Annotated in this window: 67 protein-coding genes, 1 tRNA gene, 1 pseudogene and 1 riboswitch (1 of these 70 cut by a window edge); of the genes and pseudogenes, 30 read left to right on the forward strand and 39 right to left on the reverse strand. The window is 73.5% G+C overall.

Annotated elements, in window-relative coordinates:
• Positions 1-340: 340 nt before the first annotated feature.
• The 4 genes from ACIP4O_RS22985 (at position 341) to ACIP4O_RS23000 (ending at position 12,196) form a co-directional block, all read left to right on the forward strand.
• A complete protein-coding gene (locus ACIP4O_RS22985; RefSeq protein WP_401577051.1) occupies positions 341-3,850 on the forward strand; it encodes a LamG-like jellyroll fold domain-containing protein in 3,510 nt (1,169 codons plus the stop codon).
• 146 nt (positions 3,851-3,996) lie between these two features.
• Positions 3,997-10,503, forward strand: coding sequence for an RHS repeat-associated core domain-containing protein (locus ACIP4O_RS22990; protein WP_401577053.1), 6,507 nt, complete (start codon positions 3,997-3,999; stop codon positions 10,501-10,503).
• Positions 10,490-10,999: a hypothetical protein gene (locus ACIP4O_RS22995; RefSeq protein WP_401577055.1), complete on the forward strand. Its 510-nt coding sequence runs from the start codon at positions 10,490-10,492 to the stop codon at positions 10,997-10,999. Before ACIP4O_RS22990 ends, ACIP4O_RS22995 begins: the two co-directional genes overlap by 14 nt.
• 379 nt (positions 11,000-11,378) lie before the next feature.
• Positions 11,379-12,196 (forward strand): IS5 family transposase gene (locus ACIP4O_RS23000; protein ID WP_401577057.1). Its coding sequence is split into 2 segments (ribosomal slippage): positions 11,379-11,736 and positions 11,736-12,196, totalling 819 coding nucleotides; the frame shifts between segments, so codons are not numbered across the junction.
• A gap of 111 nt (positions 12,197-12,307) precedes the next feature.
• Here ACIP4O_RS23000 and ACIP4O_RS23005 read toward each other — a convergent pair.
• Positions 12,308-13,156 (reverse strand): SMI1/KNR4 family protein, encoded by an 849-nt coding sequence (locus ACIP4O_RS23005; RefSeq protein WP_401577059.1) that lies wholly within the window; start codon positions 13,154-13,156, stop codon positions 12,308-12,310.
• Positions 13,157-13,285: 129 nt separating this feature from the next.
• On the opposite strand from ACIP4O_RS23005, the gene ACIP4O_RS23010 reads away from it, so the two are divergent.
• Entirely contained in the window at positions 13,286-13,924 is a 639-nt protein-coding gene (locus tag ACIP4O_RS23010) for a histidine phosphatase family protein (RefSeq protein ID WP_401577061.1), read from the forward strand.
• A gap of 35 nt (positions 13,925-13,959) precedes the next feature.
• Here the strand turns inward: ACIP4O_RS23010 and ACIP4O_RS23015 are convergent.
• Positions 13,960-14,490: pseudogene (locus tag ACIP4O_RS23015) on the reverse strand (transporter); the annotation flags it as partial.
• Between the two features lie 1,168 nt (positions 14,491-15,658).
• Between ACIP4O_RS23015 and ACIP4O_RS23020 the strand changes: the two are divergent.
• Together ACIP4O_RS23020 and ACIP4O_RS23025 are read left to right on the forward strand one after the other, a co-directional pair.
• Positions 15,659-16,390 carry a tyrosine-type recombinase/integrase gene (locus ACIP4O_RS23020; protein ID WP_401577063.1) on the forward strand — a complete coding sequence of 244 codons (732 nt, stop codon included), beginning with the start codon at positions 15,659-15,661 and terminating at the stop codon, positions 16,388-16,390.
• A gap of 33 nt (positions 16,391-16,423) precedes the next feature.
• Positions 16,424-16,651: a tyrosine-type recombinase/integrase gene (locus ACIP4O_RS23025; RefSeq protein WP_401577298.1), complete on the forward strand. Its 228-nt coding sequence runs from the start codon at positions 16,424-16,426 to the stop codon at positions 16,649-16,651.
• Positions 16,652-16,754: 103 nt separating this feature from the next.
• On the opposite strand, the gene ACIP4O_RS23030 is transcribed toward ACIP4O_RS23025, so the two are convergent.
• Positions 16,755-16,828, reverse strand: a tRNA-Pro gene (locus ACIP4O_RS23030).
• 80 nt (positions 16,829-16,908) lie between these two features.
• Here ACIP4O_RS23030 and ACIP4O_RS23035 point away from each other — a divergent pair.
• From ACIP4O_RS23035 to ACIP4O_RS23045, 3 genes are all read left to right on the forward strand, one after another.
• Positions 16,909-17,400: a DUF309 domain-containing protein gene (locus ACIP4O_RS23035; protein ID WP_401577065.1), complete on the forward strand. Its 492-nt coding sequence runs from the start codon at positions 16,909-16,911 to the stop codon at positions 17,398-17,400.
• A 59-nt stretch (positions 17,401-17,459) separates the two neighbouring features.
• Complete coding sequence (cobF, locus tag ACIP4O_RS23040; RefSeq protein WP_401577067.1) at positions 17,460-18,275, forward strand: precorrin-6A synthase (deacetylating); 816 nt, start codon at positions 17,460-17,462, stop codon at positions 18,273-18,275.
• A gap of 119 nt (positions 18,276-18,394) precedes the next feature.
• Positions 18,395-20,518 (forward strand): MDR family MFS transporter, encoded by a 2,124-nt coding sequence (locus tag ACIP4O_RS23045; protein WP_401577069.1) that lies wholly within the window; start codon positions 18,395-18,397, stop codon positions 20,516-20,518.
• Between the two features lie 119 nt (positions 20,519-20,637).
• Here the strand turns inward: ACIP4O_RS23045 and ACIP4O_RS23050 are convergent, their stop codons facing one another.
• The 4 genes from ACIP4O_RS23050 to ACIP4O_RS23065 all read right to left on the reverse strand — a co-directional run bounded on the left by ACIP4O_RS23050 (position 20,638) and on the right by ACIP4O_RS23065 (position 24,120).
• On the reverse strand, positions 20,638-21,003 hold the full coding sequence (locus tag ACIP4O_RS23050) for a hypothetical protein (protein ID WP_401577071.1): 366 nt from the start codon (positions 21,001-21,003) through the stop codon (positions 20,638-20,640).
• 83 nt (positions 21,004-21,086) lie between these two features.
• Entirely contained in the window at positions 21,087-22,730 is a 1,644-nt protein-coding gene (locus tag ACIP4O_RS23055) for an MDR family MFS transporter (RefSeq protein ID WP_401577300.1), read from the reverse strand.
• 247 nt (positions 22,731-22,977) lie between these two features.
• Positions 22,978-23,694: a TetR/AcrR family transcriptional regulator gene (locus ACIP4O_RS23060; protein ID WP_361334657.1), complete on the reverse strand. Its 717-nt coding sequence runs from the start codon at positions 23,692-23,694 to the stop codon at positions 22,978-22,980.
• Between the two features lie 123 nt (positions 23,695-23,817).
• A complete protein-coding gene (locus ACIP4O_RS23065) occupies positions 23,818-24,120 on the reverse strand; it encodes a hypothetical protein (protein WP_401577072.1) in 303 nt (100 codons plus the stop codon).
• Between the two features lie 194 nt (positions 24,121-24,314).
• Between ACIP4O_RS23065 and ACIP4O_RS23070 the strand changes: the two genes are divergently transcribed.
• On the forward strand, positions 24,315-24,626 hold the full coding sequence (locus tag ACIP4O_RS23070; RefSeq protein WP_401577074.1) for a DEAD/DEAH box helicase: 312 nt from the start codon (positions 24,315-24,317) through the stop codon (positions 24,624-24,626).
• 600 nt (positions 24,627-25,226) lie between these two features.
• On the forward strand, positions 25,227-27,266 hold the full coding sequence (locus ACIP4O_RS23075) for a M4 family metallopeptidase (RefSeq protein ID WP_401577076.1): 2,040 nt from the start codon (positions 25,227-25,229) through the stop codon (positions 27,264-27,266).
• 134 nt (positions 27,267-27,400) lie between these two features.
• On the opposite strand, the gene ACIP4O_RS23080 is transcribed toward ACIP4O_RS23075, so the two are convergent.
• A complete protein-coding gene (locus ACIP4O_RS23080) occupies positions 27,401-28,540 on the reverse strand; it encodes a glutamate--cysteine ligase (protein WP_401577077.1) in 1,140 nt (379 codons plus the stop codon).
• A 202-nt stretch (positions 28,541-28,742) separates the two neighbouring features.
• A riboswitch (TPP riboswitch) is annotated at positions 28,743-28,835 on the forward strand.
• Between ACIP4O_RS23080 and ACIP4O_RS23085 the strand changes: the two genes are divergently transcribed.
• The 3 genes from ACIP4O_RS23085 to thiE all read left to right on the forward strand — a co-directional run bounded on the left by ACIP4O_RS23085 (position 28,827) and on the right by thiE (position 31,737).
• The gene (locus ACIP4O_RS23085) at positions 28,827-30,269 is read left to right on the forward strand and encodes a purine-cytosine permease family protein (RefSeq protein ID WP_401577079.1); all 1,443 of its coding nucleotides are present in this window, start codon (positions 28,827-28,829) and stop codon (positions 30,267-30,269) included. It overlaps the preceding riboswitch by 9 nt.
• A gap of 20 nt (positions 30,270-30,289) precedes the next feature.
• Complete coding sequence (gene thiM / locus ACIP4O_RS23090) at positions 30,290-31,087, forward strand: hydroxyethylthiazole kinase (protein WP_401577081.1); 798 nt, start codon at positions 30,290-30,292, stop codon at positions 31,085-31,087.
• Positions 31,084-31,737, forward strand: a complete 654-nt coding sequence (gene thiE / locus ACIP4O_RS23095) for a thiamine phosphate synthase (protein WP_401577083.1) — start codon at positions 31,084-31,086, stop codon at positions 31,735-31,737. Before thiM ends, thiE begins: the two co-directional genes overlap by 4 nt.
• Positions 31,738-31,915: 178 nt before the next feature.
• Here thiE and ACIP4O_RS23100 read toward each other — a convergent pair whose 3' ends face one another.
• From ACIP4O_RS23100 to ACIP4O_RS23140, 9 genes are all read right to left on the reverse strand, one after another.
• Entirely contained in the window at positions 31,916-32,752 is an 837-nt protein-coding gene (locus ACIP4O_RS23100) for a siderophore-interacting protein (protein WP_401577085.1), read from the reverse strand.
• A 55-nt stretch (positions 32,753-32,807) separates the two neighbouring features.
• A complete protein-coding gene (locus tag ACIP4O_RS23105; RefSeq protein WP_361334621.1) occupies positions 32,808-33,710 on the reverse strand; it encodes a YihY/virulence factor BrkB family protein in 903 nt (300 codons plus the stop codon).
• A 157-nt stretch (positions 33,711-33,867) separates the two neighbouring features.
• Positions 33,868-34,083, reverse strand: coding sequence for a hypothetical protein (locus tag ACIP4O_RS23110; protein WP_361334624.1), 216 nt, complete (start codon positions 34,081-34,083; stop codon positions 33,868-33,870).
• 54 nt (positions 34,084-34,137) lie between these two features.
• On the reverse strand, positions 34,138-36,042 hold the full coding sequence (locus tag ACIP4O_RS23115; protein WP_401577087.1) for an ABC transporter ATP-binding protein: 1,905 nt from the start codon (positions 36,040-36,042) through the stop codon (positions 34,138-34,140).
• 478 nt (positions 36,043-36,520) lie between these two features.
• Positions 36,521-37,477 (reverse strand): PfkB family carbohydrate kinase, encoded by a 957-nt coding sequence (locus tag ACIP4O_RS23120; RefSeq protein ID WP_401577089.1) that lies wholly within the window; start codon positions 37,475-37,477, stop codon positions 36,521-36,523.
• Entirely contained in the window at positions 37,474-38,967 is a 1,494-nt protein-coding gene (locus ACIP4O_RS23125) for a purine-cytosine permease family protein (RefSeq protein ID WP_401577090.1), read from the reverse strand. The genes ACIP4O_RS23120 and ACIP4O_RS23125 overlap by 4 nt, the downstream gene beginning before the upstream one ends.
• A 122-nt stretch (positions 38,968-39,089) precedes the next feature.
• Positions 39,090-40,097 carry an ADP-ribosylglycohydrolase family protein gene (locus ACIP4O_RS23130; RefSeq protein WP_401577092.1) on the reverse strand — a complete coding sequence of 336 codons (1,008 nt, stop codon included), beginning with the start codon at positions 40,095-40,097 and terminating at the stop codon, positions 39,090-39,092.
• The gene (locus ACIP4O_RS23135; protein ID WP_401577094.1) at positions 40,094-40,816 is read right to left on the reverse strand and encodes a GntR family transcriptional regulator; all 723 of its coding nucleotides are present in this window, start codon (positions 40,814-40,816) and stop codon (positions 40,094-40,096) included. The genes ACIP4O_RS23130 and ACIP4O_RS23135 overlap by 4 nt, the downstream gene beginning before the upstream one ends.
• Positions 40,817-41,010: 194 nt before the next feature.
• Entirely contained in the window at positions 41,011-41,451 is a 441-nt protein-coding gene (locus tag ACIP4O_RS23140) for a helix-turn-helix domain-containing protein (protein WP_361334638.1), read from the reverse strand.
• 116 nt (positions 41,452-41,567) lie between these two features.
• Here ACIP4O_RS23140 and ACIP4O_RS23145 point away from each other — a divergent pair, with 116 nt between their 5' ends.
• The gene (locus ACIP4O_RS23145) at positions 41,568-43,016 is read left to right on the forward strand and encodes a DHA2 family efflux MFS transporter permease subunit (protein WP_401577096.1); all 1,449 of its coding nucleotides are present in this window, start codon (positions 41,568-41,570) and stop codon (positions 43,014-43,016) included.
• Positions 43,017-43,161: 145 nt separating this feature from the next.
• Here ACIP4O_RS23145 and ACIP4O_RS23150 read toward each other — a convergent pair whose 3' ends face one another.
• Entirely contained in the window at positions 43,162-44,241 is a 1,080-nt protein-coding gene (locus tag ACIP4O_RS23150; protein WP_401577098.1) for a hypothetical protein, read from the reverse strand.
• A gap of 555 nt (positions 44,242-44,796) precedes the next feature.
• Between ACIP4O_RS23150 and ACIP4O_RS23155 the strand changes: the two genes are divergently transcribed.
• Both ACIP4O_RS23155 and ACIP4O_RS23160 read left to right on the forward strand, forming a co-directional pair.
• Positions 44,797-45,450, forward strand: coding sequence for a DUF4157 domain-containing protein (locus ACIP4O_RS23155; protein WP_401577100.1), 654 nt, complete (start codon positions 44,797-44,799; stop codon positions 45,448-45,450).
• Positions 45,451-45,882: 432 nt separating this feature from the next.
• The gene (locus ACIP4O_RS23160; RefSeq protein ID WP_401577102.1) at positions 45,883-46,572 is read left to right on the forward strand and encodes a Crp/Fnr family transcriptional regulator; all 690 of its coding nucleotides are present in this window, start codon (positions 45,883-45,885) and stop codon (positions 46,570-46,572) included.
• On the opposite strand, the gene ACIP4O_RS23165 is transcribed toward ACIP4O_RS23160, so the two are convergent.
• From ACIP4O_RS23165 to ACIP4O_RS23200, 8 genes are all read right to left on the reverse strand, one after another.
• Positions 46,536-47,840 carry a MalY/PatB family protein gene (locus tag ACIP4O_RS23165; protein WP_401577103.1) on the reverse strand — a complete coding sequence of 435 codons (1,305 nt, stop codon included), beginning with the start codon at positions 47,838-47,840 and terminating at the stop codon, positions 46,536-46,538. The two genes, ACIP4O_RS23160 and ACIP4O_RS23165, sit on opposite strands and share 37 nt — an antisense overlap.
• A 77-nt stretch (positions 47,841-47,917) precedes the next feature.
• The gene (locus ACIP4O_RS23170; RefSeq protein ID WP_401577105.1) at positions 47,918-49,159 is read right to left on the reverse strand and encodes a cytochrome P450; all 1,242 of its coding nucleotides are present in this window, start codon (positions 49,157-49,159) and stop codon (positions 47,918-47,920) included.
• Positions 49,160-49,279: 120 nt separating this feature from the next.
• Entirely contained in the window at positions 49,280-50,581 is a 1,302-nt protein-coding gene (locus ACIP4O_RS23175; protein ID WP_401577107.1) for a beta-ketoacyl synthase N-terminal-like domain-containing protein, read from the reverse strand.
• Positions 50,578-50,853 carry a phosphopantetheine-binding protein gene (locus tag ACIP4O_RS23180; protein ID WP_361335789.1) on the reverse strand — a complete coding sequence of 92 codons (276 nt, stop codon included), beginning with the start codon at positions 50,851-50,853 and terminating at the stop codon, positions 50,578-50,580. The genes ACIP4O_RS23175 and ACIP4O_RS23180 overlap by 4 nt, the downstream gene beginning before the upstream one ends.
• A 20-nt stretch (positions 50,854-50,873) precedes the next feature.
• A complete protein-coding gene (locus ACIP4O_RS23185; protein WP_401577110.1) occupies positions 50,874-52,109 on the reverse strand; it encodes a hydroxymethylglutaryl-CoA synthase family protein in 1,236 nt (411 codons plus the stop codon).
• Complete coding sequence (locus tag ACIP4O_RS23190; protein WP_401577112.1) at positions 52,109-73,420, reverse strand: SDR family NAD(P)-dependent oxidoreductase; 21,312 nt, start codon at positions 73,418-73,420, stop codon at positions 52,109-52,111. Before ACIP4O_RS23190 ends, ACIP4O_RS23185 begins: the two co-directional genes overlap by 1 nt.
• Positions 73,417-75,003: an AMP-binding protein gene (locus tag ACIP4O_RS23195; protein WP_401577114.1), complete on the reverse strand. Its 1,587-nt coding sequence runs from the start codon at positions 75,001-75,003 to the stop codon at positions 73,417-73,419. Before ACIP4O_RS23195 ends, ACIP4O_RS23190 begins: the two co-directional genes overlap by 4 nt.
• A 38-nt stretch (positions 75,004-75,041) precedes the next feature.
• Entirely contained in the window at positions 75,042-75,365 is a 324-nt protein-coding gene (locus ACIP4O_RS23200) for an acyl carrier protein (RefSeq protein WP_401577116.1), read from the reverse strand.
• Between the two features lie 246 nt (positions 75,366-75,611).
• Between ACIP4O_RS23200 and ACIP4O_RS23205 the strand changes: the two genes are divergently transcribed.
• Complete coding sequence (locus tag ACIP4O_RS23205) at positions 75,612-77,618, forward strand: alpha/beta fold hydrolase (RefSeq protein WP_401577118.1); 2,007 nt, start codon at positions 75,612-75,614, stop codon at positions 77,616-77,618.
• Positions 77,615-78,361 carry a class I SAM-dependent methyltransferase gene (locus ACIP4O_RS23210; protein WP_401577120.1) on the forward strand — a complete coding sequence of 249 codons (747 nt, stop codon included), beginning with the start codon at positions 77,615-77,617 and terminating at the stop codon, positions 78,359-78,361. The genes ACIP4O_RS23205 and ACIP4O_RS23210 overlap by 4 nt, the downstream gene beginning before the upstream one ends.
• Positions 78,362-78,477: 116 nt before the next feature.
• On the opposite strand, the gene ACIP4O_RS23215 is transcribed toward ACIP4O_RS23210, so the two are convergent.
• Positions 78,478-79,191 (reverse strand): PIG-L deacetylase family protein, encoded by a 714-nt coding sequence (locus ACIP4O_RS23215; RefSeq protein WP_401577121.1) that lies wholly within the window; start codon positions 79,189-79,191, stop codon positions 78,478-78,480.
• 162 nt (positions 79,192-79,353) lie between these two features.
• Between ACIP4O_RS23215 and ACIP4O_RS23220 the strand changes: the two genes are divergently transcribed.
• Positions 79,354-79,761 carry a DUF3224 domain-containing protein gene (locus tag ACIP4O_RS23220; protein WP_401577123.1) on the forward strand — a complete coding sequence of 136 codons (408 nt, stop codon included), beginning with the start codon at positions 79,354-79,356 and terminating at the stop codon, positions 79,759-79,761.
• Between the two features lie 122 nt (positions 79,762-79,883).
• Positions 79,884-80,249, forward strand: coding sequence for a VOC family protein (locus tag ACIP4O_RS23225; RefSeq protein ID WP_401577126.1), 366 nt, complete (start codon positions 79,884-79,886; stop codon positions 80,247-80,249).
• A 71-nt stretch (positions 80,250-80,320) separates the two neighbouring features.
• Here ACIP4O_RS23225 and ACIP4O_RS23230 read toward each other — a convergent pair whose 3' ends face one another.
• From ACIP4O_RS23230 to ACIP4O_RS23265, 8 genes are all read right to left on the reverse strand, one after another.
• Complete coding sequence (locus ACIP4O_RS23230) at positions 80,321-81,253, reverse strand: DUF6039 family protein (protein WP_401577127.1); 933 nt, start codon at positions 81,251-81,253, stop codon at positions 80,321-80,323.
• 89 nt (positions 81,254-81,342) lie between these two features.
• Entirely contained in the window at positions 81,343-83,691 is a 2,349-nt protein-coding gene (fabD, locus tag ACIP4O_RS23235) for an ACP S-malonyltransferase (protein WP_401577128.1), read from the reverse strand.
• Positions 83,688-84,587, reverse strand: coding sequence for a DUF6039 family protein (locus tag ACIP4O_RS23240; RefSeq protein WP_401577130.1), 900 nt, complete (start codon positions 84,585-84,587; stop codon positions 83,688-83,690). The genes fabD (ACIP4O_RS23235) and ACIP4O_RS23240 overlap by 4 nt, the downstream gene beginning before the upstream one ends.
• A gap of 136 nt (positions 84,588-84,723) precedes the next feature.
• Complete coding sequence (locus tag ACIP4O_RS23245) at positions 84,724-86,280, reverse strand: MDR family MFS transporter (protein WP_401577132.1); 1,557 nt, start codon at positions 86,278-86,280, stop codon at positions 84,724-84,726.
• 91 nt (positions 86,281-86,371) lie between these two features.
• Complete coding sequence (locus ACIP4O_RS23250; protein WP_401577134.1) at positions 86,372-92,692, reverse strand: beta-ketoacyl synthase N-terminal-like domain-containing protein; 6,321 nt, start codon at positions 92,690-92,692, stop codon at positions 86,372-86,374.
• 138 nt (positions 92,693-92,830) lie between these two features.
• Positions 92,831-95,143, reverse strand: a complete 2,313-nt coding sequence (gene fabD / locus ACIP4O_RS23255; RefSeq protein ID WP_401577136.1) for an ACP S-malonyltransferase — start codon at positions 95,141-95,143, stop codon at positions 92,831-92,833.
• A 47-nt stretch (positions 95,144-95,190) separates the two neighbouring features.
• The gene (locus tag ACIP4O_RS23260; protein WP_401577138.1) at positions 95,191-95,979 is read right to left on the reverse strand and encodes an enoyl-CoA hydratase-related protein; all 789 of its coding nucleotides are present in this window, start codon (positions 95,977-95,979) and stop codon (positions 95,191-95,193) included.
• Positions 95,980-95,986: 7 nt separating this feature from the next.
• A complete protein-coding gene (locus ACIP4O_RS23265) occupies positions 95,987-97,219 on the reverse strand; it encodes a hydroxymethylglutaryl-CoA synthase (protein WP_361320999.1) in 1,233 nt (410 codons plus the stop codon).
• Positions 97,220-97,393: 174 nt separating this feature from the next.
• On the opposite strand from ACIP4O_RS23265, the gene ACIP4O_RS23270 reads away from it, so the two are divergent.
• A complete protein-coding gene (locus tag ACIP4O_RS23270) occupies positions 97,394-98,134 on the forward strand; it encodes a 4'-phosphopantetheinyl transferase family protein (protein ID WP_401577140.1) in 741 nt (246 codons plus the stop codon).
• A gap of 6 nt (positions 98,135-98,140) precedes the next feature.
• Here the strand turns inward: ACIP4O_RS23270 and ACIP4O_RS23275 are convergent, their stop codons facing one another.
• The 3 genes from ACIP4O_RS23275 to ACIP4O_RS23285 are packed head-to-tail and all read right to left on the reverse strand — an operon-like array spanning position 98,141 to position 106,553.
• A complete protein-coding gene (locus ACIP4O_RS23275; RefSeq protein WP_401577142.1) occupies positions 98,141-98,899 on the reverse strand; it encodes a thioesterase II family protein in 759 nt (252 codons plus the stop codon).
• A gap of 43 nt (positions 98,900-98,942) precedes the next feature.
• Positions 98,943-106,076 carry an amino acid adenylation domain-containing protein gene (locus tag ACIP4O_RS23280; RefSeq protein WP_401577144.1) on the reverse strand — a complete coding sequence of 2,378 codons (7,134 nt, stop codon included), beginning with the start codon at positions 106,074-106,076 and terminating at the stop codon, positions 98,943-98,945.
• A gap of 39 nt (positions 106,077-106,115) precedes the next feature.
• Positions 106,116-106,553 (reverse strand): group II truncated hemoglobin, encoded by a 438-nt coding sequence (locus ACIP4O_RS23285; RefSeq protein ID WP_361321007.1) that lies wholly within the window; start codon positions 106,551-106,553, stop codon positions 106,116-106,118.
• Between the two features lie 226 nt (positions 106,554-106,779).
• Here ACIP4O_RS23285 and ACIP4O_RS23290 point away from each other — a divergent pair, with 226 nt between their 5' ends.
• The 3 genes from ACIP4O_RS23290 (at position 106,780) to hisD (ACIP4O_RS23300) (ending at position 110,090) form a co-directional block, all read left to right on the forward strand.
• Positions 106,780-107,379 (forward strand): YdeI family protein, encoded by a 600-nt coding sequence (locus tag ACIP4O_RS23290; RefSeq protein WP_401577145.1) that lies wholly within the window; start codon positions 106,780-106,782, stop codon positions 107,377-107,379.
• A 321-nt stretch (positions 107,380-107,700) separates the two neighbouring features.
• The gene (locus tag ACIP4O_RS23295; RefSeq protein ID WP_401577147.1) at positions 107,701-108,612 is read left to right on the forward strand and encodes a LysR family transcriptional regulator; all 912 of its coding nucleotides are present in this window, start codon (positions 107,701-107,703) and stop codon (positions 108,610-108,612) included.
• A 116-nt stretch (positions 108,613-108,728) separates the two neighbouring features.
• Positions 108,729-110,090, forward strand: coding sequence for a histidinol dehydrogenase (gene hisD, locus ACIP4O_RS23300; RefSeq protein WP_401577149.1), 1,362 nt, complete (start codon positions 108,729-108,731; stop codon positions 110,088-110,090).
• Positions 110,091-110,156: 66 nt separating this feature from the next.
• Here the strand turns inward: hisD (ACIP4O_RS23300) and ACIP4O_RS23305 are convergent, their stop codons facing one another.
• A complete protein-coding gene (locus tag ACIP4O_RS23305; protein WP_361321017.1) occupies positions 110,157-111,155 on the reverse strand; it encodes a LacI family DNA-binding transcriptional regulator in 999 nt (332 codons plus the stop codon).
• 250 nt (positions 111,156-111,405) lie between these two features.
• Here ACIP4O_RS23305 and ACIP4O_RS23310 point away from each other — a divergent pair, with 250 nt between their 5' ends.
• From ACIP4O_RS23310 to ACIP4O_RS23325, 4 genes are all read left to right on the forward strand, one after another.
• Positions 111,406-112,545 carry a cupin domain-containing protein gene (locus tag ACIP4O_RS23310; RefSeq protein WP_401577151.1) on the forward strand — a complete coding sequence of 380 codons (1,140 nt, stop codon included), beginning with the start codon at positions 111,406-111,408 and terminating at the stop codon, positions 112,543-112,545.
• Positions 112,542-113,300, forward strand: a complete 759-nt coding sequence (locus ACIP4O_RS23315) for an alpha/beta fold hydrolase (RefSeq protein ID WP_401577153.1) — start codon at positions 112,542-112,544, stop codon at positions 113,298-113,300. Before ACIP4O_RS23310 ends, ACIP4O_RS23315 begins: the two co-directional genes overlap by 4 nt.
• A 126-nt stretch (positions 113,301-113,426) precedes the next feature.
• A complete protein-coding gene (gene hisD, locus ACIP4O_RS23320) occupies positions 113,427-114,737 on the forward strand; it encodes a histidinol dehydrogenase (protein ID WP_401577155.1) in 1,311 nt (436 codons plus the stop codon).
• Positions 114,734-115,343: the 5' portion of an SDR family NAD(P)-dependent oxidoreductase gene (locus ACIP4O_RS23325; RefSeq protein WP_401577157.1), read on the forward strand. 170 nt of this gene lie beyond the right edge of the window; the window shows 610 of its 780 coding nt (coding positions 1-610); its start codon is at positions 114,734-114,736; its stop codon lies off the right edge, out of view. The genes hisD (ACIP4O_RS23320) and ACIP4O_RS23325 overlap by 4 nt, the downstream gene beginning before the upstream one ends.

Below are 115,343 nucleotides of genomic sequence, written 5' to 3' on the forward strand. Positions count from 1 at the left end.
CTTTTCGGCCTGTGACCGACGTCACTGCACGTGTGGGAACTTGACCAATGTATGCCTGAAATCTCCTCGTTGACCTGTGGGTTTGCTGTGTCGTTTCTTCTTGGAGGAACTATGGACACTTTGTGGGTGGGGTATGAGAAGTATGTGGATCGGTCGGCGTGCCAGAGGCAGGAGAGCCGTTGGTGCCCTGATGGGCGCGGCGCTGACTGTCGGGGGAGTACTGCCGGTGGCCGGGGCGGGAGCGGCTTCCGCTCTTTCCGGCAGGACGGCGAAGTCGGGTACGCACAGCGCTGCTTCGGCATCGGAGGCCGGTGCGCTCGCCGCGCAGAGCGGTGATCGCGTGGCCGTGGACACGGCTACGACCGAATCGTCACAGCTGTTCGCCAACCCCGACGGCACGTTCACGCAGGAGATGAACGCGGCCCCGGTCCGTGCCCGCAAGAACGGCGGGGACTGGGCGCCGATCGACACCACCCTCGTACGCCAGGGTGACGGATCGGTGCGGGCCAGGAGCACCACGGCTGAGGTCACCTTCGCGGGCGGCGGCAGCGGAAGCGGTCTGGTCATCCTGGCGCAGAACGGGCACGAACTGCGGCTGAGCTGGCCGACATCGCTTCCCGCGCCAGCCCTCGACGGCGCCACGGCGACCTACGCCGACGTACTCAAGGACGTCGACCTGAAGCTGACGGCGCTCAGCACCGGATACACGTCCGTGCTGGTGGTGAGGACGGCGGAAGCGGCGAAGAATCCCGCACTCGAAACGATCCGGATGGGTGTGTCGGCCGATGGTCTGGACATCGCCCCCACAGCCGACGGCGGCTTCGTGGCCCGCGACGGCGACGGCAGCCCGGTCTTCGAGAGCCCGGCGGGGCGGATGTGGGACTCCGCCGGCGATCCCCCGGCCCAGGTGACCACGCAGCTCGCTCGTACCGCTGCCGACGACGACCACGATGCGGTGCCGCTGCCCGCGGCCAAGGGCGAGCCGGCCCCGTCGGAGGGCCCCGGCAGCGGTGACGTCGCGGCCGACGTACCGCTCGAAGTCACGGACACCACCGTGCAGATCAAGCCGGATCCGCGTCTGCTGCGCGGCGAGGACACCGTCTTCCCGCTCTACATCGACCCGCCGACGAGGGGGATCTCGCTGGGTGACTGGACCGCCCTGTCCTCCGACGGCGACAAGTTCTGGAAGTTCAGCGGGGACAAGGGCGTCGGCCGCTGCTCCAACTACGCCGGTTACCTGTGCTCCAACAGCCCTTACACCCAGCGCCTGTACTTCGAGTACCCGCTGTCCTCGATCCACGGCAAGAAGATCCTGGACGCGACGATGGAGGTGTACCAGGAGTGGACGTTCACGTGTGACCCGCACTGGTACGACCTCTCGCGGGTGGACAAGGGCATCGCCTCCAGCACCACCTGGTCCTCCCGGCCCAGCGCCGTCGACCTCATGGGCGACCGCAAAGTGGCCTACGGACGCGGCGGCCTGTGCAGCCCCTCCCAGCCGGCCAACTGGGTCCGCTTCAGCGACAACGTGGACGAGGAGACCAACGAGAACCTGACCACCACGCTCGCCTCCTACGCGGCTAACAAGACCTCACAGATCACCTTCTCGCTGACCGCGCACGACGAATCCGACGCAGGGTCGTGGGCCCGGTTCCGCAACGACGCGAAGCTGTCCGTCACCTACGTGTCCTACCCGGACAAGCCCACCTCCTACGGTGTTCAGGACGGCACGACCGGGCGCGCCTGCAACGCCTCCACGCTTCCGTACGCCACCAGTGACTCCACCCCCAAGACGCTCGCCACGGTGCAGTCCGCCGACGGCTCGAACGCACAGCTGCGGGCCATGTTCGAGGTATGGAAGGCCGACGGCTCCAGCCGTTCCTGGTACGGGTACTCGCCCGACGGAACATGGGTGGCCGACAACGCCGCCCGTACCGCGACCTCCTCGACCCTGTCACCGCAGACCGACTACCGGATGCGGGCCAAGACGCAGGCGTACTACAAGACGGACCGGGGCGCCACGGGCGTCCTCGACTCATCCTGGTCGTCCTGGTGCTACTTCCGCGTCGACACCGACTCACCCCCGCGCCCGGTCGTGACCAGCGCGGACGGCATCTACCAGCCCGCCGACGCCAACCCGGCGGCCGGTGGCGTGGGCACGCCCGGCAAGTTCACCTTCACCCCCGCGGACACCAACGCCACCACCAGCGGCATCCAGTCGGACGTCACCAGCTTCAAGTGGAAGCTGAACAGCGGCGCAGTCTCCGCCCCGATCCCCGTCGCCAAGGGCACGGCCACCACCCAGACCATCACCCCCAACCAGGCCGGTGAGAACACCATCCAGGTCTGGGGGTTCGACGCGGCGCAGCACAGCTCACTCACCGCCAGCTACAGCTTCCTGGTCAAGGGTGCCGAGAAGCCCTCGGGCAACTGGCACCTGGACAACGCCCTCACCGACTCCACGACCTCCACCGAGCACCCGCTCACCGCTTCCGGAGCGAGCTGGGACACGCTGGCCCGCAGCGGGCCGGGCGCGGCGAAGTTCAACGGCGCCAGCTCCTACCTGTCCACCGCGGGCGCGGTCCTGGACACCAGCAAGTCCTTCACCGTCTCGGCATGGGCGCGTCTGACCAAGAAGGACGTCAACTACACCGTTCTGTCGCAGGCGGGCAACAACGCCTCCGGATTCCAGCTCTACTACTCCACCAGCTACGACGCCTGGATCTTCAACCGGCACCAGAGCGACGTCGTATCCCCCGGCATCACCCGCTCCGTCGGTACCAAACCGCCGGTCCTGAACGCCTGGACCCACCTGGCAGGCGTCTACGACGCGGCATCTCAGACCGTCCAGCTGTACGTGAACGGCACCCCGCAGGGCAGCCCGGTAGCGTTCAGCACACCGTGGAAGGCGTCCGGCGGGCTCCAGGTCGGACGGCTCTGGTACAAGGCGGCCGGGGTGGAGAACTTCTCCGGCACCATCGACGAGGTGAAGGTCTGGTCCCGCGCGCTCGCGGACACCGAGCTCGCGCACGACGCCTGGCTGGAGGACGAGGACCTCAGCGACGGCACCTCCGGCGACCCCGTTCCGGCACTGGTCGCCAAGTGGGACGCCACGGACACAACCAACGCGACCGGTACCACCGTCAAGGACACCAGCGGCTTCGGCCGCCACCTGGCACTGCACGGAGCCTCGTTGACCACCGTCACGACCGGCGATCCGGACATCGGCGAGGAGGTGACCACCTCACGGACCATGACACTGAACGGCACCAGCGCCTACGCCGGCGCGAGCGGTCCCGTCGTCGACCACACCGGCTCGTTCACCGCCACCGCCTGGGTGACCCTGGACCCGGCCAAGCTCGCCGACACCAGCAAGGCGTACGCCGTGCAGGTCATGGGCGAGCCCGGCACCAGCCAGTCCGCGTGGGGCGTCTGGTACGAGCAGCCCGCCGGCAGCGCCCAGGGACGCTGGACCTTCGGCCGCCCCGACAAGGACGGCACCGGAGCCAAGTGGACCACCAGCACCGCGACGGCGGCGACGACGGCCCAGCTCGGCGTTCCCACGATGCTGACTGTCGTCTACGACGCACAGGCGCAGGCCGACCCCGACGACACGTCCAAGCTGGGCGCGCTCAAGCTGTACGTCGACAGTGCCCGGATGGGCGACGAGGACGGCATCCCGTACACCGCGCCCTGGCAGGGCGGTGGAGCCTTCGAGATCGGCCGGGCGAAGATCAACGGCGCCGCCGCGCGCTACTTCCCGGGCTCTCTCGACAGCGTCCGGGTGTGGGCCGGAGCAACCTCCACCGACACCGTCGCCAACCGCTTCAACACCGAACAGCAGCAGTGACACCGCGGGCCGTGCGGGGCGGGACACCTTCGTCCCGCCCCGCACGGCCCGGCTCTGCCGCAGTCGGCGCAGCCCGCGCCGCAAGCCCGCGTCCCGGCCCGAGGGGCCGGGCGTGTCCCACCCATATCCAGAACCAGGACATCACCATGTCTAGAGCACCTGTTCCCAGACGTGTGCCAGGGGCCGTCGTACGCCGTTGGCTCACGCGCGGAGCACTTGTCGCCTCCCTCGCACTCCTCCCACAAGTCCTGGTTCCGTCGGGCTACGACTTCGCCGCCCAGGCTCAGTCCGCGACAGCGCGCAAGAAGCTGGAGGACCGGCCCGACGCGAAGATCGACAAGGTGGGCGGCTTCGGGGCGGGCGCGTCCAGGGCTCCGAAGGACAAGGCCGCTCCGGCCGAGCGCCGTACCCGCGAGCGACTGAAGCAGGCCGCCTGGCCCGAGCCCGGCAAGGCCACCGCCGAGGTGGCCGCGTCCGGCGTGACCAGAACCACCGTCGGCGGGCTCGGCGTGCGGTTCGCGCAGGAGCCGGCGCCGGGGTCCCGGTCGAGCAAGGCGAAGGCGTCCGCGGGCAAGGACAAGGCCACCGGCCCCGCGGAGAAGGTGACCCTCGACCTCCGGTCTCAGGCGGCCGCGAAGAAGGCGGGCGTCAACGGCGTCCTGCTCACCCTCACTCCGGCCGGCGGGAGGAAGGGCAGCACCGACACCGACCGTCTGCGCGTCACCCTGGACTACTCCTCCTTCGGCGACGCCTACGGCGGCAACTTCGGCCCGCGGCTGCGCCTCGTCACCCTGCCCGCGTGCGCGCTGACGACACCGGACAAGAAGGCGTGCCGTACGCAGACCCCGGTGACGGACACGGACAACGACGCCGCCAAGCAGACGCTGAGCGGCTCCCTCCCGGCCCGCACCCTGTCCATGAACACCGCGTCCGTGCTGGCTGCGGCGGCCGACGAGGCGGGCGGTGGCAGCGACTACAGCGCCACCTCGCTGTCACCGAGCGCGACCTGGGAAGCCGGCGGCAGCTCGGGTGACTTCACCTGGAACTATCCGCTGCGCGTCCCTCCGGCGACCGCCGGACCTGCCCCGAACCTGGCGATCTCGTACAGCTCCGGCTCGGTGGACGGCCGCACGGCGGGCGAGAACAACCAGACCTCGGCCGTCGGTGAGGGATTCTCCATGACGGAGTCCTTTATCGAGCGCAAGTACGCCCCCTGCAAGGACGACGGACAGACCGGCAAGGGCGACCAGTGCTGGAAGTACGCCAACGCCACTCTCGTCCTCAACGGCAAGGCCGTCGAGCTCGTCAACGCCTGCGACGACAAGGCGGCCTGCGACACAGCCGCCAAGTCCGAGGCGAGCGGCGGCACCTGGAAGGTGAAGAACGAGGACGGCAGCCGCGTCGAGCACCTGACCGGCGCCACCGGCAACGGTGACAACAACACCGAGTACTGGAAGGTGACGGACTCCTCCGGGACCCAGTACTTCTTCGGCAAGAGCCGGATGCCCGGCTGGAGCGACAAGGGCACCGCAGCCACCACCGACGACGACCCGGTCACCAACTCCGTGTGGACCGTCCCGGTCGCCGGCGACGACGCGGGCGAGCCCTGCTACAAGTCCACCGGCTTCGGGGACACGCTGTGTGACCAGGCGTGGCGCTGGAACCTTGACTACGTCGTCGACCCGCACGGCAACGCCTCCACGTACTGGTATACCAAGGAGGCGAACTACTACTCCAAGAATGCCGACACCACCGTCGAGGGCACCCGTTACACCCGGGGCGGCCACCTCGACCGCATCGATTACGGCCTGCGCAGCGACCTGATCTACGCCAAGCCCGCCGCCCAGCAGGTTCTCTTCACCTATGCGGAACGCTGCGTCACGTCCGGTGGCTGCGACAGCCTGACGAAGGACACCAAGGCCAACTGGCCGGACGTGCCCTTCGACATGATCTGTGCTGCCGGGACCAAATGCACCACCCAGATCGGCCCGGCCTTCTTCACCCGTAAGCGCCTCACCGACATCACGACCTCGGTCTGGACGGGTACCGGTACCACCCGCCGCAGCGTGGACACGTGGCACCTGGAGCAGAGCTTCCCCGACACGGGCGACGCCTCCTCCGCGAGCCTGTGGCTGAAGTCCATCCAGAACACCGGCAAGGCCAACAGCACCGCGGCGCAGCTCCCCCCGGTCGTGTTCGGAGGCATCCAGATGCCGAACCACGTCGAGGGCAGCGGCCAGGACACCCTTCGCTACCTCAAGTGGCGGGTCCGCACCATCAAGTCGGAGAGCGGTTCGACCCTCACCGCCAACTATTCCGACCCGGACTGTGTCTGGGGCTCGGACATGCCCTCGGCCGTCGACAAGAACTCCCGTCGATGCTTCCCCGTCAAGTGGTCGCAGTCAGGGGCGACGCCCACCACCGACTGGTTCCACAAGTACGTGGTCACCTCCGTTCTCCAGGACGACCCGTACGGCCACGGTGACACCGGTCAGACGTCCTACGACTACCAGGGCGGCGCCGGCTGGGGTTACGCCGACGACGAAGGTCTGACCAAGCCGTCCAATCGCACCTGGTCCGCCTGGCGCGGCTACGGCAAGGTCGTCGAGACGGCCGGTGACTCCGAGGGCCCACGCTCGAAGAAGTCCACCCTGTACATGCGCGGCCTGAACGGGGAGAAGGAGCTCGACGGCACCGCCCGCGTGGAGAAGGTCACCGACTCCACGGGCGCCGTCATCGACGACTCCCGCCCGTACGCGGGTTTCGTGCGCGAGACGATCGTCCTCAACGGTTCGGACGAGGTCAGCGGCACCGTCAACACCCCGTGGTCGCACAAGACCGCCGGCCACACCTATAGCTGGGGCACCACCGACTCCTGGATCGTCCAGCCCGGCGAGACGTCCACCCGCACCAAGACCTCTGCCGGCACCCGCACGGTGAGGCAGAGAACGACGTACGACACCACGTACGGCATGCCGATGACAGTGGAGGACTCCGGCGACACCGCCAAGAGCGGTGACGAGACCTGCACGCGGACCACGTACGCGCGCAACACCGCGGACTGGCTGGTCAACAAGCCTAGTCGAGTCGAGGTCTACTCCGTCGGCTGCTCGGCCACGCCGTCGCTTCCCAAGGACGTCGTCTCGGACGCCACGACCGCCTACGACAACCAGGCCGTCGGCACACCCCCGACGAAGGGTGCCGTGACGTCGACGTACCGCGTCGCGAGCTACGACGCCAACAAGGCGCCGGTCTACCAGAAGGCGTCCGGGGCGACGTTCGACAAGCTGGGACGCCCGCTGACGGAGACCAACGCCCGGGGCGCCACGGTCCGCACCGCATACGTCCCTGACGACACCGGTTACGGCCCGCTGACCGCCAAGACCACCACCGACCCGATGAACTACACGGCGACCACCGTCGTCGATCCGGCGTGGGGCACCGCCACGAAAACCACCGACGCCAACAACAACCTCACCGAGTGGGCCCTCGACGCCCTCGGCAGACTGCGGTCGGTGTGGAAGCCGGACCGCTCCCGCGCACTGGGTGACGCGGCGACCCTCGTCTACGACTACAGCATCAACAACAACAAGGAGACCTGGATCCGCACCGACGCCCTCAAGGCGGACGGCAAGACCTACAACAGCTCCTACGAGATCTTCGACTCCCTGCTGCGGTCCCGCCAGACACAGGTACCCGCGCCGAACGGCGGCCGGGTCATCTCCGAGACGCTCTACGACGACCGCGGCCTGGCCGCGACCACCAACGACCAGGTCCACGACAGCACGGCGCCCACGGGTGCGCTGGCCAACACTTACCCCGGCTCGGTACCCGCCTCCACCGAGACGGTCTTCGACGCCGCTGGCCGCGCCACCGCATCGATCTTCCGCGTCTACGACCAGGAGAAGTGGCGCACCAGGACGGAGTACCAGGGCGACCGCACCGCCGTGACCGCCGCGGCCGGGGGCACCGGCACGCTGAGCATCGTCGACGCCCGCGGGCGGCTGATCGAACGCCGTGAGTATGGCGGCCCGGTCCCGTCCGGCAGCGACTACACCCGCACCCTCTTCGAGCACGACCCATCGGGCAGGCTCACCAGGATGACAGGTCCGGACAATGCCGTCTGGTCGTACGACTACGACCTGCGCGGGCGCAAGACCACCTCCACGGACCCGGACAAGGGGAAGGTCACCACCACCTACAACGACGCCGACCAACCGGTGACCACCACCACGACGCTGAACCAGACCTCCCGCACCCTGATCACCGACTACGACGATCTGGGCCGCAGGATCGGTACGTGGGACGGGGTCAAGGACGGCGCACACCAGCTGACGAAGTTCACCTACGACACCCTGGCGAAGGGACAGCCGACCGCCTCGATCCGCTACGTGGGCGGCACCACCGGCAAGATCTACTCGCAGGCCGTCACCGGCTACGACGCGCTCGGCCGCCCGAAAGGCACCAAGACCGTCATCGCGGCCAGTGACCCCCTGGTGGTCGCGGGCGCGCCGAACACCTTCGTCACCTCGACGACGTACAACAGCGACGGCACGGTGCAGTCCACCTCGATGCCGGCCGTGGCGGGACTGCCCGCGGAGACGGTCACCAACGACTACAACGAGCTCGGCCTGCTCACCGGCACCGATGGCATGACCGACTACGTGCAGAACATCGGTTACTCGCCGTACGGCGAGATCGAGGAGACCCGGCTGGGCACCTCGACAGGGGCCAAGCAACTGCAGGTCCTCAACCGGTACGAGGACGGCACACGCCGACTGTCCAACGTGCACACCGTCGACCAGACCAACTCCGGGTACACCAGCGACGTCGACTACATCTACGACGCCACCGGAAACGTCAGGTCCATCACGGACAAGGCGAACGGCAGGGACACCCAGTGCTTCGCCTACGACGGGCACCGTCGCCTCACCGAGGCATGGACCCCGTCATCCAACGACTGCGCCACCGCACGCGCGGCGAACGCGCTGGGCGGTCCCGCACCGTACTGGACGAGCTGGACCTACAAGCCAGGAGGTCTGCGGGACACACAGGTCGAGCACAAGACGGCCGGCGACACCACCACCGCGTACGGTTATCCGAACCTCGATGCGAACGGCGGCGGCCAGCCTCACTCGCTCACGTCGGTCGCGGTCGACGGCGGCCCGGCGAAGACCTTCGAGTACGACGAGCAGGGCAACACCACCAAGCGCTACGGCGCGACGGGTGCGGCGCAGAGCCTGACCTGGGACATCGAGGGTGAGCTCGTCCGGCTCACCGAGGGAACGAAGACCACGGACTACCTCTACGACGCCAACGGCGACCTCCTGATCCGCCGGGGGACCGGCACGAGCGTGCTCTACCTGTCCGGTCAGGAACTTCACTACGACACGGGGGCCAAGAAGTTCACCGCCGAACGCTTCTATCCGGCGGGTGATATCACCGCCGTGCGCAGGGAGACCGGCCTCACCTGGATGGTCGACGACCACCACGGCACCGCCTCCATGACGGTGGACGCGACGACCCAGGCCGTCACCCGCCGCTACTCGAAGCCCTTCGGCGAGAGCCGCGGCGTGGCGCCCTCGGCCTGGCCCGACGACAAGGGGTTCCTCGGCAAACCCGTCGACTCCGACACCGGCCTCGTCCACGTCGGAGCCCGCGAGTACGACCCGGCAACGGGCCGATTCCTCTCCGTCGACCCGATCCTCGTCACCGAGGACCACGAGTCGCTGAACGGCTACGCCTACGCCGACAACACCCCCGTCACCAAGACGGACCCCACCGGTCTGCGCCCGATCACGGACTGCGAGCGCGGTTGCAGCGACGGCAAGGGCGGCACATACACGGATTACATGAGCATGGGTCCAAACGGCACCTGGGTGTACCACACCACGAAGACCTACACGGTCCAGGTTCCGGGCACGACCAGCACGTACATCAGCGCGACGGTGCGGACCACCTCGGGCCGGACGACCTCCGTCGACGTCGCCGTGTACACCAAGCCCAAGCCCAAGTTCAAGAAGGGGCCGAACCCGGAACCGGAGCGCAAGCAGGGCAAGAAGGGCAAGGTGATGGATCTGTCCGCCCAGGAGCTGGTCATGCTCTGGGCAAAGGGCGGGCCGTCCGACGTGACGCTGCCTCCGGACGGTGAGTTCGTGCGGCAACTGCGCACGGAGGACCACTTCCGAGGCTTCATCCGCAAGATGCAGGGCCTGATCAAGGACGGCACCTACACCGCGAAGGGATCGTTCGACAAGTCGCACGCCGAACGCAGCAACGTCGCGAAGGCCTGGGAGGGGCTCACGGACCTCACCGGCTTCTTCACCGAGGGAATCTACGGCGGCAGCCCCGCGAGCATGGCCCTCGGGTCCTACAACCTCGACTACGAACTGCTCGGGGTCTCCTGCGAGCCGGCCCGGACTGACTCGGAGTGGGATCACGGGGCGATGGTCGGGCAGGTGCGTGTCTCCATCTCCAACACCATGACGGTAGCCTCGGCCACCCGCAGCCTTTCGGACGACGGGTACAAGAACGGAAAGTCCAACGGAGTCATGAAGGCGGGCTCCGACGCCGTCAAGCACGTCTGGCCCGACGGTCAGAAGGACATCACCGTACGGATCAACTGGATCGAGGAAGTATATGTACCGAACTAGGAGCGGACGGCGGGCGCTTCTCGCCGTCACCGTCTCCGCCTTCCTCGTCACGGGAGCCATCGGTTGCGCAGAGCAATCGGACCCCGCATCTGCTTCGAGCCCCGCGTCGGACTCCACTGCGGATTCGGCTTCCGACTCCGTTCCGAGCGAAGGGCAGATCATCGGCTCGTGGAAGAACAAGGGCGGTGACTGGATCACTTTCCGCAAGGGAGGCAGAGGGACCATCTCGGACGGGGCGCAGCTCCAGCTGAGTGAACTGATGGAGAAGGCCGACACGAAGCCAGAATGCACATTCTCCTGGGGAATCGACACTGTGCCCGCGGGTGGAGACACCTGGGTGTCCGTCAACTTCGCGGCGGGAGAGTGCGGGCCGACACCGGGAGAATTCGGCCTGTACTACTACCGCATGGAGAAAACCGGCGAATTGCGGCTTTCTCCGGCCGTGGAGTTCCCGAAAGCGGATGAGATCTACGCTCGCTCGGGAACAGACGGGTAGGGATTGACCCAGGCTTTCGGCCCAGTCCGCGGGGAGGCGAGAACATCGCGCCTCCCCGCGGTGCCGTTGACGGCCGCATCGTGTCCGTCCGCGTATCGCCGGAGGGCCTGGCAACCGTTCACTGCCCATCCGGAAGGCAGCGTCCAGAAGTGGCTGCCTCCCGCCCGGACCCAGTTCCGAAGGTCTCGGGATTGATCCCCAGATTGGCGGCGAGCTGCCGGATCGTCGCCTCGGGACGCGTCTGGTACAGCGTTCGCCCTCCGGAACCACCCGGGAAGTCAGAACCCTGTATACATCCAGCACCGAATTTCTGGTGAGCTGAACGTCTCTAAGAGGTTGTCTCACGTGGTGTGAGGGTGGTGCGGCATGATGTCGGCTTGTGGGTGCTGATCTTTCGAGTCGGCTGGTGCCGGACGGGTTGCGGGAGCTGACCGCTACGTTGTTGCCGGGGTTCAAGTCTCGGCCGCAGGGCGGGGGGACTGCTCCGGTGGACGAGCGGGCGGTGTTCGCCGCTGTGGTGTACGTGCTGACCAGTGGGTGTGCCTGGCAGATGTTGCCGGGTGACTTCGGGGTTTCGCCGGCCACCGCCCACCGCCGTTTCACGGCCTGGACCGAGGCGGGGGTATGGCGGCGGCTGCACCGGGTGGTGCTGGACGAGCTCGGCGCCCGGGGCGAGATCGACTGGACCTCGGCCATCGTGGACGCGGCGAGCGTGCGCGCGAAAAAGGGGGCTCGCTGACCGGCCCGAACCCGGTCGACCGGGGCAAGAAGGGCAGCAAGCTGCATGTCCTGTCCGACGCCCGAGGTCTTCCGCTGGCCGTCGCCGCATCCGGCGCGAACGTCCACGACACCAACGCCCTGCGCCCGTTGATCAACGGCATACCCGCAGTCCCCTCCCGACGCGGACCCCGCCGGCGCAAACCGGCAAAGCTCCGGGCCGACAAGGCGTACCACTCCGCCGCACACCGCCGGTGGCTCCAAGGCCGCGGCATCGTCCCGCGCATCGCCCGACCCGGCATCGAAACCGGCGAACGCCTGGGCCGACACCGCTGGAAGATCGAGCGCACCATCGCCTGGCTCTTCGGCTACCGCCGCCTCACCGTCCGCTACGAACGGAAGGGAGGTCACTTCCTCGCCTTCCTCGGCCTCGCGGCCGCCCTGACCTGCTACAAGAAACTCGCGAAACTTGCCATGTGAGATGAGCTCTTAGAGCTCGTAACAGGATCATGGGCAGGGCTCCCCAACGACGGGTCACGCCCAGGGCGGGCCTGAACTGGACCGCTGGCGCTGGAGGCGAGCGGCTCCAGGTCAGGTCATGGCCCAAGCTTCGCCACGCCAGGCGGGCAATTCCTCGTCCAGCCATTCCTCGACGGTCCGCCGCCAGGGATCCGAGGTGTCACTGTCGGCGACCTCTGCCCAGGTGTCCTGCGCCGTGTCGGGGTCGACGAAGAGGCTGTCGAGGTAGGCGTCGAAGGTGTCAGCAACCTTCGTGAAGACGTGGTTGCCCAGGTACCCGGGCCAGGTGATGGCGTGCACGAAGGCATGGAGTTGGCCTTGAGTAGCCGGGTTCAGGTCGAGGAAGAGGATGTCGTTGCCGCCGTTGCGGGCTATCGGCAGCAGGCCGGTCAGCGGCACGTTCTCAGCAAGCCACCCGTCGCGACTGCGCCGGTACTCACCCAGGAGAGTGCCCCAGCCGTACTCGTCGGCGTCGTCACGTCCCAGCTGGTAGAGGTTGTCGAAGCTCTGTACCGGTTCTGGGTCGCAAGCCGGGAGGCGGATCGAGTAGTCCAGCATCTCCCCGCCGGCGGATTCCAGGAACGAGCGGTATGCGGGTGGCAGGGGCAGTCCGATCTCCCGCTCGAGTGCAGCACACTCGCCGGAGTCGAGTGGATTGAACGGACCGCCCACCATGCGGCCCCTATACCAGCGCGCGAGTTCCTCTGACACACACGGATTGTCCCACCTGGCCCCGGCGCCGGGAGCTGGTCTCGGGGCGTCTACAGCAGATCTGCAGGCGAGGGAGACGAAGGCGTCGTGGAGTTCGGTGCAGCGCTCCCAGCGGACGGCGAGACGCTTGAACTGGTCGAGAAGTGCGAAGGTCTGCTGCATCAGTTCAAACGCCTTGCCGTGCGATGGGAGCGTCGCCTCGAACTCCATGACGTCTTCCTGTCGTTGGCCTGCAGTCTGATCTGCTGGAGGCGGCTCAAGAAGGCACGGTCGTGATCGCGTCCGGCTAAGGTGGCGGGCCGTGCTCAGGGACGCTGTTCACCGAAGGGGAGGCTTTAGGTGCGTACTCTTTACGTCGTCGCCCACCCAGAAGCGACGCACCACGTCGAAGGAGTCGTCGGCGGGTGGTACGACTCGCGCCTGACGCCTGTCGGCGTTCGTGCGGCGGTCTCCATCGCCCAAGCTCTCCGGGCTCAGATCCCGGACGGCGCCGAGGTGGAGCTGTTCTCCTCGGACTTGCAGCGCACGCGACAAACCGCCGAGACAGTGGGCGCGCTCTTCGACGTAAAGCTGACCCTTGATCGCCGGCTGCGGGAGAAGTCCTACGGCGAAGCAGGCGGCCGGCCGCAAGAGTGGCTAGACCGGCGCTTCATCCCACCGCCGGCGGCCGGGGAGCGGATGGACCATGACGAGGGCGTGAAGGGCGCTGAGACGAAGGCGCAGTGGGTACAGCGGATCTACGCAGCCATGGACGAGATCCTGCAGCGTCCCTGTGAACACCAGATCATCGTGACGCACGGCGGCTCGCTGACCTTCGTCGTGGCGTCCTGGATCAAGATGCCGATCGAGTCGGCCGACTACGCCAGTTTCCGGGGCCCCTCCGGCAGCATCACCACGCTGCGCGAGGACGATTTCTTCCACACCCGCCAAGTCGTCAGCCTCGGTGACACTCGCCATCTCGATGCCGCGCAACGCTGAATCCGTACCTCGGCCACATCCGACCGGGTCCGCTCAGGGATGCTGGCCGCCGCCGCAGCGGGGAGCTGGCGCCGTGTACGGCGAGCGCTCCGCGTGCCGCCGCTCACGGAGGCGACGGTCTCCAGCCCGAGCAGGTCGCTGCCGAAGACCCGGTAGCGGACCAGGTCGATCGAGCGACGGTGCTCGCTCACGGCGTGGACGTCGTAGCAGGTGAAGTCACCGGCGACGCAGATCAGGCGGGGGCCGCTCCACAGGACCTGGGACGCGGCCGTCGCCCCGAGCCGGTCGTGGACCAGGTGCTCGACCTCGGCACGGTGGTCCATCAGCCAGGCCAGGTAGAACAGACCCTGGTTGATCACGCCGGCATCGGTACCGCGCTTGTACTCAATGATGACCGGCGCCCCGTTCTCGTCCAGCCCGAGCGAATCGATCCGCCCTCCGTGCACCGGCCCGGTGCTGTACTCGCTCGCCAGGAACCGGACGCCGAGCAGCTTCTCCATGTGCGCCTCGACGACCGTCTGAACGTCGGCCTCGTACTCGGCGAGTCGCGAGACGACCTCGGTCACACCCTCATCCGTCGTGTGGAACAGTCTCAGTCCGCACCTCCCCCTTCGCCGCTAGGAAGAGATCAACATCGGACACGTGCGCGATTATTTCCTCGCACGCCTCGCCGGTTGTGAAGACGGTGTGAGATCCTGCTCCCGGCTCGGCCGGGACACATGTGCCCCACGAGCCCTGGGAACCTAAGATTCCCATTGTGTCACCACGCCCTGGGGATACAGCCCGAGGATCCTGCGTTTTCGCAGGTCAGCCCCCGTAGCTCAGTGGATAGAGCAGGCGCCTTCTAAGCGCTTCTGCTGTCCGCCACCGCCTCGGGCCCACGCCAGCGGCGACTTCGCCCCAAGCACGGACCCGGCAACGGAGACATCCTCTCGTCAAGCCGCAGGAAGGGCGTCGTCTCCCTCTGCCGGCCCGCAGAGTAAGGGAATAGCGCCGGTTAGCCCAACCGGCCTTTCCGTGGACGCTTGTTCTCCCATGTCCGCTCCCGAGCACGATCACGGGGCCCGACCCACCGGAAAGCTCACCGGCACACGATCCACGACACAGTGCGGGCTTCCCGCGGTTAGGGCTCTCAAAGGCTGGATTAGGCTCCGTCACTCTCGCGTGCTCCGCGCCCCAGGAGAATCGCCCCACTTGCCCGTTGAACCAATATCACCACACACCGGAGCGGGACAGGAACACCAGCATGAGATCGTTCCTGAGACCTCTCCTCACCAGCCCGAGGCCGCGCCCACAGGACCCGCAGCGCTCTTGGCGCATCCCTGGTACTCAACCAGCGACCTCGCCTCCTGGCTGCGGGTGAACGCGTCGACCCTGCGTCGCTGGCGCACCGCAACGCCTCCTAGGGCCCGCCCTTCGTCACGATCTCCGAGCGCGTCACCCTCTACAGCGCCCTGGACGTGGTGGCCTGGCTGCGAAAGCGGCGCACCGTCCCCGCGAAGGGGATCAGTGGCCGATAGGACCAGCCTTCCCGCTGGCGTCCGGATATCCACCGACATCGAGCATCGCCCTGACCGCCCCGCCCCCTACCGTGCACGCGTCCGCTGGCACGACCCGGTCACCAAACGGCGCCTTTCCCTCTCCGAGGGCAAAGACTCCGAGGACGAGGCGAAAGAATGGCTTCAGGCGATAGCCGAGGCCGCTGAAGCAGGACTGAGCCCGACGGTCGCCACCATGAAACTCGCCGACTACGGCGCGACCAACATGGATCTCGCGCTGCGCGGCCTTGAGTTGAAGACCCGCGACCCCTACCTCGCCGGCTGGCGCACCCGCGTGACCCCCACCCTGGGGCACCTCGCCGTACGGACCATCACGAACGGCGTCGTCGACCGCGCCGTGCAGGGCTGGATCGCCGACGGGCACAGCCGCTCGACCATGAAGAACACCATCGCCGTCCTGGTCCGCGTCATGGAACAGGCCGTCCGCGACAACGTCATCAAGGTCAACCCCGCCCGGGTGACCGGCTGGCAGAAGCTCTACAAGCAGGCCGAGGACGAACTCCTCGACCCCCGCGCACTGGCCCTGCCCGACTGGGAGACACTCGTCGCGCTCGCCGACGCCCTCGTGGCCGCCTCCCACGGCCACTACCAGGGCTGGGGCGAGGTCGTCCTCTTCGCCGCCTGCACCGCCGCCCGCATCGGCGAGGTCGCCGGCTGCCGCATCAGCGACATCGACACCACGCAATGGATCTGGACCGTCCGGCGACAAACCACCCCCGCACCTGGCGGCCTCACCGACAAAGGCACCAAGGGCAAACGCGCCCGCTTCGTACCCATCGTCGAGGAGATCCGCCCCCTCGTCGCCCAACGCATCCTCGCCGCCGGCCCCGACCCCGACGCCCGCCTCTTCACCGGCCCCCGAGGAGGCCGCATCTCCACCGCCGTGCTGCGCGACGCCACCCACTAGGACGAGGTCGTCACCAAGCTCGGCTACGAACACCTGCGCCGCCACGACCTCCGCCACACCGGACTCACCTGGTTCGCCGACGCCGGCACCCCGGTCCACATCCTGCGCCGCATCGCCGGCCACGGCTCCCTCAACACCACCCAGCGCTACCTGCACCCCGACGTCCACAAGATCACCGCCGCCGGGGCCGCGCTCTCCGCCCACCTCACCGCCATCCGCGCCCCGCATCCCCTCCCCCACCCCATCGCCATGACCCGCTGAAACACCGGTCAAGCGAGCCCTGGTCCCCAGCTGGTCCCCAAGAACGACTCAGGGCCGGTATCGAATACCTCCGATACCGGCCCTGAGCTGCGACTTCGTAAAGTCGGGACGACAGGATTTGAACCTGCGACCCCTTGACCCCCAGTCAAGTGCGCTACCAAGCTGCGCCACGTCCCGAATGCCCGGTCGAGGTGTTCCCCGCGCCGTGCGAGAAGTACATTACCGCACGTCCGGGGGGCGTGTGACACGGAGGGAGTGTGGGGGTCTTGGGTGAGCGGGACCGGGACGCGGAGGGGCGGGCGCGGAGTGCGCGGCCCCGGGACGGGCTGGGGCGGCCGCTTCGGTACGGGGACCCCGGCGGGGTGGCGAGGCAGCCCGAGGGGGTGGTGCGGGCGGGGGCGGAGACCGTGCGGGAGGCGCAGGCGCTGCTCGATGCCGGGCGGCCGTTTCACGCGCACGAGGTCTTCGAGGACGCCTGGAAGAGCGGGCCCGACGGTGAGCGGGCGCTGTGGCGGGCGCTGGCTCAGCTCGCCGTGGGGCTGACGCACGCGGCGCGCAGGAACGGGCGGGGCGGGGCCCGGCTGCTGCTGCGCGGCGCGGCCGGGCTGGAAGGGTGCCGGGGCGGGTACGGGCTCGATCTGCCCGGGCTCGTCGGCTGGGCCGAGGCGCTCGCGGGGCGCCTGGACGCGGCCGTACGGGACGGGGACGGCGTGGACCCGGTGGCGGAGGCACCCCGGCTGCGCGGCTGAGCGGGCGGGCCCGTACCCCGGCACGAGGCCCCCGCTTCCCCATGCGGCAGACTCCTCCCGTGCGAACCATTCACGTCATCGGGATCGGAGCGGGTGACCCGCGGCAGCTCACGCTGGAGGCGGTCGAGGCCATGCGGGACACCGAGGTGTTCTTCGTGCTCGACAAGGGCGAGGAGAAGTCCGACCTCACGGCGCTGCGGTACGGGATGCTCGACGCGCATCTGCCGGACCCCGGCGCGTACCGCGTGGTGAGCGTGCCCGATCCGGAGCGGGACAGGGACCGGGGGGCCGGGCGGGAGCGGTACGCGCGGGCCGTGGACGAGTGGCGGGCCGCGCGGGCCGCGCTCTTCGGCCGTCTCTTCCGCTCCGAACTCGGCGAGGACGGGGTCGGGGCGCTGCTCGTCTGGGGCGATCCCGCGCTGTACGACTCGACGCTCGGGATGCTCGCCGAGGTGCGGGCGGCCGGGATCGACTTCGCGACCACCGTCGTGCCCGGTGTCACCGCTCCCGCCACGCTCGCGGCGCGGCACCGTACCGCCTTGAACCGGATCGGCGGCGCCGTGCAGATCACCACCGGGCGACGGCTCGCCGAAGGCTTTCCCGAGGAGGCCGACGACGTCATCGTCATGCTCGACGCGCACACGCGCTTCGCCGCGTACGCCGAGCGCGAGGACCTGGACATCTACTGGGGCGCCTACCTCGGCACCCCGGACGAGCTGCTCGTCTCCGGGCCGCTCCGCGAGGTGTCGGCGCCGCTGGTGCGGCTGCGCGAGGAGGCGCGGGCGCGCAAGGGCTGGATCATGGACACGTATCTGCTGCGCCGTCACCGCGACGCGGGCGCCGAGCGCGCGCCGGTGGTCCTGCCGGGGAGCTGATCCCGCGGCGCACGCCCCAGCCCCCTTTCGCCCCGCCGCGCTCCCGGCTTCCCGCGCCCGCCGCCCCTTCCGGGTGTCCACCTCGTGCGGCGTGTGCGGCGCGGTGTGAGCCTGGCAGGGTGACGACCGCTCCCGAGAAGGCCCCCACCACTCCGCAGCCGCCGGTGCTCGACAAACGCCGCCGCAACATCGTCTTCGCGACGATCACGCTCGGCATCCTGCTCGCCGCACTGGACCAGACGATCGTGGGCACCGCGCTGCCGACGATCGTGGCCGACCTCGGCGGCGGCGAGCACATGTCCTGGGTGGTCACCTCGTACCTGCTCGCCGAGACGGTCTCGACCGTGCTCGTGGGCAAGTTCGGTGACCTCTTCGGGCGCAAGGTCGTCTTCCAGATCTCGGCGATCGTGTTCATCACGGGCTCGTTCCTGTGCGGCCTCGCCTCGGACATGCTCCTGCTCATCATGTGGCGCGCGCTCCAGGGCATCGGCGCGGGCGGGCTCATGGTGACGGCGATGGCGCTCATCGCCGACGTCATCCCGTTGCGCGAGCGCGGCAAGTACCAGGGCGCGATCGGGGCCGTGTTCGGGGTCTCGACGGTCGTGGGGCCGCTGCTCGGCGGGGTCTTCACGGACCATCTGACCTGGCGCTGGGCCTTCTACATCAACGTGCCGATCGCGATCGTCGTGGTGATCGCCGCCGCGCGCACGATCCCCTCGGTGCGCTCGGGCGTCAAGCCGGCGATCGACTACCTCGGCATCGCGCTCGTCGCGGTCGGGGCGAGCGCGCTGATCCTGGCGACGAGTTGGGGCGGCAATCAGTACGCGTGGGGTTCGGGGGTCATCATCGGGCTCTTCGTGGCCGGGATCGCCGGTCTCGGGCTCTTCTGCTTCGTCGAGACGCGGGCCCGGCAGCCGATGCTGCCCATGCGGCTCTTCCGCAATCCGGTCTTCGCCGTGTGCGCGATCCTGAGCTTCGTGGTGGGCTTCGCGATGCTCGGCGCGCTCACCTTCCTGCCCACGTACCTCCAGTACGTGGACGGGGACTCCGCGACGATCTCCGGCGTCCGCACCCTGCCCATGGTGATCGGCCTGTTGATCGCCTCGATCTTCAGCGGCAACGTGGTGAGCAAGACCGGTCATTACCGGATCTTCCCGATCGTCGGGACGCTCGTGATGGGGCTCGGGCTCTTCCTCCTGTCCCGCATGGACAACCACTCGGGGGCGTGGCGCGAGTCCCTGTACATGTTCGTGCTCGGGGTCGGCATCGGGCTCTCGATGCAGGTCCTGACGATCGCGGTGCAGAACACCGTGGTCTACTCGGACCTCGGCGCGGCGACCTCCGGCGTCACCTTCTTCCGCACCCTCGGCAGTTCCTTCGGCACGGCCGTCTTCGGGACCATCTACGCCAACGCGCTCACGCCGAGACTGCGTACGGGGGTGGGCGAGGGGGCGCGCGCGGCGGGGCTGGACCCTGTCGCGGTGGGGCGCGCGGCGGGAAGCCCGGAAGGCGTCCACAGGCTGCCGGCGGGGGCGCGCGGGCCGGTCGTGCACGCGTACGCGGAGTCGCTCCAGACGGTGTTCCTGTGGACAGTGCCGGTCGCGGTCTTCGGTTTCCTGGTGGCGCTGTTCCTGAAGCAGGTGAAGCTCAACGACCCGGCGCGCAGCGGTTCGACCGATCTCGGCGAGGGTTTCCAGGCCCCGGCGGTACGCGCTTCGCGGGAGGTGCTGGAACTCGCGGTCGCACGGATCATGCTGAAGACCCCCAAGGACACCGGGCGGCGGCTCGTGGCCGCGTCGGACACGCGGCTCGACATCGCGGGGGCGTGGGCGGTCATGCAGATCTACCTGTTCACGCGGCTCGTGGGCGTCGCGAGCATCGGCGTCATCGCCTCCCGCCACCGGCTGCCGCCCGAGGTCCTCGTCCCGGTCTTCGACCGCATGGTGGAGGAGGGGTACGTGACGCGCCACGGCTCCGTCCTCTCGCACACCCCGGCGGGCGAACGCGAGAGCGCCCTCATCACGGGGGCCTGGTCGGAGTGGCTCCGCGACCAGTTGGAGGGCATGGAGGAGCCGGTACGCGAAGGCTCCCCGACCGGCGCGACGCTGAAACGGCCGGACGACGCGGAGGTGCGGGCGGCCCTGGACGCGATCACGAAGCGGTTGCTGGCGGAGGATCTGGCGGAGGGCGGGATGGGGTCGCCGGTGGCGGCCAGGAGGCTGAGCCCCTCCGGGGCGGGCTGACGTCTCCGCGGGGGCGGCCCGTTCGGGGGCTCCACCTCCGCGCCCCCCTCCTCGAACGCCGGAGGGGCTGGTGCGTGTCCACCGCCGGAGGGGCTGATGTGCGCCCTGAAGCTGGGCTGTCAGCCTCGGCGGGCCTCCACCTCCAGAGCCAGTTCCCTCAGGACGTCCGCCGAGCTGATGTCCCCCCGGCCCTCGTCGTGCACTTCCGCCAGCTCCGACCAGGCGAAGACGAAGCCCGCCGCCAGCCGCGTCAGCGCGTGGCTCATCTGGTCCCCGATCACCGCCCCGAGGTCGGAGACGGCCGTACCCTCGGGGATCTCGACGGCCGGCAGCACCTCCTTGACGAGGTCGCCGACGAGCCCGAGCCTGCTGAGGTCGTCTTCCTCGTCCTCCGTGCCCTCCTCGGCCCGCATCCACTCGGCCGACGCGGTGAGGAGGCTGATGATGCGGAGGATGATGTCGCGCTGTTGCTCGTCGTACTCCATGCCGCCGAGGCTAGTACGCCGCACCCGCGCGACCGCCCCACCCCGCACGGACGGGGTGGGGCGGCACACGCCTGCGGTGCGGCTCAGTCGCGGGGCGCGCCCGGGCCCGTACCGCTGCCGGAGGTCTCCTTGCCGAGCGCGACGGCGTCACGCGGGGCCGGGATCTCGCCGGAGCCCGCGGAGTCGGGGCCCTTGACCTCGGGGGCCGCCGGGCCGCCCTCGGCGGCGAGGCGCTCCATGCCGCTCGTGGTCTTGAGCGGCTTCTCCTTGATGAAGACGACCGCGATGATCGCGAGGAAGGCGAAGGGCGTCGCGACGAGGAAGAGGTCACCGGTGGCGACGCCGTACGCGTGCTCGACGATCTCCTTGACCTGCGGCGGGAGCTTCGTCATATCGGGTACGGAGCCGCCGCCGCCCTCGCCCGCGGGGATGCCCGCGTCCTTGAAGCCCTTGGTCAGCTCGGTGCCGACGCGGTTGGCGAGGACCGCTCCGAGGACGCTCGTGCCGATCGTGCCGCCGAGGGAGCGGAAGAAGGAGAGCACCGAGGTGGCGGCGCCGAGTTCGTGCGCGTCCACGTCGTTCTGCGCGGCGAGCACGAGGTTCTGCATCAGCATGCCGACGCCGAGGCCCATGACGCCCATGTAGACGCTGAGCAGCCCGAAGTGGGTGTCGGAGCCGATGGTCGAGAGCATCCCGAGGCCGGCGGTCATGACGATCGCGCCCGCGACGAGGTAGATCTTCCACTTGCCCGTGGCGGAGATGATCTGCCCGGCCACGGTCGACGAGACGAGCAGGCCGAAGATCATCGGCAGGCTCATGAGCCCGGCGACGGTGGGCGATTTGCCGAGCGAGACCTGGAAGTACTGCGAGAGGAAGACGGTCCCCGCGAACATCGCGATACCGACGAGGAAGCTCGCCACCGTCGTGAGCGTGACGGTGCGGTTGCGGAAGATGCCGAGCGGGATGATCGGCTCCTTGGCGCGCGTCTCGACCCAGACGGCGAGCCCGAGCAGGACGACGCCGAGGCCGACCAGGAGCCCGGTCTCGGTCGAGGCCCAGTCGAACTTGTCGCCCGCGAGCGAGGTCCAGATCAGCAGGTCGCAGACGCCCGCGACGATGAGGAAGGCACCGAGCCAGTCGATGCGGACCTCGCGGCGGATCGTGGGCAGCTTCAGGGTGCGCTGGAGCAGGACGATCCCGGCGAGCGCGAAGGGCACACCGATGAAGAAGCACCAGCGCCAGCCGAGCCAGGAGGTGTCCACGAGGACGCCGCCCACGAGCGGGCCCGCGACGGTGCCGACCGCGAAGACGGCGCCGAAGATGCCCGCGTACTTGCCGAGGCGGCGCGGCGGGATGATCGCGGCCATGACGACCTGGGCGAGGGCGGTGAGGCCACCGCCGCCGATGCCCTGGAGGACGCGGCTGATGATCAGCGTCACGACGTCCTGCGAGAAGCCCGCGACGAGCGAGCCGAGGACGAAGAGGCCGAGCGAGAGCTGGAGGAGCAGCTTCTGGTTGAAGAGGTCGGCCAGCTTGCCCCACAGCGGCACCGTCGCGGTCATCGCGAGGAGTTCGGAGGTGACGACCCAGGTGTACGAGGACTGGCTCGCGCCGAGGTCGGCGATGATGCGGGGCAGTGCGTTGGCGACGACGGTGCCCGCGAGGATGGCGACGAACATACCCGCCATCAGGCCCGACATCGCCTGGAGTATCTGACGGTTGGTCATGGAGGTCGGCGACGGCGCGGTCGCCTCGGCTGTGCTCACGTTGTCCTTCTTGAAAGGGAGACGGTGGTGCGGGGGGGGAGCAGGGCGGAGCCCGTGCGGCGGTGCCGCGTCCGGGCCCCGGAGGGAACGGACGGTGTCGCCGTGCTCCCGGGACGGTCGGGGGTCGAGCGGTGGTGGCGGGGAGACGGGACGAGGACACCCGGGGGCGGCGGACCGGCGCCGCTTCCCGGTGGGGGCTGTCCGCCCGTCAGTCGGTGGGCCGCCGCAGTCCGGCGGCGAGGTGGGTGAAGACCTCGGCGAAGGTCTCCGCGAGGTCGGTGTCCGCGGGGCGCGCGCACCAGTGCTCGAAGGTGACGCGTACCGCCGTGTGGGCCACGGCGGCGAGGAGCCGGGCGAAGAGGGGGATGTCGGCGCCCGCCCACTCCCCCGGCCTCCCCCGGTCCGCCGCGTCCCGGGGGGTGCTCTGCGGGGTGGGTACGGGGGCGGGCGCGGCGGCGCCCGAGGTCCGCTCCAGCCAGGTGGCGACGGCGCGGGCGAGTTCCCGTTCGTCGCTGGAGTAGGCGTTGAGGCCGCGCACGATGAGGTGCGGGGAGCGCTGGAAGACCTCGAATTGGAGGTTCAGCAGTTCCTGCCGCTCCTCGAAGCCCGTCAGTTCGCCGACGAACGCGGACCGGACCGCCTCCAGCGGCGACACCTCGGCGTCTGCCGCGCGGACCGCCTCGCGAATGCGCTCCGAGACGCCTTCGTCGATGAGGACGAACGCGTCGTCATGGCTGGCGAAGTAGTTGAAGAAGGTACGAGGCGAGACGCCCGCGGCCTCGCTGATCGCCTCTACCGTGACGTTCTCGGCCCCGTGCTCCGCGGCGAGCCGGATGGCGGCCTCGGCGAGGGCGGCGCGGGTCGCGCGCTTCTTCCGCTGCCGGAGCCCGCCGACGGGCGCGTGGTCGTTCGTCACGTCCTGCATATTAGGCAAAAATGCAGTATCTGCAAAACCTCGCGACGCGCAGGCGGCGGCCCGGCGCGGACAGCGTCTCCGCGCGCCGGGCACAGCCGCTCCAGGGCGCGGCGGCGGTGCCGCTGGAGAACGTCACAGCGGCGCCGCCCCGTTCCCTGTCGCCCGGCCCGATTCCCGCGTGTCCTCGCTGACCCACTCCAGGAGGATCTCCCCCTCGGCCCCGGTCGGGAGGCGCAGGAGGAGGGCCAGGCCGGCGAGGTCCGCGAGGGCGCGGGAGCCGGCTGCCGCTTCCAGGGTCGCGGTCCAGGGTTCGCCGTGACCCTCGGGGCCGTCGGAGGGTTCCAGGACCGTGAGCGCCACGACCACGTCGATACCGGCCGCACTCACCCCCGTGCCCTCTCCGAGCAGCAGGGCGGGACCTTGGTAGCTGCGCATGCGCGTTCTCCTCTCCGTCTCCAGGCTGCTCCGGGCGGGCCGGGGGCGCATCCCGGCGGGCGCGGGGGCGCGCGACACCGCCTCGCCCCGCTTCGTACCGTTTGACAGATATGACCGCGATGAGACGCTGGACAGCGCGGGCACCGCAGTCGCGCGCCCCGTACGCCGGGGCCCCGCACCACCCAGGAGGCCGCATGTCGAAGCACCACCGCTCCCAGTCCGAGGAGAACAGCCCCCGTCGCGGGATGCCCCGCAGGCCCGACGACGAACGGCTCGCCGCGCGTACGGAGGAGGAGCGGGTGCGGGCCGGGCTCGACCCGTACGACCCCGCCGAGGTGCCGCCGGCGACGGACACCAACCCGCCCGAGCGGGTGACGGAGAGCCGTCAGTACCAGGACGAGAAGACGGAGATCGACCGCGAGGTGCGCAGGGGCGAGGCGCGCCCGGACCAGCTGGAGGCCCGCAAGGAGCGCGACCCGTACCCGCCGACGCACTACGACGACTGAGCGGGACCGCGCGGGAGTACCGGGGGAAACGGCGGCGCGGCGCGGACCAGGGCCTGAGCCCGGTCCGCGCCGCGCCGCCTTCGCGCGCTCCGCGCCGTCTCAGTAGGTGAGTGGACGGGGGGCGACGGCGCGGGCGTACGCGGGTCCGGCGGCGCGCGGGCCGGAGTGCGCCCTCTCGCCCCCGGCAGAATGCTCCTTCGCCGCGGTTTCCGGCCATCCGGGGCTCAAACCTGGTGATCTATGCGCGTCACACGGGGTGGGTCCCGGGAGGAAGGGGAGGGAAAAGGGCGGTCCGGACGATTCAGCGGGCGGCGACATTGCGGGCACATGTCGACGGGGGACGAAGTGGGGCTTTCCCGGCCGGAAGGCAAGCGCCTTCTTTTCCAATTCTTTCCAGGGAACGGGTCCGCATAGCGACCCCGCGCGTCCGGGAGCCGAACGGAATCCGCCAACCTCGTGATGCGCACCTGACAATCGCGGGCCGGGGCTGCCACAGTCTCCCTCGGCCAGCGGTCGGGCACGCTCCTTCACCACCGCCCACCGCGGGCCCTTCGTCACCCCACCGGCCGCCTGCGTGCGGCCCGTTGAAGGAGCCCTTCCTTGAGACGAACCTCCTCCCGTCGCGCCGCGGCCACCGGCGGCGCACTGCTCGCGGTCTCCGCGCTGCTGACCGCCGCGATGCAGACGGGCGTGGCCACGGCCGCGCCCTCCCCCACCGGGAAAGCCGCCTCGGCGGCCAGGCCGGGAGCCCTGCCGGCGAAGCTGTCCCCCGCACAGCGCGCCGAACTCATCGCCAAGGCACAGAAGAAGAGCGCCGCGACCGCCGACGAACTGAGCCTCGGCGCCCAGGAGAAGCTGGTCGTCCGGGATGTGATCAAGGACCAGGACGGCACGCTGCACACGCGCTACGAGCGCACGTACGGCGGACTGCCCGTCCTCGGTGGCGACTTGGTCGTCACCACGAACCCGGCCGGTGAGACCGGCAAGGTCGTGCGGGCCTCGCAGGCGAAGCTCAGCGGCGTGAAGACCACCGCGAAGGTTCCCGCGGCGACCGCGCAGAAGCAGGCGCTCGGCGCGGCGAAGGCGCAGGGGGCCGCGAAGCCGGCGACCGACCAGGCGCCGCGCAAGGTGGTGTGGCTCGCCGAGGGCAAGCCCGTACTCGCCTACGAGACCGTGATCGGCGGGCTCCAGGAGGATGGCACGCCGAGCGAGCTCCACGTCGTGACGGACGCGGCGACGGGCGCGAAGCTGTACGAGTACCAGGGCATCGAGAACGGCACCGCGAACACGCAGTACAGCGGCACCGTGACGATCAACACCACCAAGTCGGGCTCCACGTACAACCTGACGGACTCGACGCGCGGCGGGCACAAGACGTACACGCTCGCGGGCAAGACCTCGGGCACCGGCACGCTCGTCTCCGGTCCCGACGACGTGTGGGGCGACGGGAAGGGCACCACGGCGGAGACGGCGGCGGCCGACGCGGCCTACGGCGCGCAGGAGACCTGGGACTTCTACAAGGACACCTTCGGACGCAGCGGCATCCGCGGTGACGGCGTGGCCGCCTACTCCCGGGTCCACTACGGCAACCAGTACGTCAACGCGTTCTGGGACGACAGCTGCTTCTGCATGACGTACGGGGACGGGGCCGGCAACGCCGCGCCGCTCACCGCCCTCGACGTCGCGGGCCACGAGATGAGCCACGGGGTCACCTCGGAGACCGCGGGCCTCAACTACAGCGGCGAGTCCGGTGGCCTGAACGAGGCGACGAGCGACATCTTCGGCACGGGGGTGGAGTTCTACTCCAACACCGCGACCGACCCCGGTGACTACCTCATCGGCGAGAAGATCGACATCAACGGCGACGGCACGCCGCTGCGCTACATGGACAAGCCCAGCAAGGACGGCGCCTCGGCCGACAACTGGTCGTCCACGCTCGGCAACAAGGACGTGCACTACTCCTCGGGCCCCGCGAACCACTTCTTCTACCTCCTCTCGGAGGGCAGCGGCGCCAAGACCGTCAACGGCGTGAGCTACAACTCGCCGACGTACGACGGCCTTCCGGTCACCGGCATCGGCCGGGACAAGGCGCTCCAGATCTGGTACAAGGCGCTCACCACGCAGTTCACCTCCACCACCAACTACGCGAGTGCCCGTACCGGCACCCTCGCGGCGGCCTCCTCGCTCTACGGGGCGACCTCGGCCGAGTACAAGGCGGTGCAGGACGCCTGGGCGGCGATCAACGTCGGCGCCCGCTCCGGTGGCGGCACGGACCCCGGCAACCCCGGCGGGACGGTGTTCACCTCCAACACCAAGGTCGCGATACCGGACGCCGGTTCGGCGGTCACCTCCTCGATCGCCGTGACGGGCCGCAGCGGCAACGCGCCCTCGAACCTGTCGGTCTCGGTGGACATCACGCACACCTACCGCGGTGACCTCGTGGTCGACCTCGTCGCCCCGAACGGCACGAGCTACCGCCTCAAGAACTCCAGCTCCTCCGACTCGGCCGACAACGTCAAGGCCACCTACACCGTCAACGCCTCCTCGGTCGCCGCGAACGGCACCTGGAAGCTCAAGGTGCAGGACGTCTACTCGGGCGACAAGGGGACCATCAACGGCTGGTCGCTGACCTTCCCGTAAACCCCCTCGCAAGATCTCGGCGGAACTGGACCCCCCGCCGGACGCGGCGCCCCGGCCACCTCAGGTGGCCGGGGCGCGGTCCCGTATCAACTGCCTCTCGCACTAGTGGAGTCCGGAACCGTGCCGGGCCTCCGTCAGCCCACCGCTCCCCACTCCCCCGCGTCCCCCGAGCCCTGAGCCGCCGCGCGCTGCCGGCGGGCCGGCTCGCCCTGGCGGAGGAGGTCCCGGACCACCGCGGTGACCTCCGCCTCGTCCCCGAGGTCCGAGAGCGCCTCGCCCACGTGGGCGAGCAGCGCGGCGACCGCCTCGCCCGCCGGTACGGCCGTACCGCTCTGCGGGTGGACGAGCGAGCCGCCGAGCCCGTACCGCGCCGCCGTCCACAGCGCGGCCGCGACGTCGTGCGCCGGGACGGGCGCGGGAACGCGGCCCGCCGCCCGCTCGCGCAGCGCCGTCACCACGAGCGCGCGCGTGAGCCCGGCCTGCGCGGCGACCTCGCGCACGGTCGGCATGACGTCGGCGACGCGTACCTCCAGCGTCGGGACGTGCGCGGAGGGGCGCGCGAGCCAGTAGGCGTTGCGGGCCCGCTCGGGGAGGACGCCGGTCGCGAAGAGCCTGCGGTGGGTGGCGTCGTAGTCGGCCGCGTCCGCGAAGTACGGCGGGATCTGCGTCGTGGGCCAGCGCGAGAGGACCATCGTGCGCCAGCTCGCGAACCCGGTGTCCACGCCGTGTTCGTACGGGGAGTTCGCCGAGAGGGCGAGGAGCACCGGCAGCCAGGGGCGGACGTGGTCGAGGGCGTGCACCGCGGCCTCGCGGTCGGGGACGCCGACGTGGATGTGGCAGCCGCAGGTCTCGGTGCCCTGGGCGAGGAGCTGGTAGAGCCCGGCGACGTCGCGGTAGTGCGGGGCCGCGGTGGGGGTACGGGGCGGGGCCTGGCGGGCGGCCGTGCCGTGGGCGAGGACGCGGCAGCCGGCCTTCCCGGCCGCCTCGACGAGGCGTTCGCGCGCGGCGGAGACCTCGGCGCGCAGCTCGGGCAGGCCCGCGCACACCGGGCTCGTGGTCTCGATCATGCTGCTGAGCAGTTCGCGTTGCGGGACCGTCACCGCTCCGCCTGGGTGGAGCCGGTGGTGCACGTCGAGTACCCGTTCCGCGGCGTCGACCGGGAGCAGGGTCTCGGCGTCGACCAGCAGGAACTCCTCCTCGACGCCGAGAGTGGGGGGCGCGCTGGGGGCCGGGGGTAAGCCCGCGCCCCCGCTCTGCGTTGGGCTGGCGGGCATGCGGCAGCTCCTTGGGAGTGGAGTGGGACGCGGGGGGCCCGAACGGCGGGCCCCGGGGCCGGGCCCATCCACTTTGCCGCCGGCGGGAAGGACTCAGGAGAGCGCATACGGGGCGCCCCGGCGCACGGAGTCCGTGCTTCCGCGATCCGGGGGCGCGAAGGTCCTTCGCCGCGCGGCGCGACCAGGCGTTACGCTGGCCGCATCACCGGACACGGGGTGCCCACCAGGGGCTGAGATCACACCCGTCGAACCTGAACCAGCTCGTACTGGCGGAGGGATGTCTTCCATGTCATTGCCGCATGCCCCCGGTCGCGCCCCGGAGGGCGCGGCCCTTCAGCAGGCGCGTCCGGCCGCTCGCGTCTTCGGCGGCCGGATGCCCGAGGCGCCCGGCGACCTGCGCGTCGAGGCGCACGGCATCGCGCCCGTGCCCGAGGACCGGCGCTACGGCGGTCCTGGCAGGCTCTTCACGGTGTGGTTCGCGCCGAACCTCACCATGACGGGGGTCTTCACGGGGACCCTCGGCATCGTCCTCGGCCTCGACTTCGCGACCGCGCTCGTCGCGGTCGTCGCGGGCACGCTGCTCGGGGCGGTCCCCGTCGCGTACCTCGGTACGTGGGGCAGCAGGACCGGGGCCGGTCAGCTGCCGCTCTCGCGGCTCGCCTTCGGGCCCGCGGTCGTCCTGCCGGGCATCCTCCAGTGGCTCTCCTCGGTCGCGTGGGACGCGCTCATCGGCCTCTTCGGCGGGGACGCGCTCGCGCGGCTTTTCGGCTGGCCGTTCTGGCTGGGGGTGCTCGTCATGATGGCCGGGCAGGGCCTCGTGGGGGCGCTCGGTTACGAGGCGATCCACCGGCTCCAGAAACTCATGTCCTTCGTCCTCGCGGTGGCCTTCGTGGTCCTGGCGGTGAAGATGCTCGACGGCGTGAGCCCGACGACCAGCGGCAGCGTCCACGGCATGGACCGCTTCGGCGCGATCATGCTGACCAGCACGGTCGCGCTGAGCCTGTCGCTCTCCTGGGCCCCGTACGCGAGCGACTTCAGCCGCTATCTGCCCGCGAAGACCTCGCGCACGCGGATGTTCTGGTACACGCTGCTCGGTGTGAGCCTGTCCTTCGTCGTGGTGCAGACGCTCGGCCTGTGGGGCGCCTCGGTCTTCACCGACCAGACGGCGGGCGGCGTGCAGAAGCTGCTCGGCGGGGGCTGGCTCGGCGGCTTCGGGCTGCTCGCCGTCGCGCTCGCGGCGCTGTGCAGCAACGCGATGAACGACTACAGCGGCTCGCTCGCGCTCCAGACGGTCGGCGTGCGCGTCCCGCGCCCGTTCGCGGCAGCCGGCGCCGCGGCGCTCGGGCTTCCGCTCGTGCTGTGGATGCACGCCGCCGACACGACCGCGCGCTTCCAGAACGTACTGCTCTTCGTGGGCTACTGGATTCCGGGGTTCTTCGCCGTCGTCGTCGTGGACTGGCGCGCGCGGGCCCGGGAGAGGGCGCGTACGGGTACGGCACTCGACCTCGCCGCCGAGAGCGCGCGCCCCGTGCCGTGGTGGCCGGCGCCCCTCGCCTTCCTCGTCGGTTTCGCCGCCGCCGTGCCGTTCATGAACACCTCGCTGTACGCGGGGCCGGTCGCCGACGCGCTGCACGGCGCCGACCTCGCGTACTACGTCGCCTTCCTGGTGGCGCTGCTCGTCTACGCCCCGCTGCGGCTGCGCACCCGGCGCGACCGCGCCTCCGTCTGACCCCCCCCTGGAGCTCCCTCATGTCCCCGCTGGAAACAAGCCGCGCCGCGCTCGCGCGGGTACGCGGCGCCGAGCCGCTCGTGCAGTGCCTGACCAACACCGTCGTCACGAACTTCACCGCGAACGCGTTGCTCGCGCTCGGGGCCTCGCCCGCGATGGTCGACGTCCCCGGGGAGGCGGACGCCTTCGCGCGGGTCGCGGGCGGAGTCCTCGTCAATCTCGGCACGCCGCACGCCGAGCAGCGCGCCGCGATGACGGAGGCGGCGACGGCGGCGCGCGAGGCGGGCACGCCGTGGGTGCTCGACCCGGTCGCGATCGGCGCGCTCCCGGTGCGTACGCCGCTCGCGCACGAGCTGCTCGCGCTCGGCCCCACCGTCGTACGGGGCAACGCCTCCGAGATCCTGGCGCTCGCGGGCGCCGGGGCGGGCGGGCGCGGCGTGGACGCGGCCGAGAAGGTCGAGCAGGCGGCGGAGGCGGCGCGGGAGCTGGCCCGGACGAGCGGCGCGGTCGTCGCGGTCTCGGGACCCGTGGACCTCGTGACGGACGGGGCGCGGACGGTGCGGATCGCGAACGGGGACGTGTTGCTCACGAAGGTGACGGGCGGCGGTTGCGCGCTCGGCGCGGTGATGGCGGCCTTCGCGGCGGTGACGGAGGACGCGCTCGACGCGACGGTGGCGGCGGTGACGACGTACACGGTCGCGGCGGAGCTGGCGGTGGCCGGGGACCGCCCGGGCCCTGGGACCTTCGCGGTCCGCTTCCTGGACGCGCTCGCCGCCGTGGGGGACGGGGATCTCGTGGCACGGGCGGCATTGTCGTGAGCCCGGACCTCTCGGTGTACCTGGTGACCGACACCGCGCAGTGCGCCGCGCGCGGCCGGACCGTCGCGGAGACGGTCGCCGCCGCTGTCGCGGGCGGGGTCACCGCGGTGCAGGTGCGCGAGAAGGACGCGGGCGGGCGGGCGTTCCTGGAGCAGGTGCGCGCGGTGGCCGTTGTCCTCCCGGCGCACGTGACGCTGCTCGTCAACGACCGCGTCGACGTCTACCTCGCGGCCCGCGCCGCCGGGGCGCGCGTGCACGGCGTCCACGTGGGCCAGTCGGACCTGCCGGTCGCGGCGGTACGGGAGCTGATCGGCGCGGACGCGCTGCTCGGCCTGAGCGCGGCCACTCCCGGGGAACTGGCCGACGCCGCCGGCGCGCGGGTGGACCATGTCGGTGTCGGCGCGCTGCACACGACGACCACGAAGGCGGACGCGCCGCCCGCGCTCGGTGTCGAGGGCTTCGCGCGCCTGCTCGCGCCCCCGGGTCTCCCCCCCGCGGTCGCGATCGGCGGCGTGGTCCCCGCCGATCTCCCGGCGCTGCGCCGGGCGGGCGCGGCGGGCGCGGCGATCGTCTCGGGGATCTGCGCGGCGGCCGACCCCGAGGCGGCGGCGCGGGAGTACGTGGCCGCGTGGGAACGGGGCGCGGCCTGAGGGGGACGTCAGCGGACGCTTCTTCTCGTCCGGGGACTGTCTGGAGCTGGTCCGGCCGGACGAGGGGGCCTTCATCGACCCCGCCTCGGTGGCGGTCATGGTGACCGAGGCGAGGATCGTCACCGGCTGAGGTCCGGTTCCCCGGCCGGGACGGGAAGTCCCGGCCGGGCCCGCCGCCTCACGCCACGCCCGCCGCCTCCGCCACCTTCGCGCGCTCGTGCTTCCAGTAGCCGGAGAAGGTGATGCGGTCCTTCGGGAGCCCGGCGGCGACGAGGTGGCGGCGGCCCTCGGTGGCGAGGCGGGACTCACCGACGACGTAGGCGTAGCCGGTCGGGGCGAAGGCCGTGCGGCGGCGCAGCTCGGCGAGGACGGCTTCGCCGGGTACGGCATGGGCGTCGTCGCGGACCACCCAGACGACCTCCATGCCCGCGGGTGCGTCGAGGTCCCTGCGGTCGGCGTCGAGCGGGACCTCGACGAGAGCACGGCCCGTCGTGTGCGCGGGCAGCGAGCGCAGGATGCCCGCGACGGCGGGCAGGCCGCTCTCGTCGGCGACGAGGTGCACCTCGCTGGCGTCCTCGGGGCGGTCGAAGATGGCGCCCTGGTCGTAGAGCGCGACGGGGTCGCCGGGCCGGACCGCGCAGGCCCAGATCGCCGCCGCGCCCTCGGGCTCACCGCTCGGGCCGCAGTGCACGACGAAGTCGATGTCCAGTTCACCGGTCTCGGGACGGAAGCCCGCGACGGTGTAGTTGGCGCAGTGCGGGCGGACCTCCTCGGGAATCGCGAAGTACGGCTCCCACCAGCGCTGGCCGGAGAGTTCGGGCAGCTCGAAGCCCTGCTGGTGGGCGAGACGCACGAAGAGGCGGAACCAGTGGTCGTGTCCCAGGTAGGGGAACTCCGCGAACTGGGGGCCCGTCACCGTCACGCGCTGCATGGACGGGGTGAGCCGCGCGCTGCGGAGCACCTCGCCGCGGAACAGGGTCGGGTTCTTCGGCATCAGCCGGGGGTTCTTCGCCATTCCCTTAGGCTAGCCTAAGCTCATTTCCCGTTCGGGGCCCGGCTCCGCCGTCCGCTCAGGCAGGCCGTGTCACTTCGGGAAGCGCGGGGCGCTCCCCCTCCTCCGCCTTCTCGCCGTCCCCCGCCTGGTCCGCCTTGCCCAGTTCGGCGGCGAACTGGGCGCCCGCCAGCAGGGCGAGGTTGGAGAGCCAGAGCCAGATGAGGAAGACGACTATCCCGGCGAGCGAGCCGTACAGGGCGCTGTAGGTGCCGATGAGGCTCGTGTAGAGGGTGAAGCCGACGGTGGCGAGGAGCCACAGGACGGTGGCGAGGACACCCCCTGGCAGGCTGTAGCGGCGGCGCCGGGCGATGCGCGGGCCGTTGCTGAAGGCGACCCAGGCCAGCCCGGAGACGAGGCAGAGCAGGGCGGGCCAGCGCAGCACCCTCCAGGCGAGCGCGACCCCCGCGTCCAGGTGCAGCGCACGGCCGATCGCGTCCACGACGGGGTTGCTCAGCACGAGCAACAGCGCGGTGAGGACGAGCAGGCCGAGCAGGGCGAGGGCGGTGAGCACGATCCGGTGGGCGCGCTTCACCGGGGTGCGGGCGTCGGTCGTACGGTGCATGCGGTGCAGGGAGCGCCGGAAGACCGCGAGGTAGCTGCACGCGGACCAGAAGGCGCTGAAGACGCCGGTGGCGATGAGCGGCCAGGCGGTGGCGTTCTCGGTGAGCATCCGGGTGAGCAGGTCGTGCAGCTGGGGGCCCGCCTGCCCGGGTGCGTAGTCCGTCAGGTAGGCGATCAGGGTGCGGGCCGTGTCGGGGCCGAGGAGGGCGGAGGCGACGACGGTGACGAGCAGGGCGGGCAGGAGGGCGAGCATCGCGTAGTAGGTGAGCGCGGCGGCGTCGTCGGTGACGTCGTCGTTCCACAGGGTGAGCGGCGTACGGCGCAGCGCGGGCCACCAGTCAGCGGCGTATCGGAACATGGGACGGTCCGGGGGTGACAGGGGGACGGGGACGGCGGGTGTCCCTCCCGCCCGCTCGGTTCACGCGCCGGTGGAGCACCGTCCCTGCCGTCTACCCCCGCCACCGTCCGGGCACTCCGCGCGGACCTCCCTCCCCGGCCGGAGAGGGAGGCGGCGTTCAGCGCCTGCCGTCGGCCCTGGGCGGGACGATCGCGTTGTGCACGAAGTGGGAGCCGTACTGGGAGCGGTTGTTCCGCACCTCGTCGCGGGCCTTCTCCTCCAGGCGCAGCCCCTCGGCCTGCTCCGTCCTGGAGTACGGGCGCCACAGCACCTTGACGATGAGCAGGACGGCGAGGAGCGCCATCACGCCGAACAGTATGCCGATGGTGGCCATGACGAGTCCCCCGGTCTGCCGAGCCCTTCCGGGCGTCGAACCCTCGTACGAGGGTCACTCAGGGTATCCCCCGACGTGACGTGCGGCAATCCCCTGCCTCGCGTCGTCCCCTGCCGCCGCGTCCCGCGGACGGGCCGTCACCTGGTAGGCGAGCAGGTCGCGGAAGTGCCCCGGGCGTCGCGAGAGTTCCTCGTACGTGCCCTCCTGCACGATCCGTCCCCCGTCGAGCACCACGATCCGGTCCGCGACGGCCACGTTCGTGATGCGGTGCGTCACGAGGAGCACCACGCGCCGCTTCGCGAGCCCGCGCAGCCGCTGGAAGACGCGGTACTCGGCGCGCGGGTCGAGGTTCGCCGTGGGTTCGTCGAGCACGAGGAGCCCCGCCTCGCGGAAGAAGGCCCGCGCGAGCGCGATCCGCTGCCACTGGCCGCCGCTCAGCTCCTCTCCCCCGAGCCACTCGCGGGCGAGCAGCGTGTCGAGTCCCGCGCCGAGCCCGGCCACGACCTCGTCGGCCCCCGCTGCCTCGCACGCCTCGCGCACGGCCGCGTCCCCGCGCGGCGAGGGCTGCCCGAGCGTGACGTTCTCGCGCGCGGTCAGCGGCCACTGCGCGTAGTCCTGCGGCACGAGCGCGACGCGCCGCCACAGCGCCTGCGGATCGGCACCCGCGGTCGGCTCCCCGTCCCACAGGACCTCGCCCGCGCTCGGCAGGTAGAGGCCGCTCACGAGCTTGGAGAGCGTCGACTTGCCCGAGCCGTTGTAGCCGACGAGGGCCGTGACCTCGCCGCGCCGCAGCGTCAGCGACACGTCGGTCAGGGCGTCGGCGTCCTTGCCCGCGTACCGGTGCGTCACCCCCCGTACCTCGATGACCTCCGGTGCCCGCGGGGCCCGCTCGCCGCGCCGCATGCGGTGGCCGCCCGCGAGGTCCAGGAAGCCGCGCCAGTCGTCCATGTAGAGCCCGGTGCGCATGGCGCGCGCGCCGATCGCGACGAGGCCGCGTACCGACTGGCCGGAGGTCTGGAGCGCGAAGACCGCGGTGCCCGCGTGCCCGACGCTGATCCGGCCGGTCGCGAGGAGCACCACGACCGCGCCCCACACGAGCGCGGAGCCCGCGCCGCCGCACACCGCCCCGACGAGGGACATGCGCGCGCCCTTGTCGGCGGCGGCCCGGTCCTCGCGGTTGATCCGCAGTACGGTCTGCCGGTAACGGCCGCTCAGAAAGCCGGACATGGTCCCGGCCCTGATCTGGTCGGCCGCGTACCGCGTGTAGATGTGCCAGCGCAGCACCGACAGCAGCCGCATGTCGCCGTTGTTGCGCATGTTGGCGAGGTAGCGCACGCGGGCGGCGCTCACCTGCGCGAGTGCCTGCGGCAGGCTCGCGACGACGAGGAGCGGAAGGAGCACCCAGTGCACGCCGGTGAGCACGACGGCGCCCGCGACGAAGGAGGCGGCGCTGGCGATGAGGTCCTGGCCCTCGTCGATCAGTTCCCCGGTCACGGCCGCGCCCCGGTCGGCCGCCTCGCGGTCGCGGTTGAAGGCGGGGTCGTCGTACGCGGCGAGTTCGACCTCCGCGCAGGCCGCGAGGAGCATCTGCTCGGCCTCGCGCGACATGAGCGGCCCGAGCCGCGAGGAGAGCCACGCCACCGTGATGCCGAGCAGGGCGCGTACGCCCGCGGCCGCGGCGAGCAGCGCGACGGACGGCCACGCGTCGAGCAGCCGCTCGTACACGTCCCCGCCGGTGAGCAGCGCGGTGAGCGTCCCGCTGATGGCCACGAGGCCCAGCGCCTGCATCACCCCGGCGCCAGCCTGGCACCCGAGCAGTCCGACCGTGGCGCGCCGGTCGACCCGCCACGCGAGCGCGAGCGAACGCCGTACGAGCACGGGCAGCCGCCGCGCCATGTCCCGCATCCGGATCGTGCGTCCGGCGGCCTCCTTGCTGCCGCTGAGGTCCGTGTAACGCATGAGGGACGCGGGAGCGGAGTCCTCTTCTCCCGTGCGCGCGTCTCCTGTACGCGCGTGCGGCACACCCTCCCCGGACGCTTGTGACACCTCGGCCAAGACGACCTCCCGAAGTCCGGGCACCACGAAGCGGCGCCGGCCGAGTCTGACCCGGCGAGCGGGGGCGCGGGCAGTTCCCGGCGGGGTCGCGCGGAGGCAGACCGGTCGGTCGCCGCGACTCCGCGCGCCCCGGTCAACCGGGCTGCCCGCCCGCCGTCGCGCCGTCGTACGCCTTGCGGCAGTCGGCGTTGGTGGCCTCGTGGACGGCGGCGGCGAGGACGGTGCGCTTTCCCGTACCTCGCCTCCCGCGCATCCCCCTGCCGCGCGGGCCGCCGCCGCGCCGCGGGCCGCCGGCTTCCCGCGGGATGGCCGCGCCCGTCACCTGGTGCCGCCGAGGGCACCCTCCTGTGCCAGCGGGGCGTCGAGGTGGCCTCGGTGTCGTTCAGGCCGTGGCGGCCAGGCGCTCGGCGAGGGGGTCGGGGCCGAGGAAGGCGAGGAGTTCGGCCGTGGTGGGGGCGGTGGCGGGGCCGCGCCGGGCGACGGCGTACGCGGCGGCGGCATTGGCGGCGCGGGCCGCCTCGGGGGCGGGCAGACCGCGGCCGAGGAGGGCGAGGAAGGCGCCCACGTGGGCGTCACCGGCCCCGTTGCTGTCCACGGCGTCCACGCGGAAGCCGGGCAGGTGGCGGGGGGCCTCGCCGGGGGCGGCGAGGAGGCAGCCGTCCTTGTCGGCGCGGACGAGGACACCGGCCTCCGGGCGCAGCCGGGCCCGGAGCGCGGGGAGCGCCGCCTCGCCGTGCGCTCCCGTGAGCAGCGCGGCCTCGCGGGCGTTGCAGCTCAGCCAGTCCGTACGGCCGAGGACCGGCGCGAGCACGCTGTCCGGGATCGTGTCCACGAGCGGCCCCGGGTCGAGGGCGAGCAGCGTCCCGGCGGGGAGCCCGGCGGCGAGCGCGGCGAGGAGCGGCCCCGCCGTGGGCAGCGCGAGCGCGTAGCCGGAGAGGATCACGAGGTCGTCGGGGCGCAGGGCGGCGGCGATCCGCGCGGTGTCCCCGGCGTCGAGCAGGTCCTCGACGCCGAAGCGGGTCACGAAGCTGCGCTCGCCGGGCTCCACGAGCGCGACGGTGAAGCCGGTGTCCGTGCCGGGGCGCGCGGGCAGGACGGTCGTCACGTCCTCGCGGTCGAGGGCGGCACGCACGAGGTCGCCGTAGGGACCGGTGCCGTGCGGGCCCGCGTAGAGGGCGGGGGTACCGAGTCGGCGGGCGGCGACGAGGGTGTTGAAGCCGCCGCCCGCGGTGAGGCCGCCGCCGGTCGCGACGACGTCGCCGCCGCGCTCGGGGAGGGCGGGCACGTCGAGGACGAGGTCGGCGATGACGTTGCCGAGCAGGACGAGTCGACGGCTCATCGCAGCACCTCGCGGGGGCTCGCGGACCGCTCGCTCGTCTCGTCGTCGGCCGCCGGCGCCTCCTGCGTGCGCGGGCCCTTGGGGGCTCCGAGCGCGTAGGCGAGGGCCCCGGTGGCGATGGCGAGCGCCCAGCCGAGGCCGTTGGTGCCGAGCCAGGTGTGCGCGAAGGGACCGGCGAACCACACGTCGTCGGCGCTCGTGGACGCCTCGGTGAAGAGCAGGCCGACCACGATGGCGAGGACCCAGGCGGCGACGGCGGGGAGCCGGAACCCGGCCGTGTACCAGTAGCGGCTGCCCCGGCCCCGGTCCATGAGGGCCTCGGGGTCGTAGCGGCGACCGCGCCCGGAGTCGACGAGCACGATGCCGACCCAGGCCGAGATCGGCACGGCGAGCAGGGTGAGGAAGGTCGAGAACGGCCCGTAGAAGTCACCGGCGATGAGCATGAAGTAGATGCCGCCGAGGAACATCAGCAGGACGTCGATGCCCACCGCGAGCGGGCGCGGCACGCGTACGCCGAGGGTGATCATCGTGAGCCCGGCGGAGTACGTCGAGAGGTGGTTCGACATGAGCAGGCCGCCGAAGGCCGCGATGAGGTACGGGATCGCCATCCAGGACGGCAGCATGCCGTTGATCGCCGCGACCGGGTCGGAGGCGGTGGCGAGCGTCGCGTCACCGGCCGAGAGCAGCGAACCGAGCGAGACGAGGACCAGCAGGGGGATGCCCGCGCCGAAGGCGGAGGCGGTCACGAGGCGGGAGCCGGGGACGGAGCGGGGCAGGTAACGGGCGTAGTCGGCGCCCGCGTTGGCCCAGCCGATGCCGGTGCCGGCCGCGATGAAGCCGATGCCGCCGATGACGGCGGAGAGCGGACCGGCCGGGGCGCTCGTCACCTTGTGCCAGTCCACGCTGTCCACGAGGAAGCCGATCACCACGAGGTTGAGGAGCCCGAAGGCGACCGTCGCCCACTTGTTGATCCACATGATCGTGGCGTGCCCGAGGCCGCTGATGAGCAGGGTGCAGGCGATGAAGACGAGGAGGCAGACCACGACGAGGACGTCGTTGCGCTCGACGCCGAAGACCTGCTTGAGCAGGGCGAGCAGCGCGAAGGCGGCGGTCGTCGTGGTGATCGTCTCCCAGCCGACGCGGCTGAGCCAGCTGATGAGCGTCGGCCCGGTGTTTCCGCGCTGGCCGAAGACGGCGCGCGAGAGCGTGAGGGCGGGGGCGCCGCCACGCTTGCCGGCCAGGCTCAGTACGCCGACGAGGGCGAAGGAGCCGAAGGAGCCGATGAGCGCGACGAGCATCGCCTGCCAGATGTTGAGGCCCCGGAAGGCGACGAGCGTCGCGCCGAGCGGGAGCCCGAGGAGGGAGATGTTGGCGGCGAACCACGTCCAGAACATCTGGCTCGCGTGGCCGTGCCGCTCGTTGTCCGGCACGGGCTCGATGCCGCGCGTCTCGACGGTACCGACCTGAGCGCTCGCCTTCGAGTCGTTCATGACGGACCTCCTTGCGGTGTGGTGGTGGTGCGGTGGGGACGGGGGTGGAGCGGGAGCCGACCGAAGTGGTGGCGCAGGTGTTGGTGGTGGCGCAGGTGTGGGTTGAAGTGGTGGCGCAGGCGTCAGCGGAAGCGGAGGAGGCGGGTCGTCAGGGCTTCGAGGTCGAGGGCGTTGACTTCGCGCAGCGTGCGGACGGCCTCCGCCGGGAGGGCGGTGAGGCCGTGCACGGAGCCCGCGACGGCGCCCGCGATGGCGGCGATCGTGTCGCTGTCGCCGCCGAGGTTCGCGGCGGTCAGCGCGGTGCGCCAGGGGTCGCCGCCGGTGAGGGCGAGGACGGCGAAGGCGGCCGGGACGGACTCCTGGCTCGCCACGCTCGTCCCGACGAGGTCGGTGACGCGGTCGAGCGCCGTCGCCTCGTCGAGGCTCCGCGCGAGGTCGTACGCCCACGTGATCCGGGTGGCGATGTCGGCGCCCGCGATCCAGTGGCCGCGCCGGGCACCGGCCCGCGCGGCGGTCACCGCGGCCTCGACCGCGTCCTCCAGGGTGCCACCGTCGATGCCGCGGCTCACAGCGGCGGCGACGGCGGCGGCACCCGCGATGCCCACGGTCGTGTCGTGCGTGACCTGGCAGGACTCCACGACGTGGTCGAGGAAGGCGTCGAGCGGCTCGGCGCGGAAGGCGATGCCGACCGGGGTGACGCGCATGGCGGCGCCGTTGGTCGAGCCGTTGCGCCCCGCCTCGGCGGGCGAGACGCCGCGCTGCACGGCCTCCAGGGCGGCCTTGGTGGAGGGGCCGAGGAGGTCGAGCGAGCCCTTCGCCCGCATCCCGTCCTCCCACTCGACGAGAGCGCGGGCGAGCAGGAGCGGATCGATGCGGCCCTCGCCCTCGTCGAGGAGCCGGCCGACGATGACCGCCTGGTCGGTGTCGTCCGTCACCGAACCGGCGGGCATCCCGGCGCTCACCGGGTTGTCCGGGCGGGCCGGCTCGAAGCCGGTGACGTGTCCGTAGACGCGAGCGACGTCGGCGCGGGACATGACCTGCGTCGGCATCCCGAGGGCGTCCCCGAGGGCGAGCCCGTAGTAGGCGCCGAGCGCGCGGTCGAGGACGGGGTCGGCAAGGGGCGGGGTCACGGGGTGCCTCCGGAGGTGGAGCGGACGTGCAGTTCGAAGTGGGCCGGGTCGAGGAGACTCACGACGCGCTCGACGAGCGAGCCGTCGGCGGCCCGGTAGACCTGGGACAGGCGCAGGAAGGGCTCGCCCGGCGCGCGGCCGAGGAGCGCCGCGTCCTCGGCGGCGAGGCCGCGTACCGAGACCGTGCCCTCGCTGGAGTGCGGGACGCGGCCGAGGGCGATCAGCGTGCGGTTGAGCGAGTTCTCGCGCAGCCCCGTACGGGGGATGTCCGCGACGGCGCCCACGGCCGGGACCCGGCTGCGTTCGAGCGAGACGGCGGTGCCGTCCTCGGCGAAGCGCCGGACGCGGTCGAGAGCGAGGAAGTCGTCCGTGGCACAGCCCAGCTCGGCGGCCAGCGACGGCTCGCTCGCCGTCTCCAGGCGCAGTACCTCGGTGCGCAGGACACGGGGCTGCCCGGCGAGCGCGTGCGCCCAGCCGAGCCGGTGGTCGAGCGGCGTACCGTCGAAGGCGACGATGGAGCCGATGCCCGCGTGGGTCTCGATGAGCCCCTCCTCGCCGAGCGCGCGCAGCGCCTGCCGCAGCGTGGTCCGGCTGACGCCGAAACGCTTGGTGAGGGCGTGCTCCCCCGGCAGCCGGCTGCCCCGGCCGTGCACTCCGGAACGGATCTCGGCGGCGAGCACCTCAGCGATGCGGTGATGTTTCTGAACCTGTCCAGGCATGTCTAGACGGTAGCGCCGGGAAGTCCGGGAAGTCCATGGGGTGCCGGGAGTGGCGTCCGTCACGGAGTTCCGCGCGGCGTGCCGGGGCCGGTGGTCCTCGGCGGCTGCCCCTCGCGGGGCGGTACGGGCGGGTACGGGTGGACCCCGGACGGTCCCCGACGCGCGCCCCGGTACGGGCGGTCCTTGGAACTCGCCTACCTCAGCGCGGGGACGCCCGGTCCTGCGACGCGCTGCGGGGTCTGTGCCGGGGCGGCGTGCTCGGCGTCGTAGACGAGGTGCGCGTGCGCGATGTCCTCGGCGTGCCGTTCGGCCCAGCCCACGAGGGAGAGCAGCGTCTCGTTCAGCTCCAGCGCCATCGGCGTGCACGCGTACTCGACGCGGGGCGGCACGGTCGGGTAGACGGTGCGCACGAGCAGGCCCTCGCGCTCCAGCTTGCGCAGGTTGAGCGTGAGCATGCGACGGCTGATGCCGTCGATGTGCCGCTCCAACTCGGTGAAGCGGACAGGGCCCTTGGCGGCGGCGACGAGGATGCCGATGGCCCATTTCCCGGCGACGCGGTCGAGTACCTCGCTCACCGGGCAGGCCGGGTTCGCCATCGCGGCCTGGTCCGTCACATCCGTGTGCCCCTGGGACATAAAAGTGCCTCCTTACGCCGGGCGCCATGGTTACACATGATGATCCCAGTAACAATCACGCACCCGTGAAAGGGAGTTCTGTGTCCTCTCCAGCCGAATCCCCGGGGGCGGGCGGCATGTCGCGCCGACTGGTGCTGGCCGTGCTGTGCGCCGGTCAGCTGATGGTGATCCTCGACGGCACCGTCGTGAACGTGGCCCTGCCCGCGATCCAGGAGGACCTGGGCATGTCGGCCCCGGCCCTGGCCTGGGTGGTCAATGCCTACCTCATCCCCTTCGCGGGGCTGCTGCTGCTCTCCGGACGGCTCGGCGACCTCTTCGGCCGCCAGCGCGTATTCCTCGCCGGGCTCGCCCTGTTCACCCTCGCCTCCCTGCTCTGCGGGCTGGCGCCGGACACGGGGACACTCCTCGCGTTCCGGTTCCTCCAGGGAGTGGGCGGCGCGGTGGCCTCCTCCGTGACCCTCGCCATGGTCATCACACTCTTCACCGGGCCGAGGGAACGGGCCAAGGCGCTCGGCGTCTACAGCTTCGTGCAGTCGGCGGGCGGCACGCTGGGGCTGCTCCTCGGCGGAGCCCTCACCCAACTCGTGGGCTGGCACTGGATCTTCTTCGTCAACGTGCCGATCGGCCTCGCCGTCCTCGTACTGGCCAGGGGCGAGCTGGGCATCGAGGAGGCGCCCCGCGCGAGGCGCCGCCTGGACGCGCCCGGCGCGTTCCTCGTGACGGGCGCGCTGATGACGGCGGTCTACGCCATCGTGGGGAGCGGTGACCACGGCTTCGGCTCGGCCCGCACCCTCGGCTGCGGGCTCGCCGCCCTCGTCCTGCTCACCGCGTTCCTCGTCCGGCAGGCCCGCGGCACCGACCCGCTGCTGCCGCCCCGCATGTTCCGCTTCCGCAACGTGTCGGGGGCGCTGGGCACGCATCTCCTCCTGATCGCCGGGATGTTCAGCTTCCAGTTCCTCGCCGTGCTGTACATGCAGCGCGTCCTCGGCTTCGACGAGATCCGCACCGGGCTGGGTGTCATGCCCGTCTCGCTGCTCATCGGGGCGATGTCGCTCTTCGTCGCACCGCGCCTCATCGCCCGGATCGGCGCGCGCCGGCTGCTCGCCGTGGCCCTCGTCCTCATCGCCGCGGGCCTGGCGCTGCTCGGCCAGGTCAGCGCGGACGGCGCCTACGTGAGCGACGTCTTCCCCTCGACCATCCCGCTCGGCGTGGGCTTCGGGCTCGCGATGCCCTCACTCGCCGGGCTCGCGATGTCCGGGGCGACACCGAGCGATTCGGGCCTGGCCTCGGGGATGTTCAACTCGGTCCAGCAGATCGGCTCGGCGCTCGGTCTGGCCGTCCTGTCCACCCTCGCCGCCTCGCACACGCGCACGCTCCGCGCCGGGGGCACCGCCGAGCCGAGCGCGCTCACCGAGGGCTACCAGCTCTCGTTCCGCATCGCCGCCCTCCTGGTACTGGCGGCCCTCGTGGTGGCGACGGCCGTGCTGCGCGACCGTCCGGCACCGGTCGCCGCCCCGTCCCCCGCCGGAACGGCGGCGCCGAGCGGCACCGCGGCCCGGGGCTGACTCCTCACCGGGCGACGGAAAGTACGCGGGGCCCGCCCCTCGCGCCGCGGAGCGACCGCGACGTGGGGGCGGGCCCTGCCTTCGGCCGGAGGACGGAGGTCCGTGGCCCGAGGCGCAGGGCCGTTCCCTCCGTACCGACGGTGGGTCAGTACCTACCGCTTCCGTAGTCGTAGTCGTAGTCGTAGTCGTAGTCGTCGTACGTGTCGCGGGGACGACTGAACGACAGACCGCTGGGCTGGCTCAGCAGGAAGTCGTCCTCCTCGGGGGCGTCGTACCGGCTGCTGCTCGCGTAGGCGTCCCGGTCGGAGAGCCCGCGTCCGCTGCTCTTGCTCCGCCTGCTCGGCCGGTCGTCGTAGGAGTCGGACAGGCCGCGCCCACGGCTCTTGTCCCGCCTGCTCGGCCGGTCGTAGTCGCGGTCGTCGACGTACGGACTCCGGCTCCGCCCACGGCCTCCGTCGTCGAGGTCGAGGCCGTAGTCGCGCTTGTACGGGGTCTTGGCGAGCTTCCTGAGCGCCCGGCGCTGAGAGCTCTCCCTCTCGCGGGGGGCGTCGAAGAAATGACTCAGCTCGTCACCGTCGGCCGGGCCGCGCGACCGGGTGGGGTACTCGTCGAATCGTGAGCCGCCGTACTCCTCGCGCAGCACGCGCACCCGCTCCGAGTGCGGAACCTCTCGGCGTTCACGCATCTCCGTGCGCCCGATGTCGAGCCGTGCCTGCTCACCGGGGCGCATCGACCGCGTGTAACGGCGGTCGCCGCTTCTGTCGTAGATCGGCGTGCGCGGGTTGGCCTTGATCGAACGCCGGAAGCTGGCGTCCGCCGCCTCCGCCTCCCGCGACCCGCTCGCCGCGTGGAAGGACGGCAGCGTGTTGTACTCCAGCTGGTTCAGTTCCAGCGAGCTGTAGGGATCGTCGTCGAGCAGGTACTCCTCCTGCCTGTCGCGGTAGTCCCTGCTGTTGAGACCGGTGGTGCGGCGCCTGAGACTGGAGCCGGTACCCGGGTGGTCGCGGTGGGCTCTGAGCGTCTCGTGGTACGCCAGGATCTCGCCCTCGTGCCGGGTGTTGCTCTTGCGGGAGCGCGGGGCGCGGCGCGCGGTGGACGCGTACCCGTGAGCGTGTTCGACCTGGAAGTGCGAACCGCCCATGTCCAGGTCGTACTCGTCCTCCAGGTACTTCCTCTCCTTGCCTCGCCGCCCGTAGGTTCCCTCCGGGTACTCGTCGTCCCTCACCCGCTGCACGGTCGCGTCGGCCGTACGCTGCACGGGCAGGCCGGCCGACTGCCCGGACAGCGCGCGGGCGACTGCGGCATTGCCAGCCGACCGCTGGAGGCTGAGGATGGACGCGGGCGAAGCGGGAAGGTCCGCGGCAGCGGGCCGGGCGGCCGTCCGGGACGACGGACGCCGCAGGGGCGGCCGTCGCACCCCTGTCTGTTGTTCTTCATGTGCGTGCAAGGCGACGGGCTCCTCTGCGCCTTCGTCAGTGAGTCGTACAGCATGGCTTCTTCGCACCCACCCGGTCCAGAGCCTCCAGGGCAGGGGGCATGCCTGTGGGGGCAGCACTCGCGGGTACGGCCGCCGAACGGCCGCCGTCGCGCGGGGAAGTCAGGACCGCCGCTGCCGGGCTCGCGCTGCCGGCGGCCCCCCGAGCTGCCGGCGGCCGCCCGAGGTGCCCGCGCGGGTGCCCTCGGGCCTGCCCCTCGAAGCTTGCACGGGGCGGGCCGCTCCGGGTAGACCTGCGCAGGGCCCCTCACGGTGTGCCGACTCGTCATTCACCGGAGGAGTGCTGTGCGAGCACGCGAGAACGAGACCCAGCGGGCCACGGAAGAGGGCCGGGTCCGGCGCGCCAGCTCGCGGGGAACGGCGGCGGACCGCGTGCTGGCCTTGCAGAGCCGGGCCGGGAACGCGGCGGTGAGTCAGCTCGTCCAGCGCCGCGCGGACCCGGAGGAGCACCAGCACGGCGCCGGCTGCGGGCACGAGGACAACGGCGACCGGAGCCCCGAGGGGCAGAGCCGGCTCCTGGCAGCCGCCCGGAACACACCCGCCTCCCCGCTTCCCGGCGCGTTCCTCGCCAAGGCGACGTCGTTCTACCAGAACCCGGGCATCGCCGCCGCGCGCGTCCACGCGGACCCGGTCGCCCAGCGTGCGACCGCGGCGATGGGGGCCGAGGCCATGACCGTCGGCATGGATGTCTTCCTCGGCCCCTCCGCCGTCGGCAATACGAAGATCCTCGCCCATGAGGCCAGCCACCTCGACAAGAACAGCAGGGGCGTGAAGGAGACCGGCAACGGCAACGGGGCCGGCGTCACCATCACCAGCCCCGGCCAGGACTCCGAGGTCGCCGCGGTGTCCGACAGCGACGCGTTCATGTCCGGCGTCGACACCGCCCCCTCCGTCGCCATCCAGCGCCCCGAAGCCCCCCACGCGGACGAGACGGAGTAGCGGGGCCGACGGCGGAGGCCGCTGAGGCAGCGCCGCGGGGTCGTCGCGCCGGGACGTCCCGGTGATCGGGTGGCTTGCCTCCGCGCCGCCGGCGCGGCGCAATGACAGAAAGTCGCGCTTGCGTTTCGCCGGCGATCCCCTAACCGAAGCGCCCGAGAGGCAGTCGGCCGGTCCGGCCGTACGGTCCGGCGAATCGCCTTTACCAGGAGTTTTATCGACTGATCTTCTCCTGGACCCCTTTTGGCTGAAGATGGCCCCTGCACGCAAGGGGCGAAGTATGGCGCATCGCCCCTTCCGATTACGGTCAACTCCAGCCATACTGGCCCGTAAGCTACCCCGGTGCGCGGTAGGTGCCTTAGATTGGGCGCAGAAAGTCGATCTAGAGCCACAGTTCTCACCAGCAGATTCAGCGGTTAAGGACGGCATAACGGAATGGAACCTCTCTGTAGTAGCGAACAGCGCCTCGCCGGAGCCCTCCAGGAAGCGGCCCGCAGAGGCACCATCCGCGGGACACGGTTTCATGTCGGCCGACGAGAACACATATACAACCTGGGCCAGCCCGACGCGCATCTGTATCTCATCGAGAGCGGCCAGGTGAAGACGCTCACGCACACCCGTGACGGCAAGCAGTGCCTGCTGTCCATTCACGGCCCTGGCGACGTGTTCGGGGAAGGCGGCGTACTCGCCGCCAACCACACCGAGACGGCCCAGGCCATGCAAGTCACCACGCTGGTCCAGATCCGCGCGGCACAGGTCATGAAGGGCTGCGATCCGCCGTTGCACGAGGCGCTGATCAGCCACTTGGCGAACCGGCTGCTCGAACAGCAGCAGATGATCGCCAATCTGGTGACGATGGACAGCGAGCACCGGCTGGCGGCGCTCCTGGTGAATCTCGGGAAAAAGGTCGGCAAAAGCAGGGAACACACTGCCCTGATACGCGATCGGATAACCCAGGAAGAGCTGGCGGAAATGGTCGGGACCACGCGTTCCCGGGTCGGCTATTTCTTGAAGAGGTTCTCCGTGGCCGGTGTGGTGCATCGCACCAAGGAAGCACATCTGTGCATTCACATCACCGAACTGACCGACTACCTGGAGAATTCCTCCCTGCCCGCCGGCCTGTAGGGCCGGAACATCGGGGCGGGATATCCGGGAACGGTTCTCGGGGGCGGCGTCGCACCGGCGCCGCACCCCTCCGGCGACTCCTCCCTTACCGCCTTCTCCATACGTCGCACCATTTCCTCCAGCAAACGCTGCGACGTGCCGAAGTTGAGCCTGATGAAACCCTCGCTCCCGTACTCCCCGCCGTCGCTGAGGGCGACCTTGCCGCGGTTCAGGAAGAACTCCGCGAGATCGTCGTTGCCCAGCCGGTCGGCCAGTCGCCGGCCGTCGAGCCAGGCGAGATAACTCGCCTCGGGCGGCACCAGTTCCAGGTCCGGGCCGAAGGACTCGAACAGCTCGACGAGCATCCGCCGGCTGCCGTGCAGGTAGTGGCGTACGGTGCGCAGCCAGGGATCGCCGAGGGTGAAGGCGGCTTCGCTCGCGCTCACGCCGAGGATGCCCACGCCGTCCCTGCTCCTCGGCCGCATCTCCATGAGCCGGTCGTGGTCCCGCGGCCGTCCGGCCACAGCCATCGCGCACTTCAGACCGGAGACGTTCCACCCCTTGCTCGCCGAGGCGGCCGTCACCGTCGCCACCCGCGCCGCCTCGGGCAGCGAACCGAGCGGCACATGCCGGCGGCCGGGGTGGGTGAGCGGGGCGTGCACCTCGTCGGAGATCACCGCCACCCCGAACTCGGCGGCCAGGGACAGCACTTCGCGTAGTTCCCCGGCCGTGAAAACCCGGCCGGTGGGATTGTGCGGATTGCACAGGAAGTACGCGGCCGCCCCGGCCCGGAAGGAGCGGGCCAGCCCCTCCAGGTCGAGCCGCCAGCGGCCCCCGCGCAGCCGCATCGGCTGGGCGACGACCTCCCGGCCGGCCGCGGAGATCGCCTCGAAGTAGGGCGGATAGGCGGGCACGTCCACCACGACACCGTCGCCCGGCACGGTGAACCGCTCCAGCGCCACCTCCATCACCCGCATGGTGTCCGGGAACAGCACCACCTGCCGCGGCTCCACCCGCCAGTCCCAGCTCGCCCGCACCCAGGCGGCGAACGCCCGCTGCACGGGTGCCTTCGCGGTGTAGGCGAAGGCGTAGCCGAGGTCGCCGCCCGCGGTGAGGTGCGCGCGGATGGCGTCGAGCACCGGCTCGGCGACGGGGAAGTCCATCTCGGCGATGAACGCCGGGAGTACGTCGGGCGGGTAGCGCCGCCACTTCTCGCTGCTGCGCGCGGACAGCGAGGTCGCGCGCAGTCCGTCGAACAGGTGGATGAGCTCCTGCTGTGCCTGCGACAACGAGTCCTCCTCCGTCGGTGGGGCGGGACCGCGGTGGTGCCGCGCCGCCCGTGCGCGAGCGGCGGGACGAAGGGCGTTCACCAGCTGACGGGCAGTTCCTTGACACCGTGGATGCCGAACAGGTGGTGCCAGAACGGCACATCCGCCGCCGGGACGGCGAGACGCAGTCCGGGCAACCGGGTGAACAGGCGCTCCAGGGTCACCTGGAGTTCGACCCGGGCTAGGGACTGCCCGGGGCACTGGTGGGGGCCGTGGCCGAAGGCGAGCTGGCCGCGAGCGGTGCGGGTGACGTCGAAGCGGTCGGGATCGGGGAAGACCTCGGCGTCGCGGTTCGCGGTGGCGAGCTGACACACCACGCCCTCGCCCTCGTGCACAGTCCGCTCCCCGAAGGTGACGTCGGCGGTGGCGATCCGGTTCATGCCGATCTGCATGGCCGTCTGGTGCCGCAGCAGTTCCTCCACCGCGCCGGGCAGGAGCGCCGGATCGTCCCGCAGCAGGGCGAGTTGACTTGGGTTCTCCAGCAGCAGCATGGTGCCGGTGCCGATCATGGTCGCGGTCGTGTGGTGCCCGGCGGCGAGCAGCAGCCAGGCGATGACCGCGACCTCGGCTCGGTCCAGCAGCCCGGGAGCGACCTGTTCGGCGAGCAGCCGGCTGATCAGGTCGTCGCCGGGCTGCTTCTCCTTGACCTCCACCACCCCTTCGAGGTGGCGGATGATGTCGTCCTTGGCCCGTGCCATCTCCTCGGGACCACTGCGGCCGTTGATGAGGACCCGGGTACGGGACTCGAACAGCGGGCTGTCCTCGGCCGGTACGCCGAGGAGTTCGCACACCACCGTGGACGGGACGGGGTAGGCCAGGGCCTCCATGAGGTCGAGCGGGCCGCCCCGCTCCTCCATGGCGTCGAGGCGGCCGTCCACGATCCGCTCGATCCTGGACCGCAGTTCCTCGGCCCGGCGGCCGGTGAAGTCCCGGGCGAGCATCCTGCGGTAGCGCAGGTGCTCGGCGCCGTCGAGGCGGGGGAAGGTGCCCTTGAGGACCTGCGGCACGGGACGGGGGAACATCCGGGGGAAGTCCGGGTGGGAGCTGTCGGCGCTGAAGCGCGGGTCGTCGAGCACGGCCCGTACGTCCCGGTGCCGCGTGACGACCCGCGCCCGTTGTCCGCTGGGCAGGGTGACGGCGGCGAACGGGTCCTCTGCCTGGAGCCGGCGGTAGCCGGGGGGCGGGTCGAAGGGACAGCCCGGCGCCTTCTCCTGCGGGAACGCGGGCGGCCCGGCCCCGGGGTCGGGCAGCGCTCCGGCGGTGTCGGTCGTGTCCGTCATAGGAAACCCTTCCTCACTGCCGCGGTGGGGCCGCTCCCGGCACGGGCTTCGACCCTAGGACCGGGCGCGCCCCGGTTCTGTTCACTTCTGAGCATCGGCGGTCCTCCTGGCCCGTCCGGTTCAGGCGTCCGGATGGGCCAGGAGGACCGCCGTGTTGAAGCCGCCGAACCCGAATCCGTTCGACAGCACGAACCCGCCGGACGGCCGCCGCGCCTCCTCGCGCACGAGCCGCAGGCCGGGATCAACAGGCTCGACCAGGCCCGGGTCCGGGTGCACGAACCCGTCCCGCAGCTGCAGTACGGCGGCCACCGCCTCCACCACGCCGGCCGCGCTGAGGCAGTGCCCGGACAGGGACTTGGTCGCGTTGACCCACGGGCCGCCCCCGTCCGTACCGAGGACCTCGCGCAGGGCCTCGGCCTCGGTGCGGTCGCCGAGCGGTGAGCCGGTGCCGTGGGCGCTGACCCAGCCGAGGTCGGCCGGGCGCACCCCCGCCTGCGCGAGGGCCCCGGTCATGGCCCGCACCTCGCCGTCCACCGAGGGATCGGCCAGGTGGTTGCCGTCCAGGACGACCGCGCCGCCCGCGAACCGGGCCAGCGCCCGCGCGCCGCGCCGGTGTGCGCAGTCCGCGGTCTCCAGGACGAGGCAACCGGCCGCCTGCCCGGGATGGAAGCCCCGGTGGCCGATGTCGAAGGGCGCCGGGGGGCGCGGGGGCGCGCCGTGGGCGGGGGCCATCGCACCGAGGTTGAGGAAGCCGCGGGTCTGCAAGCCGGAGAGTCGCGTCATCGCGCCCACGACGAGGCACAGGTCGGCGGCTCCGGCGGCGAGCATCCGGGCACCGTGGACGAGGGCGACGTTGCCGCTCGCCGAGGCCCCGCCGACCGTGCAGCCCTCCCCGCGCACGCCCAGGACGCGGCTGAGCGTGGCGACGTGATCGGTGTCCTGGTGGTGCAGGGCGTACCGGGCGGGCAGATGGGCCGGGTTGCGTGCGGCGCGGGCCCGGCCGTCCTCGGTGACCCGCTCCGTCAGGTTGCTGCCGGCCACGACGACGCCGACGCGCTCGGGCGGGGGTGCCGTACGGTCCAGTCCGGCGCCCAGCCACGCCTGGAGCGCGGCGACGACGGCCGCCCGTACCGGTACCGGAGCGCGCAGCGTGGTCCGCCGGGCCAGGGCCCGCAGCTCCGGCGGCAGGCCGGGCAGCGCGTCGAGGGCGCGGTCGGGTACGTCGTCCCCCGCCAGGTCGGCCGTGAAGGCGGGCCACGAAGCACCGGGCCGCTCCGCGTCGGGGGGCGGAGCGGGTGCGACCAGGGCGGACCGCCCCGCACGCAGGGCGGCGGTGAACTCCTCGGGATCGGCCGCGACGGCGCCGAGCACGCCGAGACCGGTCACCAGGACCGCCCGGCCGCCCGGGAGGGGCGCGTTCACAGGCGCTTGCGCATCAGGGCGGCCAGGGTGCCGATCGCCATCCCCTGGTGGAACTCGTGGACGGGCACCGCGATATCCAGCTCCTCCATGGTCAGCGTGACGATCTCGGCCCGGTCGATGCTGTTGCAGCCCAGGTCGGACAGGGTCCGCTCGGGCGTGAACGAGGCCGGTTCGACCTCCGGCACGATCTCCAGGGTGGTGCGGCGCAGCACCGCCAGCACCCGCTCCTCGGCCTTGTCGCTGCCGGGGACGCTCTCGGTCGGTCCGTTCACTTCGGGGTACCTCCGGTTCGTCAGATCCACGCGTACTGGCGGTGGTGGTCGCGCACGCCGGTCAGGGCGAGCAGTTCGGGGCGGTCCGCGGCGCGCCGCAGGAGGGCGTCCCAGCGGCCGGGGTCGATGTCGCGGTGGGGGGTGGGGCGCAGGCACGCGGTGTTCTCCGCGAGCAGCGCGGTGTACTCGGTGAAGTCGAGGTCCGCGCGGGCCCGCAGCCGGGGACCGATGCGCGCCTCGGCGACGGCGGCGGCCGACTCCGGGCCGATGACACCGCTGAAGAACTCCGAGGAGCAGCCGGAGCCGTAGGAGAACAGGCCGATGCGGGCGGGCCCGTCGAGCCGGGTGTGGTCGAGCGCGCTCGCCAGTGCGAGGTAGAGCGAGCCGGAGAACAGGTTGCCGGTCTGGCCGGGGTGGATCAGGGAGGGCGCGACCCGGCGCTCGAAGTCCTCGGCCACCTTGTCGGCGGGGGTGCGGTACAGCTCGCGCAGCAGGCCGCGGTGCGCGGCCCTGACCATGCCGGAGAAGGGCGTGTGCAGGGCGAGCAGGTCGAAGGTGGTCGCGAAGTCGGCGTCCTCCACCCGGGACCGGTAGTCGGCGAAGCTGCGGGAGAAGCACTCCAGGTAGGCCATGAGGGAGCGGTCGGCGTCGGCGATGTCGAGGTCGGGGCCGGGGCGGGCGGAGTCCAGGGTCTCGAAGCTGTGCACGCCGAAGGCGCCGAGATCGGCGGTGAGCACCCGGGGCCGGTCGCCGACGAGCAGGGCGACGGCGCCGGTGCCGGTGACCGGCTCGGCGTACTGGGCGCGCTCGTCGGCGAGGGACATGTCGGTGGAGACGATCAGCACCTTCGCGCCGGGCGAGAGCCCGGCGGCCAGGTAGCCGAGGGCGAGTTGCAGTGCGGCGGTGGCCGCGTAGCACGCCTGTTTCATCTCCAGCATCCGGCAGGTCGGCGGCAGGCCGAGGTGTTCGTGCGCGTAGGAGGCGATGGACTTGCTGTAGTCGATGCCGGACTCGCTGGTGGTGACGAGGAGTTCGATCCGCTCGCGGTCGGCGGGCGGAATCCGGGCCAGCAGGGGGCGGGCGGCGTTGACGGCATGGGTGACGGGGTCCTCGAAGGGCAGTGCCACCGAGCGCCGGTCGGAGGCGACGTTGTCGAAGCGGCGCGGGTCGAGGCCGCGTCCGTCGAACACCGCGCGGGCGCTGACGGCGGCGCTGCCCGCGTACACGTCCAGCGCCTCGATTCCGTACCCGGTCATCACGCCTCCCCGAGTTCCGCGAGGAAGGCGGCCAGGGCCGCGCTCACCCCGTCGGGGTCGGTGACGGTCGGGAAGTGCCCGGCCAGTGGCAGTTCGTGGTAGCGGGCGTCGGGGATGGCGCCGTGCAGGAGGTGCGAGGTCTTGCGGGGGACGACGGCGTCCACCCCGCCGGCGAGGACGAGGGTGGGGACCGCGATGTCGCCGAGCCGGCCCAGCAGGTCGGGCTGCTGGGCGAAGACGTCCAGGTAGCGCAGTCCGATGTGCGGCGCCATGCTCTCGCAGCGCAGCAGCCGTGCCGTGAGTTCCTCGCGTCGGCGCGCGACGTCCTCGGCCCCGGCCGCGACGATCCGGTCGAGGTCCTCGGTGACCAGGTCCTCCAGGCGGTTCACCGCGCCGACCCGGTTGGCGTACCGGTAGGAGCTGCACAGCAGCGCGAGGGACGCGGCGCGCCCGGGGTGGGCGAGGACGAAACTCTGCGCGAGGAGTCCGCCGAAGGAGGTGCCCACCACGTGCACCGGTCCGCGCACGCCGAGCCGGTCCAGGACGTCGAGGTACAGGCCGGCGATGCCGGTCAGCGAGATGTCGTCCGCGCGGGTGGAGGCGCCGACGCCCGGGTGGTGGACGACGAGCACCCGGTGGCTGCCGGAGAGCGCGGCGACCTGGTCGGCGAAGACGCCGCCGCCGACGTTGAAGGGCGGCAGCATGAGCACCGCCGGGCCGTGGCCCCGGTCGAAGACCTCCACCGCGCCGCCCGCCATGGGCAGGATGTGCCGCCGTGTCCCGGGGGCCCGTTCCCTGAGCACGTCGTAGTTCCCGGACGCCGGGGCTGGGTCCGCCGCCGGTCCCTCCTCGAACGCCTCGCGGATGTCGGCGGGCAGCGCGTTCGTCGGGTGGTAGGAGCGCAGTGCGGCGGGGCCCAGGGCGCCCGGGACCTCGGTCAGGTCCGGCACCGGGGACGGATCGGCGACGAACGCCGCGAGCCGGTCGGCGGCGTTTTCCAGCGTCTCGCGGTCCATGCCGAGCGGTACGGCGAAGCGGATCAGCTCGCGTCGCGGGGGTGCGGAGCCGTCGGCGAGGCGGGCGGCGGGGGCCAGGTGGGGGCCGCCGCGTACGCCGGTGGCCGCGTAGATCCCGGCGAGGTACGAGGCGAGGGGGTGGCGGAGGGTACGGCCCGCCGCGGCCTCGTCCACGTCGAACAGCACGCAGTGCGCGGAGGGGCCGGGCACGAGCGGAACGCCGCCGCGCTCCAGGCGCCGCCGGAACGCGGCCACGTTCGCCACCCGTTCGGCCACCAGCCTCGTCGCGGTGTCCTGGTCCAGCAGGGCGGCGGAGAGCAGCCGGCGGGTGGGGAGGCCCGGTTCCCCACCGCGTTCGAGCATGCGTTCGGTGAGTCGCTCGGCGAGCCGTTCGTCGCTGGTCGCGATGAGGCCGCCCCCGTCGATGCCGAAGTCCTTCGAGAGGCTGAACGTCACGGCCTCGGCCAGGCCCAGCATCTCTTTGAGCACCTCCCACGGGTCCCCGGCCGGGCGGTCCCGGCGGGCGTTGGAGATCAGCAGGGCGTTGTCCAGCAGGCGGGTGGCGTCCAGCACCAGCGGTACGCCGTGGGCCCGGGTGAGCTTCGCGACGCCGCGCAGGTTCTCCAGGGAGAGCGGGGCGCCGCCGTGGGCGTTGGTGGCGCCCTCCACGAGGACGAAGGACACGTCTTCGGGGTGCTGCTCCAACGCGGCCTTGAGCGCCGTGAGTTCGAGGTCGGCAGCGAAGGGGCCCTCACCCGTGACCGGCAGCGCGAGCGAGGGGTCGAAGCCCTGCTCCGCGAGCGTCCCGAGCCAGGTCGGGAAGGCCGAGGCGTGCAGGACCCGGCGGCGCGGGCCCGGCCAGGCGCGGCACAGCCGCTCCTCCGCGGCGCGGCCGGAGGCGGCGAAGAACCGGTGGGCGAACGGCAGCCAGGGCAGGTTCGGTGGCTCCTCCCCCATGATCCCCGCCGCGTCGGCCTGTTCGGCGAGGGCCGCGGTGCGCGCCCGCTGCCAGGGGTCGGCGCGGTCCGCCCAGGAGTCCGTGAGCAGGTCCAGTTCGACGGCGAGGTGCGGCAGCCGGGCGGGATTGTGGCCGTGCGCCGCCAGCCGGGCCAGGCGCGGCGCGGCCTCGGGGGCGGGCTTCACCGCGGACTCGTCGAGCGGGGACTCGTCGGGCGCGGGCTCCTCGGGCGCGGGCTCCGCCGTTGGCTCCGGGGCGGAACCCTTCGGCGCGCGCCCGACGGCGACGAAGGGTGTCCCCGGGTCCGCGATCATGAGGATGACGTCGCTGACCTCGCTGGCCTCGTCGCCCTCGGGCTGCACGAGGTACAGGGTCCGGTTCCGGGGGCGGAACTTGTTCTTGAACTGGTAGTTGCCGCCGCCGAAGATCCCGGCGTCGCGGAGTTCGCCGAGGGCGCGCACGGCGGTCTGCGAGGCGTTGGGCGAGGTGCCCGTCTCCCCTCCGAAACTGGCCCCGAAGCTGAAGACCTCGCAGCCCTCCTCGCGCAGCCGCTCCAGAATCCGTACGAGCGCGAACTCCAGCCCGCCGAGCGGCATGTGGCCGGGGTAGAACTCGACGTCGAGCAGGTAGCCGTTCTCCGACGGGATGCGGGTGACCACGACGGCGTTGACCAGGACGTCGTCCAGGTACGTCAGGAACAGCCGGTGGCGCTCGTCGAGCCTGCCGCCGGCCAGGTCCTCGCGCACCCGCCGCACGTAGGGGTTGACCATCTGCTTGGTCGCCGCCCACTCGTCCACGAGCGCGGCCAGTGCGGCGTCGACGGCGCGGTCCTCGCCGGCCCGGTACTCGGAGGTACGGCAGGCTCCGGCCTTCTCGAACCGCTTGACCATGTAGCGCAGCCTGCTCATCCGGCCGCCGGACAGCGTGAACGAGCCGAGGTCCTCGATGCGCTGGAGCGCGCCGAAGGGGGTCGCGGTGACGGGCTCCTGGCCGACCTCCGTCAGCCGTACGAGAGACAGCAGGTTGGGTCGCAGGCCGGTCTGCCGGGCGTGGCCGAAGTACTCGGCGGCCAGTTCGGCGAAGTAGTCCTCGGGACCGGTGTAGTTCCACACGAGCATGGCCCGGTCCCCCTGGGAGAGGGCGAAGAATCCCCGGCGTTCGGCGCCGACGAAGAGATACGGGGCGATGTCGCGGCCACCGAGGCCGCTCTCCTTGCCGTACCGGCCCTCCAGCTCCGCGACGACCTCGGCGAGCCCGGGATCGGCGGCGGCCTCGGCCCGGGTGAGCACCATGGTCCGGGTCGCGGGGCCGGGCACCGGGGCCGGGAAGGGGACGGGTTCGGCCGGCTCCGCTCGCCGGGCCGGCGGCCGGAGCCGCGCGACGCTCCGCTCGCCGTGCGTCGCGCAGAGGGCGTCGGTGAGCTGGTCCAGGGTGGGGCGATCGTAGAAGAGTGCCTTGGGCAGGGCCCCGAGGCCGGTCTCCAGGGCGCTCACCCCCCGCAGCATGTCGAAGGACGTGAAGCCGTTGTCCTCGAAGGTGACCACCGGGTCGAAGGGCCTGCCGAGCACCTGTTCCAGCACGCGGCGCAGCGCGTCCCGGGCTCCGTCGCGACCGGAGGGCGCCTCCCGCTCCGGCCCGGACGTCCCGGTGCTCGCGGGCGGCGTCGGCGGGTCCTCGCGCGGCGCCGACCGGGGCGCGCGCGCTCCGATGGCGGTCAGTACGTGGTCGGCGAGCGTGGCGACACTGTCGTACTCGTACAGCTCGGCGCCCTGGAGGTCGAGGCCGTGGGCGTCGTTGAGGGCGCGGGCCACGTCCATGCGGTAGATGGAGTCGAGGCCGAGGTCTGCGAAGGGGGTGTCGTCCGCGAGATCGGCGGCGGACCGGCCGAGGAGGTCCGCGACCATGTGCCGGAGGGTGGCGCGGAGTTCGCTCGCGGTGGGCGCGGCGGGTGCGCTCGCGGCCGGTGCGGCGGGGCCGGGGGCGTCGCTCGTCCTCGTCGCCGGGGAACCCGTCGCGGCATGCGGCACGGGCCGGTCGGGGGCCGGTGGGGCGGCGGGCTCCCCGGCGGGGGCCGCCGGTGCGGCCGTGGCGAGGGCGCGGAGCCGGACCCGGGGGCGGGCGGGAGGTGGTGGCGGGTTCGTGTGCGACCGCGGGTGCGTGGTCGTGGCTGCCTGGTCGGGGTGCGGCACTTGGGACTCCGTCCTTGCTGGCCGGGAGGTGGTGAACCAGTGGCGGCGGGGCTGGAACTCGGCCCTCGGCAGCGGCTGCGCGCGGCCGGGCGGCCGCGTCGCGTCCTCGGGCGGTGTCCACGCCTCCAGGACGACGTGGGCGTTGGTGCCGCCGAAGCCGAACGAGCTGACCCCGGCCCGCCAGACGGACCGGCCGTGCTCGTCCTTGGCGCCCTCCCACGGGGTGGTCGTGGTGCCGATGCGGAACGGGGTGCCGTCCAGGCGGAGGTAGGGATTGGTCTCGCGCAGGTGCAGGTGGGCGGGGAGGGTGCGGTGCCGCAGGGCCAGCAGCACCTTGAGCAGCCCGGCGATCCCGGCCGCCGCTTCGAGGTGGCCGATGTTGGTCTTCACCGAGCCGAGCGTGATGTGCGGCTCGGTCGGCACGGGTTCGCCCCGGTCGCCGTAGAGCCGGGCGAAGGCGTCCTTCAGGCCCTCGGCCTCGACCGGGTCACCGAGCCGGGTGCCGGTGCCGTGGGTCTCGACGTAGGTGACGCCGGCCGGGGAGACGCCGGCGATCCGGTGGGCGCGGACCACGACATCGGCCTGCGCGCGCGGGTTCGGGGCGGTGAGGGAGGGCGAGCGCCCGCAGTGGTTGACGGCACTGCCCCGGACGACGGCGAGTATCCGGTCGCCGTCCGCCTCGGCCCGCTCCAGCGGCTTGAGCAGGACCGCGCCGACCCCTTCCCCCCGTACGTACCCGTCCGCGTCCTTGTCGAAGGTGGCGCAGCGTCCGGTGGGGCTGAGCATGCCGGACTGGTCGAAGACCCGGAACAGGCCCGGGCTCAGCACCAGGCTGACGCCACCCACGATCGCCTCCTCGCACTCGCCGTCCGCCAGGGCGCCGACCGCGCGGTGCAGGGCCACCAGGGAGCTGGAGCAGGCCGTGTCCACGGTCTCACTGGGGCCGCGCAGGTCCAGCAGGTGGGAGACGCGGTTGGCGACCAGGGAGCGGGCGACGCCGGTGGCCATGTGGGCCTCGGTGTCCGCGCCGGAGCGGGCGATCAGCTCGCCGTAGTCCGAGGTGGCCATGCCGACGAAGACGCCGGTCGAGGTGCCCGCCCGGTCCTGCGGCCGGTAGCCGGCGTCCTCGAAGGTGCGCCACACCGTCTCCAGGAACAGCCGGTGCTGGGGGTCCATCAGCCGGGCCTCGGCCGGGGAGATCCGGAAGAACGCGGCGTCGAAGCCGGCCACGTCCGGGAGGAACCCGCCGCGCAGGCCCGCCGTGGCGGGGTCCGCCAGGAGGTCGGCGCGGTCCGGGGGGACGGGCCCGGTCAGGTCGTCACCCGCGCTCAGGTGCCGCCAGAAGGCGTCCAGGTCCGGTGAGCCGGGAAGCCGCCCGGCCATGCCGATCACGGCCACGTCCCGGCGACGCGGGGCCCGGTGCGGCCGCGCGGGAGCGACGGCGTCCCCCGCCTCCGGGAAAGGGGCGGGGGGCGCGGGCGCGGCCCCCGTCGCGGGCGCGGCCCCCGTCGCGGGCGCGGCCCCCGTCGCGGGCGCGGGCTCGGGCCTCGGCTCGGCCTCCACCGTCGGCTCGGGGTGTGCGGCGTGGGCCTCCGCGGGATGTTCGCGGCCCAGGTGGTCGGCCACGTCGTCCAGCGTGGGGTGTTCGAACAGGACCGTCGGCAGGAGTTCGAGTCCGTAGTGGTCGTTGACGCGGACGATCAGCTCGCTCAGCGAGATCGAGTCGAAGCCGAGGTCCATCAGTTCGGCGGAGGTGTCCACCTCCGCCGGATCGACCATGAGGAACTCCGCCGTGAAGAGGCGCAGTTGCCGTCGTATCGCGGCGGTCGGGGCCACCGCGGCCGGGGGCGGGGCGCTGCTCGTGGTGTCCGTACGTGCCTCCTGTCGGTACCCGGCGGACGGCTCGGCCGGAGCGGGCGTGGGGGCGGGGGTCACCGGGGGCGTGGCCCGTCGCACGGGCAGCCACCGGTTGCCGGTGCCGGTCAGGGCGGCGCGGAAGACCGCGAGGCCGGTGCCGGTGGGCAGCGGCGCCATCGACCAGAGCTGGGCGAAGAGCCGGCGGGTGGCGTCGTCGACGCCCATGCCGCCGTCCTCCCACAGCGGCCAGCCGATCGCCACGGTGCGGCCCCGGCGCTCGCCGCGCGCGGCCAGCAGGTCCCGGCTCGCGGCGAAGTCGAGCTGGAAGGCGTTGGCGTAGGCGTAGTCGGTCTGCCCGAGGTTGCCGGTCTCCCCCACCAGGGAGGCGCACAGGACGAAGAAGTCGAGGTCGTCCTCGCGGGTGGCGTGGTCCAGCAGCACCGTCCCGGCCACCTTGGGGCCCAGTACCTCGGCCGTGCCGGCGGCGGTCTTGAGCACGGCGCGCGCGTCCCGGTTCACGCCGGCCGCGTGCACGATGCCGTTCAGGGTGCCGTAGCGGGCGCGGATGTCGGCGATCAGGCCGGTGACGTCCGCCTCCGAGGCGAGGTCGGTCGGCCGGTACCAGACGGTGCTGCCGCCGCGCCACAGCGGCGCCGTGCGCCGTTCGATCTCCTCGTCGAGCGGTGAGCGCCCGGCGAGCACCAGGTTGACGGGTTCGGCGTCGGCGAGGAACCCGCCGAGTACGCGGCCGAGGGCGCCCGCGCCGCCGGTGACGAGGTAGGTGCCCCCGGCGCGGACCGGCAGCGGCGTGTGCGGGGCGTCGAGCGGCAGGGCTTGCTCGGTGAGCCTGCGCAGGCCGCGCAGGCCGTCGCGGTCGTGGAAGGCTTCGGCGACGCCGTCCCCGGAGTGCTCCAGTTCCTCGGCGACGACGCGCGCGATGCGGGTCGCGGCGTCCCGGTCGTCGGCCGCTTCCGCGTAGGTCTCGAAGCCGACCGTGACCCCCGTGCAGCCGCTGTGCTCCAGCGTGAGCGACTTGAGCAGGGCGCCGGTCGCGGAGAACTGCGGTTGCCGCCCGGCGGGGCCGTGTGCCACCGCGGTACGCAGTCGCACGCGCCGGTCGCGGGCGAGGAGGGCCGCCGCCGTCCACAGGAGCGGGAGGGGCCCGGCGGCGAGTTCGGCGGCGACGGTGTCCGGCCGGGGCGGCCCGGCGGCCGGGGGGCAGGCCAGGACAAGCGCGTCGGGCAGCAGCCCGCGCTCGGCGAGGCCGTCCACGAAGCCGCGCAGTTCGCCGGGGGCGGCCGGCACCGTGTCACCGCCGCCGGGTTCGCCCGCGCCCGACGGGAGGCATGCGGCGCCGCGGCGGGCGAACTCCTCGGCCAGGGCGCGGCGCACCGGGGAGTCCGGTCCGAGCAGCAGGACCCGGCGCGGCGGGCCCGCGGCCACGGAGGAGTCGAGCGGGCGCGGCTCCAGGACGGGCACGAGTCGGCGCACGCCGCCGGACTCGCCCTCCCGCGCGGGCGGGTGGGGAACTCCGGCCGCTTCCGGCGCCGGGAGCGGCACGGCCGGGTCCCCAGTCGTCGGGTCCGGCACCCCCGTCTCCAGCCAGTGCCGCGTCCGGTCGAAGGGGTACGTGGGGTACGTCGCCGGCCCCGCCGGTCGCCCCTCCCACAGAGCGGCCCAGCCGATGTCGCAGCCCTCGGCCCAGCGTCCGCCGAGCCGGGTGAGGGCCGGTTCCGGGTCCGGGCCCCGGGCGTCGCGCAGCAGGGCGGAACCGGGTCCGTGCTCCCGGCCGTCGCCGCCCGGGGCGGCCCGGCCGGTCAGGAGACCGGGGGTCTCGGCGCGGCCGGTGTCGGCGTAGGCGCGGAGCAGGGTCGCGAGGCGGTCGGTGCCGGAGCAGACCACCGCGAGTCGTTCGGGGAAGTGGCGGCGCCCCGTCTGGCTGGTCCGGGCGAGCGAGGCGAGGGGGGTGGCCGCGCCCTCCGGGGTGGTGAGGTGGTCGGCCACGCGGCGGGCGTAGGCCCGCAGGCGTTCGGCGGACCGCGCCGACAGCAGGAAGAGCTGCGGGCCGGCGGCCTGCGGGGTGGCCGTGTTCGGCGGGATGTACTCCTGGAGGATCAGGTGGGTGTTGGCGCCGCCCGCGCCGAAGGAGCTGATCCCGGCCCGGCGGGGGCGGCCACCGGGCTCGGGGGGCCAGTCGGTGAGCGTGCGGACGGGTTCCAGGGCCGCCCCGTCGAAGTCGATCTTCGGGTTGGGGCGGTCGAGGCCGACGCACGGTGCGAGCCGGTCGTGACGGAACTGGAGGAGCACCTTGGTCAGTCCGGCGATGCCGGCCGCGCCTTCGAGGTGTCCGATGTTGGACTTGACCGAGCCGACCGCGCAGCGGTCGGGGCGGCCGGACCCGCCGAGTGCCCGGCCGAGCGCGGCGATCTCGATCGGGTCGCCGAGCGCGGTGCCGGTGCCGTGGCACTCGACGTACGACACCGTCTCGGGCGGCACGCCGGAGCGCTCTAGGACGCGGCGGACGAGGGCGGCCTGCGCCTCGGGATTGGGCACGGTGTAACCGCCGGTCTTGCCACCGGCGTTCATGGCTCCGCCCTTGATCACGGCCCAGATCCGGTCGCCGTCCGCGACGGCCCGGTCGAGCGGTTTGAGCAGGACGGCGCCGACGCCCTCGCCGGGCACGAAGCCGTCCGCGGCGGCGTCGAACACCTTGCACCTGTCGTCGGCGGAGAGCATGTTGAGCGCGCTGAGCGACACGTGGTGGGCCGGGTGGAGGATCAGGTTGACGCCCCCGGCGACCGCGGTACGGCACTCGCCGCGCCGCAGGCTCTCGCAGGCCAGGTGGACGGCGGAGAGCGAGGAGGAGCAGGCGCTGTCCACGGAGATGCTGGGGCCGTGGAAGTCGAAGAAGTAGGAGACCCGGTTGGCGACCGACCAGTGCGCCGAGTGGGCGCCGGAGAGCTTGCCCCGGGGCCAGCCGGTGGCCGCGAGCTGCCCGTAGGTGCCGTACATGACCCCGACGAAGACGCCCGTGTCCGGTTCCTGGGTGTCCGCGCCGAGTCGGCCGTTCTCCTCCAGGAGGTTCCAGACGGTCTCCAGGAACAGGCGTTCCTGCGGGTCGATGTGCGCGGCGTCGCGGCCGAGGATGCCGAAGAAGGCGGGGTCGAAGAGGTCGATGCCGTCCAGGAAGGCTCCCCAGCGGCTGTACGAGCGCTGGGGGGTGCCGCGCCGGGCGTCGAACGTCGGCCGCCAGTCCCAGCGTTCGGCCGGGACCTCGGTGAACGAGGCGGTGCCGGTCGCGAGGTTGCGCCAGAACGCGTCCAGATCGGGCGCGCCGGGGTAGCGACCGCCGACCCCGATCACGGCGATGCCGTCGCTCGCGGCGATGCCGTCGCTCGCGGCGGATGCCGGGGTCACGGGCGGGGCGGGGTCCGGTGCCGGGGTGGTGGGGCGCTCGCGGTCGGGGGCCGGGGTGGTGGGGGGCTCGCGGTCGGGTGCCGGAGTCGTGGGGGGCTCACGGTCGGGTGCCGGGGTCGTGGCCCGCGCGGCGACGGTCGGGCCGTGTTCGCGCAGGAAGTAATCGGCGAGCCGCGCGATCGTGAGGTGCTCGAAGAGGAGCGTCGCGGGAAGGTCCCCGTAGTCCTCCTCGAAGCGGTGGATGATGCGCAGGCTGACCAGCGAGTCCACTCCGTAGTTCTCGAAGGTGACCTCGTCCGCGAGCGCGGCGGGGTCGAGCTTCAGCACCTCGGCGAAGACGTCGCGCACGTACCCCCGCACACGGGCGGCGTCGCCCCCGGCCGGCTGCTCGACGGGGCCGGGGGGCGCCTGCGCCACGAGCACGCACTGGTCCAGCTGCTCGACGGGCACGCCCGGCACGCCCAGCGTCCGGACCTGCCCGAAGCCGCTCGCGGTCAGCGCGCGGCGCCACTGTCCCGGCGCGAGCAGGGGGCTGTGCGGGAGCCTGCGTTCCGCGTCCCGGAACGCCCACCAGCCGGGTGTCAGGCCGAAGGTGAGGGTGAGGAAGTCGGAAGCCCGGGTGACCTCGTTGACGAGCAGGGCGCCGCCGGGCGCCAGCAGCTCGCGCGCGTGCGCCAGGGTGCGCCCGATGTCGGCCGTGGCGTGCAGGACATTGGTCGCGAGGACCAGGTCGTACGTGTGCGGGGTGAAGTCCTGCTCCGCGGGCGGGCGTTCGATGTCGAGGAGCCGGAAGGACAGGTAGGGGCGGCCGGGCCCGGACTCCCGCTCGCCGTGCGCGAGGAAGGCGGGCGAGACGTCCGTGTAGGTGTAGGACACCGGCGGGGCGTCCGGCGTGATGGCCAGGGCCTCGTCGAGGGCGTCGAGGACGAAGGCCGTGCCCGCGCCCGTGCCCGCGCCGATCTCCAGGACGCGCAGCGGACGGCCGGCGCCTTCGGCGGCCCGGTGGCGCCCAAGGGCCGCCACGGTCTGCGCCGCCATGAGCCGGTGGTGGTGGTCGGAGAGCGGCTGGCCCCGGTAGACGGCCTCGACGAGGTCCACGGAGCCGCCCGGGAAGAGCACCTCCGTGGCCGTGCGGGAGCCGTCGAGCACGTCGGGCAGGGCTTCGACGCAGCGCCGCAGCAGAGCGACGTGCGGGCCCATGCCCGGGTGGCGGGCGAGCAGCCGCTCCGCCGTTGCGTCCTCGCGCCCGGCGCGCCGCAGCAGGTCGTCGACGGCCCCGAGCAGTCGCTCGCCCGGGCTGTCTTCGGCGTGCTTCCCTGCCCACCGTGCCAGGACGGTGTCCACGGCGTCGTCCGCGCGCGGCAGCCGGGCGCGGGCCAGGGTCGCGGCGACCCGCTCCAGCTCGGCGAACGCGGCGCGGGCCCGGCCCAGGGAGTCGGCCCGGCCGTCCGGTGCGGCGCCGAGGAGGGCGAGACCGCGCGGGGCGCCCTTCACGACGACCGCCTGGGCGAGACCGGCCCCCATGACGCGGGTCAGCGCCTCGATGCCCTCGGCCGGCTCCAGCGAGCCGATGCCGAGACCGGCGAAGCCCTCGACGTGCCGCTCGTGCGCGGCCGCGCCGACGCTGCCCCAGAAGCCCCAGTTGACCACGGTGGCGGGGAAGGGCCGTTCGCGCAGGTGTCCGGCGAAGGCGTCCTCGAAGGTGCTGGCCGCCGCGTAGTTGGCCTGCCCCGGTGCGTCGGCGAAGGAGATCGCCGAGGAGAAGCAGACCAGGAAGCCGGGCGGCTCCTCCTCCAGCGCGGCGGCCAGCGCCACCAGGCCGCTCGTCTTGGCCGCCATGACCTCCAGGAAGGTGTCCTCGTCCATCGCGGCGAGGGTGCGGTCGCGCAGCACGAGCGCGCTGTGGAAGACCCCGTCGATGCGGCCCGCGCGATCCCGCGCCTCGGCGACGACGCGCCGCGCGTCGGCCGGATCGGCGATGTCGCCGCGCACGTACGCGGCCTGTCCGCCGAGCGTGTCGAGTGCGTCGAGCAGCGCCCGTACGGAGTCGTCCTGCGGACGGCGGCCGACCAGCACCAGACGCGCGCGGTACACAGCGGCGAGGTGGCGGGCGAGTACCGAGCCGATGCCGCCCGCCCCGCCGATCACGAGGTACGTGCCGCCCTCGCGGAAGGGGAACACCCCGTCCCGCGCGGCCGGGTCCGCCACCGGCGCCGGGACCAGTTCCCGCACCAGGCGGCGGTCGCCGCGCAGGACGACGAGGGGTTCGGCGCAGGGTTCGGCCAGCACGGCGTCCGCCCAGCGGGCCGGTGCGGACTCCCGCGGCGGCAGATCGACGCAGCCCGCGCGCCACCGGGGGTACTCGGCGGCGGCCGCGCGCGTCAGGCCGATCAGACCGGCGCTGTGCGGCTGGACCGGGCCCCGCTCCTCGTCGGCGACGGCACCGGCCAGCACCGCCTTCACGACGAGGCGCCGACTGCCGGCCCCCCGGGCGATCAGCGTCTTCAGCAGCCGGAACAGGCCCAGCGTGGCCGGGTCCGGGCCCGGGGCGGGCGGGGGGCCGTCGCAGTCGTGGGCGGCGAGCCAGTAGACCGTGCCGGGAAGTCCGTCCGGCACCGCGGGAGCGGCTCCGGCGTCGGCCGGGAGAGCGATCGCGGTCGCGCCCTCGGCTTTCGCGAGGGCTTCGGCGAGGTGCCGGGCGGCGGGTGTGTGGAAGATCCAGGCCGCTGCCCCCTCCGGGGCCGTCGGCGGGTCCGGGGGGCCGGTCTCCCGCAGGCGCGGGACGAGGACCGTCGTCTCCGTTCGTTCGGGCTCCCCCTCGCGCGAGGCGGGCCGCGGCGCGGGCAGCGACCGCAGCGCGACGCCGTCGAAGGACGCGCACACCCGGCCCTCGGGGTCCGCGACGCGGACGGTGAACGTGGCACCGTCCCGGGTGACGTGCGCGTGGCCGCGCCCGGGCAGTGGGGCGCGCACCTCCAGCGCCCGCAGCGCGAAGGGCACGAGCGGGCCGTCGCCGGTGTCGCGCGCGAGCACGGTGAGCGTCTGGAGGGCCGCGTCCAGGACGGCCGGGTCGAGCGGCCAGACCGCCTCCTCGCCCACCGGCCTCCGCGGGACGCGCAGCACGCCGAGCGCTTCGTCGGTCCCCGCCCACACGCCCTCCAGCGCCTGGTAGGCGGGCCCGTAGGCGAGGCCCCCGGCGGCGAAGGCGGTGTACAGGTCCTCGCCCGCGTGCCAGGAGGGGCAGCGGTCGCGGATCTCCTCGGCGGGGAGCCTGTCAGGCTGCCGGTCCGCATCGGTGAGGGACCGTACGCGGCCCCGAACGCGGGGGAACCCTTCGCCGTCACCGTCCGTCAGCTCGAAGTCCACCCCGCCCGCCGGGTGCTCCACGGTCGTGACCCGGACCTCGCGCGCGCTGGTCACCTCGACCGGGCTCAGCCAGCGCACCTGCGAGAGGCGGACGGCGCCGGTGACCCCGTGCCGCGTCGCGGCGCGCACGGCGAGCGAGAGTGCGGCGACCCCGGGCAGCACGGCGCGGCCGGCGAGCCGGTGGTCGGCGACGACGCGATCCCGCGGGCCGATGGCCTGGGTGAGCGCGCCGGGAGCGTCCTCGGGCGGCCGCGGGGCCGCGGGGGCCGGCCGCCCGGGCCCGGACACCCAGTGCCGGTCGCGGGCGAAGGGATAGGCGGGCAGCGGCACCCGGTGGGCGCTGCCCGCCGGGTGCAGGGCCGCCCAGTCCACCGTCCCGCCGTGCGCGTAGGTCTCCGCCAGACGCCGGAGTGCGGGCTCGTCACCGGTGGCCGGCGCGTGCACGTACGGCGTCTCGTGGTGCTCGGCGGCGGCCCGGAGCGCGCGGACGAGTTCGGCACGGTCGCGGACGACGAACGCGGCGCGCCGCGCGAAGTGCGTGCGCCCGGTGCCGAGGGTGAGGGCGATATCGGCGAGAGCGGGCGCGTCCTCGGTCCCGGTGTCGAGGGCGTAGGCGAGCCGGGTGAGGGTCTTGGCCAGGGCGTCCTGGTCGCGCGCCGAGACGGGGACGAGGTGGGCTCGGTCGCTCCCGGCGGGAGCGCGCCGCCGCCGGGGTGCCTCGGCGATGACGGCGTGCGCGTTCGTGCCGCTGAAGCCGAAGCTGCTGAGCGCGGCGACGCGGGTGCCTCCGGGGCCCGGGTGCCAGGGGGCGGGGCTGGTGAGCACCCGCAGGGAGCCCCGGGAGAGGTCGATCTCGGGATTCGCCGCGGTGAAGTGCGGCGTGGGCGGGATGCGGCGGTGCCGCAGCGCCAGCAGGACCTTCAGCAGGCCCGCGATGCCGGCGGCCATGGTCGTGTGCCCGATGTTCGCCTTGACCGAACCGAGCACGACCGGCTCGGCGGGGGCGGTGCCCTCGGTGCCCTCGCGGCGCAACGCGTCCTGGAGTGCCCGTACTTCGATCGGGTCGCCGAGCGGGGTGCCGGTGCCGTGCGTCTCCACGTAGCCGATGTCCGCTGCGGTGACGCCCGCCGCGCGGTGCACGCGCCGCAGCAGTTCCGTCTGCGCCGCCGCGCTGGGCGCGGTCATGCCGTTGGTCCGGCCGTCGCCGTTGACACCGGTGGCCTTGATGACGCCGTGGATGTGGTCGCCGTCCGCCAGGGCCTGGGCCAGGGGCTTCAGTACGACCACGCCGACGCCCTCACCGAGCACGATGCCGTCGGCCCGCGCGTCGAAGGGGGCACAGGTGCCGGTCGGGGAGAGCATTCCGGCGTTGCTGCACCGGATGTGCAGGCGCGGGGTCAGCATCAGGGCGACGCCCCCCGCGAGCGCGGTGCGGCACTCGCCGCGGCGCAGACTCTCGCAGGCCAGGTGGACGGCGGTCAGGGAGGACGAACAGGCGGTGTCCACGGCCAGGGTGGGGCCGGTCAGGTCGAGGAAGTAGGAGATGCGGGCCGCGAGCACGGACGGGGAGGAGCCGAGGAAGGCGTGCCCGCTGTCGGCCTGTCCCGCCTCGGCCAGCAGGTCCCCGTAGTCCCCGGCCCCGCAGCCGACGAAGACACCGCAGTCCCGGCCGCCGCGCTCGATCGGCCGCCGCGTCCCGCCGCCCGCGTGACCGGCGTTCTCCAACGCCTTCCACGCCTCCTGGAGGAAGAGGCGCTGCTGCGGGTCCATGGCCTCCGCCTCCAGCGGCGAGAGCCGGAAGAAGCCCGGGTCGAACTCGTCCGCTCCGCGCACCACCGTGGCCCACTTGCTGTCGGTGCGGTCGGTGACGGAGCGGTCCGGGTCGTACCAGCGCTCCGCGTCCCAGCGCTCGGGCGGCACCTCGGCGATCTCGCTGCGCCCGGCCTCCAGGTTCTCCCAGAAGGCGTCGAGGTCGTCGGCGCCGGGGAAGCGGCCCGACATGCCGATCACGGCGATGTCGGCGGCGGCGTCCGGTCCTTGTGAGGTGCCCGCCGGTTCGGGGTCGGGGCTCGGCTCCTCCTCGGCGGACGCGGCCTTCGCGGCGGCCGGTTCGCGGCGGGGCACGGGCCGCAGGGTGACCTGAGCGGCCGGGGCGGGGGGCGCGGCGGGCTCGTGCGGACGGGCGGGTGGTGCGGGAGCGGCGGCCGGGGCGGGGGGCGCGGGCTGGGCCACGGGGGCGGGTGCGGGGGGCGGGGTGACGGCGGCCCCCTCGTCCCGGGCGGCGGTGTCGCGGCCTCCCGGCTCGGTAGCGGGGCCGGTGGCGGTCGCTGCGCCGGTGGCGGTCGCTGCGCCGGTGGTGGTCGCGGGGCCGAGCGCGGCGCGGTGCAGGGCCTCGCTGCGGTGGCGGGCCGTCAGGAGGGCCGCCGTCATCGCGGGGACGGTCGGGTGGTCGTAGACCGCGACGGCCTCCAGACCGGCGTCGTGCCGTTCGTTGAGATGGCGGACGACCTCGACGGCGCCGATCGAGTCCAGCCCCATCTCGGCGAAGGTCCGCTCGTCGTCGATCTCCTCCGGACGCAGGTAGAGCACCTGGGCGACGGAGGTGACGACGTCCGCCCGCGCCTCCTCCCCGGAGAGCCCGACGGCGGCCTCCACCGCCGGTACGGGCTCCGCCGCGTGAGTGCGTACGGGCTCGCGTGAGGGGGCGGGCTCCCGCGCGGGTACGACCTCGTGCGCCGCGTCTTGCGGCGGTACCGGCCCCGGTTCCCGCGACGGCTCCGGTCCGGCCACGGGGCCGGGGTCCTTCGCCGTGGTGCTCCCGGTGCCCCGGAACGCCTCCACGCGGGCGAAGTGGCCCCTGACCCGGTCACGCGCCTCCGCGCCGAGCACGTCCTCGTGCATCCGGACCTCGCGCCCCACCACCTCGTCCAGCCGGGCCAGGACCCGACCGGCCAGTTCCCGCTTGAGACGGCGGACGGCGCCCTCCGGGCGGCCCGCGAGCGCGCGGGCGCGGTCCAGCGCGGCCGTCAGCACGTCGCGCCGCGGCAGGACGGTGACCATGGCGCCGTAGCGGCGCAGTTCGGCGCCGGTCAGGGACCTGCCGGTGAGCATCATCTCGTCGGCGAGGGCCGAACCGAACCGGCGTTCCAGGACGTATGTCGCCCCCATGCCGGGGGTGAAGCCGTACGCGACGAAGTTGGCGCTGTAGACACTCTCCTCGGCGAGCAGCACCACATCGGCGTAGAGCCCGAAGGCCAGCCCGCCGCCGGAGGCGTGCCCGTCGATCGCTGCCACCACGGGCCGGTCGCAGCGCAACAGCCCCTCGTACACGAACGCCTGGTCGGTGAAGCTGCCCTCACCGTCGGCCAGGGTCTCCAGGGCCTCGGCGGTGCCGCCCATGCTGAACACGCCGTCCGAGCCCGTGAGGACCACGGCCTTGATGTCCGGGCGTGCGGCGACCGTGCCGAAGATCTCGCGCAGGTCGCGCAGCAGGTGCTCGGTGAACATGGGTGCGTTCATGCGGATCAGGCCGATCCCGCCGTCCAGGACGGCGAGTTCGGCGCCGTCGTCGCGGCCGGAGGGGGCGGAAGGAGCGGGGGGCGCGGCGGGCGCGGGGGCCGGTGGGGTGGCGTCGGCGCGGGGGGCCTGGGGCCGGGCCGGGGCGGGCGCCCCGGCGGGCGGAGTCTCCTCGTCCTCGGCCGCGCGTCCGGTCCACCCGCCGGGCCAGCAGCGCTCCTCGCGGAAGGGGTAGCCGGGCAGCGGGACCCGGCGGGGGCGCGCGCCGTCGCCGGTGCGCGGTCCGGGCCCGTCGACGCCGTCGCTCGCGCCCGTGACCCAACGGCGCGCGCGATCCTCCGGGGTGTGCGCGTCGTCGGCTGCCGGGCGGGCGGGTGCGGCGGAGGCGGAGGCGGTCCCGAGGCAGGCGCGCGGTCCCGGCTCGGCGCCCTTGACGAGGCGTTCCAGGGCCGCGCGCAGCTCCGCGATGTCGTCGGCGACGACCGCGAACCGCACCGGCATCGCGGCGCGGCCCGCCCAGAGGGTGTGGGCGAGGTCGTCGAGCCTCGGCAGGCCGTCGGTGGTGCGGCAGGCGCGGTCCAGGCGGGCCCAGGTCGTCGCGGCCTCCTCCAGCGTGGAGCCGGGGTGCACCGCCGCCGCGAACCCCTCGGTCGCGGACGTCGGTCCGCTCCCGGTGTGCGCGGCGAGGTCGTGGGCCAGGGCCAGGCGGGCGGCGGCGTCGAGGCCGAGGTCACCGAAGGTCTCGCCGCCGCCGAGGGAGCTCTCGGGTACGGCGAGGCGCCGGGCGACGAGGGACCGTACCGGCACGTGCTCGCCCGTGGCGGCCTCGGGGACCGCCGCGTCCGGGGTGAGGACGGCGAGGAGGGCGGAGGCCCTTTCCCGCAGAGCCTCCTCGTCCTTGGCGGACAGCGCGAACAGCCGGGGACCGCGCGGGGCGGGGCGGCCCGGGGGCTCCGGGGCCTCCTCCAGCACCAGGTGGGCGTTGGAGCCGCCGGCGCCGAAGGCGCTGATCCCGGCCAGCCGCCGGCCGCCCGAGGGGCGCGGCCACGGCGCGGGGGTGCGCTGTACCGTCAGCCGGCCGTCCCCGAAGTCGAGGTGCGGGTTGAGCGTGTCGGCGTGCAGCGAGGGCGCGAGGGCGCCGTGCCGGAACTGGAGCAGCACTTTGGTGAGTCCGGCGATGCCGGCCGCGCTCTCCAGATGGCCGATGTTGGTCTTCACCGATCCGATGGCCACGCGCTCCGGCCCCGGGGTGAAGGTGTCCAGGGCGGAGCGCAGGCCCTCCAGTTCGATCGGGTCACCGAGCGAGGTGCCGGTGCCGTGGGCCTCGACGTAGCCGAGGGCGCGCACGTCGGCGCCGGACTCGCGGACGGCGTCGGCGACGAGTTCGGCCTGCGCGGCCGGGCTGGGCACGGTGAATCCGCTCGTACGGCCGCTGTGGTTGAGGCGGCTGGAGCGGATCACGGCGTGGATGTGGTCGCCCTCCGCGAGTGCCCGGTCCAGCGGCTTGAGCAGTACCGCGCCGACGCCCTCGCCGGGTACGTAGCCGGTACCGCCCTCGCCGAAGGCGCGGCACCTGCCGTCCCGGGACAGCCAGCGGCCACGCGCGAGCTGGAGGTATTTCTGCGGGTGCGTCATCAGGTTGACGCCGCCCGCGAGGGCGACGGTGCTCTCGCCCCGGCGCAGGCTCTCCACGGCGAGGTGCACCGCCGTCAGGGACGAGGAGCACGCGGTGTCGAGGGCGATGCTGGGGCCGTGGAAGTCGAAGGTGTAGGAGACGCGGTTGGCGACGGAGGAGTGGAGGGACACCGGGGCGGACTCGTCGTCGGGGTCCGCCACGAACTGGAAGTGGTTCCACATGACTCCGGCGAAGACGCCGACCCGCTCGGCGGTGAGCGAGTGCGGCGGGTAGCCGGCGTCCTCCAGCGTCTGCCAGGCGATGGTGAGGAACAGCCGTTCCTGGGGGTCCATGCGCTCGGCCTCGCGGCGGGAGATGCCGAAGAACAGCGGGTCGAAGCGGTCCATACCGGCCAGGAAGCCGCCCCAGCGGCCGTAGGTGCGGCCGGGCCGGCCGGGCTCGGGGTCGAAGAGTGCGTCGTGGTCCCAGCGGTCGGCGGGGACCTCGGTGACGCAGTCCCGGCCGTCGGCGAGGTTGGCCCAGAAGGCGTCGAGGTCGGGGGCCTGCGGGTAGCGCCCGGCGACCCCGACGATCGCGACGGCCCCGGGCGCCGTACGGGCACCGCGCGCGGGAAGGGGCGCGTGCTCCGCCGCCGGGGCCGGCGCGCGCGTGCCGGGCTGTTCCGGCGCGGGGGCGAACAGACCTGTCGTGAGCGGTCCGGCCGGGTGCCCTTCGGTGTGGACGGCGACGAGCCGGGCCGGGGTGCCGGGCGCGGCCAGGCAGCGGTCCAGCAGGCCGAGCGCGGTCTCGGTGGGCAGGGGCCGCATCCCGGAGCGGGCGGAGCGGGCGAGCGCGGCCTCGTCCACGCGTAGGCCGCCCTCGGCCCAGTAGGGCCAGGCGAGGGAGAGGGTGCGCCCCGTGCGGGCGGGGTCGGCGGACCGGTGGGCGGCGAAGGCGTCGAGGAAGGCGTTGGCGTACCCGTAGGCGCACTGGCCGGTGTTGGGCAGCACGGCGGACAGCGAGGAGAACAGCATGAACAGGGCCGGGTCGTCGGCCGCGGTGGCCCTGTCGAGGTGCAGGGTGCCGGCCAGTTTCGGGGCGAGCACGGCGCGGGTCCCGGCGGGGTCCCGACGGAAGTGCACGGCGTCGTCGGCGCGTCCCGCGCAGTGCAGGACGGCGTCGATCCGCCCGTACAGCTCGCGGCACCGGGCGGCGACGGCCTCGGCGTCCTCGCGGCGCGCGACGTCGGCCGGTACGTAGTGCGCCTCGCCGCCCCGTGCGGCGCAGCGCTCCAGCAGGGCGGTGGTCGCGGCGTCGGGCTGCCGGGTGCCGCACAGCACCAGGCGGGCCCCGTGGGTGCCGGCGAGGTGTTCGGCGAGGAGGGAGCCGATGCCGCCCGCTCCGCCGGTGACGAGGCAGACGGCTCCCTGGGGCAGGAGCGGGGTGCCGGGTGCGTCGAGGGTGTGGGGGGTCAGGCGGCGCACGTGGCGCTCGCCGTCGTGGTGCCGGCTCTCGCTGTCGTCGCGGTCGTCGGCGGCTTCCGCGAGCAGGATGGCGGCGAGTTCCCCGGTGTCCGGGGTGCCGGTGACGAGGGTGGCGCGGCAGCGCAGGGCCGGGTTCTCCGTGGTGATGCCGCGGGCCAGGGCGGCGACGGCGCTGTGCTGCGGTGCGGTGTCCTCGCGCTCGGCGCGGTGGAGGAAGCGCAGGACGCGGGTGGTGTCCGCGGGCCTGGCCGCGAGCGCTGCGGCCAGTGCCCAGACGACGTCGTAGCCGTCGCTGGTGTCGGCGGCGGGGCCGAGCGCGGGCGGGGGGCAGACGGCCAGGACGGCCGGGTCCGTGCCCTCGGCGGCGAGTTCGTCCAGGAGGCGGGCGAAGTCGGCGCGGCTGCCGGTGGGCAGCTCCCAGGTGTCGGTCCCGGTGCGCTCGTAGGCGAAGGCGGGCCGCACGTGCACGGTGCGCCGGCCGGCGGTGCGCCGGCGCAGGGCCTCGGGCAGCAGCGGGTCGGGGGTGACGACGAGCAGGTCGCCCGGCGGCAGCGGGGCGCCGGTGGCGGGGAGGTGGACCCAGCGGGGGCGGTGGAGGCCGAGGCGGGGGGCGGACATCGGCGGCGCCGGGTCCTCGGCGGGCGGGCGCGCCGGGGTGGCCGGTGCTGTCGCGGGTTCGTCCCCGGCGGGCAGGGTGAGGGTGTGCCGCTCGGCCAGGTGGCGGGCGACGGAGGCGACGTCGGAGTGCTCGAAGAGGAGCGTCGGGTAGAGGCGCCCGTCCACGACCTTCTCCAGCTCGGTGCTGAGCGAGAGCAGCGCGACGGAGTCCAGGCCGAGTTCGTAGAAGCCGCGCCGGGAGTCCACGGCGTCCGGCGCGCGGCCCAGCAGGCCGCCGATCAGGGTGCGCACGTGGCGGACGAGCCGCTGTTCGGGGTCTTCGCCCGTGGATACGGGGACGGGGCCGGACGGCCGCGCGGGCGGGGCCGGGGTGGGGCGGGAGGGCTGCGCGCGCGGGACCGGCGGCGGGTCCAGCAGCCGGGTGATGAGCCCGGCGTGCCGTACGCGTTTGCAGCTCAGTTTGGTGAACGCGGCGATGAAGCGGCCTTGTTCGTCGTAGATGCGGCAGTCGTTGTGGATCACGTCGCCGGACGGTGCGACGGTCTCGGCGGCCGGCACATGGACCCAGCAGGGGCCGGAGGCCGCGCGCGGGGCGCGGAACTCGGCGATGTGGACGGGGATGAAGGGGTCGGGGCCGGGCGGCGGGCGGTGGCCGAAGGTGACGAGGGTGGCGGCGTCGAGCTTCGCCGGGTGCAGGTGGAAGGCGCTCTCCTGGTCCCGGGAGTTCGGGTCGAGTTCGAGGCGGGCGAGCAGGCCGCCGGTGTCCAGGGTGTGCAGTTCGCCGAAGCCCATCATGGGCGGGCCGTGCTCGATGTGCTCGGTGCGGGCCTGCTGGTACAGCTCCGCCATGTCGCGGCTCCGCTCGGAGCGGGTGAGCAGGGCGCGCGGGTCGATCGGCGGGGGCGAGGGTGCGTCGGTGTACTCCAGGCGGCCCGAGAAGTGCGGTCGCCACGGCACGTCGCCGGGCGCGGCCGGGTCCGTGCCCTCCTCCAGGACCGCGCCCGCCGCGTCGACGGGCCGGGAGCCGGTGGCGTCGGGGGCGCCGATCGTGACGCGTACGGCGAGGTCGCGGCCCGGGGCGGTGGCGATGGGCTCGGCGAAGAGCACGTCGCGCAGCACCGCGTGCTCGGTGTCCAGTCCCCGCGCGGCCAGAATCCGGTACACGATGTCGAGGAAGGTGGCGCCCGGCATCACCGACACCTGGTGGATGCGGTGGTTGCGCATGATGAAGTCGTCGTGCGGGAGCACGAGGTGACACTCGATCGGGTCGTTCACGGTGTGGCTTCCCCCTCGTGTCCGAGCCGGCGGACGGCGTCCTCGCGCAGCCGGTTGCGGTCCGTCTTCCCATGGGCGTTCAGTGGTGGGTCGGGCAGCCACCACAGGTGGCGGGGCAGCATGTAGGACGGCAGGCGGGCGGCGAGCCGTTCGGACAGGTCCCCCGTGGCCGGTGCTCCGTCACCGAGCAGGTAGGCGACGAGCCTGGTGCCGCCGGGCACGTCGAGCGCGAAGGCGACGGCGTCGGTGCCGGAGGTCTCGCGCAGGGCGGCCTCCACCTCGCCGGTCTCCACCCGGTAGCCGTTGACCTTCACCTGGGCGTCCTTGCGGCCGAGGTGGACCCAGCCGTGCGGGGTGGCGCGCACCTGGTCCCCGGTCCGGTACCAGCGCCGTCCGCCGTGGTCCAGGAAGCGGCCGGTGTCCTGCGCCGGTTCGAGGTAGCCGCGGAACATCTGGGGCCCGGTCATGACGAGTTCGCCGCTGTCGTCGGCGGGTGAGCCGTCCGGGGCGAGGAGCATGGCCTCCATGCCGGCGTTCGGGACGCCGATGGGGACGGTGGCGGCGTACCGCGAATCGGTGAGGTCCTGGTCCGGGTGCCAGCGGAACGCGGTGCAGGCGATGGTCAGTTCGGTGGGGCCGTAGATGTTGTCGAGGACCGCGCCGGGCGCGGCGCGCCGCCAGTAGCGCGCGGTCTCGGTGAGCAGGGGCTCACCGGCGAACACCGACTGGCGCAGGCCGGTGAGGCTGCCGGGGGCGAGGCGGTCGGCGCGTTGCAGCCCGCGCGCGAGGCTGGGGGTGCTGTGCCAGACGGTCAGCCCGTAGCGGCGCACCCAGCGCGCCGGGTCCAGGGCTTGCAGGCGGGAGAGCACGCACACGCAGGCGCCACCGGCCCAGGCCGGGAAGATGTCGCACATCGCCAGGTCGAAGGTGGTCTCGTGGACCTGGCTGAAGCGGTCCTCGGGCCGCACCTCGTAGCGCGGCAGCGAGGCGGCCAGGAACGCCGAGGCGTTGCCGTGGCTGACGGGCACGCCCTTGGGGACGCCGGTCGATCCGGAGGTGAAGAGGATGTAGGCGATGTCCTCGGGCGACCCGGCCGGTGGCCGCCATCCGGCCGCGGGGCCCGTCCCGGCCAGTTCCTCCGACGTCAGGACGCGGGCGCCGCCGACCGCGCTCGGCAGCTTCGCGGGCAGGGCGGCCCGGTCGGTGCCGGGGGCCAGGACGGCGTGGACGGGCGCGGACTCCACGAGCCGGGCCACCGTTCCCGCCGCGTCCGGGGCGGCGATGACCGTACCGCAGCCGGCGGCCCGCAGCACCGCGGCATTGCGGGCCGGCGGGTTCTCCGGGTTCAGCGGCACGGCGGGGGCGCCCGCGTAGAGGGCGGCGAGCAGGCCGACGTACGCCTCGGGCGTTTTGGAGGCCAGTATGGCCACGGGCGCGCCGGGCTCGCCGGCCGCGGCGGCGCGGGCAGCCCAGGCGCGGGCGAGCGCGTCGGTCTCGGTGTAGGTCCACGCGCGGTCGAGGATGCGCAGGGCGGGGCCGTCCGGGTTGCGGGCGAGGCCGTCCGCGAACCAGTCGTGCAGCATCCTGGCGGCCCCCGGTCCGCCGCCGGGCCCGGCGGCCGTCACCGGTCGTCCAGACAGCCGCTGACGACGCGCCACAGTTCGGCGGGGGTGGCGAAGCTGGCGGGGACGAGGGCTCCGTCCGGGAACTCGATGTCGTAGGCGTCCTCAAGGCGGGCCGAGAGGCCGACCATGCCGAGGGAGTCCAGGCCGTGCGCGGGCAGGGGGAGGTCGGGACGCAGTGGGGCGGTCGGGGGGTAGTCGGTGAGTGCGGCCCTGACCAGCTTCTCGTAGGTCTCGTCCCAGTTCGTCGCCACGGTGCCCTCGTCCTCCTCGTCGTCGCCGGGGTGGTGCCGGTGTGCCGGGTGAAAGGCGTCGGTGCGCACGCTCCGGACGGTTCCTGAGAACGTCGCGGGATGAAACGTGCGGAGCCCGGTCGAGAGAATTCCGGCGCGGGGATGCTAACGACGGTATTTCCGGCGCCGCAAGGGCGCCCGGGCACTTTTTCACGCTGCGCACTATTGAGCAGAATTCAGCACCGTAAAGAGCGGACCATCCGGGGTCTTTATTTGTTTTCCAGGGCCGGGAATCAGGCGCTCGGCGGCGGCCGCCGACGCGGGAGGACGTGACGTATGCGGCAGCGGGTACTGATCGCCGGTACATCGCCACTCCTCGCGGGCCGGCTCGCCGCCCGCTGCCTCGCGGCCGCCCCCGGCACCGAGGTGGTGCTGGTGTCGGCCGCCCTCTCCCGCCCGGGGCAGCCGGCGCCGGACCGGCGGGAGCTGGCCCGGTTCGTGGCGGGGTGCGCGGGCGGTGACGAGGCGGCGGAAGCCTTCGGCGCGGAGCGGCTCTCCGTGGTGTGCGCCGAGCCGCACGCCGTCGCCGCCGAGCTGACGGCGTGGGCCGCGGAGCAGGTGTGGTGCGTGGTCCCGGGCTGGGACCGCTCGCCTGCCCGGGGCGCGCGGGCGGACACGGTGCTGACGGGCGCGCTGCTCGGCGCGCTGCCGGGTCTCGGGGCCCGGGGCTATGTGCACGTGGGCCCGGACACGGCACCGGACGAGGACCGGGCGCACCGAGCCCTGGAGCGGCTGGCCGTGGAGGCGTGCCTGGATGCCGGGGTGTCCTGGCGGGTGCTGCGCACGCCGCCGGTGGTCGACGCGTGGGCCCCGGCGCTCGGCGAGTGCCCGCCGGGCGCGCACCGGCTGCTGGGGGCACTGCACTCGGTGCGTGCCGAGATCGAGGACCGGGCGCCCGGCTGGTTCGAGCGGCACCCGCTGCGCGTGGCGGACGCGGCCGGGCTCGGCCTGAGCCTGCTGGACGCCGAGCGGGCGGCCGGGGAACTCTGGCGGGCGGGCGCGCCGGGCGAACTCCCGGACGGCTTCGCGACGGTGCCCCGGCCCGCCCCCGTCCCGCTGACCGATGTCCTCGCCCGGGGCGGCGCGGTGCATGGGATCGACGTGCGCCCCCTTCCCGAGGGCGAGTCCCCCGGCGCCGAGGACCGCCTCCTGGACCTGCGCCTGAGCGACGTACGCCGCCACGCGGTGCCGCTCGGCAACCGGACCGGGCCGGGAGAGCACGCGGGCGCCCGCCCCGCCCCGGGCACGGCCCCCGGCGCCGGAGCGCCGGCCGCGCCCCCGCTCTCCCCCGCCGCCCAGTGGGACCTGTTCGGCGCGGTCCGGGCCTGCCAGTCCTCGCGGAGCGGGGTACGGGAGCCAAAGCTGCGCAGGCGGGTCGTGGACGTGGCCGGGCGGCCCCTCGTGCTGTTCGACGGCGGGAACGGGGAGGGGACGCCTCTGCTGGTGCTCAACGCGCTCGGGCAGGGCCCCGGCTTCCTGAACCGGCTGTGCGCGCACCTGACGCCGTACCACCGCCTCGCCACCTGGCAGGTGCGCGGGACCGAGCGGGCGGACCCGGACTGGGGAGTCCCCCGGCAGCTCGACGACATCGAGGCGGTATTGGAGGCGGTCGGCTGGGAACGCGCCCATCTGCTCGGCTGGTGCACCGGCGCCAAGATCGCCACGGCCTTCCAGCAGCGCCGCCCCGAGGCCGTCGCCTCCCTCGTGTTCCTGAACGCCACGTTCCGGCAGAACGACCGGTGGGACGGCATGGACACCAAGTACGAGTCCGACCTCGCGGCGGTGTGTCGCGCGCTGGACCGCGGACCGGAGAAGGCCGCCCGGATGCTCGACCTGCTGGCCCCGGGCGCGGTGGGCGGGAAGGGCGGCAGCCGCGGCGACCGGGACGCGGGGGTGCTCGGCGTGCTGAGCCCGGCGCTCGCCGAGGAGGTGCGGCGGCCCTTCCGGGACGCCGAGGTGCTGGTGCGGTACGCCCGGCAGCTCGTGGACCTCTGGCGGCTGGACTCGGCGGCGCAGGCGCCGCGCGTGAGGGTACCGACGCTCTTCGTCTCCTCGGAGTTCGACGGCATCTCCTCCCCCGCCCGCGCCCGCGAGGCCGCCCGGTGCTTCCCGCGGGCGCGGTACGCGGAGCTGGCCGTGGCCGGTCACTACGCGCCGCACGACCGCCCCGCCCTGGTGGCGGAGCTGATCACGGAGTTCGTCCGCGCCCCGCACGAGGTCGCCGGCCTGGTGCGGGACGCGGAGATCACTTGGCACATCGACAGCGAAGGAGCAGCGCGGTGACCGAGGCGAAGGCCTTCGACCGGGTCGCGGACGACTACGACCGGATGCGGGGCGGAATGGAGCGCGGCAGGCAGTCCGCGGCACGGCTTGCGGGGGACCTGACGGCGGGCCCGGTGCTGGAGGTGGGCGTCGGCACGGGCATCGTGGCCGCGGGGCTCGCGGAGCTGGGCCACGAGGTGCACGGTGTCGACGTGTCGCGGCCGATGCTGGCGCGGGCCGCCCAGCGGCTGCCGGGCCGGGTCTGCGCCGGGGACGCGCGGGCCCTGCCGTTCGCCGACGGGAGCTTCGCGAACCTGGTGTTCACACACGTCCTGCATCTGGTCGGGGACATGCCGCTGGCGCTGCGCGAGGCGGCCCGGGTGCTGCGTCCGGGGGGCCGGCTGCTCGCGGTGCACGGGGACCCCGGCGCCGACCCGGACGAACTGGTCGCGGTACTGGACCGGCTCGCCGTGCTGCAACCTCGGCGCCCCGACACCCCGGAGGGCCTGGACGCGGCGGCGCGGGACGCGGGGCTGGAGCGGCTGCGGCACGAGTTCGCACCGGACTACGAGCGGGCCACGACCCCCCGGCAGCTCCTGGAGAGCCTGGAGCGCCGGCTGCCGCCCTACCTGTGGGACGTCGACGACGAGGTCTGGGCGCGCGTGGTCGAGCCGGCGCTGGCCGCCCTGCGCGAGCTGCCCGACCCCGACCGCCCCCGGGTCCAGCGGTGGCGCGTGCACCGGAGCGTCTACGTCAGGGCCTGAGCCGCCGGGCTTCCCCGCGGGAGTGCCGGGACGTGGGGGCGGGCCCTGGCCCCGACGCCCCGCCCGCGTCCGGCCCCCGCGTCCCGATCCGACCCCGTGTCCCGCCCCGACGGCTCTCAGCGCGGGATGAGTTCGAAGGCGATCGCCGGACGGCCGCCGAAGCGTGCCCCCATCGCCTGGGCCAGGCCGAGGAGCGGGCCGCGCACATCGGTGACGGGTGGCCGCATGGCCGCGAGATAGCTGGTGTGGGCCTCCAGCGAGGCCACCGCGAGGTCGACGCAGTCGCTGATGTCCACGGCGTGGGTCGGCCGGGGCGAATTGGACATCGCCACGTACCGGACGCCCTGCCAGGGGGCGCCCTCCTCGGGGAAGACCCAGCGGTTGGCGGCGTCGCCGATCGCGTCGAGGAGGGCCCGGCCGGTGTTGCGGTGGTCCGGTGAGTTCCAGCGTCCCGTCGAGGTCTGGTCGTGGTGGCAGAAGCCGAGGACGAGCTCGGGGCGGTGGCGGCGGATGGCGGCGGCGAACTCGCGGCGCAGCCGGGCGGAGTACTCGATACGGCCGTCCGGGTGTTCGAGAAACTCCACCCCGGTCGCTCCCACGACGGCCGCGCTGGCCCGCTGCTCCGCCTCGCGGACCTCGGCGGCCTTCTCCGGTGCCATCGAGTCGATGCCCGCCTCGCCCCGGCTGGCCACCAGGTAGGCGACCGACTTCCCGGCCGTGGTCCAGCGTGCCACCGCGCCCGCGGCGCCGAATTCCATGTCGTCGGGGTGCGCCACCACGGCGAGGGCGCGGGACCAGTCCTCGGGCATTTCCTGGAATTCATCACTCATGGCCCGAAGATAACAGCGGACTTTCTTCACCCGGTACCCCGGAAACCCTTTTCCCTGTTTCGCTCAAGAGTGAGCAGCGCCTTGGTCGCCGAAGCCGGATGATCCGGCTGATCCCGTCAGTCCGGCCACCGGTTCGCCGGGTACCGCACGAGAGGACAGCACATGCAGACGCAGTCGACGAGCACCATGACGTGGGACCCCTGGCAGCCGGTGCCCTACGAGCAGACGGAGGGCGCCCCGCTGCTGCTGCGCGGGGAGGTGTCCAACCACTACCGGGGGCAGATCGAGGGCGAGGGGGTCCAGCAGGTCCTCATCGCCCTGTCGCCGGACGGGGCGAGTGTGTTCACGGCGCTGGAACGGGTGACGGGCCGGATCGGCGACCGCAGCGGCAGCTTCGTCCTCCAGCTCACCGGTACGACCGGCGGCGGCGCGGCCAAGGCCACCCTGGAGGTGCTGGAGGGCTCCGGCACCGGCGGGCTGGCCGGTCTGCGCGGAACCGGGGCGTACTTCTGCGACAATCCGGGCCCCGACGGCAACGCGACTCTCACGCTGGACCACTCCTTCGAGTAGTCCCGGCGATCCGCGTGTGCCCGGGCCGCTCAGCGCCTAGGCTCGCAACCGCCGCAAGCACACGCGGGAGTTGCGCACCGAGACGACCTCCGGGGCGGCCGACGTCCCGAGGAAGGAAATTCATGTCCCCCATTGGGCAACTGGCAGCGATCACCCTCGACGCACCGGACCCGAAGGCCCTGGCCGAGTTCTACACCGCCGTCACCGGCTGGCAGTCGCTCTACGCGAGCGAGGACTTCGCCTACATCGGCACGCCGGACGGATCGAGCCGTATCGGTTTCCAGCGGGTCGCCGACCTGAAGCAGCCCGCCTGGCCCGGTGACGACAAGCAGATGCACCTCGACTTCAGCGTCAGCGACGTGGACGAGGCGGTGGAGCGGCTGACCGCCATCGGGGCGACCAAGCCGGAGCACCAGCCGGGCGCCGGGAAGTGGGTCGTCCTGATCGACCCGGCCGGCCACCCGTTCTGCGTGACGAAGATGCCCTGACACCGGCTTCGCCGGACACGACACGAGGAGGCCGCGGCACCCACCCGGGTGCCGCGGCCTCCTCGCGTGTCTCAGTCGCCCCAGTACTGCGGCGTGAGGCAGCTGTCGTGCCCGCTGCCTTCCAGCATGAGGCTGTCCCAGCGACCGCCCCCCTGCTCCTGGGAGACCCAGTCCCGCATGTACGTGGCACGCGGCGCCGTGGGGTCCGTGCGCGCGTCGATGCCCATCAGCTTGTACATCGTGCCGAGCGTGCGCATGTGGATGAGGAAGTGCATCCGTTCCATCGTCCCGAAGAGTTCCTCGAAGACCAGCGCGGTGGCGTCCCCGCCCGCGTTGAGGTTGGTGTTCTCCGCGACGGTACGGGCGAACAGGCGTGCCTCGGCGCGGTACTTGTAGCTGAAGTCGACCACCCGGTGCATGATCGCGCCGGCGGTGGCCGTGTTGAGGAGCTGCTCGGCGGGGACGGACGTCTGGTCGTGCGCGGGCCGCACCTCGAACCAGGGCTCGTCCCGGTCGGCGGCGAGCGGGCTCATCGAGGGGTCCTGGGCCATCGTCTGGGTGGCGGTGCCGAACATCCCCCAGCGGTGCGGGAGCATCATGGTCTCCCGCACGCTGCCGGGCACGAACGCGGCCTGCCACGCCTCGGCCTGATGATGGGAGACGTACCCGCCGAGCACCCCGTCCCGGAAGTCGGGCGCGCCGCCCATGTGCAGCAGCCGCTCGTAGTCCTCCAGGGACCGGAAGTGGATCAGCCAGTGCAGACGGTCCTTGACACCGAAGGTCTCCTCGTAGACGAACACGGTCGCGAGGCCGGGGTGCTTGGTGTTGACGAACTCCGCGGCCTCGCGGGCCAGACGGCGCGCGCTGTCGCCCTGACCGGCGGCGATCTGCGCGAAACGCTCCACGACGACGCCGGCGTTCGCCGAGTGCAGGAGACGGTCCTCGCTCTGCGTGGTCTGGTGCCGGGCGAGCGGAACACCGGGCGTGCCGCTGTTCGCGGTCATATGGGCTCTCCTCTGGTGTGCTGGGGGTGGGGTGGTGGGCGGGATCGGAGCTGGGACGAGGGGGCGGGGACAGCTGGGGTGAGGGGGTGTCAGGGGCGGGTGTAGGCGGCCAGGCGCTCGGCGAGGATCCGGGCCGCGCCGGTCATCAGCAGCTCGGCGATGCGCTCGACGTGCCGCTCCCGCCAGGGCTCCAGCGCGGTGCCCGCCACGCAGCGGTTGAAGGCGCCCGCCGCGGGCCCGCAGTGCACCTGGTAGTTGGCCCTTTCCGCGGGATCGCCGTCCTGCGCGGCCCGGTGGGTGCGGGCGAAGTACGACTTGAACAGCAGCGCCATGCGGTGCCGGGGCTCGCGCTCGGCCCGCTCGATCTCGTGGGGTCGGCCGGTGTCCCGGTAGTGGGCGCACGTCCGGCTCCATGCCTGCGCGAGCGGGGCACGGAGGCAGTCGTGCTCCAGCCACGCCAGGGTGGCCTCGTCCAGGTCGTCGAGACCGGTGTGGCTCCGGTAGAGCTGGTACAGCTTGTTGGCGCGGGCCGCGAACAACGTCCCCTTGCGAACCACTTGGACGCGCGAGCCGAGTTCGAACAGGTCTCCGGCGGGCGCGTACGCGGTGTCCTGCACGTCCAGGGCGGCGAGCAGGTCCTTCACCGCGTCCGAGGTGCCCGCCTGCGGTGAACACTGGTTGACGGAGCCGGTGACGACGAAGTCGGCGCCGAGCACGAAGGCCGCCGCGACCGCCTCGGGGGTTCCGAGCCCCCCGCAGGCCCCGACCCGCAGGCGGCGGGGGTAGTCGTGCCGTGCCGTCATCTCCTCGGCGAGCGCGGCCGCCGTCGGCACCAGGGCGAGGCTCACGCCGCCGTCGGTGTGACCGGCCGAGTCGCCCTCGACACAGATGTCCTGCGCCACCGGCAGCCCGCGTGCCGCCTCGGCCTCCGCCGGGGTCAGCGCGCCCTCGGCGAGCAGGCGCCGCAGCAGGTCCTCGGCGGGCGGTGCCATGAAGTGGGCGGCCACCTCGGGACGCGAGCACTTGGCGATCAGGGTGCGCACGGCGACGGGGGTGCCGTCCGCGGCCCGGTGGGCGCCGGTGAAGCGGAAGCGGACGAGCGCCGGGGTCACGGTGGTGAAGGCCGCGGCCTCCACGTGCCGTACGTCGTGCCGCAGCAGCAGGGCGGTCAGGGCGTCCTCGGCGCCGGGACGCGTGAGGTCGTGCAGCAGGTTGACGCCGTAGCGGCCGTCGAGACCGGGGGTGCGGGCGAGTGCGGTGAGCGCCTGTTCGACGGTCCCGAGATCCAGTCCGCCGGCGCCGAAGTAGCCGCGCAGGCCCGCCCGTCCGAGCCGGGCGACGAGTTCCACCGAGGACACGCCCCGGAACATGCTGCCCGCCAGGTACGCGTAGCGCACGCCGTGGTCCTGCCGGAACTCCGCGCTGCCGAGCCGGGCGGCGGCCGGGTCCCGTACGAGTTCCGGCTCGGGCGCGGCAGGGGTGTCCCGCGCCACCCGCACCGGCGCGCTCCCCGGCCGCGGCCCCCGCTCGCCCCGCGCCAGGGCGTCCGGCTCCCGCTCCCTCCCCGGAACGGCGCCCGGCTCGCGCTCGGTGTCCGGCGCGGCCAGGACCGACTGCCACATCGGCAGCAGCATGGGGCGCGGACCGAACTCGCGGACCTCGTCCACCCCGCGCCGGACCAGCTCCCGCAAGGTCTCGTGCCAGCGCACCGGGGCCGAGATCTGCCGGGCCAGCAGTTCCGCCGCACCGTCCGCCGGATAGGGGCGGCCGGTCACGTTCGCGATCACCGGAATGCGAGGTGGCCGGAATTCGATGGTGTCCAGGAACGCCGCGAAGCGTTCCTGGGCCGGGCGCATGTGCCGGGAGTGGAAGGCGCCGCTGGTCGCCAGCGGGACGCAGCGGGCGCCCGGCGTCGCCCGCACGGCGGCGCGGACCGCGTTCATGGACCCGGCCGGCCCCGACACCACCACTTGAGTGGCGGTGTTGAGGTTGGCCAGGTCCACGTCGGTGGCCCCGGCGCGGTCGAGCAGGGCGCGGACGGCGTCGGGGGCGAGGCCGAGGACGGCCAGCATGGCGCCACCGTCCGCCTCGCCCATCAGCTCGCCGCGCCGCCGCACGATCCGCAGGCCGGTCTCGAAGCCGAAACAGCCCGCGGCGAGCAGCGCGTTGTACTCGCCGAGGCTGTGTCCCGCCAGCACGTCCGGGGCCCGGCCCTCCGCCAACGCCTGCGCGCAGGCGAGCGCGTTGACGACGTAGAGCGCGGGCTGGGTCCACCGGGTGCGGTGCAGCCGGCCGTCGGGGTCGTCCAGGCACAGCGCGCGCACGGACTCGCCGAGGACACGGTCGGCGACCGCCTCGTACTCGGGGAAGCGATCGAAGAGCGCCTCCCCCATCCCGGCGCGCTGGGACCCCTGACCGGCGAAGAGCCAGGCCTTCACGCGCCCGGGCGGAGCTGGTACGGCAGCAGTACGGTGTCCTCGATGGTGCCGGGCACGTAGGACCTTCCCCAGGTGCCGCCGCCCTTGTTCCCGGCGATGAACTGGCGCGTGCCCAGGGCCAGGAAGTCGGCGTCCTCGCGCTCCAGTTCGAGGAGTTCCTGGTAGGCGTCGAAGTCCTTGAAGTGGACGAGCCAGTGCAGCCGGTCCATCACGCCGAAGGTCTCCTCGTAGAGGTAGGAGGTGGCGCGGCCGGCCAGCTTGCGGTTGACCTCGTTCTGCCAGGCGAACGCGTACAGCCGGGCCTCCTTGCGGAACTCGTGCGAGGCCTGGCCCGTGCGGTGCACGGTGAGCGGCGCGTTCGCGGAGTGCAGCAGTTCGTCGGCGGACTGGCTGGTCTGCAACCTGGCCGGATCGACCCAGAGTTCGCCGCTGTCGTGGTCGTCCTCCTCGTGCACGAGTCCGTGCTGCGGGACGAGGATGCGTTCGCGTACGGAGCCCTCGACCACGGCGCGGCCCCACACACCCGCGCTGGCGTCCTCGGGGACGCGGTCGCTCTCCAGCATGTCGATCATCTTCTCGTCGTGATCGACCATGTGCAGGCTGATGGCGTAGTCGTTCGGGGTCTTCCAGTGGATCAGCCAGTGGACCCGGTCCTGCTTGCCGAACGCCTCCTCGTAGAAGTAGAAGGAGGCACCGTTGAGGTCGGACTGGTTCATGTAGGCGATGACGTCCGCGAAGAGCTTGCGGCCCTCGGCGCGGTGCTCGTACTTCAGCTGGGCGCTCCGGGCGATGGTGAAACCCGAGTTGCCGGAGTGCAGCAGCTTGTCGGCGGGCACGGGGCTCTGGGCCGACGCGGGCCTGGGTCCGGCCGCGCTCCGAGCTGTCCGCTGATCCATGGGATGGCCGTCCTTCCGGTGCGCAGAGTACGTGGCTCGTGCCGGGCCGGGAGCCCGGCACGAGCCACGCTAGGGGGGCGCCACCGGGGAGGCTGCACAACTTTGAGCAGGCGGGGGCGGTCCCCCGGGGCCCCGGTCAGCCCGCCGGGGACGCCTCCGCCGGCTTCTCCGCGGCCGGGTCGCTCGCGCGGGGCATCTCCTTGAGGAAGAGGGACACCACGAGGGCGATGCCGACGAGCAGGACGCAGACGAGGAACATGTCGCCCATGGCGTGCGCGTAGCCGTCCAGGGCGTTGCCGCGCGCCGGTTCGGGCAGCCGGTGCAGGGCGGAGACCCCCTGGTCGGCGGCGCGTGCCGTCTCCTGGCCCACGTCGGCCAGCCGGTCGGCGACCCGGCTCGTGAGGACGGTGCCGAGGACGGCGACCCCGACCGCGGACCCCATGCGCTGGAAGAAGTTCGCGGCGCTGGTGGCGGCGCCGATGTCCTGCGGCGGTACGGAGTTCTGCACGGCCGTGATGATCGGCTGCATCACCAGTCCGACACCCGCGCCGAACAGGAAGGCGTACACCCCGATCCGCCAGTAGGGCGTGTCGGCGTCGAGCCGGGACAGGAGCAGCATGGTGACGACCAGCAGCGCCGAACCGGAGACCGGGAACACCTTGTACCGGCCGTTCTTGCTGATCAGCTGGCCGGAGACGACGGAGGTGAGGGACAGGCCGACCATCGCGGGCAGCATGGCGAGCCCGGAGCGGGTGGAGGACATGCCCATGACGGTCTGGAAGTACAGCGGCAGGAAGACGATGCCCGAGAACATGGCGGCACCGGCGAGCAGCCCGAACAGGGCGCCGATGCCGAAGACGGGGTTGCGGAACAGGCGCATGGGGATGATGGGTTCGGCCGCCCGGTTCTCCGCCCACACGAAGAGGGCGGCGAGCACGACGGCGCCCAGGGCCAGCGCCAGCGAGCCGGGGGCGGCCCAGCCGTAGGCGTCCCCGGCCCAGTTGAGGTACAGCAGGGCGCACACGACCGCGCCGGCGACGAGTGCGGCGCCGGTGAAGTCCACGATGTGCCGTCGCTGGGGGCCGCGGACGCGCAGGCCCACGGCGGTCGCGATCAGGGCCAGTACGCCGACGGGCACGTTGATCAGGAAGATCCAGCGCCAGCCCGGGCCGTCGGTGAACCAGCCGCCGACGAGCGGGCCGACGACGCTCGCCAGGCCGAACACGGCCCCGAACATGCCCTGGTAGCGGCCCCGGCGCTCCGGCGGGACCACGTCGGCGATGACCGCGAGGGCGAGCACGAAGAGCCCGCCCGCGCCGAGGCCCTGGATACCGCGGAAGACGATGAGCTGCCAGATGCTCTGCGCGACGCCGCACAGCACGGAGCCGACGACGAAGACGCCGATCGCGCACTGCACCACGGTCCGGCGCCCGTAGAGGTCGGACACCTTGCCCCACAGCGGGGTGACCGCCATGGAGGTGACGAGGTAGACGGTGACCACCCAGGGCAGGCGTTCGAGACCGCCCAGCTCGCTGACGATGCTGGGCAGGGCGACGCTGACGACGGTCTGGTCCAGAGCCGAGAGCAGCATTCCCGCCATCACACCGGCGATGGCCAGCGCGGCCTGACGGGGAGTGGGCAGGACCGGCGCCGCGTCCGCGGGCCCGGGGGCCGCCTCTGCGGAGTTGTCCATGAAGGGTGCTTCCTTTCGTGGGGGTCGGCGGGCGGCGGTCATGGTGCCACGGGCTCCCGTGCCGTCGGGCCGGATACGGAAAACCTTTCCGTCACCGGGGCGTGACGAAGTGCAGATCGAGGATGGCGGCCCGTGGGGGCGACGGGAGGGGGCCGGGCCGCGGCGCGGGGTCCGTCCGCGGTACGGCGGCCGGTCGGGGGGCGGCGGCGCCCCCGTCGGTCCGCCGCTCCAGCCACAGCCTTCGTGGGGTGCGGACGGGCGCGGGCAGGGGCTCGCGCACCGGGACGCCCGCCGGTCGTTCGGCCGGGTCGAGGGCGGAGGCGATGAGGTGGGCGTTGGTGCCGCCGAGCCCGAAGGAGCTGATTCCGGCCACCCGGCGGCCGGGCGGCTCCGCCCACGGCTCGGCCGCCGTCACGGGCCGGAACGGCGAATGAGCGAAGTCGAAACGCGGGTTGGGCGTCTCGCAGCCGAGGGTGGGCGGCACCACCGCGTGCTCCAGGCTGAGGGCGACCTTGATCAGACCCGCGACTCCGGCCGCGCACAGCAGGTGGCCGACATTGGCCTTCAGGCTGCCGATGGCGCAGCGGCCGTAGGGCTCCTCGGCACCCGCGAAGGCGTCGGTGAGTGCCTTGAGTTCCATCGGGTCGCCGATCTTGGTGGCCGTGCCGTGCGCCTCCACCAGACCGATCTCCCCGGCCCGGCGTCCGGCGGCGGCCAGGGCCTTGCGGACGACATCGGTCTGGGCGGCCGGATTCGGGGTGGTCGCGCCCATGGTGTGGCCGTCGTTGTTGACGGCGACGGCCTCGATCACGGCGTGCACGCGGTCACCGTCGCGCAGAGCGGCGGCCAGCGGCTTCAGCAGGACGGCCCCGCAGCCCTCGCCCGGCACGATGCCGTCCGCCCGCTCGTCGAACGGGCGGCAGCGGCCGGTGGGCGACAGCACCCGGGCGGCGCCGAACTCCAGGTAGGGGCGTTCGTCCAGCAGGATCTCCACCCCGCCGGCCAGGGCGAGTTCCGCCTCTCCCGCCAGCACGCTGCGGCACGCCAGTTGCACGGACACCAGGGAGGACGAACAGGCGCTGTCCACCACGAGGTTGGGGCCGCGGAAGTCGAAGCGGTGGGCCACCTGGGCGGCCAGGAAGTTCTGGTCGGACTGGAGCACGTCGGGGCGCAGCGGCGCGCGCAGCGGATAGGAGGAGATCCGGCCGCCGACGAAGACGCCCACGTCCCGGCCGCGCAGTTCCTCGCCTCGGTAGCCCGCGTCGGCCAGGCAGTCCCCGGTGGCCTCCAGAAAGAGCCTGATCCCGGGGTCCAGCACCGTGGCCTCGTCGTCGGTGAGCTGGAAGGGCCCGGGGTCGAAGTGGTCGATGCGCTCCAGGAATCCGCCCCATTTGCCGTTGGTACGGCCCAGTTCGTGCCCGGGGCGGTAGTGGGTCGCCGTGTCCCAGCGTTCGGCCGGCACCTCGGTGACGGCGCAGCGGCCTTCGAGGAGGTTGTCCCAGAAGGTGGCGACGTCCGGGGCGCCGGGGAAGCGTCCGGCCATGCCGATGACGGCGACCTTGCCCTCGGTACGGGGGGCGGCGGGGCGCGGGCTCGCGGCCGGGGCGGCCGGGACGGCGGAGGGCACGGCGGCGGGGGCGGGGGGCCGGGGTGCCGCCGGGGTCGCGGGGGCCGGGGCGGGGGGCCGGGATGCCGGCTCGGCCGCCGCGGGTGCCGCCGGTTCGGGGTGCGGGGCGAGGCCGAGGGATGTCAGGTGGTCGTGGAGTTGCCGCACCGAGGGGTGCTCCAGCAGCAGGGAGGGCGGCAGGTGCTTGCCCACCGCCTCCTCGACGTGCTCCAGCAGTTCGCCCAGCATGACGGACTCCACGCCGAGGTCGGTGAAGTCGGCCGTGGTGTCGAGGTCCGTCTCCGGGGTACCGAGCACCGCGCACACCAGCCGGACCAGCCAGCCGGGATCGCCGCCCTCGATGGGCACCGGCCCCGGCCCGGGCGTCGGCTCAGGCACCTGCTCCGGCTCAGGCACCGTCCCCGGCACCGGCCCCGGCTCGGGGGGCGTGGCGGCCGTCGCGCCCGCCTGGGTGTCCAGCAGGGATTCCGCGTCGAAGGAGGCGTCCAGGGCGAGTGCGGGCAGCACCGTGCCGCCCCAGGGCATGGCGATCACCTGCTCCAGGACCCGCAGCCCCGTCGCGTCGTCCACGGTGTCCAGGCCGGCCGGGGCGCAGACGTTCTCCTTCCCGCGTGCCGCGCCGCTCTCGGTCCACATCGGCCAGGCGACGGAACGGAAGTGGGCGCCGCCAGTGCGGACCCGGTGGCCGAGGAGCAGGTCGCTCGCCGCGTTGGCCGCCGCGTAGTCGGTGACCCCCGCGGCGAGGCGCGGGACGAGGGCGCAGGCCGAGGAGAACGCCACGAAGAAGTCGGGGCGGTCGCCCTCGCACAGGGAGGCGAGCGTCTCCAGCCCGTCCGCCTTCGGTGCGAAGGTGGCGCGGACGGTGGCGGTGTCCTTGCCGACGAAGGCGGGCCGTCCGCCGCCGAGACCACCGGCGCAGTGCACGACGCCGCCGAGCGGCCCGAGTTCGGAGCGCACCCGTTCCAGGAAGGTCCCGAGGGCGGCCCTGTCGGTGAGCGGGCCCGTGTGGACCAGGACGCGGGCGCCGAGCAGTTCGAGCCGGCGCACCCCGGCGACGGCCTCCGCCTCGTCGGCGCCGAGCGCGCCGGGGACGTCCCACCGCTCACGCGGTGGCAGCGGCCGGCCGCCGAGCACCGCGAGCGCGCGCGCCCCGCGCTCGACGAGGTGTGCGGCGATCCGGGCGCCGATGCCCCGGGTGCCGCCGGTGACGACGTAGGCGCGGGCGGGGTCCGCGGCGAGCGGGGTGTGCCGGGCGAGGGTGGGTCGCAGGACGGGTTCGTAGCGCAGTCCGTGCCGGTGGCAGATCTCGGCGCGCGTGCCCGGGCCTCGCCACTCGCCCCAGAGCGAGGCGGCCAGCCGTTCCGGGTCGGCGGTCGGCAGGTCGGTGTCGAGGACGGTGGTGTCCAGCCGCTGGTACTCGGCGCCGAGGCAACGCAGGAAGCCCGCCATCCGGGCGCCGGAGGGGCTGGGGGGCGGTCCGTCGAGGTCCTGGAGGCCGCGTACGGCCTGGAGACCGCGCAGCCGGGCGCCGGGCCGGGCGCCGATGAGCCTGCGGACCAGCTTCAGGCGGGCGGTCCAGGGGCCGGGGTCGGCGGGATCGGGTCGGTCGAGATCGGTGAGGTCGATCCAGCCGGCGATCTCGCGGTGGCGCTTGAGGAGGTCGTCCGTGACGGCGTCGGCCTGGTCCTCGTCGCCGAACTCCCGTGGCGCGTACGGGGAATGCCCGTCGTGGACGAGGACAGGGACGAGGGTGCCGGGCAGCGCGGTGCGCGCGAGCGCGTCGGCGACGGCCCGGGTCGCCGTGCCGTGCAGACAGATGACGACGCCCTCGGCGGGGCCGCCCGCGTCGGTCGCCTCACCGGTGGGCAGCCATTCCCGGCGCAGCAGCGTGACGTCCTCGCCGCCCTGCCGGGCGGCCGGTGCGGTGTGCTCGCGATCGGCGGCCGGTGCGGCGTGGCCGGGAGCGGGGGCGGCCGGTGCGGCGTGGCCGGGAGCGGGGGCCGGTGCGGCGGTGGGTTCGCGGGGGTCGTCGTCCTCGCGAATCCAGCACCGCATCCCGGCGAAGGGGTACGTGGGCAACGTGGTGACGCGTGGGACGGCGCCGGGGTACAGCCGAGCCCAGTCCACGGGCCCGCCGGTGGCCCAGTGCCCGGCGAGCGCGCCGAGGTCCGGGGCGGGGCCGTCCGGCAGCAGGCGCCCCTGGGGCCGGCCGCCGTGGGGGGCCCGGCCGCGTACGGCGCCCTCGGTGTCCCGGCCGGAGGCGAACTCCGCGAGGCGGGTGGCGGCTTCCGCCGCGTCGGTGGCGAGGAGCGCGAGGCGTTCGCGCAGTGGTTCGCGACCGGTCTGGAGTGTCCAGGCGATGTCGGTGAGCGGAGCGCGGTCCGGGCGGCGCAGCCAGGTGGAGAGGCGGGAGGCGCTCTCCCGCAGACGCTGCTCGTCATGGGCGGAGAGCACGAGCAGCCGGGGCGTCGCGACGGTGTCCGGCTCCTGGGACGCGGGGGTGGGGAACTCCTCCAGCACCACGTGGGCGATGGTGCCGCCGGCGCCGAAGGAGCTGATGCCCGCGCGGCGCGGGCGCGGGGTGCCGTCCGGGCCGGTCGGCCGCTGCCAGGGGGCGGCCGTGCGCTGGGCACGGAAGGGTACGGAGTCCCAGTCGATGTTCGGGTTGAGCTGGTCCACGTGCAGGGTCGGGGCCAGCGTGCCGTGTTCGAGCTGGAGCAGGCACTTGGTGAGCGCGGCGATACCGGCGGCGGCCTCGGCGTGCCCGATGGTGGACTTCACCGAGCCGATGGGCAGCGAGCCCGCCGGTCGGTCGTCGCCGCCGAAGACACGGCTGAGCCCGTCGATCTCGATGGGGTCGCCGAGCGCGGTGCCGGCGCCGTGCGCCTCCACGTAGTCGATGTCGGCGGGCCGCAGTCCGGCGTCGGCGAGGGCGGCCCGGACCACCTCGCTCTGCGCCACCGGGGAGGGCACGATGTAGCCGTTGGTGCGGCCCGCGTGCACCATGGCGGTGCCCCGGACCACGGCGCGCACCCGGTCGCCGTCGGCCAGGGCCCGCGCCAGCGGCTTCAGCACCAGCACGCCCACCGCCTCGGCCGGCACGAAGCCGTCGCCGTCCTTGCCGAAGCTGCGGCAGCGCCGGGAGCTGGATGTCAGGGACATGAGTCGCTGCTGGACGAATTTGTTCGGGTGCAGGGAGAGGTTGACGGCACCGGCGAGGGCGATCTCGCAGTCCCCGGCGCGCAGGGCGCGTACCGCCAGGTGCAGGGCGGCGAGCGAGGAGGAGCACATGGTGTCCACGGCGAGGCTGGGTCCGTGCAGGTCGAGGGCGTACGAGACCCGGTTGGCGTTGTTGCCGATGGCGCCGCCGCTGTAGGCGGGGCGTCCGCGCAGGGTCCGCTCCACGCCGAAGAAGGCGTAGTCGGCGTACATGGCGCCGGCGTAGACGCCGACGCGGGACCGGTGCCGTTCGCGCAGCCGCTGCCGGGGATAGGCGGCGTTCTCCAGGGCGGCCCAGGCCGTCTCCAGGAAGAGGCGTTCGTGGGGGTCCATGAGGGCGGCGTCCCGCGGGGTGATGCCGAACAGGAGCGGGTCGAAGCGATCGACGCCGTCGAGGAAGCCTCCGATCATGTCGTCCACGGGCCAGCCGGGCCGGTGCCGGTCGGCGGGCAGTGCGCCCACGCAGTCGGTGCCGGTTTCGAGGTTGGCCCAGAACGCCTCCAGGTCCGGGGCCTGCGGGTAGCGGCCGGCGACACCGATGACGGCGATCGCCCCGTCGCTCTCCTCGACCGGGGCGGAGGCCGGTGCGGGGACGGAGGCAGGGGCGGCGGTGCGTGCGTGGGCTGGGGCGGCGGGCGGTACGGGAGCGGACGGCGGGGCGGCGGCTGATACGGGTGCGGGGGACGGGGCCGGGGCTGCGGCCCGGGCGGTGTCCGGCGTACGGCGCGGGGCGGCTCCGTGGCCGCGTACCGCGTCCTCGGCGACGTGCGCCATGTCGCCGTGCTCGAAGAACAGGGTCCGGCTGCCGACCCCCCAGTCCTCGGCGAGGAGGCGGTTGAGCTCGCCGATCTGGAGGGAGGTGAGTCCGTACTCCACGAAGGGTGTGTGGGCGTCGAGTTCGTCCCGGGGTATCCCCGAGACCTCGGCGTAGCGGTCCAGCAGGACGGTCTCCAGCGCGGCCACCTCCCGCGCCACGTCCGGCGTCGCCTCCGGCGCGGTGTCGGCGGCCGGTGGCGTCACCGGCCGCGGGGGCGCTTCGGCGGGCGTGAAGGGGTACACCGGCAGCGCGACGCGGGCGCGCGGGGTGCGCCAGTACGTCTCCCAGGGCAGGTCGGCGCCCCCGGCCCACAACCGTGCTGCTTCGGCGGCGGTGGCGGGCACGGAGGCGGGCGCGTGCCCGGCCCGCCCGGCACGGGACGCCCGCCCGGTGTGGACGCCGGGCGCGGGGCTGCCCGCGAGGAAGGTGCCGAGCGCGGCGACGACCTCGGCGAGACCCGGCTCGGCGACGGCCAGCCGGTGCGGCATGGGCACCCTGCCGGTCTGGGTGGTCCAGGCGACGTCCTCGGCGGCGGGCGCCCGGCCCTCGCGCAGCAGCAGCGCTAGCCGGTCGCGCAGTTCGCGGGCGGCACGGGCGAGCCGGTCGGGGTCCCCGGCCGACACGAGGACGACGCACGGGTCGGCCGGCCCCGGCCCCGCGGTGGCGGCCGGTGTGTCCGCGGGCACCGGCGGGGCGGGCGGGCCGCCGGCGGGCCAGGTGTCGGTGTCGGTGCGCTCCACAGGGTTCATGCCGTCTCACTCCACGGGTGTCGGCCTCGGCTCGCTCCGGAGCGGCCCTGGCGCGGCACCTGACCCGCGGCATCCCGGGGGCGGCGCGCCGCTGTCCGTCGTGGACCGTTCCGGCGAGTACTTGGTGTGTCCGCTGATTCATGGGCGCTCGTCGGCGGGTACCGGGGCCCTCGCGGTCAGCAGTTCCGCGGCGTTCGTCAGAAGGTGCGTTGCGAGGGCGCCCGGGGTGCGGGCGGTCCAGGCGGCCAGGGCGGTACCGGACACCGCCCGGTTGAAGCGGGTCACTTCCGGGTCGCAGCGGAGTTGGTGGTCCAGGGGCCGCAGCGGCTCGCCCGCCGGGGTGCGGCGCGCGGTCTCCCGTACGTACCAGCGGAAGACGTCGGCCGTGAGCGGGCGGTCGTCGGCCCGCGAGTCCGGTGGCGGCGGGGCCGGTCTGCCCAGGAGTTGTTCCTCGATGTGCCGGCGCCGGGGCGCGGGGACGTCGGCGAAGTAGCGGTGTGCGCACAGCAGCCGGTGCAGCAGGCCGGACCGGGCGGGGAACAGCGTGCCCCGGCGCACGACCCGCCCGGGGACGCCGAGGCTCGCGTGCCGTTCGGTGGGCGCCCAGGTGACGTCGTCCTCGCCGGCCCGCGCGAGGGTGTCCTTGAGGGAGGTGGCGAGCCGGGCCTCGGGGGTGCAGGCGGTGAGCGAGGTGGACACGAGGAAGGCGGCGCCGAGCGCGAAGGCGGTGGCGGCCTGCTCCGGGGTGCCGACGACTCCGCACAGGCCCACGTGCACGGGCTCCGTGCCGGGGCAGCGGGCGGCGAGCGCGGCGACGGAGGGGAGCAACTGGTAGGCGTCGGCGGCGTCCTCGTGCCAGCCGCCCGGGTCCTGGACGGCGAGGTCGGAGGCGACGGGCAGTGCGCGGGCGGCCTCGGCCTCGTCCTCTGTCAGCGCCCCGGTGTGGACGAGTCCGGCGAGCAGCGAGGGGGCGGGCGGGCGCAGGAAGGCGGCGGCCTGCCCCGGTCCGGTGACGCGGGCGAGGACGTGCCGGACGGCGACGGGGGTACCGGCCGGGCCGCGGTGGGCGCCGGTGAAGCGGAAGCGGACGAGTGCCGCGTCGGGCCCGTGCGGGTGGTCGGCCTCGACGTGCCGCACGTCGTGGGCGAGCAGCGCGGTGACCTGTGCGTCCGCGTCCGGCCCGGGGCGCAGTCCGCTCCCCCAGCCGCCGCGGGCCGCCTCACCGAGGGACGCGGGGGCCGGGGTGCCGGGTGCCGGGTCGGTGAAGGCCATGAGCCCGGCGGCGCGGGCGGCCCGGCAGACCTCGTCGCCCGCCGCCCCGTCGCCGGTCCCGGACACGACCCAGGCGGAGTCGGTCGCGTACCGCTCCCGGAACCGGGCCGCGCCGAGCCGTTCCCGGGTCACCGGGAGGCGGCGGCGCCCGCTCCGGGCCGTCGCCGGGCGCGTCGGGGGCTCCGTAGCGCCGTCCCCGCCCGGCTCCGCGGGCGCGCCGGTCGCCGGCCGGGGCGCGGTGTCCTGGCGGTCCCGCGCCGCCGGGGCCGCCTCGTCGGCGGGGTGGGTGGCGGGCCGGGCCGGGACGTCGCGGGTGTCCGGGGTCGCGGGCGGGCCCGGGAGTTCGGCGCGGGCGGTCGCCCACAGCTTGGTGAGTACGCTCCCGGGGCCCAGCTCGACCAGCTCCGTGACGCCTTGTCCGACGAGATGGGCCAGGCTGTCCCACCACCGCACCCCCTGGCACATGTGCTCGCGCAGCCGCAGGGCGATGCGGTCCGCCCGGTGGGGGCGGGCGGTGACGTTGGAGAGGACGGGGACGCGGGGCTCGTGGAAGGTGACGGTGTCGAGGACGGCGCCGAGTTCGGCGGCGGCCGCGGCCATGTAGCGGGAGTGGGCGGCGACGCTGATGTGCAGCAGCACGCACTTGCCCGCGCCCTCCCGGCGGAGCACGGGCGCGAGGGCGCGCACGGAGTCCTCGGGGCCCGAGAGGACGGTCTGGCGGGGCGAGTTGTGGTTGGCCACGTCGATGTCGTCCGCGCCTTCGCGACGCATCACCTCCCGCAGCCGTTCGACGCCGAGTCCGACGACCGCGAGCATCGCGCCGCCGCTCGCCCGGCCCATGATCTCGGCGCGGGCCACGACGAGACGCAGCCCGGTCTCGAAGTCGAGGGCACCGGAGGCGTAGAGGGCGGTGTACTCGCCGAGGCTGTGCCCGATCATGCAGTGGGGCTGCGGTTCGCGGGCGGCGCGGTCGAGGTAGGCCAGCGCGCCGATGGTGTAGAGGACGGGCTGGAGTACCCGGGTGTCGCGCAACGCGGCTTGATCGGCGCAGAGTTCGCGTACCGAGCGGCCCAGTACGGCGTCCGCGCGCGCGAGCGTCGCGGGGTGGCGGTCGAAGAGGCCGGCCCCCATGTCCTTGCGCTGGGAGCCCTGGCCGGGGAAGGCCCATACGACTGTCATCGGCGGCCCCCCCGCCTGCCGCGTCGGGCGGGGCGCGGGCCCGGCGCTCACCGCTCCCACGGGTAGCGCCCTTCGGCGGCGAACCGGGCCATGCCCTCGTGGACCCCGCGCGCCGAGGCGAGCCGGCCGAACTCGTCGAGCGCGCGGCGTTCGGTCTCGGCGGTGACGGGGTGCAGGGCGGACAGGTAGCCCTTGGCCTCCCCGATCATCCGGGCGTCGATCTTGGCGAGCCGGGACAGCAGCCGGCGGGTCAAGGGCTCGGGGTCGGGTGAGATCTCGTCGGCGAGTCCCCGGTCCGCCGCCTCCCGTGCGGTGAGCGGCAGGGTGGTGAGGGTCATGGTGGCGGCGGTGCGGTGGCCGGTGCGGCGGACCAGGAAGGGGAGCACGCTGCACGGCAGCAGCCCCCACAGGGCCTCGGGGAGACTGAACACGCCGCGTTCGGTGGTGTGGACGAGGTCGCAGGCGGCGGCGAGTCCCACCCCGCCGCCGGACACCCGCCCGTCCACGCAGGCGAGGACCAGCCTCGGTACCTCGGTGAGGCGCCGCAGCAACCCGAAGAACGCGGCCCCGTCGGGGTCCGCCGCTTCCGCCCCTCGGGCGGCCCCCCGTCCGATGCCGCCCGCCGCCTCGGCCATGTCCATCCCGTTGCAGAACACCCCTCCCGGCGCGTCGAGCACGACCAGCCGGCAGGAACGGGACTCCTCGGCGGCGTCCAGGGCCTCGTGCAGGTCCGCGATCAGCGCGGAGCCGATGGTGTTGCCGCGTTCGGGCCGGCTCAGGGTGATCCGCAGGACGGTGGGGTCCTGGTACCGGACCCGGACGGTGCCGTGGCTCATCGGTCGGTCAGCTCCAGGAGTAGAGGCGGTGGAAGTTCTCTATGCGGTCGAGCGTCAGCAGCCCGGCCCCCTCGAACAGCGCGCCGTACAGGTCCGCGTAGGGCTTGGTGTCCACGTCGAGGTCCCGGACGCCGAAGGCGCGGTCGCCGCCGAGTTCGGTGACGGCGTCGTACTCCGCCATCGTCAGCGCCCGCCGGGCGTCGAGCGCGGCACCGATCCCCATCCGGCGGACCGCGGGCGCGGCCTCCTCGCCGAGGACCCCGCTGAAGAACTCGGAGCCGCACCCGGAGCCGTAGGAGAACAGCCCGATCCGGCAGGGGGTTCGGGGGTCACCGTGGTCGAGGAGGGAGCACAGGGCGAGGTAGAGCGAGGCGGAGAAGAGATTGCCGACGAGGGAGCCGTAGCGCAGGGTGGGCGCGACGCGGCGCTCGAAGTCCTCGGCCGCCTGGGCCGGACGCCATCCCTTCTGGCCGCGCAGCAGTTTGCGGTGCGCGCCCTTGACCATACCGGCGAACGGCGTGTGCAGGACGAGGTGTTCGAAGCTGCTCACCACATCGGCGCCGGCGACCCGTTCGCGGTAGGCGGCGAAGCTGCGCTCCAGGCAGGTCATGTACGACAGCAGGGAGACGTCGGAGTCCACGTAGTCGAGGTCGGGGCGGGGCCGCAGGGTGTCCATCACCTCGAAGGTGTGCAGGCCGCTGGCGCCGGGATCGATCTCCAGCACGCGCGGGTCGCGGCTGACGAGGAGGGCGACGGCGCCCGCGCCCTCCGAGGGCTCCCAGTAGGTGCCGCGCGCCGCCGCGCTCGGCGCGTCGGCCGCGATCACCAGCGCCTTCGCGTGCTCCACGGGAGAGGCCCCGATGATGCCGGCCGCGGTCTGGAGGGCGGCCGTGCCGCCGTAGCAGGCGTGTTTGACCTCGAAGGAGCGGCAGCGGGGGCTGAGGCCGAGGTGGTGGTGGATGTACGTGGAGAGGGGCTTGCCGAGGTCGAGGCCCGACTCGGTGCCGACGACGAGGAGTTCGATGGCGTCGCGCTCCTCGGCGGTGAGCCGGTCGAGGACGGGTTTCGCCGCGTTGACGGCGTTGGTGACCGCGTCCTCGCAGGGCAGGTTGACCGACTTGCGGCGCATCATGAGGTTGTCGAACCGGGACATGTCCAGGCCCCGGCCCCGGAAGAGCTCCGCCACGTCGAAACAGGCGCGTGCCACGTAGGCGTTGATCGCCTCGACGCCTACGGCCATGGGTCGCTCCCGCGCTCGGGGGCCCGCCACCGGGCCCCGGCTCTCCTGGTTGTAACCGCCGGGGGCGTCGCGGATCTGCTCACTTTTGCACGGCGGGGCCGTTTGCCGGGCCGCAGGATCGGCCCTCGCCGCCGGAAGGACCGGCGCCACCGCACCGCCAGCGAGGAGGCCGCCGTGCGCGAGGGACCGCCGCCACCGTCCCGCCTCCCCCTGCACCACGCGGTGACCGGCGCTCCCCTCGCGCGCGTCTGGTCCGCCGCCCCGGACGGCTACGGTGACGCCGCCCTGCTCTCGGCGGAGGAACGTCGGCGCTCCGCCGCCTTCCGCCGCGAGGCCGACCGCCGCCTCCACCTCGCCGCCCGCACCCTGCTGCGGACCGCGCTCAGCCGCTGCGTTCCCGAAGTGCCTCCGGCGGTGTGGCGTTTCACGACGGGGCCGCACGGCCGCCCCGAGCTCGCCGGACCGCCCACCGTGCCCCGGCTGCGCTTCAGCGTCGCCCACGCCCCGGGCCGGGCCGTCTGCCTGGTCTGTCCCGAACTGGACTGCGGCGTCGACGTGGAGACCACCGGCCGCTCGGTGGACCCGCTGCGGGTGGCGCGCGCGATGTTCCACCCTCGGGAGGCCGCGCGGGTGCGGGCCGCGCCGCCCGCCGAGCGCGGCGGGGTGTTCCTGCGCCACTGGACGCTGAAGGAGGCGTACGGCAAGGCGCGCGGCCTCGGCTTCCTGCTGCCCCCGGACTCCTACGCCGTCTCGCCGGACGCGTCCGGCGGGCCCCGGCTCACCGCTGCCGACGACGACGGCCTGCTGTGGCAGTTCGCCCAGTGGCCGCTGGGGGACCGGCATCTCGTCGCGGTGGCGCTGCGGCGGGGCCACGGACCGGACGTGACGGTGGTCCGGCATCCCGGCGCGCCGTGACCGGGCTCAGGACACCGTCTCGCGGAGGTCCTGGCCGAGGTCCTGGAGCAGGTCCGAGCGCAGCGGCTCGGGGAGCCCGGCGAGGTAGAAGTGGTCGCCGTCGTACACCCGCATCCGGAACGGGCCGTCGCTGGTGGTCCGCCACAGTCCGAGTTCGACCGGGGTGACCTCCGGGTCCCGGTCGCCGGTGAACCCGGACAGCGGGCAGCGCAGGCGGGGGCCGGGCAGCGGCCGGTAGTTCTCGTTGAGGTGGAAGTCGGCGCGCAGCGCGGGCAGGAACATCCGCATGAGGTCGCGCTGGCGCAGCACCTCCTCGGGCGTGCCGCCCAGTTCGGCGACGACGCGGAGGAAGTCGTCGTCGGGGAGCTTCGCGAACGGCGGTCGCCGTGCCGCGAGGTGCGGGGCGCGCCGTCCGGAGACCAGCAGCCGGCGCGGGGCGCGCGCCGGGTCGTCCTGGAAACGGCGGGCGACCTCGTAGGCGATGGCCGCGCCGGTGCTGTGGCCGAACAGCGCGTAGGGCCGGTCGAGATACGGGGCGAGTCCGGCGCAGAGCGGATCGAGCAGCTCCTCCATGGAGCGGTGGGCGGGTTCCGCCACGCGGGTCTCGCGGCCGGGCAGGACGACGGGGCAGACCTCGATCTGCGGCAGCAGCGGTTCCCGCCAGGGCCGGAAGAAGCCGCCCCCTCCCCCGGCGTGGGCGAAGCAGAACAGTCGCAGGGGTGCGGGGGTGGTGGCGTCGCCGCTCTTGAGCCAGGTACCGGTCACCGCTGTCCTTCCGTCGGGTCGGGTCCGGGTCGGGCGGGCCCGGTCACCGCTCGGGGCCGTCCGCGGAGCGGAGCACGGCATGGCCGTACGCGCCGGTCGCGGAGACGGCGTTGACGAGGGCGCGCAGCGGCGCGCCCGGCGTGGCGGGCGTCCAGGGCCGGGCGGTGTCGGCGACGGTGAGCCGGGGCCAGTCGGGCAGGGGGGAGCGCCGGGGTGCCACGGCGGTCGGGGCCAGCGTGCGCTCCCGCAGTTGCAGCAGCACCTTGGTGAGCTGGGAGAGCCCGGAGGCCGCCTCCAGGTGGCCGATGTGCGGTTTCACGGTGCCGACGAGGAGGCCCCCGGTGGTGCCGGGCGGGCGCAGGGCGGTGAGCAGGGCGTCCAGTTCGGCGGCGTCGGCCAGCAGGGCGCCCGAGGCCGCGCACTCGGCGTAGCCGATGTCGGCGCCCGTGAGTCCGTGCCGGCGCAGCATACGGCTGAGGGAGCGGGCGAGGGGGCCGGCGGCGGGCATCCCGAAGGGTCCCGGCCGCCCGGCCGCCCCGGTGCCGGTCGCCTCGACGACGGCGTGCAGCACGTCGCGGTGTGCCCGTGCCTCCCGCAGCGGGCGCAGCAGCAGGGCGCCGGCTCCCTCGCCGGGCGACCAGCCGCCGTCCTCGTCGCCGAAGGCACCGGCCGAGGGCCGCTCGACCGCGAGTCCCAAGTCCCTGAGCAGCGCCAGGTGGTAGGGGTGGGCGACGACGTTGACGCCCGCGACCACCGCCGCGTCGCACTCCCCCTGGCGCAGGCTGGTCACGGCCAGGTGCAGGGCGGTCAGCGAGGAGGAACAGGCGGTGTCGACGGCGACGGCGGGTCCCTCGAAGCCGAGGCAGTGCGCGATGCGGGCCGGGAGGTCCGAGGCCGCGCCCGCCTGGCGGGCCGGTGCGCCCGCCCGCCAGCGGGCCTCGCCCGCCTGGCGGTGGTCGTGCCACATGGTCGCCGTGAACACCCCGACGCGCTCGCCGCCCCGGGTGAGGCCGGCCGGCGTGTGCCCGGCGTCCTCCAGGCACTGCCAGACCACCGGCAGCAGTAGCCGTAGTTGCGGGTCCAGGTCCTGGGCCTCCTGGGGCGAGATCCGGAACAGCCGGCCGTCGAATCCGTCGTCGCCGTGCAGGTAGCCGCCGTGCGGCCATCGCCCCGCCGGTTCCGGCCAGTCACCGGCGAGGGCGCTCAGCCGGCCGGGGGGCAGCGGGCCGAGGACGCGGCGCCCGGAGCGCAGGTTGTCCCAGAACTCCGCGAGGCCGTTCGCGCCGGGATAGCGCCCGGCCGCGCCGATGACCGCCATGTCCGCCGCGACCGGCGGCGCGGCCGGTGCCGCCCCGGCGGCGGTTCGAGGTGCCCGCGCCGCCCGGTCGTGTGTCGTCCCGTCGTACGTCGTCCCGTCCTGCGCCGTCCCGTCGTGGGCCGTCCCGTCGTGGGCCGTCCCGTCCTGCGCCGTCCGGTGGTTCGCCGGGGACTCGTCGGGGAGCGGTCCGGCGAGGAAAGCGTGCAGCAGTCGCTGGCCGGGGTGCAGCCGCAGGGCGTCGCGGACGCGGTCGAAGCTGAGGCTTCCCACGGCGCACAGGCCGACACCGCTCTCCTGCTGGCAGCTCATCAGCAACTGCCCGATGTAGCCGGCCTCGACGGCCAGGTAGAGCGCCGACTCCTCGCCGTACAACGGCTCGATGCCGCGCGGCTCGGAGACGAGGTAGACCTCGAAACCCGCCCGGTCGTAGACGGGACGGTTGTAGGCGAAGTGGATGGTGCGGTCGAGCCCGGGCTCCGCGGTGACGCGTTGCAGGGCGTGGTCGTCGGGCCGGTGGTAGTAGAGGCCGCCCGGTACGCCCTCGACGGCACCCGGCTTGATGTGCAGGTAGGTCTGTACGGCGTAGGTGTTCCCGGCGGACGCGTACAGGCGGCTCGGGCCATCGCCGTCCGGCCGGGAGCGCAAGGCGGCCAGGAAGCGGAGGAAGCCGTCGTGCGCGAGCGGGGCGTCGGCGAACTCGCGGTGAGTGGCGCGTTCCAGGTATCGCCCGACGGGGGGTCGCGGGCCGTCGAGCCGCAGGAGCGGTTCGTCCGTGGAGCGCCGCCGCAGGTGCCAGGCACCCGACTTGAAGCGGTCGCGGTCCTCGGCGGAGAAGAACTCCACGCTCTCGGGCGGCGTTCGCGGCCCCTCCTGGACGGGCTCCGCCCCGGTCGCCGCTCCGGCTTCCGGCCGCTCGGCGTCGCCCGCCAGGTGGCGGGCCATCCCGGCGACGGTCGGCTCCGCCAGCAGGGCCGAGACGGGGATGCGGCGGCCGTAGCGGGCGCGCAGCGCGGTGGAGAGCTGGGCCAGTGTGAAGGAGGTGGTGCCCTGGTCCCACAGGTCGAGCGTCGGGTCCAGTGCGGGGACGCCGATCAGCTCGGCCAGCAACGAGCCGATCTCCTCGGCCAGTTCGGCGGCGGGCGGGAAGGCGGCGCCCGCGGCGGGCGGCGCGGTGTTCGCCGCGGCGGGCGCGGAGGCCGGGGCGTGTGGTGCCTCGGGCCCCGCCGTTCCGGGCACCGCCGTCCCCGGCCCCGCCGTTCCGGGCGCCGAGTCGTCCGGTTCGCCAGGTGGTGTCGCGGCCTTCGGTTCCCCGGGTCCGGGCAGGGGCCAGGGCAGGGCGTCCCGGTCCAGCTTGCCGTTCGCCGTCGCGGGGAAGGACGGCAGGAACGCCGCGAAGTTCGGGACCATGTAGTCGGGCAGCGTCTGGGCGGCGTGCGCGCGCAGTTCGGGCACGGAGGGCCGGGCGGTGCCGGGGTGGGCGAGCAGGTAGGCGACCAGGCGCCGGTCCCCGCCGCCGTCCGGCCGGGCGACGACGACCGCCTCGCGCACGGCGGGGTGCGCGCGCAACCGGTGCTCGATCTCACCGAGTTCGACCCGGAAGCCCCGGATCTTCACCTGGTGGTCGCGTCGGCCCAGGAAGACCAGGACGCCGTCCTCGCGGTAGGCCGCCCGGTCCCCGGTGGCGTACATGCGGGAGTGCGGTCCGCCCGCGAAGGGCTCGGGCACGAACCGCTCCCGCGTCAGCGCGGGCTGTCCGTGGTAGCCGAGGCTGAGGCAGTCGCCCGCGATGTAGAGATCGCCCTCCTCACCGGCCGGGCAGGGCTCCAGGCGCTCGTCCAGCACGTAGTAGCGGGCGTTGTCGATGGGCCTGCCGTACGGGATGCTGCGCCACTCGGGGTCGACGGCGCCGACGGGGTACCAGTTCGACCACACGGTGGCCTCGGTGGCGCCGCCGAGGCCGATCACCCGGGCCGCGCCGAACACCTCGCGCACCTCCTCGGGCAGGGACAGCGGAATCCAGTCGCCGCTGAGGAAGACCAGGCGCAGGGTGCCGGTGCCGGGACGGCCCCGGTGCTCCCGCAGGAGCGGCGCGAGCCGGGCGAGGGTGGTGGGCGCGGAGTTCCAGAAGGTGACCGGCTCGCGCAGCAGCGCCTCGACGAGGAGGTCCGGGTCGCGCTGCTCGGCCTCGTCGGCGATGTAGAGGCCCGCGCCGTAGCCGAGCAGTCCGAGGATGTCGAACACGGACAGGTCGAAGCCGAGAGAGGTGACGCACAGGCCGGTGTCGTCCGGGCCGAAGGCGAAGGTGCGCCGGCACCAGTCGAAGAGGTTGTGCAGGGAGCGGTGCGCGACCACCACGCACTTGGGGCGCCCGGTGCTGCCGGAGGTGAGCAGTCGGTAGGCGACCGAGTCCGGGCCGCCCACGGGCTCGGGGTTCCCCGGATCGGGCAGCTCCGGGCCGGTGGTCCCGGGCGCGTCCAGGTCGAGGACGTCCACGCCGTCCGGCGGCTGCCAGCCGGGGCCGCCCTCCGACACCAGCAGGTGTGCCGTGCCGGTGTCCTCGAGCACGCCGTGGGCGCGGGCGCGGGGCAGCGAGGGGTCCACGGGCACATAGGCGCCGCCCGCCTTCAGCACGGCGAACACGGACACGGCCATCGCCGGGCCGCGCCGTACGGAGATGCCCACGGAGCTGCCCTCGGCGACGCCGGAGCGACGCAGCCGGTGCGCGACCAGGTTGGCCCGGCGGTTCAGTTCGCCGTAGGTCATGACGCCCTCGCGCCAGCGCAGTGCGACGGCGTCGGGGCGGCTGCGCGCCTGCTGTTCGAAGAGCAGGTGGACGGGGCCCTCGGCCGGGTAGGGGCGCGCGGTTTCGTTGGCGGTGCGCTGGAGGCGGTGGCCCTCGCCCTCCACCGGCACCGAGCCCGTGGCACGGGCGGGGTCCAACGCCTGGGCAGGGTCCAACGCTTGGGCAGGGGAAGCCACTTGAGCGGGAGCCGACGCCTGGACGGGGGCCGCCGCTCGGGCTGAGCCCTCCGCCGGATCAGCGCCCGGCTCCTTGCCGGTCTCCCCCGCCAGCGTGGTGAGCAGGTCTGCGTAGCGCTCGAACGCCCGGTCGAGCACTCCGTCCTCGAACCGCTCGTCCAGCGCGTCCCACGCCAGGTGCAGCGTCTCCCCGTCGTCGACGGTCACGCAGTCGAGCGCGACGTCCGTGGTGGCGGTACCGGCGGGGCCGGGGCGCACACCGGCGGGCAGGGGCCGGGACGAGACGTCGAGCACGGTCGTGAAGACCACGGGCAGCTCGAAGTCCCCCTCCCTGCGGCGCCGCACGACGAGCGAGCGCATCGCACCGAGACCCGCGCCGGCGCCGTGCTCCAGGTCGGCGGCGAGCTGCCGGTGGTAGTCGCGGGCGAGGGCGGCCGGGGCGGTGCCCGGTGCCGGTGAGCGGACCCAGGTCAGTTCGCTCTGCTCGGCGGGGCGCCGCGTGTCCGGGCCCGTGAAGCAGACCACGGCCAGCGCGAACGGCTCGTCCTGGACGGCGCCGAGGGCGAGACAGTAGACGGCGAGCAAGGTGGCGTCCAGGCTCACCCCGTGGCGGTCCGCCCATGCCAGCAGTGCCCCGCGCTCGGTGAGGAGGCGTTCCCTGCGCCGGGGACGCGACGCTCCCCGCGCCTCGCGCAGCGGCGGCCCGGCGGGCAGCCCCGCGAGCCGGTCCCGCCAATACGCGCGCGCCCCCTCGGTCACCGGCCGGGGTGCGCGGGGCAGCCGGGTCGGGGCGGGCGCGGCGGCGCCGGGGTCGGCGTACCGGCGCAGCAGGTCGCGGGCGAGCAGCACGATGCTGCGGGCGTCACCGACGAGGAGGTCGACGGCCAGGTGCACGGTGGCGGGGCGGCCCGGTGCCCGGACCACGCGCAGGTCGGTGTGCGCGCCGCGCCCGAGTCCGAACGGCTGATGCGTCATGTCGGCGCGTACGGCGCGGTCCACCGCGTCGGCGTCCACGCCCTCGGGGACGTCCAGGACCGGAATCCGGGGGTCGGGGGCCGAGGACAGCACGCCGAGGGTGCCGTCGGCGCCGGTGCGCAGGCGCAGTGCCTCGTGCGCGGTGACGAGTTCCCGCCAGCTCTCGCGCAGCCGTTCGAGGTCCAGGTCGTCCATGTGGAAGCTCTGGTGGTACTGGCAGCCCCGGTCCGCCGGGCCGTCGAGCCGGGTCACCAGGTACGACTGCTGGAGTTCCCGGGCGGGCACGGCGGTGTCGGGCGCGGGTTCGCACACTCCGTGCAGCAACCGGCAGAAGCGGCCGAACAGGGCGTCGGCCGCGCCGGGCGGGAAGAGAGCGTCAGCGACGTCCCAGCGGAAGTCCAGGCCGTCCTCGCGCTCCCGCATCTGGTGGTCGAGGGCGACGCCGGAGGTCTGGCCGACGACGTACCGCTCGTGGTCGCTCATGCTGCCCTGCCCGGCACCGTCGAAGCCGAGGTCGAGCAAGCTGGTGAAGACCACGGGCAGGGCGGGCGTGCCGCTGCCGCGGGCGCGCAGTTCGCGCAGTATCTCGACGCTGCCGGCGTGCGCGTGCGACAGCGCCTCCCACACGCGCTGGTGGACGGCGCGGGCGGCGTCGTCCGGCGCGAGCGCGGGGGTGTGCGCCTCGACGGGGAGCAGGCATCCGGAGGTGTAGGGCCCGACGAGTCCTTCGGCGGCGGGCGGCAGCCTGGGGCGGTCGGTGGTGGTGAGGACGAGGGTGAACGCCTCGTCCGAGCCGGCGGGCGTGAGCGCTTCGGTGAAGGCGGTCAGCACGAGCGAGGTGGGAGAGACGCGCAGTTCGGCGGCCCGCGCGCGCAGGCCCGCCCATTGGGCCGGGGTGAGCCGGCCCCGGCGCGGGGTGCGCCGGTGGCCGTCGAGGCCGGGCGGCGGCTCCGGCGGTCGGGCGAGCAGTACGGGCGGTCCGCCCGGCAGGCCCTCCAGCCGTCCGGCGGCCTGGGAGACGGCGGACCTGTGGGCGGCGGAATCGCGGTTCCGGGCGAGCGCGTCCAGGGTGTCGCGGAGGCTGAACGGCACCTCGGGCAACTGGTGTCGCTCGTCGGCACAGAGCTGCCACCAGTGGTGCAGCAGCAGTTGGGTGCCGTGCGCGTCGGTGACCGTGCCGTCGAGGCTGAGATGGACCACGGAGCGTCCGGCCGGCTCCCGGCAGATCTCGACCTGGAACGGCGGCCAGTGGCCCGGCGGGTAGCGGTGGTGGGACAGCCGGCGGCGCACGGCGCCCGCCTCGGTCTCCAGCGCGTCCGCGTCCGCCGCCTCGTGGATGACGGGTTCGGGCACCCGCACGCGCTCCTGGACGCGCTGACCGCGTCCGACCCCGGTCAGCCGGAGGGCGTCGAAGTGCTCGACGAGCCGTCGCCAGGCGCGGGCCACCCGGCCGGTGTCCAGGCCGTCGAGCGAGAACTCGTGGTAGTGGTGACAGCCGAAGGCGTCCGGGTCCAGTTCCGGGTACCTGCCGACGACGTACGCCTCCTGCATGGGGGTCGCCGGGACGGGTTCGTGGCGGGACGCGGGCGCGGCGACCACGTCCAGGGTCCCGGCGGCGCCGTCGCCCTCCTCGCCGTCCGCGTGGTCGATCCGGTGGGCGAGGTCGCGCGGGGTGCGGCACTCCAGGAGCAGGGCGAGCGGCACTTCGGTGCCGAACTCGCTCTCGATCTCCAGCATGAGGCGTACGGCGGGAAGCGAGGTGAGGCCGGCGTCGGCCAGGTCGGTGTCCGGATCCAGTGGCCCGGTCCGGGTGACCAGTGGCTCGAGGATGCCGAGCAGCCGTGCGCAGGTGGGGTCGGCGGTCACCTCCGCGGGTGACACGGGGACGGTCTCGGCGGGCTTCAACGCTCCCCCTCGTCTCGGTGCGGTCTCAGCTGTGCCGGTTCACCACTGCCAACGGCCCAGCACCGGGTACGGCGGCTGGAGCATGGGGTGGTCGTCCTCCTGCGAGGCCGTGGTGGTGAAGCCGGCGGCCTTCTCGACGTTGCGGGTGAACGCCGTGCGGAAGCGGTCGTCGTCGGGCAGCCCGACCTCGTCCGCCGCCCGGAGCATCAGGGCGACGAAACGGTCGCGCTGCTCCGGCGTGATGCGCAGCCTGGTATGGGCCCTCAGCAGCGCGATGAAGCCGCCGAGTTCGTCCGTGAAGCGGGCGGGACCGCCGAGCATCTCGGTGAGGAAGGCCGTCAGACGGTCGGCGTGGTACGGCGATCCCGCACGGAACATGTCGCCCAGCAGCGGGTCCTCCAGCACCAGGTGGTGGAAGTGCTCCGCCAGCCGCCGCAGCGGCTTCTCCCCACCGACGTGCTCGTACATCGTCGTCATGCGTCCGCCCTCCGGTGTGCCGCTCGACCGGCCGAGACGGTACGCCCGGAGACTCGCGACGGGCTGCTCAACTTTGTGCACGGCTTCGCGCACGGCTCGGACGACCGGGCCACCGCCTTCGCCGCGCCTCCACCGCCTCCACCGCCTTCCTCGTCTTCGTCGCCCGGGAACGGCTGACGCTCCGTCGGGGACGGGGTGGTTGACCGGCCTGAGGGGGTGGGATTTCATGGCGTCCATGTCCGAGGGAACAGGGAAGTCGCCGGAGCCGGTCCTGTCGTTCGCCACGCAGGAGGAGTGGGAGGAGTGGCTGGAGGAGAACCACGAGGACGCTCCGGGCATCTGGTTCCGGATTCCCAAGAACGACTCGGCGGCCGAGGGCGTCGGCTACGCCCAGGCGCTGGAGTCCGCCCTGTGCTATGGCTGGATCGACGGGCAGAAGAAGAAGCAGGACGAGCGGTACTGGTTGCAGCGCTTCACACCCCGGCGACCGGGCGGCAAGTGGTCGAAGGTGAACCGCGAGAAGGCCACCGCGCTCGTCGAGGCGGGCCGGATGCGGCCCGCCGGGCAGCGCGAGGTGGACAAGGCGAAGAAGGACGGCCGCTGGGAGGCGGCGTACGCGGCGCAGAGCAAGGCGACGGTGCCCGACGACCTTCAGGCCGCGCTGGACGCCGCGCCCGTGGCGGCGCGTGACTTCTTCGCCGGCCTGGACAGCCGCAACCGGTACGCGATCCTGCACCGGGTCGAGGACGCCAAGAAGGCGGAGACCCGGGCGGCCCGCATCGAGAAGTTCGTCGCCATGCTGACGGAGGGCAAGAAGCTGTACTGAGCGGCCCGGGCACCGCTACTTCCGCGCGAAGCGCTGCCCGCGCTCGCCGAACGAGTCCACGCTGAACGGCTCCACGCCGAACGGGTCCTCGCCGAACCGGGACGGCCCGCCCTCCCGCCACCGTCACCGAAGCCGAAGCGGCGTCCGCCCTGGTCGCCGCACCACCCGAAGGTGCGTCGCCCCGCAGCGGCCGGAGTGCCGTGCGCCGGTGGTGGGTGATGGGCTCGCGGGGGCGGGTGCCTAGGGTGCGGGGATGTACGGGATCGATTGCCGCCCGGCGGGCTGTGGCGCCGGGGTCGTGGGACGCGCGGGTGGTGGGGTGTGACGCTCAACCAGTTGCGGGCCTTCGTCGAGGCGGAACGGCTGGGCTCGTTCACGGCCGCCGCGCGGGTCATGGACATCGCCCAGGCCAGCGCGTCCGAGCTGGTGCGCCGCCTGGAGACGGAGCTGGACGCGGAGTTGTTCGTGCGTGGGAGCCGGACGCTCACGCTCACCTCGGCGGGGCAGGAGTTGCTGTCGTACGCCCAGGAGGCGGTGGAGGCGGCCGACGGCGGGGCGCGCGCGGTGCGTTCGCTCGGTTCGCTGGGCGGTGGTACGGCCACGTTCGGGGTGCTGCGCAACGCGGACTACTACCTGCTGGCCAACCTGGTGCAGATGTTCCACGCGCGGTATCCGGGGGTGCGGGTGCGGCTCGTGGGGCAGAACTCGGCGGAGACCGCGTACGCGGTGGCGGCCGGTGAGATCGAGGCGGGGCTGGTGATCCTGCCCGTCGACCAGGAGGGGCTGGCCGTTTCGCCGCTCATGCGGGACCAGGTGTTCTACGTCAGCGCGAGCGAGGAGCGCACCCGGGTGCCGGTCGGTATCGAGGAGTTCGCGCGCGCCCCGCTCGTCCTGTACGACGCGCACTACGGCTGGAAGGACCCCACGCGGCGGCAGCTCGCCGAGCGGGCGCAGCTCGCGGGGGTGCGGATCGATCCGCTCATCGAGCTGGAGCACGTCGAAGCGGCGCTGAAGCTGGCGGCGGCCGGGATCGGGGACACGATCGCGAGCCGCGCGGTGATCTCCAGCCCCTCCTTCCCTCCGGGCCTCTTCACGGCGCCGTTCGCGGAGCCGCTGTACGACACGATCGCGCTGGTCAGGCGCCGGGGCCGGCCGTTGTCGCGCGCGACACGGGAGCTGGCGCGGCTCGCGGAGGACACGATCCGGGAGATCAGCGCGGGTCTGCTCGACTGACCCCCGCCCCCCGGAGTGCCGCACGGTGAAGCGCGCTCTCCCACAGGAAAACCCTGCATCTCGTGCAGGAGTTGCCCCTCTGGTCCTGTGGGGGAGCGCGGTCTACCGTCCCGGATATGCAGATCACGCACGACGAAGCACAGATGCTCCCTCCCCTCCAGTGGCTGAAGAAGCCAGCCGTCGACGGTCCTCCCGCCCAGCGCGACCCCAAGGTGGTCGAGCGGGTCTCGCAGATGCTGAAGGAGATCGAGAAGAAGGGCCTGGACGCGGTACGGGCGTACGCCCAGGAGCTGGACGGGTGGTCCGGCGAACTGGAGATCGGCGCCACCGAGCTGAAGAAGTCCGGGGACGCGCTGCCCGCCGATGTCCGTACCGCCCTGGAAATGGGCTACGAGCGCACGCACCGCTTCGCCTCGGCGCAGCGCGAGCACCTGACCGACTTCGAGATCGAACTCGCGCCCGGTGTGCGCGGCGGTCAGCGCTACGTCCCGGTCTCCCGGGTCGGCGCCTACCTCCCCGCGGGCCGCTTCCCGCTCCTTGCCAGCGCGTTCATGACGGTCAACGTCGCCAAGACGGCCGGTGTGCCGACCGTGGTGGCGTGCACCCCGCCCTCCGGTGAGCACGGCGCCCACCCGGCCGTCCTCTACGGCGCCTACCTCTCCAAGGCCGACCGCGTCTTCGCCGTCGGCGGGGTCCAGGCCCTCGGCGCGATGGCCTTCGGCCTGCTCGGCGAGGCGCCGGTGGACATGCTGGTCGGCGCGGGCAACGCCTTCGTGACGGAGGCGAAGCGGCAACTGTTCGGGCAGGTCGGCATCGACCTGCTGGCCGGCCCCTCCGAGGTCGCCGTCCTCGCCGACGACACCGCCGACCCGGTGTGGGTCGCCGCGGACCTGCTCGGCCAGGCGGAGCACGGCCCCAACTCCCCCGCCGCCCTCGTCACGACTTCCGAGGCGCTGGGCCGCGCGGTCGTCGCCGAGATGGACCGGCAGCTGGAGACCCTGGCCACGCGCGACATCGCCGGGCCCGCCTGGCGGGACTTCGGTTCGGTCATCGTGGTGCGCGACCGCGACGAGGCCGTCGCGGTGTGCGACGTGCTGGGCCCGGAGCACCTGGAGATCCAGACCGAGGACGACGACCACTACCTGGAGAACCTCTCCAACTACGGTTCGCTCTTCATCGGCCCCTGGTCCACGGTCGCCTACTCCGACAAGGGCATCGCGGGCACCAACCACGTGCTGCCGACGGGGAAGACCGCGCGCTACAACGCGGGCCTGTCGGTCTCGCGCTTCCTCAAGCCGCTCACGTACCAGCGGGCGGCCGAGGAGGGCACGGCCTCGCTCGCGCCCGCCGTCGAGCGCATCTCCGCCTTCGAGGGGCTCGCCGCGCACGGGGCCACCGCGACCGTGCGCATCGACCGGGTCGGCCGCGACTCGGGCGCCTTCGACGGCATCCCGGAGGCGCTGCGCGCGCAGCTGTGAGCGTCCGCCGCCGCGTCCCCCTGGCCGTCGGCGCCACCGCGGCACCGTCCCGGCCGTACGGGCCGGTCAGGAGGGGCGGGCGTGGGTGGCACGGGGGACGAACTCGGTGGGGAGCACGAGTCGTTCCCCCGCCGGGTCGGCCTCGCCCGTGATCCGGCGGACGAGCAGGCGGGCCGCCTGGCGGGAGAGTTCGGCGAGGTCGTGGCGGACCGTGGTCAGCCGGAAGACCTCCCAGGCGGCCATCGGGAGGTCGTCGAAGCCGATGACGCTCAGGTCCTCGGGCACGCGCAGCCCGGCGGCCAGTGCGGCGTTCAGGACGCCGATGGCCACCACGTCGTTGCCGCAGAAGACCGCCGTGGGCGCGCGCGCCGCCTCCAGGAGGAAGGGCAGCGCCTCGTAACCGGTCTCGTACTCGAAGGCGCCGCGCGCCACGCGGTCCTCCTGGAGGCCGATCCCGGCCTCCGCCAGGGCCAGCCGGAAGCCCAGCTCGCGTTCGCGACCGGTCGTCGTGTTGGCGGCGCCGAAGACGCCGGCGATCCTGCGGTGTCCGAGGCCGACGAGCTTCTCGGCGACCAGGCGGCCGCCGCCCTCGTTGTCGACGACGGAGGCGTACTCGCCCCGGCCGCCGGTGTCCCGGTTGAGGAAGACGTACGGGATGCCCCGGCGGTCGAGCTGGGCGGGGAGCCGCGAGTCGGTGGTCGCGGTGGCGAGGACCGCGCCGTCCAGGGACTGGTCGAGCAGGCTCTCCTCGGCGACGGCCTCGTCGGAGCGTTCCGTGATGAGCATCATCCGGTAGCCGAGGTGCTGGAGTTCGTCGTGCAGAGGGGCCACGACGTGCGGGTAGAAGGGGTTGGTGAGGTCGGTGACGAGGACCCCGATCCGGCGCGTGGAGCGGGTGGACAGGGTGCGTCCGGCCTCGCTCGGTACGTAGCTGAGCGCCGCCGCCGCGCGTCGCACCTTCTCGCGGGTCGCCGCCGACACCCGCGGGTCGTCGCGCAGCGCCCGGGAGACGGTGGGCTGCGACACTCCCGCCAGCCTCGCCACGTCGTGACTCGTGATCGCCATCGGCTCTCCGCTCCCCGCCGGCGTGCCGCACCGGCCTCGACTGCTACCCCCACCATACGTATGTAGTTCTCTCACTATACGTACACGCCCCCTCCCCCGGCAGCGGAGCGGGGGGCCCGCGGGCCGAAGCGGCGGACACCGGCTTGCGGATGGCATACGTCAAAAACCGGTCCCCCACGCACCCTTGACATCGCCGGTCCCAGGGCCTGTCATAGAAATGCATACGTATTCCAACAACAAGGGAGAGGTCATGCCCGACGTCGTCGTGTCCACCGAGGAGCTGGGGCGCCGCACGGTCCGCCGCAGCGACTTCGTCTCCTGCAACCAGGCGTTCATCGACTGCCGGACGCCCGGCTCGGACCGCAAAGAGAACTACGCCATGATCGGGCCGGGCGTCTCCCAGTCGGCGGACCAGCACGTCAACCTGCGACTGCCGCACGGCTACAACATCGGCGCCGCCGCCATGCCGCACGGCATCACCAACAACCTCCACCTGCACTACACCGCCGAGGTGTTCGTGTGCACCGAGGGCGAGTACCTGCTGCGCTGGGGCGCCGACGGCGACGAGGGCGAACTCCTGCTCAAGGCGGGGGACATCGCGTCCATCCCGACGTGGATCTTCCGGGGCTTCACCAACACCGGCCCGGACGACGGCTGGCTGTTCACCGTGCTCGGCATGGACCACACCGGCGGCATCATCTGGGGCCCCTCGGTCCTGCGCGAGGCGGAGGGCCATGGCCTCTACCTGACCGCCGACAACCAGCTCATCGACACCGTGGCGGGCGACGAGGTCCCCGAGGGCGTCGAGCTGAACCAGCCGATGAGCCAGGAGCACATCGACCGGCTCCGCCACTACACCCCCGAGGAGATGAGGCGCCGCATCGCCTCCGCCGAGGAACTGGTGTGGTCGGACCACCCGTTCCTCGACAGCACGCTGCCGGGCGGCGGCGTGCGGCTGAGCCTGGTCATCGGCTACGGGATGACCGAGGACCCGCACCAGGAACCGCGCGTCTTCAACCCGCACGGCCACAACCTCGCCTGGATGCGCGCCGAGCCCGGCCAGGGCCTCTCCACCCACCGCCAGCACGAGACGCAGACGCTGATCGTCAAGGACGGCGCGTGGGAGATCACGCTCAACCGGACCGACCCGGTCACGGTGCGCCTCGGCCCGCGCGACATGCTCTCCGTGCCGCGGGACGCCTGGCGCTCGCTGCGCAACGTCGGCGACACGCGCGGCGACCTCCTGGTCGTCAACTCCGGTGACGGCCGCGTCCGCCTGGAGTGGGACGAGGAGGTCAGCAAGGCCGCGGCCGACGCGGGCCTCGGCGTCGACCACAACGGCTACGTCGCCCCGTACGCCCTGCTCCCCCGCTCCGCGCGCCGCTGGTGAGCGCCGCCGCCCGGGAGCAGGCACCCGGTCCGCTGCCGCTGGTGGTGGTCCCCGGGATGCTGTGCGACGAGAGCCTGTGGAGCGGGGTGGACTTCCCCGAGGGCCACGCCGTGCACCACCTCGCGCTGACGAAGCCGGATCTCGGCGCGCTCGCCGAGGACCTGCTCGGCGCGGTGCCGGGCCGCTTCGTCCTCGTGGGGCTCAGCCTCGGCGCCATCGTCGGCTTCGAGGCCTTGCGCCGCGCCCCCGGGCGGATCGCCGGACTGTGCGTCATGGCGACGAACGCGGGCGCGCCCCGCGCCGAGCAGTACGCGTCCTGGCGGGCCATGGACGCGCTGATCGCGGACGGCCGCTTCGGCGAGGTCGTCGAGCAGACCCTGCCGGGGATGTTCGCGACGCCCGGGCCGGGCCCCGAAGCGGCCGGTCGCTACCGTGCGATGGCGCGGGCGGTGGGCCCGGACACGGCGCGCGCCCAGCTCGCCGCGCAGGCCACGCGGACGGACGCCTTCGCGGCGCTGCGCGGCGCGCACTGCCCCGGCGTCGTCCTGCACGGCACGCGCGACGCGCTGTGCCCGCCGGAGTTCCACCGGGCCATCGCTCAGGCCCTGCCGAACGCGGAACGCAGGGCGCTGCCCGGGGCCGGGCACCTCTTGCCCTGGGAGCGGCCCGAGGCCGTCTCCGCCGCGTTGCGGGACCTGCTCGCCCGCCTCGGCGCCGCGCCGGTCCCCATCTCAGCCGCGCCGCCCACCGCCTGAACCGCGCACCGTCCCGCAGACGCCGCGCGCCGTCCCCGTACCCCCACTGCCCGGCCGCCGCGCCGCCCGCGGCCGGGCGCGACACCACCGCCATCCCACTCAGCAGCGAACAGGAAGAGAGCCGCCATGCCTCGGCACCTCAAGTCCTCCGTCCCCTCCGCACAGGTCCAGGCGGGCCGCGCCGACGTGGCCGACCGCGTCCGCGCCATCCTCGCGGACATCCGTGAGCGCGGCGACGAGGCCGTGCGCCAGTACTCGGAGAAGTTCGACAACTGGAGCCCCGAGTCCTTCCGCCTCGGCCCGGACGAGGTCCGCCGAATCGTCTCGGGCGTCCCGGACACCGTCGTGGAGGACATCCGTTTCGTCCAGGAGCAGGTGCGCACCTTCGCGCAGGCGCAGCGCGACTCGCTGCTCGACGTCGAGATCGAGACGCTGCCCGGGGTGCGCCTGGGGCACCGGCACGTCCCGGTCGCCGGGGCCAGCGCTTACGTGCCGGGCGGGCGTTACCCGCTGACGGCCTCGGCGCACATGACGATCGTGACGGCGAAGGTGGCCGGGGTGCCGCGCGTGGCCGCGTGCACTCCCCCGATCCGGGGCGAGATCCCCGCGGCGACGATCGCGGCCATGCACCTCGCGGGTGCCGACGAGATCTACCTGCTCGGCGGGGTCCAGGCCGTCGCTGCCCTGGCCCTGGGCACCGAGACGATCGGCCGGGTGCCGCTCATCGCGGGGCCGGGCAACGCGTACGTCGCCGAGGCCAAGCGCCAGCTCTTCGGCGAGGTGGGCATCGACCTGTTCGCCGGGCCGACGGAGATCCTGGTGATCGCCGACGAGCACGCCGATCCCTTCGTCGTGGCGGTGGACCTGCTCTCGCAGGCCGAGCACGGCCCCGACTCCCCCGCCGTCCTCGTCACCACCTCCGAGGAACTGGGCCGCGAGGTCGAGCGGCACATCGAGCGGCTGCTGCCCGGGATGCCCACGAAGGACTTCGCCGAGCCCGCGTGGCGCGACCACGGCGAGATCGTGGTGACGGACTCGCTCGACGAGGCCTTCGCCGTCGCGGACACCTACGCGAGCGAGCACGTCGAGGTGCTGACCGAGAACCCGCGCCAGGCCCTGGACAGGATGCGGGACTACGGCGCGCTCTTCCTCGGCGAGGGCACCTGCGTCTCGTACGGCGACAAGGTCATCGGCACCAACCATGTGCTGCCCACCCGGGGCGCGGCGCGCTACACGGGCGGCCTGTGGGTCGGCAAGTACCTGAAGACGGTGACCCACCAGGAGGTCACCGACACCGCGTCCTCGGCGCTGCTCGGCGAGGTGTGCGGGCGGGCCGCGCGCGTCGAGCTGTTCGAGGGGCACGCCCGCTCGGGCGACGTGCGCGCGGCCAAGTACGGCAAGGGGACCCTGCCGTGGAACGAGGAGGCCGGGGCGTGAGCGAGGCGGATCAGCGACTGCCGTTGCGCGGGCGCACCGCGCTGGTCAGCGGGGGCGCCGGCGGCCTGGGCCTGGCGATCACGCGCGCGCTGCTGGCCGACGGCGCCCGGGTCGTGATCACCGGTCGCGACGAGGGCCGGCTCAAGGAGACGGCCGAGTCGCTGGGCCCGGACGTCGAGTACCGGGTGTGCGACGTGGCGCGGCCCGAGGACGTCGAGGCGCTGGCCGCGAGCCTGGCGGGGACCGAGGTCTCGGTGCTCGTCAACAACGCGGGCGTGCCCGGCCCGGTGGCGCCGCTGACCGAGATCTCGGCGCGGGAGTGGGACGAGGTCTTCGACGTGAACGTGCGGGGCGTGTTCCTGATGTGCCGGGCGTTCCTGCCCGGCATGACGGAGCGTGGCGCGGGCGACGTCGTCAACATCGCCTCGGTCTCGGGAAAGCGGCCGCTGCCGCGCCGTACGCCGTACTGCGCCTCGAAGATGGCGGTGATCGGCCTGACCACCACCCTCGCGGGCGAGGTGGGGCCGCTCGGCGTCTCGGTGAACACGCTGTCCCCCGGCCCGGTGGTGGGCCCGAGGATGGAACGCAACTTCCGCCTGGAGGCGG

Source organism: Streptomyces sp. NPDC088923 (assembly GCF_044749745.1).
Taxonomy (GTDB): domain Bacteria; phylum Actinomycetota; class Actinomycetes; order Streptomycetales; family Streptomycetaceae; genus Streptomyces.

What these genes read in the sequence shown, in the direction of transcription:
- ACIP4O_RS22990 (WP_401577053.1), top strand. Translation starts at nt 3,997, where the DNA reads ATGTCTAGAGCACCTGTTCCCAGACGTGTGCCAGGGGCCGTCGTACGC.
- ACIP4O_RS23265 (WP_361320999.1), bottom strand. Translation starts at nt 97,219, where the DNA reads ATGGCCGTAGGCGTCGAGGCGATCAACGCCTACGTGGCACGCGCCTGT.
- ACIP4O_RS23050 (WP_401577071.1), bottom strand. Translation starts at nt 21,003, where the DNA reads ATGGAGTACGACGAGCAACAGCGCGACATCATCCTCCGCATCATCAGC.
- ACIP4O_RS23005 (WP_401577059.1), bottom strand. Translation starts at nt 13,156, where the DNA reads ATGGAGTTCGAGGCGACGCTCCCATCGCACGGCAAGGCGTTTGAACTG.
- ACIP4O_RS23290 (WP_401577145.1), top strand. Translation starts at nt 106,780, where the DNA reads ATGGCGTCCATGTCCGAGGGAACAGGGAAGTCGCCGGAGCCGGTCCTG.
- ACIP4O_RS23250 (WP_401577134.1), bottom strand. Translation starts at nt 92,692, where the DNA reads ATGAACCCTGTGGAGCGCACCGACACCGACACCTGGCCCGCCGGCGGC.
- ACIP4O_RS23240 (WP_401577130.1), bottom strand. Translation starts at nt 84,587, where the DNA reads ATGGATCAGCGGACAGCTCGGAGCGCGGCCGGACCCAGGCCCGCGTCG.
- ACIP4O_RS23245 (WP_401577132.1), bottom strand. Translation starts at nt 86,280, where the DNA reads ATGGACAACTCCGCAGAGGCGGCCCCCGGGCCCGCGGACGCGGCGCCG.
- ACIP4O_RS23100 (WP_401577085.1), bottom strand. Translation starts at nt 32,752, where the DNA reads ATGGCGAAGAACCCCCGGCTGATGCCGAAGAACCCGACCCTGTTCCGC.
- ACIP4O_RS23080 (WP_401577077.1), bottom strand. Translation starts at nt 28,540, where the DNA reads ATGCCCGCCAGCCCAACGCAGAGCGGGGGCGCGGGCTTACCCCCGGCC.
- ACIP4O_RS23060 (WP_361334657.1), bottom strand. Translation starts at nt 23,694, where the DNA reads ATGCAGGACGTGACGAACGACCACGCGCCCGTCGGCGGGCTCCGGCAG.
- ACIP4O_RS23120 (WP_401577089.1), bottom strand. Translation starts at nt 37,477, where the DNA reads ATGAGCCGTCGACTCGTCCTGCTCGGCAACGTCATCGCCGACCTCGTC.
- fabD (WP_401577136.1), bottom strand. Translation starts at nt 95,143, where the DNA reads ATGACAGTCGTATGGGCCTTCCCCGGCCAGGGCTCCCAGCGCAAGGAC.
- ACIP4O_RS23230 (WP_401577127.1), bottom strand. Translation starts at nt 81,253, where the DNA reads ATGACCGCGAACAGCGGCACGCCCGGTGTTCCGCTCGCCCGGCACCAG.
- ACIP4O_RS23105 (WP_361334621.1), bottom strand. Translation starts at nt 33,710, where the DNA reads ATGTTCCGATACGCCGCTGACTGGTGGCCCGCGCTGCGCCGTACGCCG.
- hisD (WP_401577149.1), top strand. Translation starts at nt 108,729, where the DNA reads ATGCAGATCACGCACGACGAAGCACAGATGCTCCCTCCCCTCCAGTGG.
- ACIP4O_RS23115 (WP_401577087.1), bottom strand. Translation starts at nt 36,042, where the DNA reads ATGCGTTACACGGACCTCAGCGGCAGCAAGGAGGCCGCCGGACGCACG.
- ACIP4O_RS23140 (WP_361334638.1), bottom strand. Translation starts at nt 41,451, where the DNA reads ATGTCCCAGGGGCACACGGATGTGACGGACCAGGCCGCGATGGCGAAC.
- ACIP4O_RS23110 (WP_361334624.1), bottom strand. Translation starts at nt 34,083, where the DNA reads ATGGCCACCATCGGCATACTGTTCGGCGTGATGGCGCTCCTCGCCGTC.
- thiM (WP_401577081.1), top strand. Translation starts at nt 30,290, where the DNA reads ATGTCCCCGCTGGAAACAAGCCGCGCCGCGCTCGCGCGGGTACGCGGC.
- ACIP4O_RS23055 (WP_401577300.1), bottom strand. Translation starts at nt 22,730, where the DNA reads ATGACCAACCGTCAGATACTCCAGGCGATGTCGGGCCTGATGGCGGGT.
- ACIP4O_RS23065 (WP_401577072.1), bottom strand. Translation starts at nt 24,120, where the DNA reads ATGCGCAGCTACCAAGGTCCCGCCCTGCTGCTCGGAGAGGGCACGGGG.
- ACIP4O_RS23160 (WP_401577102.1), top strand. Translation starts at nt 45,883, where the DNA reads ATGGAACCTCTCTGTAGTAGCGAACAGCGCCTCGCCGGAGCCCTCCAG.
- ACIP4O_RS23205 (WP_401577118.1), top strand. Translation starts at nt 75,612, where the DNA reads ATGCGGCAGCGGGTACTGATCGCCGGTACATCGCCACTCCTCGCGGGC.
- ACIP4O_RS23125 (WP_401577090.1), bottom strand. Translation starts at nt 38,967, where the DNA reads ATGAACGACTCGAAGGCGAGCGCTCAGGTCGGTACCGTCGAGACGCGC.
- ACIP4O_RS23215 (WP_401577121.1), bottom strand. Translation starts at nt 79,191, where the DNA reads ATGAGTGATGAATTCCAGGAAATGCCCGAGGACTGGTCCCGCGCCCTC.
- ACIP4O_RS23085 (WP_401577079.1), top strand. Translation starts at nt 28,827, where the DNA reads ATGTCATTGCCGCATGCCCCCGGTCGCGCCCCGGAGGGCGCGGCCCTT.
- ACIP4O_RS23305 (WP_361321017.1), bottom strand. Translation starts at nt 111,155, where the DNA reads ATGGCGATCACGAGTCACGACGTGGCGAGGCTGGCGGGAGTGTCGCAG.
- ACIP4O_RS23170 (WP_401577105.1), bottom strand. Translation starts at nt 49,159, where the DNA reads ATGACGGACACGACCGACACCGCCGGAGCGCTGCCCGACCCCGGGGCC.
- ACIP4O_RS23225 (WP_401577126.1), top strand. Translation starts at nt 79,884, where the DNA reads ATGTCCCCCATTGGGCAACTGGCAGCGATCACCCTCGACGCACCGGAC.
- ACIP4O_RS22995 (WP_401577055.1), top strand. Translation starts at nt 10,490, where the DNA reads ATGTACCGAACTAGGAGCGGACGGCGGGCGCTTCTCGCCGTCACCGTC.
- ACIP4O_RS23020 (WP_401577063.1), top strand. Translation starts at nt 15,659, where the DNA reads ATGAAACTCGCCGACTACGGCGCGACCAACATGGATCTCGCGCTGCGC.
- ACIP4O_RS23070 (WP_401577074.1), top strand. Translation starts at nt 24,315, where the DNA reads ATGTCGAAGCACCACCGCTCCCAGTCCGAGGAGAACAGCCCCCGTCGC.
- ACIP4O_RS23195 (WP_401577114.1), bottom strand. Translation starts at nt 75,003, where the DNA reads ATGCTGCACGACTGGTTCGCGGACGGCCTCGCCCGCAACCCGGACGGC.
- ACIP4O_RS23260 (WP_401577138.1), bottom strand. Translation starts at nt 95,979, where the DNA reads ATGAGCCACGGCACCGTCCGGGTCCGGTACCAGGACCCCACCGTCCTG.
- ACIP4O_RS23145 (WP_401577096.1), top strand. Translation starts at nt 41,568, where the DNA reads ATGTCGCGCCGACTGGTGCTGGCCGTGCTGTGCGCCGGTCAGCTGATG.
- ACIP4O_RS23135 (WP_401577094.1), bottom strand. Translation starts at nt 40,816, where the DNA reads ATGCCTGGACAGGTTCAGAAACATCACCGCATCGCTGAGGTGCTCGCC.
- ACIP4O_RS23185 (WP_401577110.1), bottom strand. Translation starts at nt 52,109, where the DNA reads ATGACCGGGTACGGAATCGAGGCGCTGGACGTGTACGCGGGCAGCGCC.
- ACIP4O_RS23310 (WP_401577151.1), top strand. Translation starts at nt 111,406, where the DNA reads ATGCCCGACGTCGTCGTGTCCACCGAGGAGCTGGGGCGCCGCACGGTC.
- ACIP4O_RS23220 (WP_401577123.1), top strand. Translation starts at nt 79,354, where the DNA reads ATGCAGACGCAGTCGACGAGCACCATGACGTGGGACCCCTGGCAGCCG.
- hisD (WP_401577155.1), top strand. Translation starts at nt 113,427, where the DNA reads ATGCCTCGGCACCTCAAGTCCTCCGTCCCCTCCGCACAGGTCCAGGCG.
- ACIP4O_RS23285 (WP_361321007.1), bottom strand. Translation starts at nt 106,553, where the DNA reads ATGACGACGATGTACGAGCACGTCGGTGGGGAGAAGCCGCTGCGGCGG.